An 88,483-nucleotide genomic window follows, 5' to 3' on the forward strand; every position below is an offset into this window, starting at 1 on the left:
CGCGTCAGTGCCAGCTTCTCCTCAGGAGACAGCGGACGGCTTGTGACAATCAAAAAATCAAGATCACTATGTTCCGGATGAAACCCTCCCATCGCGATGGACCCATGTAAATACAGGTGCTCAATGGGAGATACGATCTTGTGCACGCGTTTAATGAATGCCGCGACGACAGGACGGGCGATTGCAGGAATCGCTTGCGACACACACTCTCTCATTCGTCCGTCTCCTCATGGACGTATTGGATTACGGTCTCAGCCAACTTCTCCGGCAGGCCTGCTTCCTTCAACTGTTCGAGCGAGGCGAGGCGGATCTGTTTCATCGACCCGAAATGACGGATCAGTTGCTGACGCCGCTTCGGTCCGACACCCGGGATATCGTCGAGTACCGACTGCGTCATCTTCTTCGTCCGCAAGCTGCGGTGGAACGTGATGGCGAAACGGTGAACCTCGTCTTGCATCCGCTGGAGCAGATAGAACGCGCTTGACCGCGAGTTCAATTCGACGACATCGCCGCCTTCGCCGAACAGAAGCTGGCTCGTCCGGTGGCGGTCATCCTTCTTCAGCGAGCCGACCGGCAAATCGAGGCCGAACTCGTTCTGCAACACGTCAAGGGCGGCGTTTAACTGGCCGAGTCCCCCATCGATCAATAAAAGATCCGGCAGACGTTTCTCCTCGGTCAACAGCCGTCGGAAACGGCGGCGGACGACTTCACGCATCGTCTCGTAATCGTCCGGTCCTTGGACGGTCCGGATCTTGTACTTCCGGTATTCTTTTTTGAGCGGCTTGCCGTCCTCGAAGACGACGAGCGCCGAGACGGCGTCAGCCCCTTGGATGTTGGCGTTATCGATGATGTCGACGCGAGATAAGTTCGGGATGCCGATCGCCTCACCGAGCTCACGCATCGCGAGCAACGTCCGTTCTTCATCGCGCGCAAGCAGCTCGAACTTCTCGTTCAAGGCGATGCTCGCGTTCTTCGTCGCGAGCTCGAGCAACTGTCGTTTCGCCCCGCGTTTCGGTTGCATCACTTTCGTCCCGAGCGCCTCGTTCAATAGATCGATGCGGACGATCTCCGGGACGAGCACTTCTTTCGGCAACACGTTCTGCTCATAGAACTGGACGATGAAGCTCTCGAGTTCTTCTGACGGTTCCCCGTGGAGCGGGAACAGCGAGACGTCGCGTTCGATCAGCTTGCCGCCGCGCATATAGAACACTTGGACGCACATCCAGCCGCGGTCGAGCGTATAGCCGAAGACGTCGCGCGCCGTCGGGTCGGCCGTGATCATGTTCTGTTTGTTCATGATCGATTCGACGGCCCGGATCTGATCGCGGAGCTCGGCCGCCCGCTCGAACTGCATGTCCTCGGCCGCCCGGTGCATATCGACTTGGAGCTTGGCGAGCGTCTCGCTCGTCTCCCCGTTCAAGAAACGGCGAATCTCTTGGACGATCGACTTCTGCTCGTCGGTGTCGACCGCGAGTTCACACGGTCCGAGACATTGGCCGATGTGGTAGTACAGACAGAGCTTCCGTGGCATCGGCTGACATTTCCGGAGCGGATACAGCTTGTCGAGCAACCGTTTCGTCTCGTTAGCGGCGTAGGCGTTCGGGTAAGGGCCGAAGTAATGGCCCCCGTCCCGTTTCAGCTTCCGCGTCGTGAGCAGCCGCGGGTACGGCTCGTTCGTGACTTTAATATACGGATACGACTTGTCGTCTTTCAACCGGATGTTGTATTTCGGGTCATGCTTTTTAATGAGCGTCATCTCGAGCAAGAGCGCCTCGAGCTCGCTCGCCGTGACGATATATTCGAAGTCACGGATCTCGGCGACGAGACGCATCGTCTTAATGTCGTGTGCCCCGGTAAAGTACGAGCGGACGCGGTTCTTTAAGTTTTTCGCTTTCCCGACGTAGACGACCTCGCCATACTCGTTTTTATGCAAGTAACAGCCTGGGTCGTCCGGGAGCAGCGCCAATTTATGTTTAATGTGGTCAGTTTGACTCAAATTTTATCACCTCAGTTTAGCTTCCTCCAAGACGGGAAAAAATTGGTGTAGTCTCAGAGGGAGGGTTTTTGATGAAACGATATGACGTAATCATCATCGGCAGCGGTCCGGCAGCGAGCCAAGCCGCGAACATTTTACGCGACGCCGGTAAACGGATTGCCATCGTCGAGAATTGGACGTTCGGCGGGACGTGCCCACAACGCGGGTGCGATCCGAAAAAGATGCTCGCGGAAGGGGCGGAACTCATCGCCAAAGTCGAACGCATGAAACCGCTCGGCGTCAAAGGAGACATCACGCTCGACTGGCACGCCTTCAAGCGCCGTGTCGATGAATACCGCTTCGCCATCCCGACGACGAAGATGCACAAGTGGAAAGAAGATGACATTGACTTATACGAGGGCGAGCCCCACTTTATTGATGAAGACTCGATCGTCATCGAAGGCCATGAGATCTCGGCGCATCAGTTTTTGATCGCGACCGGCCAAATCCCGCGCCCGCTCGACATCCCGGGCGGAGGCGGCGCCATCACGAGCGACGACGTGTTCGACCTCGAGAACGTGCCCGAGCGGATTACCATCGTCGGTGCCGGATATATCGCGTTCGAGTTCGCGCACATTCTCCGCCGGTTCGGCAGCGCTGTCACGCTCCTCATCCGGTCGCGGGCGCTTAAACAATTCGACCGAAAAATTGTGAAGCGGCTCCTCGATGAGACGGTCCACATCGGCGTCGACGTCCGGTTCGGGCTCGAGCCCGTCAAGCTCGACGGGAACATCTTGACATTATCAGATGACTCTACCCTAGAAGGACTCGTCCTTAACGCCACGGGGCGTATCCCGAGTATCGAGCGGCTGCGGTTGGATGCGGCCGGCATCGAAGCGGACAAGGACGGGATCACCGTCAACGACTATTTACAGACGACGAATGCGAACGTCTATGCGGCCGGCGACGTCGCCAAAAGCCCGAACCCGGCGCTGACCCCGTTTGCCGGGCAAGAAGGACGGATCGCCGCCCTTAACCTGTTGCGGAACAACACACGTCCGTTGCCGGAGCGTCCGGCCCCGACGGTCGTGTTCACGACGCCGCCAATCGCCAAAGTCGGTTTGACGGTCGACGAGGCGAAATCGCTCGGGATCGACTATGAATGCAGGGATAATGACATATCCCACTTTCTTACGTATGAACGGGTCAATGACGCGACCGCCTTCTCGCGCGTCTTGCTCAGCAAAGACGGCCACGTCATCGGCGCTCACTTGATCGGGCAACACGCGCCCGAGCTTATCAACTTGTTCTCGTTCATTATACAAAACAATATCAGCCATCAACACGTTAAGCACTTAGAGTTCGCCTATCCGACGTCCGCCTCTGATTTGACGCACTTGATGTAAAAAAAAGGCTCTTCCATGTCGTATGGAAGAGCCTTTCGTCATTCGATCCCTTTTTCCTTATCTTCTTTGAGCGCGTCCTGTAACGACTTCTCCCAGAGCGGGACGCCTTTAGCGTGAGCCGCCCGGGCGAGCAAGTGTCCGCCGACCGGCGCGGTCAACAAGACGAAGAACAAGCCGAGCAAGAGACGTGCGTCGAAGATACGTTGGTCGACCCAGACGTGGAGCACCGCCGCGAACAAGACGAACATGACGCCGAGCGTCGCCGACTTCGATGCCGCGTGCGTCCGCGAATAGACGTCCGGCAAACGGATGAGGCCGATCGCCGCAACGACCGTGAAGAACACTCCGATGATCGTGAAAACGCCGGTCAATATATCAAAGATCGTTGTCGCGGTCATGATGAATGATCTCCCCTCTCTCTAAGAATTTCGAGAACGCCACCGTACCGATGAAGGCGAGGATGCTGAGCAAAAGAATGACCTCGAAGAATATCGTCGTGTCGAGCAAGATCGACAACAGCGCGACGACCGAGATCAACGCGATCCCGATCGAATCGAGCGCGATGACGCGGTCAGCGGTCGTCGGCCCTTTGATGACCCGATACAACATGCCGAGCATGGCAAGCAAGAGAATGGCGAGCGCAATGTAAATTAAAATATCTAATATGCTCATTCCGTCGCCTCCTTAATGGTTGATTCAAAGTTATTGTAGATGTCGCGTTTGAGCGCCTCTTTATCCGGCATGTTGAGCGCGTGGATATAAAGTATTTTATTATCTTTCGAGACTTGGACGACGAGCGTCCCTGGGGTGAGCGAGATAAGCATCGACAACAGGCTGATTTTCCAACCCGAGCGCAGTGACGTTTCATATCGGAAGATACCAGGTTGAATCTTCAATTTCGGGCTCAAGACGAGACGTAACACCTCGAAGTTCGCCATGACGAGCTCACGTGCGAAAATCAAGAACAGCTTGAACAGCTTGATCACACGTGTGAAGTAAAAGCCCGTACCTTCAGATTTGAAGAACCGCCGCATCATGAAGATGACGAGCAGTCCGAGCAAGTAACCGATGAGAAACCCGCTCGTCGTGAACGTACCGGAGAAGAACATCCAGATGAACGCCAAGAAAAAGTTGATGAGTAGTTGGTAAGCCATGTCTAAATCACTCCTTAATCACGGCATCGATGTAGATTTCCGGTTCGACGAGCGGTTCGATTGCCTGGGTAATGAACGGATGCATCGCCTCGGCCCCGAATCCGTACGCGACGGCCACTGCGACGAGTAACAACGTCGGCACGATGAGTCGGTTCGTATACGGGACGAGCGGACCGTCATAGACGCGTCTCTCTTCTCCCCAGAACCCATAGAGGAAAATCTTAATGACCGAGAACAAGACGAACAAGCTCGACAGCAAGATGAGCAGCGGGCCGAACAAGTCGCCGTCGGCCACCCCGCCTTGAACGATCAACAATTTACCGAAGAAGCCACTGAGCGGCGGAATGCCGGCGAGTGACAACGCGGCGATAAAGAACGTCCATCCGAACAGCGGGAACCGGGTGATCAATCCACCCATGTCGCGAAGTTGACCGGAACCGGTGATCCCGATCATCATCCCGACAAGCATGAACAAGGCGGCCTTGATGAGCATGTCGTGAATCAAATAGTAGAGCGCCCCTTCAAGCGACGTCTGCGTATTGAGGGCGATCCCGTAAAGGATGACGCCGACCGCGATCATGATGTTGTAGATGATGATCAACTTCACATCGTTATAGGCGATCGCCCCGGTCATCCCGATGACGATCGTCAGCACGGCGAGCACGATCAAGAACGTCTGCATGAACGACCCCGTGTCGAACAAGAGCGTGTACGTCCGTAAGATCGAATAGATGCCGACTTTCGTGAGCAAGGCACCGAACATGGCGAGGATCGGCGTCGGGGCAACGACGTACGATCCAGGCAGCCAGTAGTGCAACGGGACAAGCGCCCCTTTCATACCGAAGACGATGACGAACAAGACACCGATGACGGTGATGACGTTTTGATTTTCGACGAGCGGGATCTTCTGGGCCAAGTCAGCGAGACTGAGCGTCCCGACGACGCCGTAAAGAAGTGCGACGGCCATGACGAACAGCGCCGACGCGATGACGTTCACGAGCAAGTATTTGATCGACTCGCGCAACTGGACGCCTTTCCCACCGAGTACGATCAAGACGTACGAAGAGATGAGGAAGACTTCAAAGAAGACGAACAAGTTGAAAATATCGCCCGTCGTGAAGGCGCCGTTGACACCGACGAGTAAAAATAACATCGCGACGTACACGTAGTTCGATTCATAAGCGTCCGAGAAATAATGCGTCGCAAACCAGACGATGAAGAACACGATCAACGTCGATGTTGTGACGAGAAGCGCCGACAACATATCCGAGACGAGCGTGATTCCGAACGGTGCGGGCCAATTCCCGAGGTTGACGGTCAAGATACCGTCTTGCGATACGGTGAAGACGAGCAACACCGATACCGCGAACGTGACAAGTAAAGCCCCGAGTGCCATCACACGTTGTAGGCGTACCTGTTTCGGTGCGAACATCAGGATGACGGCTGCAAGTGCAGGGATGACAATCGGAAAGATCGGTAAGTTAATCATTCGATTCCGTTCCTTTCATTTCCTCAATATTATCCGTGGTCAACTCCTGGTACGCCCGATAAGCGAGTACCAAGAAGAACGCCGTCACACCGAAGCTGATGACGATCGCCGTCAAGACGAGCGCTTGCGGCAGCGGGTCGGTATATTCCGTGACCCCGTCGACGAGGACAGGTGCCGCTCCCGTCTTCAGTCCACCCATCGTCAAGACGAGCAAGTGGGCTGCGTGACTGAGCAGGCCGGTACCGATAATGATGCGCAACAAACTCTTTGAGAGAATCATGTAGACCGCGCTCATCGTCAGTACCCCGATGATGATGCTAACGAAGATTTCCATTATTCACTCTCTCCAATCGTTTGAATGATCGTCATCGTCACACCGATGACCACAAGGTAGACGCCTAAGTCAAAGGCGATGGCCGTGTGAAGCGTCTGTTCACCAAGGAGCGGCAAATCGAACTTGTCATAAGCGTGTGTCAGGAACGGACGATTCCAAAAGATGCTGTGGAGCGATGTTAGCATCGCAATGACAAGACCGAGTGCCGTCATGATCCGATAGTCGAACGGTAAGACGTTCGCAAGCGTCTTCGAGTCGAACGCGAGCAGTAACAACACGAGAGCAGCAGCCGTCATCAATCCACCGACAAACCCGCCGCCTGGCGAATAGTGCCCGGCGAAGAATAGGTTGATTGAAAACATGATGATGATGAAGAAGATGATCACCGCGGCCGTCTGTAAGATGACGTCATTCACTTGATCATTTTTCCGATTCATGTTCATGTGCTCCTTTCGTGCGTTCTGTCGTTCTAAATTTGATCATCGTATAGATCCCGATTGCCGCAACGGCGAGGACGACGATCTCGAACAGCGTATCAAAGCCCCGGAAGTCGACAAGGACGACGTTGACCATGTTCTTCCCGGCTGCTAAGTCGTAGACGTTCTCTTTATAATACTCAGAGATCGAAGACACCGACCGGTTCGACAGTGCCATGAAGCTGAGCAACATGACCGTCACCCCGACGATGACCGACACGATCGCGTTCTCCACTTTAAATTTGACGCGAACTTCTTTTCTGCTGATCTCCGGCATGTGATAGAACACGAGCAAGAACAAGGCGACCGATACCGTCTCGATGACGAGCTGCGTCAAGGCGAGATCCGGCGCTCCGAAGAACACGAAGAACAAGGCGACCGAATAGCCGATGACCCCGAGCAAGATGATCGATGGCAGGCGTGAACCCATGAACAGAATCGCGAGCGCCGCCAAAATGATGACCGCCCCGAGCACATATTCATACGGCGCGACAGCCTCCATCTCGCCGAACGAGAAGTTGAACAAGTCGAACCAGTACATCGAGAACAACAGCATCCCAGATAAGAACAGGAAGATGTAGATCAAGTAGGACCGGATGAAGCCGGTCATGTAGTTGTCTTTAAAGCGATAAGCCGCTTTGTTCGACCAGACGAGCGACCCGTCGTACATGCCGTTCAGCGTCAGCCGGTTCGGGATATGGTTGTAGATCCCCATCCACTTGTTGATCATGAAGAACATGAGCGTCCCGAGGGCGATAATCCCGAGCGTCATAAATAGCTCTGGAGTCGGTCCGTGCCAGAAGTAGATGTCGACTTTGACCTCTTGCCCGCTCGCGACGAGCGTCGGATAGATCGACTCGACGGCAGGCTTGATGAGCGAGTTCGACAACACGTTCGGAACGAAGCCGAGGACGACGACGAGGATGGCTAAAATGGCCGGCGGGATGAGCATCCCGATTGGTGCCTCGTGCGGCTGTTTCGGCAATTCGTCGAACTTGGCTTTCCCCATGAACGTCCGTGTAAAGATGATCAAGCTATAGATGAACGTGAACACGCTCGCGATGAACGCGACGACAGGGATCAAGATCCCGATCGTGTCGAGCGCGAAGAAGTCCATCGAGAACACTTTCGTCGTCGCCTTCAAGAACATCTCTTTACTGAGGAAGCCGTTGAATGGCGGTAACCCTGCCATCGACAACGAGCCGATGACGGCGATTGTGAACGTGATCGGCATGACGGTCATGAGACCGCCGAGCTTACGGATGTCACGTGTGCCCGTCTCGTGGTCGACGATCCCGACCATCATGAACAACGATCCTTTGAACGTGGCGTGGTTGATCAAGTGGAAGATGGCCGCGATCGTCGCGACCATGAAGATGTTGTCGTCGATCCCGTCGTAATGAAGCGCCGCGGCGCCAAGGCCGAGCAGCGACATGATGAGACCGAGCTGACTGACCGTCGAGAACGCGAGTATCCCTTTCAAGTCCGTCTGTTTGACGGCGTTGAAGGCTCCCCAGAACAACGTGAACGTCCCGACCGAGACGATGATCCATAGCCAGAGCGATGATTCTTGGAACACCGGACTCATCCGGGCGACCAAGTAGAGCCCGGCCTTGACCATCGTCGCCGAGTGCAAGTACGCACTGACCGGGGTCGGTGCTTCCATCGCGTCCGGCAACCAGATGTGGAACGGGAATTGCGCCGACTTCGTGAACGCCCCAAGCAAAATCAAGATCATGGCGGCGACGAAGAACGGACTTTCGGCGATAAGCGCCTGATTTGCGATCATGTCGCGGATGCTGAACGATCCGACGATCGACTCCAAGATGACGATCCCGCCGAGCATCGACAGACCACCGAACACGGTGATCAGCATCGACTTGCGTGCTCCGTAGCGAGAGCGTTCTTTCTCATACCAATACCCGATCAACAGGAACGATGAAATCGATGTGAGTTCCCAGAACATGTACATGACGACCATGTTATCCGAGAGGACGACACCGAGCATCGCACCCATGAAGAGAAGCAAGTACACATAAAAGTGACCGAGCGACTCTTTATCTTTGTTCAAGTAGTAAATCGAATACAGGACGACGAGCGCCCCGATCCCTGTAATGAGGAGGGCAAACAGTAGTCCAAGCCCGTCCACGTAAGCGGTAAAGTTGATCCCGAGCGACGGCATCCATGCGACCGTTTCGCTCACGACGTCTCCCGCGCTCGTGATTCCGATGAAGCGGAAGAAGTAGACGAACAGGAGTACCGGGACGACCAGTACGAACCAGCCCGTATGGATCCGTTTCAACGCCCGAAACAAAAACGGGATGAACGGTGCCGCGAGGAGCGGCAACAAGATAGCTAAATGTAACACCGACAAGAAAATTCCTCCTTCGAACAGAGTCTTACAACGATGACATCAAATATTAAGTTCATTTGACGCCATCACGTCTTCCTCATGAGTATAGCTTAAATTTTCAGGCTGTTTCCATGATAAAAGCTTCTCGCTTTTCTAGCCACGGTTAAAAAAAACTGAACTGTTAAATATGAAGGGAGTCGACAAAAAACGACTAAAAAAAATTGGGTTTGGATTGCATATGTAAGCTCTATTAAGCCGAATGTCGAACGTGTTGCCGCTCCCGAATCGATCGTAACCCTTAACCTAACTAATTCTTTGCTCACTCACTAAACTCCTTGTTCCCGAACGAAGCCAACAAAAAACAGCCGATCGGTCTCCCGATCGGCTGTACGTTTATTATTTTGCTGACGCGATAAACTCTTTAAGCGCTTCTTTTGGTTGGAAGCCCATTGTTTTCGAGACAGGTTGTCCGTCTTTGAACATCATGAGTGTCGGGATGCTTTGGATTTGGAAAGCGCCCGCTACTTCTGGGTTCTCGTCAACATCGAGTTTAACGATTTGGACTTCGTCGCCCATCTCTTGATCGAGTTCTTCAAGAACCGGTGCGATCATGCGGCACGGTCCACACCATGCTGCCCAAAAATCGACGAGGACGACGCCCTCTTTCACTTCTTGTTCGAACGTTTGAGTCGTTGCGTGTTTAATAGCCATTTGGTAAATACCTCCCCAGTAAGATGAGACAGTTCAATTAAGAACTCTCTTGCATTTCATGTTCAGAGTATACCACGGAGGGTAACTTTCCCCAAACGTTATGCCCATCAGCTATTGACGAGGTGTTTTCGGAACTCTTCAGTCAAGAGCGGCACGACGTCGAACAAGTCGCCGACGATGCCGTAGTCGGCTACGCTGAAGATGCTCGCTTCCGGGTCCTTGTTGATGGCGACGATGACTTTTGCGTTGCTCATCCCGGCCAAGTGTTGGATTGCCCCGGAGATTCCGCAGGCGATATACAAGTCCGGCGTGACGACTTTACCCGTCTGACCGATTTGGAGTGCGTAGTCGCAGTAGTCCGCGTCACATGCTCCACGTGAAGCACCGACAGCGCCACCGAGCAGTTCAGCGAGCTCTTCGAGCGGTTTAAAACCGTCCTCGCTCTTGACGCCGCGTCCTCCGGCGACGATGACTTTCGCTTCCGCGAGATCGACTTTCCCGGTCGCCTTACGGACGACTTCTTTGACGATCATGGCGAGATCTTTCAATTCGACGGCCGGCGTCTCGACCGACACGCTCGCCCCCGCTTGACGTGGAAGTGCGTCGATGTTGTTCGGACGAATCGTGAAGAACATGACCGAATCTTTGAACTTCACTTTCTCGAACGCTTTACCCGAGTAGATCGGACGGACGAACTCGGCGTCTCGTCCCGAGCCTTCGATCGAGACGACGTCACTGATGAGGCCGGCGTCAAGACGGGCCGCGAGTTTCGGTGCGATGTCTTTTCCGAGTGCTGTGTGGCCGAGGACAATCATATCCGGTCCTTCTTGGTCGATGATTTGGCGGAGTACTTGGCCGTAACCGTCCGGCGTGTAATGTTTGAGTCGCTCGTCTTCGATGACGAGGACGCGCGCTGCGCCGTGCTCCCCGAGTTCAGTCGCGAGTGCTTTGACGTTATCCCCAATGACGACCGCCGTCACGTCGTCCGTCAGTTGCTTCGCCGCGGCGATCGCTTCAAATGATACGTTCCGTAACGCGCCTTCGCGCGCTTCTGCGAGTACTAAAGCTTTCATATGTGATGTCCCCCTTAAATGACTTTGGCTTCCGTGCGAAGTAGTTGAACGAGCTCGCTCACTTGTGTCGACGTGTCCCCTTCAAGAATACGTCCCGCTTTCTTCTCTTCCGGCAAGAACCGTTTGATCGTCTCGATCTTCGCGCCGATCTCGTCTTCGTCGAGGTCGATGTCTGAGAGATCGAGTTCTTCGAGCGGCTTCTTCTTCGCTTTCATGATACCGGGAAGGCTCGGATAGCGCGGTTCGTTCAAGCCTTGTTGCGCCGTCACGAGGAGCGGCAGGTTGACTTCGATCACTTCCGTGTCCCCCTCGACGTCACGCGTGACCGTCGCCGTCGTGCCGTTGATGTCGAGCTTCGTGATCGTCGTCACATAGTTCATGTCGAGCAGCTCGGCGACGCGCGGCGCCACTTGTCCGCTACCGCCGTCGATGGCGACGTTACCGGCGAAGATGAGGTCTGGTGCTTGGTCTTTCAAATATGCGGCGAGCACTTTCGAGATTGTCACGTGATCTGCGTCCTCGACGTCATCCTCGATCGAGATGCGGACCGCTCTGTCCACACCCATCGCGAGCGCTGTCCGTAGTTCTTTGTCCGCGTCGTCCGGTCCGACCGTCACGACCGTGACTTCTCCCCCGAGATCGTCACGCTTGCGGATCGCTTCCTCGACCGCATACTCGTCATATGGGTTGATGATGAACTCGGCACCGTCTTCTTGGATCTCCCCGTTCTCAAGTTGGATCGCTTCCTCTGTATCGAACGTACGTTTTAGCAACACAAAAATATTCATGTCAGTTCCCCCTTCAGGTTGTTCGTCCCATCATTCATGAATCAGCATTCATTTTTTGAGCTAACGAGAGGGCTTACGGTTAAGCAAGCCCTTTTTTTAACATATGGTGTACTCTCGGTAACGTCGACATTAAGTCGTACTTGAAGCCGCTCGCCATCCAACTCGTGACCACTTCATCGATCGTGCCGAAAATCATTTGTCGCGCCAGCCGGTAGTCGAGGTCCTGGTCAAACTCCCCGGTCTCGATACCGTGCTTGACGACCGCATCGATCAAGTTCAAATACGGCTTCAACACTTCACTGATCTTTTGGCGGAGCGCCAAGTTCGACTGTCTGAGCTCGATTTGCGTCACGACGGCGAGGTCGTAGTCGACCGACAGCTGCTTGAGATGCGACTCGATCAACTGGTACAGCTTGTCGCCTGCCGTCGTCTCCTGCTCGATCTGTTGCTTCGAGTAGTCGATGAACAGGCCCATCTTCGTCTGGAACAGCTCGATCAATAGATGCTCCTTGTTTTTGAAGTACAAATAAATCGTTCCGTCCGCGACACCAGCCTCTTTGGCGATGGCTGTCACCTTTGCACCGTGATAACCATGGTCCGCGATCACTTTCACTGCCGCATCGATAATGCGGTCACTTTTTGATACATTCTTTTTCATAGACACCCATGCTCCTTATTGCTGCAGAAAAATGAATGATGGTTCATTCATTTATTATTCTATCATGTCAAAGAGAGGTGTCAACTGCTTTGTTTCACTTGTTTCGCCTTCTCTTCGTCGACGAGGACGCGGCGCAGGATCTTACCAACGAACGTCTTCGGCAACTCGTCACGGAATTCATACAGCTTTGGTACTTTATACGCCGCGAGCTTCTCACGGCAATGCTTGTCGAGCTCGTCTTCGGTCACATTCACCCCGTCCCGCGTGACGATGAACGCTTTGACCGTCTCACCGCGGTACGGGTCCGGGACACCGATACAGACCGCTTCCTTGACGGCCGGATGTTCGTACAGCACTTCTTCGATCTCGCGCGGGTAGACGTTGAAGCCTCCGGCGATGATCATGTCTTTCTTCCGGTCGACGATATAGAAGAACCCGTCCTCGCCCATATAGCCGAGGTCACCGGTCGCGAGCCATCCATCTTTCAAGACGGCCGCCGTCTCTTCTGGTTTTTGCCAGTAGCCTTTCATGACTTGCGGTCCATTCAGGAACACTTCGCCGATCTCACCGACTTCGGCCAATGTCTCGCCGTCTGCCTTTACAATTTTAGCAGAAGTATCGGATAACGGCACCCCAATCGAGCCGACGATGCGTTTATCCCACAAGAAGTTAGCGTGCGTCACCGGTGACGTCTCGGACAACCCGTATCCTTCGACGATGCGCCCGCCCGTCACGTCTTCGAACTGTTCTTGTACTTCGACCGGGAGTGGTGCCGATCCTGAAATACATGCCTCGATCGACGACAAGTCATACTTTTTCAGTTTCGGGTCGTTCAAGATGCCGACATACATCGTCGGGGCTCCTGGGAAGAAGTGTGGTTTCTTCTTGTTGATCGTCTTCAAGACGTCGGTGACGTCAAAGCGCGGCACGAGAATGAGTTCATACCCGTTCGCCACCCCGAAGTTGAGGCAGCATGTCATGCCGTAGACGTGGAAGAACGGGACGACGCTCAAGACGCGCTTCTCATCACCGCGGTTGTATTTATAGAAGAAGTTCGAAATTTGGTCGACGTTCGCCGTCAAGTTGAAATGCGTCAGCATGACGCCTTTCGGCAGCCCGGTCGTCCCGCCCGTGTATTGGAGCACGGCGACGTCTTGTTTCGGGTCGATCTCGATCGGCTTGACCGGTCCGAAGTTTTTGAAATCCTTGAACGCGACCGAACCCGTCGTATCGATGACGATATTGTGCTCACGTTTCACTTTGATCGGGTACAGCTTATTTTTCGGGAATGGCAGGTAGTCGGCGATACTCGTCGTGATGATCGTTTGAATGTCCGTCTTTTCTTTCACCCGGAGCGACTTCGGATAGAGGAGATCGAGCGTGATGACGATCTTCGCGCCGGAATCGGTGATCAAGTTTTCAAGCTCGTGCTCGGTGTAGAGCGGATTCGTCTGGACGACGGTCCCACCGGCATACAGGACGGCGTAGAACGAGATGACGTACTGTGGGCAGTTCGGGAGCATCAGGCTGACCCGGTCCCCTTTTTGCAACCCTCTCGACTGCAACATCGTCGCCAAACGGTGGGCCGCATCATCGATTTGGGCAAACGTCAAATCCTTGCCGATAAACGAGACGGCGGTCCGGTCCGGGAAATCTTTAGCGGCGCGGCTGAGTGCCTCATAGAGTGGCTTCACCTCGTAGTCGATCGTTTCAGGCATGTCAGCTGGATAATCTTGTAACCACGGTTTTTCCATTGATTCTCCTCCTTAGAATGAATAGTCATTCAGTTAATTCCATTATAATGCTAAGAAAACGCTTTCATCTACCCTTTACCCGATACTTTTCAGAAAATATCGAAAAAAAGTGCATGGATTCAAAAATCCATACACTTTAGACGCGTCTGAAGTACGCTTCAGCTTGCTCTTCATTCCCAATTTTTTCATCCAATCGGGCAATCAAATCTTCTTCTTTCTCGATCGTCGAGAAGTCGATCCCGAGCCACGCCTCCATCTCGGGGCGAGAGAACGCGTACGTCCGGTTCGGGAACGCGAAACGGACGATCTCCGTATTTTGTACGAGCGTGAAATACGTCGCCGCGTTACGGATGGCGAGCCGCTCCTGCTCGATGCGCTCAATCTCCGGATCATGATAACGAACGGTCAGCCCGTATGGACGCTTTTTCGTCTGTAGCTCGATCGACTTATAGCAGTCGTGCATCGGCAACGTCTTGGCGATGCCGACGACGGCGTTGATATCGCCGACGTATGTGCCCTCGTATTGAAAGGCACTCGGGGGCCGCTTCGAGGGATCACTACACCCAGAAAGTACAAACAGTAATGCGACGACTAACAGACCGAACCGTTTCATGATACGTCCTCCTTAAGATTTGAGTTGCAGGTTGAAGCGATAAAGCAGGCGTTTGGCGAGCAAGTGGGCGAGGAAGCCGCCGATCAAGAAGCCGATGACGTAAAGGATGCTGTTCGTCGAATACGCGATATTCGCTAAAATAATCCCACCAAGCATGGCGAAACAAAGCACCATCATCAGGTGAACGAACCAGAGCCAGTTCGAGAACATGAAGAAGCGGCCGTTGTTCTCTTGCGGGGCCCGGTTGAATGTAAGGAGTCCGAGTCCAAACGATAGGACAATAAAAGCAAGTACGCTTAATGGAGCAACGGCTAGGAACTCTTGCCACACGCTGTTGTCTGTATATAAGTTATACGTGTCGACGTTAAATATATTCGCAAGCGGTGAAATCACGCGCAAGAACACACTTTCAATCGCACGTTCGAATACACTATATACGCGCTCTGTATTTTGAGTGAACGATATGACCGATCCTTGAATCAGCAATAAGATGCCGACAGGGAACAATAGTGCGACGATCGACCAGAGAACTTGCGAGATTGCCTCCCCGCCAAACGAACCCATCCATAACGCCAACGAGAAAACAGCAATTCCGGTCAATAGCATAAAACCAACGAGCGCTGCGACTTTCAACGAATGTCCTTCAATCAAGAACGAATAGCGTGACGCATGGATCATCCAAAGCATGAGCGGTCCACCAAGGAGTGTCGAGACGACGATGCCGCTCGCCCCAATCAACCATTTCGATATGTACAACTGGTTCCGGTTGAACGGCAGGGACATCGCAAAGTCAGACATTTGGCTGTTGCGTTCACTGCCAATCAAGACAGACGCCATCAAGAAGCCGAAGATGATATAGAGAAAGATGACTCCACCATACGGGATGAGTGTCTGTAAATCGCCAATCCAGTAACTAGATTGCGGGTTGAACAACTCTTCAACTGATGCGTTCGACGCATCACCATTAAACCATTCGGCATACTCGTCCGGATTCATTTGAATGTCCTGAACTTGTTCATCGAACGACTGCATTTGTGTCCACACCGGGAGCGTGTACGCGACAATCCCAAGGAAGACGAGCAAAATCCACAACAACGACACTTGTTTCCAATCTTTTTTCAACAACACGTTAAATGACACTTGCCTCACCTCCTAATTGGACCCGGAAAATGTCTTCGAGCGACATCGGAATCTCTTCGACGAGCATCGGGTCGTGGGCGTCGACGAACGTGTCGAGCTCTTGCGTCCGTTCTTTCGCCATGAACAAGACGACGCGTCCTGTCACGTTGATGATTTCGATATCTTTTCGTTCGAGCAGTTCGACGGGTACTTGGTCGTTAAAGACGACTTGCAGCTTGACGCTCGACTCACGAGCCTCTTCAAGCGACATGATCGCTTTGACCCGTCCCTTCTCGATCATGATGATGCGGTCGGCGATCCGCTCGAGCTCGTGCAGCTGGTGGCTCGAGACGATGATTGAGCAGTTGCGTGCCTCGACTTGGGCGATCATCAGTTTCAAGACGTCGGCCTTGGCGACGACATCGAGTCCATCGGTCGGTTCGTCAAGCAGGTAATAGCTCGCTTTGACGGCGAAGGCGAGCGACAGCGTCACCATCGCTTTCTGCCCTTTAGACAACTGACGGATCTTTTTATTACCGATGTTGTAGCGCGTGAGCGTCTCGGTGAACGCCGCCCGGTCGAACGACGGATAGATCGAGGCGTATAAATCCATCGCCTCGTTGACGGTGTAATGTTTGAGCGCGTCGGCTGAATCTGGAACGAAGATGACGTCCCGCTTCAATTCAGCTTTCTCAAAAATGCTCGATGGCCCGTAGCGGACGTCCCCGGTGTCCGGTCGGATGATGCCGACCATCGTCCGGAGGAGTGTCGTCTTGCCGGCCCCGTTACGACCGACGAGGGCGATGATCTCTCCTGGTCTGACCGAGAAGTCGATCGCATCGAGCACGGTCTGGCGGTCGATTCTCTTACTCAGTTGCTGTACTGTCAGCATGGTTCTCCCCTACTTTCTTATACTCTGTCTCAAATAGCGTCATCGCTTCTTTAAGCGACACGTTCGCGTAATGGCAGTCGATGGCGAGCTTTTGGATGGCTGCGACGACCGGCGCTCGTGACGCGTCTTGGTCAACCCAGTCCATCGAGACGAACGTCCCGCGCCCGCGATGCATCTCGAGCAAACCGAGCCGCTCGAGCTCTTGATACGCCTTGCTGACGGTGTTCGGATTGATGACGAGGTCCGTCGCGAGCTCACGGACCGACATGACTTTGTCGCCCGGTCGTAAGATGCCGCGGATAACGAGCGCTTTCGTCTGATTGACGATTTGTTCATATAAAGGTTCCGTACTTTTCATATCGATCTTATATAACATGGGTCACACCCTCTCTTTTAAACGTGGTATAAGTGTATTATATGTATTAGTACACGTAATAGCAATAGTTCTTAGAGGGCATTTTCAGTTTACAGGGAATTGGGAATAAATAGAATACGACTTTGGACCGAGACGGGATTCGGTCTTTTCGGGTACATTGTAGTAGAGGTGAACAGAAAATGAAGAAAAGGTTGTTAATTGGCGCAGTCGGCTTGCTCGTCGCCGGATCAATGTACGGGAGAAGCGAAGCGACGGAGCGCTATACAGACTACATCTATGACACGTACGGGGAGCGTGTCGATGTCGACGTATCACAGGACTGGAAACTGACTGGATACAAGGCGACGTTCAAACTGGAGACGACACCGCTTCGCGGGACGTATTCCGCGCGGACGTATGGGGACGGCTCGATCCATGACGATGTGATGCCCGCCTACTGGGTGAAAGAAGCCGAGACGACGCTACACGACCGACTCGTCACCGCGAACGTCTTGTCACGTGAAGAGACGGTCCGGGCGAACGTACCGGAAGACGCGGTGCGAATGCGCGACGTGACGACAAAGCCTGAACCGACGTCCATCTTCGAATTGAATCCAGAGACGTTTTTAGGCGCCTCCGTCATGCTGCACGAAGCATGGAACGACACCGCTGAACAGAAACAGCGCGTGCTCGACGTCATCCGTCTGCTCGAGGACGATGTGAAGTCGATCCATTTCTCGTTCGACGGGACACCGAACGAGGATGACGACTTCACCGAGCGTTATTTGAACGTGTCACGCACACCCCAATCTGGCGACCCGTCGTTCAATTCACTCCAAACGATTGACGACTTGAACCGCCACGACCGCCTGTATGGGTTTGACAAGACGACGTTCATCAGTGAATACCGATTTGATGGGACGAAAATCGAGCGAGACACTGCTGACTAATCCGGTAGTGTCTTTTCTCGAGTCGTCTTGCTTTACAGACAGCGGTCGACTTGCTAACGTTTGACTTGTCAATGATTGATGAGTCAAATATGAAAGGTGGGACGCAATGGAGCTACGAGAGATGAGCCGGTTGCTATACCAAATCAAACTCGCCGACCAGCGCGTCGCGACATCGTTCGAGCGTGAGACAGGTTTCAGCCTGACCCGCTACGAGATGCTCATGATCGTCAACGACAAAGGCGTCTGCTCGCAAAGCGAGATCCAACAAGAGATGAAGATCGACAATGCGGCGATCACCCGTCACTTGAAGATTCTCGAGGAGAAAGGCCACGTCAGGCGGGAGCGGAACGTCGCGAACAACCGCGAAGTGTTCGTCCGCTTGACGGAGACGGCGGCACGCGAGTTGCAGCACTGTGAACAAAACCATGATCAGACGAACCATTTGATCGCCAAAGTATTATCGGAGTCGGAGATGCAACAGCTATCCGCCCTATTACAAAAGCTAAATACTATTTGAACAGAGAAAGAGGAGATTAACTATGACAACTACATTTGAAAACAATACATTAACGGACGTAATGCTCGACAGAAAGTCGATCCGCGCCTATGACGAAACGGTCAAGATCCCACAACTCGAGATGCTCGAGATGATCCAAGAAGCAACGACGGCCCCGTCTTCAGTCAACATGCAACCGTGGCGCTTCGTCGTCGTCGAGAGCCCGGAAGCAAAAGAGACGTTGAAACCGTTGATCCGCTTCAATACGCTTCAAAACGATACGTCGGCCGCGATGGTGCTCATCTTCGGTGACATGGAATGCTACGAACTCGGCGAAGAGATCTACGATCAAGCCGTAGCGGAAGGCAAAATGCCACAAGATGTCCGTGACAGACAGTTGGAAATGTTTATTCCTTACTACAAAAACTTGTCGAAGCCAGAGATGAACGATATCGTCAAAATCGATTCAAGTTTGGCAGCGATGCAGTTCATGCTCGTCGCCCGTGCCCACGGTTACGACACGAACCCGATCGGCGGCTTTGAGAAAGACCAATTGGCGGAAGCGTTCGGACTCGACAAAGACCGCTACGTGCCGGTCATGATCCTCTCGGTCGGTAAAGCGGCAGAAACAGGCTACAAATCAGTCCGTCTCGACGCTGAAAAAATCACAAACTTCAAATAATCGGAGGAATTCAACATGATCTTAGTAAACGCCATTTTTGATGTGAAAGAAGCAGAGTTCGAAAACTTCTTAGCCGATATTAACAAGCTCATCGACTCGTCGAAACAAGAAGCAGGCTGCCTAGTCTATGAGCTCTATCAGTCGACGACGTCAGAGAACCGGTTCGTCATGATCGAGAACTGGGCCGACCAAGCCGCTCTCGAGCAGCACAACCAAAACCCGGACTTGATCGCCTTCGCCCAAAACGTAGCCAACTACGTGACGGCGAAACCGGTGCTCCATGTGACGGAAGTCAACTAATCAGCAGACGGTCGACCTCGTGTCGGCCGTTTTTCTGTACGCTCTTTAGCATGATCCCGACCATTGGCAACCCTTATCCGACTAGCAGGCATACAAAAACCGCTTCTACGTGTGTAGAAGCGGCTGTTTATTATATACCGAGAATGGCGAACGATACGCCGACGACACCGATGAGCGCCATCGCGTAAACGGGTACGCGCGGCATCTCGCCGTTGTTGTCGAGTGCTTTCCCGAACATGAAGAACACGATCGGATGCACCAGGAACGGCATCGAGAAGATGAGCGGGATGAGAAGCGATGCCTCTGTCCCGAACATGCCACCTTGGACCGCTGCGAAGAGGCCAAAGTGTGAGATGGCTGACGATTGCGCCATCGTCGTGTAGTCGAATGCGATCGTGCTGAAGCTGAGGATGACGAGACCGCCGAAGACGGCCATCATCTGCCAACCGAACGAGAACTGCATGAGCGCCTTCACTTCTTTGAAGTCCTCACCGTTCGCACCGCGCAAGTTTTTAAGCGCGAGTGCCGTCAAGACGAGACCGACCAAGACGATGATCGCCGTCGGCCAGATCCAAAGCGCCCCGTTGTCGGCACTGACTGCCAAGATCGAGAACACGAAGATGTGACCGAAGAACGGGATGTTGATCATGATCGGCGCACGTTTTGCCGCCACTTGACCGAAGTCACCGGCCGTACATGCACCTGTGAGACCACTGTGCGACAGCGAACCGGCCATACCTGGTGCGAGGTTACGGATGTGCCCCGTGCGTGCGAACCACATGAGGAGCGCGATCCCACCGAACATCCAGAACAACTGACCGAAGAAACCGTAGACGAGAATCGAGTTCATGCCTTCAATGGCGAAGGCGTCACCGATCCGCGAACCACCGACCATGAAGTTGGCCGCCAACACGACCGGGATACCGGCGAACAAGAGCGCGCGGACGGTCGGTCCGTACGTCCAGTTTTGGAAGATGGCACCGAGTGCTGATGACAAAAGCATCGCAAAGAAGATTTGCGGCAAGGCGATGACCGGTTGAACGGCCATGGCGATTGCGTACGAGATGAACAAGATGACGAGCAGTAACGCCGTCTCGATCAAGCCCTTCTTCATATAAACGTGCTTGTCGTCGATTTGTGCCTTATGGTCGATCAAGAGGAACGATGCCGCGAGACCGATCAACGCGAGGATCGGGTAGTAGAGCGTGATGCCCTCTGCCGTTCCCGGTTGGATCATCATGCGGAAGAACCCTTCGAGTCCGACGAGCAAGAAGAACGAACGAACGATGAAGATGAACTGTGTCCGCCCTGTTCCGAGGAACATCTCTTCTGTCGACGGGACGACGATGTCTTTCATCTCGAGCGCTTGCTTGCTTAAGATTTTACGAAGCTCTTGCCCACCGACGAAGAATGAGACAACGAGCGCGATGATCGTCGTCCGCGAGAGGAAGTCGACGAGCGGGAACTCAGGGAGACCCGGTGTCGCGATGCCCATTTCGACCATGGCGAAGCCGAGGCCGAGGCCGAAGATGACGATGACGAGGATTGGTGAGAACCGTGAACCGGCCACGACCATCCGCGATAAAATGACCATCGGGATGATGAAGGCCACAAGTAACCAGAATTGGTTGAGTAATTGCATTTGCGATAATTGCTGAACGATTTCCATGAAGTAACCCCTTATACATTTTTTTCACACTGTTTCGAAGTTTACAGGATTGAACATTCTGTGACAAGGGGGTGTGACGTATTGTAAACTTTGAAAGCGGAACCAACTGAAATGGTTCCGCTTTCGGTTAGGTATTCGGTTGGCGAAGGCCCCAGATGCCTTTATTTCCCGTGGCATAAAACAAGTCATCTTTGCCATTGAAGCTGGCTGAATCGCTCGAATGGGCGCGAATCTGTTTGTTGACGTGAGCCTTCCAATCTTTGTAGCGATCGAGCTCGAGTTGATAATACGACTTTTCGATATAGTCGTAGATTTCTTTCAATGACGCCGTCCCACCGTAGTGCTGGAGGGCGAATTGGATTTTGCGAAGTAGTGCGCGTTTCAAGTTATCCCTCACCTTTCACTATATACTTCTAAATACTCTTCAAACTTTTGTTCCACTACGTTAATAATTCTATCAAGAGCCGCTTTGCCATCAATACGATATTCTTCCCTCACATAAAACATATTATCAACTAATTCAAAGGGTGGAGAAATATTGCTTATTCTAGTAGAAGTAGTCGATAGATACTTTAATGGGAGTGTTCTTAAATGTCTTTCCACTTTTGCTTGTGAAAAAGGAGTTGTAAAGTCCTTACTTATATTCTTGAGAAGATAAGTACTGTGTTGTTTGCTAACCAAATCATAATAAGGTCTTGCGAGTTCAGTTATCGATATTGGAGCATGCCAATCCTCATAACCTCGCTCTAACATTATCTTCAGTACGTTCATTTTGTAAGGTCCCTGCCTATCGAACTCATCTATGTACTGAATTAATTGCTTAAGTCGATCTTCCATAATCATGCCATCCTCACTCTGAAGCTTTCCGACTGAAGTAGTGATGCAGTCGAACTTCAACGATTTGACTGACCCATTCGTAAACCAGAGGATGAGCATACGCTTCGTTTTGCTCGATATGTAATGCTTCCTCAGACACAAAAAACGGTCCTTTAGCTATTTTATCAAATGGCATCCGTAACAGTAACTTTTCGATTCTTTGCTGATGGAACGGTGATTGGAAGTCTTTTGTCTGCCCATCGATTTGTTGACGGTACGGGATTGCATTGATGAAGTCATAAAACGGCCGAGCTGCCTCGTTCGCTGAAAGTGGTCCGAGCCATCCTTCTAGCCCACGGTTCAACATGAGCGATAGCACAATCATCTTATAACTCTTCGTCATGTCGGTGTATTCAACTTCGACTAACAATGATTTAGCACCTTCGGACAGATGACTTTCTTCCTCTCCCAACTCACTAATTCGATTCAAGAAACCGAAGTATCCCCCGTCTTTCTTCCATAGAGAGCGATAGGCGTCCATCGAGTACTCGCCTCGTTGAATCAACTCCATATAACTAGGTCGTCTTCCAAGCTCCTCTTTCACCATGAAGTAGTTCCGTTCTAACTGCTGCTGGCGGGTTGAAGATCGAGTCACCATCCGCTTCAACAAATCGATGGCATGCAAATCAAATTCGATTGTGCATCCATCCGGTAAAGCGTCTTCTGTAGGGAGTGCCTTGACAATCGATTGTCGTTTTGTCGTCAAGAGCGCCAACTTCTTGTCGATGTTCTTGTAGTTCCCGATCAAATCAATGATGGTGCAATGCGTCTTCCCGCTCAACAAACGGAGTCCTCGACCGATCTGTTGCGTGAAGACCGTCAACGATTCGGTCGGACGGCAGAACAACAACGTATCGATTTCAGGAATGTCTACGCCTTCATTGAACAAGTTCACCGCGAAGATGATATCAAGATGTCCTTGCTTCAATTGTTTGATGACGTCCGCTCGGTCATATTCGGTCTGGCTATGTAAGGCGACGGCTTGAACGCCTTGGAGGCGGAAGTAGTCGGCTAAATATTCGGCTTGAGCGACCGAAGAACAGAATCCGAGCGCACGCGTCTGGTGATGCATCTGCCACGCTTCGAAGATTTTTTGAGCGACACTTTCCTTTAACTGTTCAGCCAATAGTTCGTCCTGGTCATAACGGCGACCATTGATCAATCGAATTTGCGAATAATCGATTTCATCATAAATGCCGACATAATGAAACGGTGTTAAGTAAGATTCTTCAATCGCTTCAGTAAAGTGCATTTGATAGGCGACATTGTCATCACAGAGAGCGTAAACGTCTCCCCCATCCAGTCGGTCCGGTGTCGCCGTCAATCCGAGCAAGAACTTCGGCTCGAAATAGTCAAGGACGCGGCGATAGGATGGTGCGGCCGAGTGATGGAATTCGTCGACGATTATCAAATCGAACTGATCAGGCGCGAACTGTTGCATCCGATGTTTCGAGGCCAACGTTTGAATCGACGCGAACAAGACGTCCGCTGTCGTTTCCCCTCTCGAGTCACCACCGAGCAATAATCCCGTTTTCCATTCAGTCGAGACTTTCTTATAAGAAGCCTCAGCTTGAAGCAGAATTTCTTTTTGATGAGCAATGAAGAGCACCCGTTTGAACTGTCGAGCGAAGAAGGCACTTAAATATGTCTTCCCTAAACCGGTAGCGAGCACGAGCATCGCTTTCCGTCTGCCCTCTTCTATCGTTTCACGTAACGCCTTTAAGGCGGCATCTTGGACGGTGTTCGGCGTGATCGTGTCGTCCTCGATATATACCGGAGTTGCCTCTGCTACTTGTTCAGCTTCCTTCATCCGCTCTTGCCGGGCCATATACTCTTCGCGATAAGGCTGTAACGAGATTGGATTCATGATTTGAGCATACTCACTATAAAACAGCTCGTGGAAAGCGTCGACCGATTGCTCGAACACGTCTTCTGAGATGCTTGCCGGAATCTCGACGTTCCATTCAACGCCTTGATTCAAGGCACTGTGCGACAGATTGGACGAGCCGACAAAGAACGTTCCGCTCTCTTCAGTGCGGAACAAATAGGCTTTCGGATGGAACGATTGACCATTCGAACGATAAAGTCGCAGCTCAACCCCATCGATTTCCATGAGCATCTCGAGCGCATCTGGGTTCGTCAAATAGAGGTAATCCCCAATCAAAATACGGACTTGGGCACCGCGCATGACCGCCATTTTAAGTGAAGACGCAATCTCTTGAACGCCCGATACTTGTGCAAACGCGACGACCATATAAATTTCAGTCGCCGCGTCGATTTGATTCTGTAATGGAATTCGTAAATGACTGGTGTACAGACGTAACTCACTCATGATCTAGGACCTCTTCCAAGAAGAGACCTTTTTCGAAACCGCCCCGCTTCTCGCACTTCTCTTCACGGATGCGATTTAATTCTTCAATACTCGCGCCGTGCATCTTCCCGAGTGTATAGACGAGTTCTAAAATGTCGGCAAGTTCTTCCAGTGATTCTTCGTCGATGTTCGTCTCTTCGTACTCTTTGATTTCTTCATAGAGCTTCAAGCGTGCTTGTTCAAAATGTTCAGCTTGATTGAGATGTTTGACGACAGGGATTTTCCCTGCTTCATGAATAATTTCAGGGATACGGTCGCGGACTAGTTTATTGAATTGAGACATTGAAATCACTCCTTATTATTTAATCTATCCTATACCCTTCGATTAAATTAGATTTTTGAATAATAAGTAGATTTTGTTCCTCATCAAATCTCGTCTGGTTATATAATAATAAATCACTAAACAATTGACTATTTAGTATACTACCTTGTTCGTTAAGGGATGCCACATAAAATTCTTGATTATTTCCACTAAACCATACATATTTATTAAGATTTTCTAACCAAAAGATATCGTTTAGGACAGACTTTGGCGGAGCTGATATTCTCCAGTTTGTCTGACCATTATCTAAACCATATGAGGTTATATCTTCCTTTGAAACAACTATTAAAGTTTCAGAGCCAATGACAGTTTTTATTGCAGCACTTTCAGTCTTAACTACCCATAATTTATTTAAGTTGGAATCATATCTAATAAGAGTCTTATTACCAACCCTAATCAATAGGTTTTCTTGATCAGTAGTATATGCCTCATATATCGCTGCATTAAGTTTAAGCTCAAGTTCACTTTCTCCGCACCGACATATATATTTCTTTTTATCGATTCTTCTAAGTGAGAAATTATTTATATCTATATCGTTTAATCCAGCCCCAAAATCATTCTGTACCTGATTTTTATCAAGTTGCTCTCCCAATTCCCATTTGCCTGTTCTAACTTTATAAAGCCTGTAAATCCTTGAATCCTCACCACGTTCCGTCGAAAATGTAATAATCGCTTCTTCATGTGATTGAAAATCAATATGAAAACCATGTGCAGGAGCTTTAATTTCCCCTTCATTTCCCCCATCTTTATTGAGTAATACTATATATCCAGGCTCGTATGAAACATTATCTTTCAAAGGTACTCCTATAAATAATTGTTCGGAATCAGGACTTAAAAACACCGAAAACAGATAATTGTAGAAACGTTTTGACCATAGTTTATTTTGTTGAAAGTCGTAACATACTAAATCTTGTGCATCAAATATTTTTTGCCTTTCCTTTTCGTCTTTCACATTCTCGTATACTTTTCTCACATCAAAATCCGGTCGTTCGCTGACGAAAATTCTCCGGTTTTTGAAATCCACAATTCTCGTACCAAAGGCTTCATTTTCATCTGCCCTTTGCAGGCTCCATATTTCCTTAAAAGGGACTGTTTCTTTAATTTCTGGAGCAATGCCATTTAACAGTTGGTGATTTTCGTTTTCATTGTCATTCACTTCAATTTTTTCGAAGATAGTCCATTGTTGATTAATCGGAGAAAGCCATAAGTAACCGGCTCTGTCGTGTTCACCGTCAAAGAAGATAAGATGTTTTGAAGATGTAAATAACTCCATACCAGGATGACCTGTGGTTCCTACTAGTAAGTCACCACTCAGTTTATCGAGTTCGTATAATCTGTTATCTTTACAAACAATAAGATACTTAGAGAGATTAGGAATGTTAGATATAGTCCATGCTTCCTTCGGCAATTTGGCACTATACTCATAATATCCGTCCCTATTTAACCAGAAAATCTCGCCAGTTTCGAAGGAAAGAATGAGCTTTTCATCCAACCATGAAATAAATCTTCCTTTTTCTTTAAACGTATATGTCCAAACTAGCTCACCACTTGAATCCCAACCAGTGACTCTTCCTTCACTCTCTAATATAAATATCATATCTGTTGATGGATCATGAGCAAAACCTGTGAACGGAGAATTAAAAGTCAACCTCTTCATGTTAGACATAAACGATTCAGCTAGTTCACTTGCTATTCTCCCTATTGCTTCATCCCTATCTTTTGGTGGGGTAGATAGAGATTTTTGGGTTTCTTCATGTTTACTCCTCAATTCACCTTCTTTTAATTCCGAAATAGCGATTCTCGCTTTTAATTCTCCATCTGGAGTAATTCGATAGAGTCTATCCATACTAGAAACAAAAATATCACTGTAATCCGATGATACCTTTAAATGATAAGCAGTGACATGTACCGCTCTAAACATAGTCTGCATAGGTGGTTCAATAAAGTTTATTGCCCATTTTAGTTCACCATCTGCGCCAAACATATACAATTCACCAGGGCCTTCATACGTTTGTCTTGTCCCTATTAACCAGTAGTTGTCACCCACAGCACTTGAAAATGGCTGCCATGAAAAATTGTAAATGGAAGCTTGAGCCGTTTCTAAATTAATGTGAGCTATTTTGTTTTTATCTCTTAAAATAACATTCCTGTTATTTGCATCTACGATTGACATTTTTTCAAGTGGAGTATCTTTATATATGATTCGCTTTATTCCCTCTTTATTCACAATTTCAATCGTATATGCTGCATATGCGATAATCTGTTCTTCAGTTTTAAATAAAAGACGATATTTCTTCTTAGAACGTTTATTGAATCCGATTAACTTGGGGTCCACTTTATTAACCGAAAAAAAACTAGACCAACTTGCATCGGTTTCTGTTACTAAATCTAGGGAGTGTTCCTTTTTAAATAAATGTTCATCTACACTTTTATAATATTTATTATTAGCGATCATTCTTATTTTAACTTTTTTTGTTGCTAGAACCTCAGTAGAAGATACAAATAAATTCTTAATGGATTTAAAAAAGCCCAAAAAAATCACTCCTCATTCATTTTTATTTTTCTGGGGTCTTAGTTTTCAACGTGACCTTTTTAAGTTCTACTTGAATATATCATGAAGTCCGTATCACCTATACGAACCCATCCACATTTCCTGTAAAATCATCCATTAATTTGCTAAAATTAATCTTCTTCCATTCAAATATAGCTACACTTATCTACATGCCCTATTCAGAAACAGAAATTAGAAGCAGGATCAGACAACTTGCTAACACTTTTATTATCGCTTTCAATTGAAATTATTTTCGTCAAACGTAAACACATCATTTACTTGTGTTATAGTTCTCCGTAGTTAATGTTAAATTTGAATCTTATTCTTTCACTCCACTTATGTTTCACCATAGCTGCCTCCTACTCCACAATCTCAAACGCCTTCACATACACGACATGATCAAGGAAAATGATCCATTCATCCTCGAACTGGACGAAGCCGTCCGAAGCATGCCGGAACGACTGATAGATGGCTTCAAGTGCCGCATAACGACTATCTGCCTCGACGACTTGCGTCAACACCTCATCATTGATCATGTGGAATTCAATTTCGAACTGTTTCATCGTCCTCACTCCTTCTTTTCATTCGTGGTTGCGCCATATCCCTCCTACTCTTTTCCCTATTCCGAGCGTTTCTCCTCCGTCACCAAAACGAATATTCAAAAACCATTCTACATAGCATCCATACGTTCAACTAAAAAAAGCGACATCTACAAACGTCACTTTTCCTAAACCCTATTTTGCTTGGAGTGCTTCATGCACGACATTCAGGCATGACCCTTTCGAAGTTTGATCGGCTTACACTCGACCTTCTAACACGAGAAAATCCACATCAACGATATCAGGGTTTTCTCGCTTCATTTCTTCAAAGCTCGTGACGAACTCATCGTAAGAAACGTCGATGTTATCTTCAAGCGCATTCACTAATCTGTGTCCCATTTGAGTCATAGATGAATAGGTAATCCACCCCGAAATGACCCCACCCGCAATCGGAATAATCTTGGAAACACTTTGTGCGAACGTTTTTTTCGTGAGCTTCACCCCGACATATCCCCCCATTTTTTTTAAAATCGGGTAGTAAATCGTTTTCGTTAACGCTTTATTTGGAATTTTCGTTAACGCCTGCTTTGATAGCTCCGACGATAACACTTTGATTGTCGCCGTCGCTCCTCCGACTCCAAACATCACGCCTAAAAATAAAATCAAATCACCGCTCACTCGCTCAACATCTAGTTGATCTCCATCCCAAAAATCCTCGTACCCGTACAAATAGCCGATTTCTTGCGCCAAGCGGAGCGCCACTCCAAAAAATTGAGCAGTGTCGGCTGGTACCGTCGCCGCCATCGCAATCCCACCCGGCACCCCGGCTACAAACGAAGCGGACGTACTTTTAAAGGTCCGATCCATGACAATTTTCTTCGCGACCCGTCTGACCATTTCTTGAGAAACGTTTGCTTGAATCGGTCCTCGTTCAAAAATTTCGGTTAACTGGGGCGAATTCACTTTATTACTGAAGCTTTTCACTAAAAATTCTGCACGATTGACTTTTACACCCGGTAACTTTACAGCATTCGTCACTAACAACTCAAAAAAATTTACTCCGTTCGACAATGGCCACACCTCTTTATCCTAAATTCGTTACATCCTATCTCTATATCATTCCCTTGTACACCTACTTTATTCCCAAATCAATAGTACGAAAAAAAGAGCACCGAAGCGCTCTTCTCCCGTTTATTCACTCAATAAAAGACAAACCATAGCACCGCTGCCACTAAAAACAGTCCGGCCCCGATAAAGAGAATCTTTGCCAATCGTTCGTATACCATGTCTTCACCTCACCAACGCCGCGCCGACGACGAGCGAGACCCCGATTGAGAGCATGAACGCGAGCAAGCCGACCGCGATATTGCCTTTCCCGATCTCCTCGTTCACTTTGAGCGACGGCGTCAAAAATTCAAACAACCAATACGTGACGAGCAGTAAGAAGAAGCCGAAGCTCCCCCCGACCAAGACGTCAATCATCCGCTCGTGATGGCTCTCGACGACACGGAAGATGTTGGCCAGGCCGACGACCTTGCCTCCGGTCGCGAGCGCGACGGCGATATTCCCTTTTTGAACCTCGCGCCAGTTACTGTACGGCGTCGTCATCTCGAAGATGGCGAGCCCGACGACGATCATCAGTCCGGCGATCGTGTACAGGCCGAGCGATTCGAGCATCACGCCAAACGTTACGTTCCCCATCATCATGCGTCCCTCACTTCAATTCGACGACCGTGACCCCGAGTCCACCTTCACCCATACCACCCGGGCGCTGACTCTTCACGTGACGATGTCCTTTCAAATATTCTTGCGTCGCTTGTCGCATCGCGCCCGTACCGAGCCCGTGGATGATGCGGACGTTGTCGTATCCGGACACGAGCGCCTCGTCGATATATTTGTCTAGGCGCGAGAGTCCTTCTTCGACCCGAACACCACGAAGATCGAGCTCCGACTTCGTCGAGCTCTGGCGCTTCAGCGAGCTGCCTTTCGACTGGAGTCCTTGTTCTTTCGATGGTCCGACTTTTTGAAGGTCGTCCGCTTTGACGTTCACTTTCATGATCCCGACTTGGACGTTGTACTCGTTGTCGTTGATCTGGTTCACGATATACCCTTTTTGGTTGAACGTCGTCACTTTCACTTCTTCGCCTTTACTGAACGTACGTTTTTGTTGCGCTTTTTGTTTCACTTTTTGGATTTTTTTATCTTGGAGCGTCGGTTTCGCCGATTCGAGCTGTTTCTTCGCGGCGATGATCTCGTGCTCTTTGACGATGCCTTCTGCGCGTAGCTTCTTCAACCGGTCGATGACTTCGTTCGCTTCCCGCTTCGCCTTCTCGACGGCCTTCTCGGCACGAGCCTCGGCCTCGCCGTACATCACGTCGCGTTCGGTCTCGAATTCACTCATCTTCGCCTCGAACGCCGCTTGCTCTTGTTCGAAGTCGTGACGTTTGATGATCAATTCTTGCTCGAGCTGCTCGGCGCGTTGTTTCGCCGACTCGAGCTCGTTGATCATCGATTCGACCGACTCGGCGTCGGTGCCGACGTGGCTCCGCGCCTTATCGATCACTTGTTCGGACAGACCGAGGCGTCGGCTGATCTCGAACGCGTTCGAGCGTCCCGGCACACCGATCAACAAACGATACGTCGGGCTGAGCGACTCGATATCGAACTCCATCGAGGCGTTGACGACACCGTCCCGGTTATAGGCGTACGCCTTCAACTCAGAATAGTGGGTCGTCGCCGCGACGCGGGCCCCACGCCGCTTCACTTCATCGAGAATCGCGATGGCGAGCGCGGCCCCTTCTTGCGGGTCAGTCCCGGCACCGAGCTCATCGAATAGGACGAGCGACATGAAGTCGACCTTGTCGAGCATGCTGACGATGTTCGTCATGTGCGAGCTGAACGTCGACAAGCTCTGCTCGATCGACTGCTCGTCACCGATGTCGGCGTAGACGGCGTCGAACACCGAGAGCTCTGTACCGAACTCGGCCGGTACGTAGAGCCCTGACTGGACCATCAGTTGCAGTAACCCGATCGTCTTGAGCGTGACCGTCTTACCACCCGTGTTAGGTCCGGTGATGACGAGCGACGTGAAGTCTTCCCCGAGCTCGACCGTGATCGGGACGACCTCGTCTTGCGGGATGAACGGATGACGCGCCTGCTTCAGTTTGATCTCGCGGGCGTCGTTCAACTTCGGCTCCGTCGCTTTCAGTTGATGACCGTACGCGACTTTCGCGAACACGAAGTCGAGTTCGGCCAAAACGTCGAGGTTTGTCACGACGGAATCGGCTACGCCGCCGACGAGATTTGACAGTTCGGTCAAGATGCGGTCGATCTCCGAACGTTCTTTCAAGCGGACTTCTTGGATCTCATTGTTGATCGAGACGATTGCTTGCGGCTCGATGAAGAGCGTCTGCCCTGACGCCGACTGGTCGTGGACGATCCCGCCGAACGCTTGGCGATACTCTTGCTTGACCGGGACGACGAAGCGGTCGTTCCGGATCGTGACGATCGCGTCTGAGAGCATCTTGGCGTTGTTGCGGAGGATGTTGTCGATCCGCGAACGGACACTGCCTTCGTAACTGCGGAGTTGCGTCCGCAGACCGCGCAGTTGCGAGCTCGCCGAATCTTGGACCGTACCTTGGTCGTCGATGGCGTGACGGATCGATTGCTCGACCTCGATCAGCTTCGTCAAGCGCTCGGCATATTCGTCGAGGCGCGGGATTTGGATGTCTTCGTTGTCCTCGTGCAACTTCTCAAAAAAGTTCTTCACTTGGCGGCCGCTGTACATGACGGCGGCAACGGCGAGTAGTTCGCTCGTCGAGAGCACCGAGCCGATGGCGGCCCGTTTCACTTCGGCGCGAACGTCTGAGAGCCCGCCGAGCGGCAAACGGTCCCGGAGCCGGACGACCTCGGTCGCCTCGCGCGTGACGTTCAAGTTGGCGAGTACCCGGTCGTACGAGTAGTCGGGCTGCATGTTGAGCGCCCGGTTTTTCCCGAGCGAGCTGGCCGCATGCACGGCGAGCTGTTGACGTAACTTTTCATATTCTAATACGCGTAACGCGTGATCCATCTAGCATGTTCCTTTCTGTCGCTTCGCGTCGAAGAACGCTGTCGCTTCTTCGAACGTGAGGCAGTTAATAATGTCTGACGGTTCGAGATAGGCTTTTCTTGCGTGCAAGACGCCGAGTGCCATATCTTCCATCATATCAGGGTGGTGGGTGTCGGTGTTGACCATCAGTTTGACACCGGCCGCCTTCGCTTTCTTCAGCGTCGAGGCGGTCAAATCGAGACGGTTCGGGTTGGCGTTCAGTTCGAGCGCCGTCCCTGTCTCTTTCGCGAGGGCGATCAAGCGCTCCTCGTCGATCGGGTAGCCGTCACGACGTCCGATCAAGCGTCCGGTCGGATGGGCGATGACGTTGACGTAAGGCGAACGGCAGGCGTTCTCGAGCCGCGCCATGATCTCGTCGACACCTTGGTCCATCTTCGAATGGATCGAGGCGACGACGTAGTCGAGCGTCGCTAAAAACTCAGGCTCGTAGTCGAGCGTCCCGTCTGGGCGGATGTCCATCTCGACACCGCGCAAGACGTGCATATCGTGTTTTTTCGCCGCGGCAAGGATCTCTTCCGCTTGCGCTTCTAATCGTTCCTCGGTCAACCCATTGACGAACGACATATACTTGCCGTGGTCGGTGATGGCGATCCATTCGTAACCGCGCGCTTTCATCGCGGCGACGAGCTCATCGACCGTCAGCTTCCCGTCCGACCAGACCGTGTGCATATGCGCGTCGGCCTTGATATCGTCGAGCGTGACGAGCTTCGAGATGTCGTACTCGAACTCAGCGTGCCCTTCTCTTAGCTCCGGAGGGATGAACGGGAGGCCGTAGCGTTCGAACAGCTCCGCTTCCGTCTCCGGCTGCCACAGGCCGTCCGCGGTCTCGACCCCGTACTCGGAGATCGACTCACCCTTAGCTTTTGCGAGTTGGCGCATGCGGACGTTATGGTCTTTTGAGCCGGTGAAGTGGTGGAGCGTCGCCGCGAAAGCACCGGGCTCGACCATTCGGAAGTCGACCGACACCATCTCCTCGCGCTCTAAGACGAGCGACACTTTCGTCTCACCGGCTGCGATGACTTCATTGACGAACGGGAGCGCGAGCAGTTTGTCGCGTAAAGCGACAGGCTCCTCGGTCGCGATGATGAAGTCCAAGTCTTTGCACGTCTCCTCGGCCCGGCGGAAACTGCCCCCTACCGAATGCCGGAGGACGAGCGCCTCGCCTTCTAACACCGTGTTGATCTCTTCTACGACCGGGCGCATCATCGCGTACGACAGGCGTTCCGGACGGGATTCCAAGTTCCGTGCTGCTGCGAGCAACTTCTCGACGCTCTTCGTGCCGAAGCGCGGCAATTCTGACGCCGTGCCGTCTTCCAATACACGGATGAGCGACTCGAGGTCGACGACGCCGACCCCTCTTAGCTGAGCCAGTTTCTTGCCGCCGAGCCCTTGAATTTTGAGTAGCTTCATCAAGCCGTACGGAATCTCTTCTTGAAGCGACTCGAGCACCTCGCTCCGTCCCGTCTGGCGCCATTCCTCGAGTACAGCTGCCGTTCCTTTACCGATACCTGAGATCGTCGTCAAATCATCAATGTCGTCGAGTTCGAGCTCGGTGTTCTCGAGCGCCGTCGCCGCTTTACGAAACGCGTTGATTTTGAACGGGTTCTCACCCTTGATCTCCATATATTGCGCGATTTTCTCTAACAGCATCATCGCCTCAACTTTATTCATCGTATTTCCCCCTTTTTCATACAGAAAAGACCGAGACACAAGCGCTTGCTTGCATTCCGGCCTGTCGTGTCACAGCATCTTATTCGAGAACCAGTCAGATAGGTATGGCGTGTCCTGGATGATGAACGTCGCGAGCGACGAGTTGTCGACCGCATTTTGGACGCCCGCCATCGGGACGAACGCGATCACCCAAAGGATGAAGAACGTGATGACGTATGACTCGAAGAATCCGAGCACGGCACCGATGATGCCTTTCAATTGGCGCAAGATCGGCAAGTCCGTCAAGAAATCGAGCATCGACAAGATGAGATGCAAGACGAGCTTCGTGATCAGGAACAAGATGACGAACCAGAAAACGTTATAGAATATCATCTCGATGCCTGACAGTGAGTTCAAGTCGAGCACACCGCCCGGTAACGTCCCGTCAAGTTGTGACGGATATGGAATCCAAAGCTTGAACGCTTCGGCGAGATCCCGGTAATAGGCGTTGGCGACAAAGAAACTGATGATGAGCGCGACCCAATGGCCGAGCTGGAGGATCGCTCCACGGCGGAAGCCGTTAATGATCCCGATAAACAAGAAAAACAGTATAAGTAAAGTAACCATGGATTGATTTATTCTCCCGTATTTCGTTTAGTTTTGACGTGATCGCTCGCAATCTGGATGGCGGCGAGGACCGCTGCCTGACGAGCGTCTAGCTGAGGGGACTGTTCACGAATCTCGCGGATTTTACTATCGACGAGAAAGCCCACTTCCCTCACATGATCGGCTGACTCCTCGCTAACAATCGTATAGTCTTGCCCCGCAATGTGAATCGTTGTTCGTTGTACCTGCACGTGTCACCCCTCCTTTACGTCTGTTCAAAATTAATCATAACATCGTTTGTATATTAGGAAAAGGAGAAGACCCCTTCCTTTTTCCCGCTAACATTTTGTGATACCCTGTTCAGAAGTTGTCAAACGTCAATCTTCAGTAAAATTCGAAGATAGGCTGGCAACACGCAGGGAAATGTGCGAAAATAGCAACAATTCAAACATTTAGAAAGGATGATTTATTTGAAATTAAGGATTGGTCTTCTAGGCCGTATCATCATCGCTATCGCTTTCGGGATATTAGTCGGTAGCATCGTACCAGAAAGCCAGAACTGGATTGTACGGACGTTCGTCACGTTCAACACGGTCTTCGGACAATTCTTAGGCTTCGCCATCCCGCTCATCATTCTCGCCTTCATCATTCCAGGTATCGGGGAACTTGGAAAAGGCGCCGGGAAACTAGTCGGCTTGACGGCCGCGATTGCTTACTTATCGACGATCGTTGCCGGTACACTCGCCTACTTCGCGACGAGCAACCTATTCCCACAGATCTTAGCACGCAGCACGGCATCAGCTGAAAACCCAGAAGAAGCACTCTTGAAAGGTTTCATGGAGTTTGAGATTCCACCGGTATTCGGTGTCATGACGGCGCTCATTCTCGCGTTCGTCATCGGAATCGGGATCGCCGCGATCGAGAGCAAACGCTCACTCGACCTCGCCATGGACTTCCGCGATATTATCGAACTACTCATTAGTAAAGTCATCATTCCATTTTTGCCGATCCACATCGCCGGAATTTTCATGAACATGACGTACGCCGGCCAAGTTGCCGAGATTTTGTCGGTGTTCTCGCTCGTCTTCGTCACGATCATCGTCCTTCACGCGACGATGCTCATGATTCAATATTCAATCGCAGGCGGGCTCAATAAAGAGAATCCGTTCAAACTGCTCAAGACGATGATGCCAGCTTACTTCACAGCTATCGGCACACAGTCGTCAGCCGCGACGATCCCGGTCACGCTTCGTCAGGCAAAATTGAACAAAGTCGATGAAGGCGTCGCCAACTTCGTCGTCCCGCTCTGCGCGACGATCCACTTATCAGGCTCGACGATCACGCTCACATCAGTCGGTGTCGCCCTCATGTACTTGAACGGCATGCCGATGTCATACGCGATCGTCCTCCCGTTCATCCTCGCCCTCGGCGTGACGATGATCGCGGCGCCAGGTGTTCCTGGTGGGGCCGTCATGGCATCACTCGGATTGTTCGGGTCGATCCTCGGATTCGATGCGACGATGCAAAGCCTCGTCATCGCGCTCTACTTGGCGCAAGACAGCTTCGGTACGGCGACGAACGTCACAGGTGACGGCGCCATCGCCAAAATCGTCCATTACTTCAAACGCAACACGAACTTGCTCGACGACGCGAAAGCGCGCGAAGACATCGCTTAACGAGTTACGAGCTAGACAACGGGCAGGCCTCACGGTTTGCCCGTTTTTCATACATATACAGAAAGGGTGTCTTTCGTTTACACGGCTCCTGCGAAACGCGGAAACGGATACGCCCGCAGTCTCGTCGCCGAGCTCAGTCGCCGATTGCTCGAAACGAAATCGTTCTGCACGCTCTACACCGATTTGACCAACCCGACGTCAAACAAGATTTATCAAGAAGTCGGCTACCGGCCGATCATGGAATCTTCGTGGATCCGGCTCGCTAGATGAATCATCCCGCCTCCCCTATACTAATAGGTGGAGGCGATTTTTATGAGGAACTGGTGGAAGCAAATCCCGAAACGAGTCCGTTCGGTCGTGTCGACCGTCTTCGTCGGCTCGATCGTTGCCTACATGCTGATCGTCGGTGGCATGAGCGTCTTCGCCGACCCGAATCTCGACACGCTCTTGCTGAGCGTCATCGGGGCCGCCTTGCTGACGTTTATCGCTTATCAGGCAATAAAAAAGTGATCGACGCGTTCGTCGATCACTTTTTGTATACGTTTAGAAGAATGAAGCTGGGTTGACCGTGCTGCCCGCGCTCGAAGACGAGTACGAGTAACCGCCACGGTGAATCTCGAAGTGCAAGTGCGAACCAGTCGAGTTACCTGTGCTACCCATGCCGCCGATGTTCTGACCTTGCGAGACACGTTGGCCAGCCGATACCGACACCGAGCTCAAGTGAGCGTAGACCGTCGTCCAAACTTGTCCGTTCAAGACGTGCGTGATGATGATGTGGTTCCCGTAGGCGCCGCCCCATCCTGCCGTCGTGACCGTACCTGTTTGCGCTGCATAGATCGGTGTGCCGACCGGTGCCGCGATATCAAGACCGTTGTGGAACGTATAACCGTTCACACCACTTGCAGGTCCAAAAGGTTGTGTGAGACGGCCGCTAGCAGGGCGTTGGAACATGCCGCCGCTTGCCGGTGCCGCCGCTACAGGTGTTGCCGCTGACGCGCTCGGCTTGCTTGACGAACCTTGTTGCTTTTGTTGTTTCGCTGCTGCTGCAGCTGCCGCCGCTTCCGCAGCCGCTTTACGTTTCGCTTCTTCAGCCGCACGACGTTGTGCTTCGATTTCTGCCTTGATTGAAGCTTCTTGTGCTTGGAGCGTTGATTCCATTTCTTTCAAACTCATCAATTTCGATTCGAACTTGATTTTCTCAGCGTTGAGCTTCTTGACTTTAGCCGCCCGCTCTTTCATTTTCTTGTCGAGTGCTGTTTTACGTGCTTCAAGTTCTTGCTTTTGTTTAACGAGAGCGTCGCGCTCGGCTTTCAATTCAGCCTGTGCTGTCGCAAGCTTTTCTTTCGTCGCCTGGTACTCTTCAAAAATCTGCTTGTCGTTCTCTTGAATCGTACCTGCTGTGATCATACGAGTAAGCAAGTCACCGAAGTCTTTTGATCCGAAGATGAACTCAGCCCAGTCGATCGACCCGCCGCCGTTCTTTTGCATCGTTGCCATGCGCTCTTTCATAAGTTCTTCTTGTGCTTTCATTTTTGCTTCATACTGCTTGATTTGTTTTTCAAGCGCGGCAATTTTTTCTTGCGTAGCACGGATCTCAGCTTTCTTTTGTGCGACGTCGTTGATGACGTCTTGGAGTTCAGCGTCTAGCTTATTGATTTCTTGCTGCTCTTTGCTGATCGCTTTTTCGCGTGATTGGATCGAAGAGTTCGCTTTGCTCTGCTCAGTGCTATTCTTTTGTTGCTGCTGTTGGACCTTTTTTTGCTTGTCTGTAAGTGACGCTGCAAAACCAGGTGTCGTGCCGCTGATTAGAAGAGCGCCTAAAGTGACGGTTGCTGCAAGTTTCTTCAAGTTAATCAATGTGCTTACCTCCGCTGAGTCGTGTGAATTTCTATAGAATAATAGATGAATGAGTTCTGTATAGTTTTGCGAGAATCCGTCTCGCCCTGTGACTCATTATAGCAATCTAAACCCAAAGTTATTTTACACTTATATTTCATTCGCGTTACATTGACCTGATTTAGGTTTTATCCTCGCTAAAACGTGGGTATTTAACGGGCTCAATCAACAAATTGTCACAAAATATGAATTTAGTAAAAAAGAAAAACGCTTTATGAAAGCGCTTTTCAAATAATGACCTATACTATTTTTTATCTACCTGACCGATACATAACCTCTCCGTTGGTGTTTGTTACGCTTTCTGACGAACAGATAATAGCCACCGAAGAGCAGGACGCCACAACAAGCGCCGAAGCTGTCTAATACGACATCTTGAATGAGCGGGGTGCGTTCCGGGGTCAGACTCTGATGAAACTCATCAAAGATGGCGACCGTGTTCGCGAGCGCCCAAGCGAACAACAACACGAGCCACGCGTTCAGTCTCGTCCGCGACACGGCTTTGACGAACAACGCACCTAAGGCAAAGAAGACCGTGAAGTGTGCCGCTTTCCGAATGAGGAATTCGATCAAGCCGGCGCTTCCTTTGTCTTCGAGCGAAACCGGGCTGCCGGCGTAGTCGAAGTCGACAGTCGAGAGGATTGGTTCGGCCCACGTCCAATCGAAGCGATCGAGCGGTGAGACAATGCTTTGGTCTGAGTACGGCGTCGCACTCGAGACGAACAAGCCGATCAGGATCAACGCGATCCAAATGAATTCATTTTTCAATATGTACATAACACCTTTCCTTTCTACACCGATTCATTATACGGGTTCCGTTTGATTTCATTGTAACAGCGACCTCATCGTTTCGTGACAATTTGATTGCGGACAACCGCTTCAAAGTCGTTCGCGATCGAACGGCTTGCTATAATGAACATAAAAAAGGGGGAATCAGATGATGATCTATCAGTACGAAGCAGCCGACATGAGCGGCAAGCTACAGCCTTTATCCAAATACGAGGGGGACGTCCTCTTGATCGTCAACACGGCGAGCAAGTGCGGCTTCACACCTCAATTAGACGGCCTTGAAAAGCTATTTGAGCGCTATCAAGGTCAAGGTTTCCATATTCTTGGCTTCCCGTGCAACCAGTTCGGCAACCAAGACCCGGGCTCGAACGAAGAGATCAGCGAGTTCTGTCAATTGAACTACGGCGTGACGTTCCCGATGTTCTCGAAAGTCGACGTCAACGGCAAAGACGCCCACCCGCTCTTCCAATACTTATCGAAAGAAGCACCTGGCCTGCTCGGCTCGAAAGCGATCAAATGGAACTTCACGAAGTTCCTCGTCGACCGGAAAGGCAACGTCATCGAACGGTTCTCACCGCAGACGACACCGGACGAGATCGAGCGAGCGGTGAAACGCCTGCTCTGACCGCTAAAAAGGATGGTCCGCCCCTCTAGGGCAGACCATCCTTTTATCGCGGCGTGATGAAGTTGATCGTATAGAACGGGCTGTTGTCGTCATTATAGACGAGGCCGACCGAGGCGTGCGTGAAGTCCCGCTTCAAGATATTCTCGCGGTGACCGAGCGAGTTCATCAGCCCCCAGTGAGCGTGAAAGACGCTCATCTGCCCCATCGCCAAGTTCTCCCCGGCGAGCGAGTAGGCAAGTCCGGCCTCATTCATCCGTTCGAACGGGTCGCGTCCTTCGGGGTCGATGTGGCTGAAGAAGTTGTTCACTGCCATGTTCTCACTATGCGCCCGGACGACCGGGAGCAGCGGCTCATAGTCAGCGAGTGCGGATAACCCAAACTTTTGACGGTCCCAGTTCATGAGCATACGCATGAGCGTCTCGTTGGACACGATGCTCTCGGCCGAGACGTCTCCATAATACCCGGCGCTCGACTCCTCGACGCTCCGTTCAACCGAAAGGATGCCTTTCAGCTTGTCTTCGTCATGTTGGTCAAAGAACATCGTGACGTAATTGCCGTTCATCGCATAGACCGAGAACGAAGGATCGTCCGGGATCAAGTAACGTTTCAACCCTTTATCATAAGACTTCACTTCGTCGAAGCCGATGTTCTCGACTTGTTGTCGTGTCGTCTGATCAAGGACGAGCCCTTCGAACGTACTGCCCGACTCGAATTGGTATTGCCCTTTTTTGGCACCATCCTCGTCGACGAGCTCAAGCGTCCGGTCGCCATTTTTCTCGAGCAAATACCAGTCGTGACCGGTATATTGGCTCGCGAACTGCGGGGCGTCGGTCGCGACGCCCTCTTCCACCACTTCCGTCGACTGCACCTGGACGCTCGTCGGCGCCGATACGTTCGGCACCTCATAGTTCCAAGCCGTATATAGACCAATCCCGATCAATAGAATAAACAGTTTACGAAACATATCGTCTCCTTTCGTGAGAACCTAGCCCTGTTGCTCACCGAATTCACGCAGACGCGATTTGATATCGATAAGCATCTCCATATAAGCGAAATAAGTCGCTTCGTCTATATTTAGCATACCACTCACTTTGACTGGCACGTCCTCGGCCTGCTCACGCAGTGCGCTGCCCGACGCAGTGAGCGACACCAACACCCGGCGCTCATCCTCGGTCGCCCGAACTTTCTCCACATACCCGAGCTGGGTCAACCGTTTGATGAGCGGTGACAGCGTACCCGAATCAAGCGTTAACCGTTCCCCGAGCTGTTTCAAATCGATGTGATCTTCTTCCCATAAAACGAGCATGACCAAATACTGGCTATATGTGAGTTTGAGCGGCGCTAAGATCGGCCGATACAAACGTGTCAATTCTTTTGAGGCGGTGTAGAGCTGAAAGCAAATCTGATGCTCTAATGTTAACGAACTTTTCATATAAATTCCTCCGGCTAAAGTCTTAGGTCAAGCATATCACTTGAATATCTGTTTGACTGCCCTATAATTAGATTGTGCACAACTTAATTGTTAAAAACGAAACGGAGGAATTAAATTATGAAACCACTATTCACAGCTTCAGCAACAGCTCTCGGTGGCCGCGAAGGTCGCGTCACATCTACGGACGGCGTCATCGACTTGAACGTCGCGATGCCAGGAGCGAAACAAGCAGAAGAGTCGACGAACCCTGAGCAATTGTTCGCAGCCGGATACGCAGCTTGCTTTGGCAGCGCGTTGAACCTCGTCATCGGTAAAGAGCGCGTCAAGACAGATGGCACGAGCGTCACTGGCCACGTCACACTCAACCAGAACGACGAAGGTTTCTTCATCTCGGTCGAGCTCGAAGTCGAAATCAAAGGTGTCGACCAAGCAACTGCTGAGCGTCTCGTCGAAGCAGCGCACCAAGTGTGCCCGTACTCGAAAGCGACACGCGGCAACGTCGACGTCAAATTGACGACAAACGTCGCCTAATCCCCCGCCCGCTCCAATATGAGCGGGCTTTTTTTTGCGTCCATACCTATTAACAGAGTAGAATGAAGAGACAAACATCCGACCGAGGAGGGACACGATGCTAAAAGGAAAACGAAAGTACATCACGTTCGCCATCGTGGTCGTCTTTCTGTTCGCCGCTCTTTACAACGGGCTGACGATTAGAGAGTACGAGCTGACGACCGATAAGCTCGAAACTGGTCAATCGTTACGCGTCATCCTCCTCTCGGATTTGCACGGCTATTCGTATGGCGAGGACCAAAAAAATCTGATTGAGAAAGTTCGTGAGCAGCAACCTGACTTGATCGCGCTTCCCGGTGATTTGCTCGACCGATACCGCTCACCAGACGCCGCTTTCGAACTGATCGAAGGGCTACAAGGGATCGCCCCGATGTATTTCGTCACCGGCAACCATGAAATTGATGAATCAAGTGATTTCGTCCGGCACGACGTCAAAGACGTGTTTCGTTCGTTTGGTGTGATCGTGCTCGAGAACGAAGCCGAGACCGTGACGGTCAACGGGGTCGAGCTCATCATCGGCGGCGTCGAGGACCCGCTTCGCACGTACGCCGAAAACATATACGGGAACTGGGAGCAAGACGTCTTGACGGCACTTGACGACGTCGAAACGGACGACACGTTCAGCCTGCTCTTGTCCCACCGGGCGGAACAAGTCGAGACGTACGCCGAGCTTCCGTTTGACCTCGTCTTGTCGGGCCACGCCCATGGCGGCCAGGTCCGTATCCCTTATCTGTTGAACGGGCTTTACGCGCCTGACCAAGGCTTCTTCCCAAAATATGCGGGTGGCCTGTATGAACACGATTCGTTCACCCATATCATCGGCCGCGGCTTCAACTACACAGTCAGCGTACCGCGTATCTTCAATCCACCCGAGATCGTCGTCATCGACATCGCGGGCACCGGGACTCCTTTGTGAGTCCCTATTTTATGTTTGCAGACGACTGCGTCAAAGTCGTCCTGAAACCATAACAAAAGCGGTCCCCGACTCTTGTCAGGGACCGCTCGTGCGTTTACCAGATCGTTCGTTCCTCGCAGTGTGCCGTCTCTCGTTCGATTTGAACGGTCGAACGACCGAACGACCCGTACTGCTTCATCCGCTCCGTCACATCGTGCAGCACGCGTTGATCATCTGTCGTTTTATCGATCAACACGTGGCACGTGACGGCGTACTCCTCAGACGTGATCGACCAGACGTGGAGGTCATGCACTTCTTTGACCCCTTCGACGGTCGCAAGGTCACGCTGCATCGCCACGACGTCGACTTTGTCAGGCGCCCCTTCCATCAAAATATGGACGGCGTCCCGGGTCACGCGGTACCCGCTCACCAAGATGAGGAGTGCGACGAACATACTGGCGATTGGATCAGCGAGCGTCCACCCGAACATTAGAATGAGCAGCGCCGCTGTGATGGCCCCGACCGATCCGAGCAAGTCTCCGAACACGTGCAGGAGCGCGCTTCGGACGTTCAAGTTGTCCCGCTCGCCGCGCATCAAGATCCACGCCGCGAGCACGTTGACGAGCAACCCGATGACGGCGATGGCGAGCATGCCGCCGCTTAAAATCTCTGGTGGCGCGAACAAGCGCTTATACGCCTCGATGATGATATAACCTGAGATGACAAGGAGCGTCAATCCGTTGACGAACGCCGCCAAAATCTCAAAGCGGCGGTACCCGAACGTCTGGTTCGGTGTCGCCTTCCGGGCGCCGAACCGGACCGCCAAGAAACTGAGCCCGAGCGCTGCCGCGTCGCCGAGCATGTGCCCCGCATCCGATAAGAGCGCTAGGCTGTTCGTCCACAGACCGCCGATGACTTCGACGACCATGAACGTGACGATCAACAGAAATGCTAGCAGTAATGCTCGTTGATTCGTTGTGTGGTGGTGGCCTTCGTGGCCATGATCATGTTGTTCCATGCGTCATCGCTCCTCTCTCCTTTCATTATATCCCTTTTCTCCCCATCATTCAAATGTTCGTTTGAATGAAATTGAAAAAAGAAGCGCCGACAGGATGCACCCTCTCGACGCCAGCACTTATTTTTGTTCGATTCGGACCCGCATGACCCCGTTATACGGGAACAGCTTCAATTGAAGCGTCTCCCCGTCATACCAGCTGCCCGCACTTTGGGCGCTCGCCGCCTCAAGTTCAGGCGTCACGGCCGTCTGACGGTCCCAATCGATCGCTTTCACTCGTTGGTCACGCACCATTAAAAAGAAGCCGTTATAAAAGTGGTACTCGTTCACTTGGTCGCGCTGGACGGACGCCGGTGCCCCGAGTGTCGACCGGACCGTCGCTACGTCTTGTCCGAGCCAGTCCAAGGCAGACGCTGAAGCCGTCGGCACGACCGTTTGCCACGCCTGTTTCACCTCATCGTCCGAGACGCTAGTCGCTTCCTCGGTCACACGCGCTTCCGTCACCCATCCGGTCGTCCGCTCGTTCAACTGAAGTTTGACGAATCCACTGACTGCTTCGAGCCGTTCGAACCGGTCTCCAAGATCCGCCTCATATAGAACGGTCACACGATCATCGGCATACACTTTCGTGTACGGTGTCGCGATGTAGACGACGTTCTCACTCGGCTCTTCTTCAGTCGCTTCCTCTTCAGGTTCCGCCTCTGTCCCGCTATCGACTTCTTTTGTCGAGATATTGTCCGACTCAGGCAGCGCCGTCTGCTTTTGCGAATCGATGTACGCCGCGAACGCGATGACACCGATCAATGAAGCGATCAACAAGACCGCCGTCGCTAACCGTAACAACCGTTTTCGTTTCCTTGACGCGGCCCGTGATGACCGAACTTCTTCCTTCATTATTCTCCACTCCTACTCGTTTCGTCTCATTTGTTCCGATTCGTCAAACGGCTTCACGTTTCCTGCCTCGTCGACAAATTTTTGTTCGTCGCTCGTCAGCGCCTCGAGCGTCTGAATCGTCGCTTCGACGTCGATGGGGGGCGTGTCTTGTCCGGCTTCTAAAATCCGCACCGTCTCGCCGAGCTCGATCGTCCGGTCCGTCAGCTGATGGAACGTCCGGTCGTGCGAGATGAGGATGAGACCGCCCCGGTAGATCGATAAGGCCGCCTCGATCTGTTCGCGTGTCGCGACGTCTAAATAGTTCGTCGGTTCATCGAGCGCGAGCATGTCTGCGTCCGAGAAATAAAGGATGAGGAATGCGATCCGACACTTCTCGCCCATGCTCGCCTCACGCATCGGTTTATAGACGTCGTCACGACGGAACAAGAAATGGGCCAGGAGCGTCCGCGCTTCCGTCTCCGGAATGTCGCTCGCGGATAATAGTGCGTCAAGCAGCGTCCCATCCTCGGGCAACCGCTCGAGCGTCTGTGAGAAGTAGCCGATTTTCAGTTTCGGATGGCGATGCACAGCACCCTCGTTTGGCTCAAGCTGCCCTAAAAGCAGCTTCAACAGCGTCGTCTTGCCGCTCCCGTTCGGTCCGACGATCGACAGACGGTCGCCCCGATTGAACGTGAACGAAAGATGCTCGAACAACGGCTCGTCATATCCGAACGCGACGTTCTCGACCGTGATCCATGTCTTTGCCTCAAGCGGTTCCGCTTGGAAGCGGACCGAAACGCGAGCCGCGTCTTTCGGTTTGTCGGGACGCCCTTGTTCGAGCTGGTCGAGTTTTCGTTCCCTTGCTTTCATCTTGACGGCAAGGTTCGCCGCTCCTTTCTGGGCACCGGGACTGCGGACGCTCGCCGTCGCTTTCGCCTTCAAGTGCCAGCCTTTGTACTGGGCGATCATATCGAGCAGTTCCGACTTGCGCGCCACATAGCGCGCGTGGGCCCGCTCGTCACGCACCCGTTCCTCGGCTTTTTGCTGCTTATAGGCGCTATAGTTGCCCGGATAGCGGACGACCTCGCCGTCACTCAGTTCAAGGATGACCGTTGCGACGTCATCGATGAACTGGCGGTCGTGGGAGATGGCGAGCACCGTGCCCGGAAACTCACGCACCCAGCGCGTCAGCCAGTCGATCGAGTCGACGTCGAGATGATTCGTCGGCTCGTCGAGCAAGACGACGTCGACGTGACACATCATAAGCCGGGCCAATTGTGCCCGCGTCTGTTCGCCGCCGCTCAAGTCAGAAAGCCGTCTTAATCCCATTTCGTCCATGCCGATTCGTTTCAACGCTTGGTTTGCCTCGGCCTCGAGTCCAAAAGCGTCACACGCCATCGCCTCGTCATACACCGCAAGCACGCGCTCCGTGTCGCCTGATGTGACTTCTTCGTACAAACGGAACCGTTCGCCGTCACCTTTCATGACGTACGCGAGCGTCGTCCCATCCCCAACAAACACGGTCTGTTCGACGACACCGACTTTTCCTGCTACTTCGATTCGACCGGCCTGAGGGCTCAGTTCACCGACGAGCAATTTGAACAACGTCGTCTTCCCTGACCCGTTTTGGCCGAACAAGACGGCCCGTTCGCCTGTTGACACGTCGAACGAGACGCTGTCAAATAGCGGTTGCTGGTCGTAGTCGAACCGGACTTGATGTACAGATAACATAGTTGTCTCACCTCGCTTATTAGTCCGCTACGCGATGAAACAAAAAACACCATTCGCTAGAAAGCGATGGTGTGAAGATCTCCGGTCAAGCGGAAAAAAGGGTCACCCCGTAGCTTGAGATTGGACACACTTCACCCGTGACTGTTCAGACGAACAGTGATGATTCGTTTCATCAGTTGAGTGAGTGTGACTTTTTCATAGCACGCGGTACCTTCCTTTCCTAATCTACTGCCACCTTACCAAAATGTAAGCGGATTCGCAACCAACAAACCCACAATCTCCCATCGTTTCTACGCCTATGGGCGGATGCACGTCTTAGTCGTCAGCGTTAAGATGAAACTATCCTATATAACGAGGTGACTCACATGAAATTACGCAACTTACTCGTCCCGAGCGCTGTCTTGGCAAGCGTCGGCACGTTCTTTTATACACGACTGAAACAACGGTTACCGCGTCCTGACTTTAAAGAGGCGCCGATCAAACCGGACTTGTCCATTTTCGACGAGACGAGCGTGAGCGCCACGTGGATCGGCCACTCGACCGTGCTCATCCATTGGTACGGCCTCAAAATTTTGACCGACCCGGTATTCTCAAAACGGATCGGTGTCCACGTCGGTCCCGTCACGTTCGGCATGAAACGGCATACCGCCCCTGCCCTCTCGATCGAAGAGATCGGTCACGTCGACGTCATCTTGCTCAGCCACGCCCATATGGACCACTTCGACCATAAAAGTTTGAAGCGGCTCATCACCCGTGACACGGTCGTCATCTCGGCACCGGGGACGAGCAAACTGTTGCGTCACTATCCGAGCCTACAGACGCTCGAGATGCATCCCCACGACAAGTTGACACTCGCGAACGGACTCAACGTCCAAGCGATCCCGGTCGCGCATTGGGGCAACCGCTTCCCGTGGGACAAACACATGGGCTATAACGGCTACGTCTTGAAATATAAAGGCGTCCGTATGCTGTTCGCCGGCGACACGGCGTACACCGAAGCGTTCAACGGGCTCGCGAACAAAGAACCGATCGACCTCGCCTTCTTCCCGATCGGTGCGTATCAACCGGACTCGTTCCAGGAAGCGCACTGCACCCCGGAGCAAGCGTGGACGATGTTCAAACAGAGCGGAGCGAAACGGTTCTTCCCGATGCACTGGGACACGTTCGTCTTATCATACGAGCCGGTCGAGGAGCCGTATGACCGCCTCGTCGCCGCAGCCAAACTCGAACGCGATCAAATCGTGGTCAAGGCGCACGGAGAAAGCATTCGGCTGTAGGTTTCACTTTCACTTTGTCGTGATTTTCGGTAACGTTAGATGTGAGAGGGAGGGAATCAAATTATGGAATGGACAACACTCAATAATGATGTGAAACTGCCGATGCTCGGTCTCGGCGTGTACAAAGTTGAAGACGGGACGGTCACGGTCGACACGGTCAAGGCGGCACTCGACGCCGGCTACCGGTTGATCGACACGGCCGCCATCTATCAGAACGAAGAGAGCGTCGGGCAGGCGATCCGTGAGTCGAGCGTCCCGCGCGAAGACATCTTCGTGACGACGAAGCTGTGGAACGAGTTTCACGGCTACGACGAGGCGCTCCAGGCGTTTCAAGACAGCCTCGACCGACTCGGCCTCGATTATGTCGACTTGTTCTTGATCCATTGGCCGATGCCGCGCTTCGGTAAGTTCGTCGAGACGTACAAAGCGCTCGAACAGTTGTATGAGGAAGGCAAAGTACGGGCCATCGGCGTCTCGAACTTCGAGATTCAACACCTCGAACAGATCATCCAATCGTGCGCGATCGTACCGGCGGTGAATCAAGTTGAGATCCACCCATACTTGTCCCAAAAAGAATTGATCGCGTTCTGCAAGCGTTATGACATCCAGATCCAAGCGTGGAGTCCGCTCATGAAAGGTCGTGAGGCGCTCGAGGATGCGACGATCGTCGACATCGCGAGCAAGTATGGAAAGTCCCCGGCCCAAGTCATCTTGCGCTGGCATCTTCAAAACGGTGTCGCCGTCATCCCAAAATCGGTCACACCGAGTCGGATCCGTGAAAACATACAGGTATTCGACTTCACGTTGACGAAAGAAGACATGGCAGCGATCGACGGACTCAACCGGAACGAGCGGACCGGTTCCGACCCGGTCGAAATGCACAAAATCCACTACTGAGGAGAGACTGTACATGTTCAAAAAACTAGCTTCTGATTTGACAGGCTTTAGCGATATCGGTGAAGTCATCGACCCGAAAGACTTCGACAAGGCAGATGCCGACGATTACGTCTTACATGAGGACAACGAGAAGATTTACTTCTTGATCAAGTCGAAATCGGACGAGTACTGCTTCACGAACCTCGCGATGATCCATCTCGACGGCGCGAGCGCCATCAGTTCGAAGCGCGTCTTGTATCGTTATCCGTACGCGCAACATCCGCTCCAACACGTCATGTTCGAGACGGCCGGTACGGTCGACTTAGACGTCGAGATCAAGTTCACGATCGGCGACAAGCCATACTCGATCGACGTGAACAAAAAGCAAATCGAGCACGTCAAAGACTTGTACAAATCACTCCTCGCCATCGCCGATAAACAGCGTGAAGGCCGGAAAATGCTCGAGTTCGCCAACGCGTCGCTCACGCATTCCGTGTCAGTTCTGAGCGGCCTCCGGCAAGGCGACATGAACGTCGCGACGACGTTCAAAGACTTGTCGCAACAATCGTTCGACTGGCTCCAAGGCCACTATCACGAATGGAACCGGAAAGATTTCGGTGACGTGTTCGAGAAGTACATCAATAATTAACTTGGTGGTGACGTATGGACTACATGTGGTTGTTGATTGCGTTTTTCTTGTTCATGCTCGTGATTTTGACTGTGTTCATCAGTAGTGTGCTCAACGCCTTGCTCAGGAACCTCCACCCGTTAGTTCATATCACCGTCATTTTGTTTTTGTCGTTCACGTATGAGCGTCTAATGTTAGATTATAATCTCTTGTGGACGCTTTTCATTCTTGTGACCATCAGTTATTTAGCACCACTTCTCGTCGTTAAAATGTACAACAAAGGTGAGCGCTTCGAACGCGAACATCTAAAATGACAAAATGTCCCCTAGACTCCAAACGAGTCTAGGGGACATTTTTATTTACTTTCGTCGATCAACCGTTCGGCGAGCCGTTGGTACAAGTGGCTCATATGCACGGCGGAGGCAATGGCGAGCGACTGTTGGATTTCACTCGTTTCAGTCACTTCCACGTTCGCGAGCAGCGTCTCGGCTTGCGTCTCGAACGCCTGCAAGTTCTGTTCTTTCTGAGCTTGATAGGCGTCGTAAAAGTCTTCGAGCGAGAACGCCTCGTCCGATTCATTCAGCGGCCGGAGCGTCTCTTTGATGTCGTTGATCGACAACAGCCCTTTCATCTCGTAAATCAGGCTTAGTAGCATCAAATGCTCGTTCGTGTACTTCTTGTTTTTAACGGGATGGAACAACTTGCCTTTGGCGTAGTTGTTGATCATCGTCTTCGTCAAAATCGTCTCGTCTTCATTACGTTTCATCTTGCCGTAATGTTGCTCGAACAGTTGGATGACTTGGTCCATATATAAGTCGATCGTCGGCAATACCACTTTCGGGAGCGTGCCTTCCGTCCGTACAATCTCGTTCGGTTTCATCGAATCACCTCACTTTCAGTATACGGACAATCGTCGTTTGTCGAAACAAAAACCTTGTTCTTCTTGCCCATACCGCTTATCATGTAGTTATGGATACTACATGACGTCATAAGGAGTGTTTTTGCATGAATTCGATTTTTCGGGAACCTATTAACGCGCTGACCCATCTCGCCGGAGCGGTACTCGCCTTCATCGCCTTGATCGCGATGACGGTGAAAGCGTCACTGCTCGGCTCACCGCTCGCCATCATGGCGGCGATTTTGTTCGGAATCAGTCTCGTATTTCTTTACTTATCGTCTGGTCTCTACCACAGCATCATCGCCTCGCCGAAAGTCATCGCGTTCTTCCGACGAATCGATCATGCGATGATTTACGCCTTGATCGCCGGGACATACGCCCCGCTCACACTGCTCGCGCTCGAAAGCCCGATGCGCTGGGTGCTGTTCGGTATCGTCCACGTCCTCGCCTTGTTCGGCATCATCTTCAAACTTGTCTGGTTCCACGCCCCACGCTTCTTGTCGACTGCTCTCTACATCGGCATGGGCTGGCTGTCGGTCTTCTTCATCGGACCGCTCCATAGCGTGATCGGCAACGGCGGCATCTTTTGGCTCTTGCTCGGAGGCTTCATGTACACGGTCGGCGGTCTCATCTACGGCTTCAAGCCGAAGTTCGTCAACTGGCGCGGTTGGGGCTTCCACGAGGTGTTCCACTTGTTCATCTTGTTCGGCAGCTTCGCCCACTTCGTCTGCGTGTTCTGGTACGTCTTTTAAGTCCTCCTCGTGAGGGCTTTTTTTGTGAGCACATTCATTTACTTCAATTTCAAGACATCCTACACTGACTGTAGGAGGGATTCACTATGAAAATTGAAGTTTGGTCAGATTACGTCTGTCCGTTCTGTTATATCGGTAAGCGCCGTCTAGAAGAAGCGCTCGAACAGTTCCCACACGCGGACAAGGTCGAAGTGGAGTTTAAGAGCTTCGAACTCGACCCGAACGCCCCGACGACCGATTCACGTTCGATTTATGAAGTGCTCGCGAAGAAATACAGCATGCCGCTCGAGCAGGCGAAAACGACGACGGCCCAAGTCGCCGCTCAAGCTCAATCAGTCGGACTCGACTATGACTTTGACAACATGGTCGTCACCGGCACGCTCGACTCACACCGGTTGACGCACTATGCGAAGACGGTCGGTAAAGAGAAGGAACTGTCGGAAGCGCTCCTCAAAGCGTACTTCATCGAGGCGAAACATATCGGCGACCACGACGTCCTCGTATCGATCGCGACAAGCGTCGGGCTCGATGCTGACGCCGTGAAAGACGTACTCGCTTCAGACGTGTACACGGAAGAGGTTCGTGCTGAAGAAAGACGCGCGAGCGACCTCGGCATCACCGGCGTCCCGTTCTTCGTCTTCGACGGGAAGTATGGCGTCTCAGGCGCCCAACCGACCGAGGCGTTCACACAAGTACTCGAGAAGACGTGGGCCGAATCGGCACCGACACTTCAAGTGCTCTCGGGCGGTGCGACGTGCACGGACGATAACTGCGATATTTGACTTCAAAAGAACGACAGAGAAGCATTCGTCTGAATACGGACGAATGCTTTTTTAGATTTAATCTAAGTTTGCAAATCCTTTAGCATGGCCTCGAATGAAATTGCTTCAGAATGTTCTTGATGTGCACTCATTACTTCATAATAAAGCACTATGTCTAATTCATCTTCTATTCGTTCTAGGACAGCTTCCCGAACAAGCATAGAGAGGGTAAGATTTTTTGTTTTCGCATACTCTCTAATGAGAAGTTCGTCTTCCTCATTGAGTCGCACAGATATCGTTCCCATACAATCACCCTCCTTCATACACATTGTATTACGAAATCAGAGTGTTTATATAATCAGTTCGCATGAATTAATGAATGGGAGTAGAAGCCGAATCTTCGGCTTCTTTTTTGTGGCTTAATGAATCATTCTCAAGCATAATTATTATTAACTGATAAGAATCGAGGACTTAACATATGTGGAAAAATCGGAACGTCTGGATCATCTTGACCGGGGAGTTCGTCGCCGGTCTCGGGCTTTGGCTCGGCATCATCGGCAACTTGGAGTTCATGCAGGAAAAAGTCCCGTCCGACTTCGTCAAGGCGCTCATCCTTGCCGGCGGTCTGCTCGCAGGCGTCGCCATCGGACCGCTCGCCGGTCGGCTCACCGACCAGGGCTCGAAAAAGAAAATCATGCTCATCTCGAGCATCGTCCGGGCGCTCAGCGTTCTCTTCATGTTCGTCGCCATCGAGACGGGAAGCGTGCTTTGGATGGTCGTCTTCCTCGTCTTCCTGCAAGGGTCGGCCGCGTTTTACTTCCCGGCGCTTCAGGCAGCGATCCCGCTCATCGTCAAGGAACGCGAGCTGCTCGCCTTGAACGGGGTCCATATGAACGTCTCCACGCTGTCCCGGGTCATCGGGACGGCCATCGCCGGCATCTTGCTCACGCTCGTCTCGCTGCGGGACGTCTACGCGCTCTCGCTCGTCGCCTACTTGCTGCTCGCCGTCGCGACGTGGTTCTTGAACATCGACGAGACGACGACACCGTCCGCTCGGAAAGTCGATACGAAGTCGTCCGGCGGATTCAAGGACGTCTTCCCAATCATCAAGTCGATCCCGGTCATCTTCATGACGCTCGTCATGACGCTCATCCCGCTCCTCTTCATCGGTGGGTTCAACCTGCTCGTCATCAACATTAGCGAGCTGCAAGACTCGACCGCGATCAAAGGCTGGATTTATACGGCGGAAGGGATTGCCTTCATGGTCGGCGCGTTCGTCATCAAACGGATCGGTGAGAAGTTCTCCGTGTTCTCGATCTTGTTCACGTTCTCGTTTTTGATCGGGGTCGCCCAGCTCATGCTGTACTTCGCCGACATCCCGGCCGTCTCGATCGCGGCGTTCGTCTTGTTCGGCTTCTCGGTCGGCTGTTTCTTCCCGACCGCCGTGACGATTTTCCAGACGCGGATGCCGAAAGACTATCACGGGCGCTTCTTCTCGTTCCGGAACATGCTCGACCGCATCGTCTTCCAAGTCGTGTTGCTCGTCACCGGCTTCTTCCTCGACTTGATCGGTCTGCAGCTCATGGTCGTCTTGTTCGGGGTAAGTTCGATCGCGATGACCGCTTCCTTCCTCGTCTATACGCGGAAACACAAGCTTTATATCGAAACGGACGAGACCGAACGGATCTCGTCCTAACAAAACAAGCGCTGACCGAATTCGGTCAGCGCTTGTTCATGTCCTCGATGTCGCGCCACCACGTGTTTGTGTCGTTTCGTCCGTCGAGCGTGATGCGTTCCCCGATCATCGGAGTGAGTACGTGTTCTCGCGGCAACAACTGTGTCAACTGTTCGGCCGGGTCGTACCAGGCGTGGAACGATAGCGTGAACGCGCCCCAATGGATCGGCAACATCTTATCGGCCCGCACGTCGCGGAACGCCTGAGCCGTCTCTCGTGGCTGCATGTGCACATCCGGCCAACGCTCATCGTATTGCCCGCATTCGAGTGCCGCGAAATCGAACGGTCCGTACTCGTCCCCAATGTCTTTGAAGTGAGGACCGTAACCGCCGTCACCGCTAAAGAACAAGCGGTCCGTCTCACCGATGACGACCCATGACGCCCAAAGCGTCGCATTGCGGTCGGTGAGGGCACGACCCGAGAAGTGACGGGCCGGCGCACAGACGAACGTCCACGTCCCGAACTGATACGTGTCGCCCCAATCCCGTTCGATAATGCGTTCGGCCCCGACGCCCCAACGCTTCAAATGGCTACCGACACCGAGCGGGACGATGAACATGGCGACTTTGTCTTTGATCACTTGAATCGTCGCATAGTCCAAATGGTCGTAATGGTCATGCGTCAGCAAGACGACGTAGATCGGCGGCAAATCGTCGAGCTCGAACGGCAAGTTCTCGCTGAACCGTTCATTCTTCGCGAACGGGAGCGGTGACGGGCTCCGGCCGAACATCGGGTCGACGAGCATCGTCTTGCCGTCCATTTGAACGAGCATCGCCGAATGGCCGAGCCAATAGATGCGGGTGAAGCTCGAGCCGAGTGTCTCGGTGAAGTCGATCGGGACGACCGGCAACCGCACGCTCGGCTTCCGGAGCGAGTCCGGATTTAAAAATTCTTTCGACATCGAGATCATGTCATCGCTTGAAAACCGCATCGGTGTCTCAAGCTGATTGCGGAACTTGCCGTTGACAAGATTCGGCGACTGGAGCGCTTTTGGCTTGCGGCCGAGCGGTTTATATTGTGTGAGCGCCGTACCCGTCACAGCAGCCAAACCCATCAATGAAACGAGTAGTGTTTTTTTCAAAAATATCCTCTCCTCTACTGTTTATTATACGGCAACATGCCGGATTCCCCTGTTTTTAAATACGCAAAAAAGGACGACATCGCGTCGCCCTCAAGATTTCTGTAAAATTTTAATATCGTTGACGATCTCCTCGATCGGCACGTCTTGGAACCCTTGGTACGCCTTGATGATTTTCCCGTCTTGGTCGACGAGATAGAACCATGTCGCGTGATCGACTTGCGTGCCTTCGTCGGGCTTGCGGACGAGCGCCTTGAAGTTCTGTTGCGCGAACGCCTCGATCTCGTCTTGCGAATAGCCGGTCAAGAACTGCCAGTCGGCTTGCGCCAAGTCGTACCCGGACATGAACTGTTTAATCTTATCCGGTGTGTCGACGGTCGGGTCGACGCTGAACGACACGAACTGGACGTCCTCGACGCCTTCTTCGATGAGCGCTTCATTCAACTTCGTCATGTTGTACGTCATCGGCGGACAGACGGTCTCACAGTTCGTGAACACGAAGTCGGCCATCCACACTTTCCCTTTCAAGTCGTCGAGACTGACCATCTCCTCGTCCTGGTTCATATAGTCGAACGATTCGATCTCCCAGTTGAGCGGGTCTTCGATCTCATTGCCGCAAGCGGCGAGCACAGTGAGTAAACTCATAAGCCCGATCAGCATCCATTTTTTCAAACGTTCCATCCCCTTACTTGTCCGTTTTTGTGTTGAGCAATAATAGCGTGATGAGTGTGAACGCCGTGAGCGCGAGGAACGGGATCGTCACGAAGCCGAACCAGTTGATGTACTGCACGTTACACGGCACGCCTTCGACACACGGTTTGATGTCGGCAAAACCGGGTACTTTTTGCACGAGATAATGGTAAAGTGAAATCATACCGCCGACGATTGCTAGCGGTAATACATATTTCTTCACTTGACGATCGTTCGTGAATACAGCCATACCGAGCACGAAGACGAGTGGGTACATAAAGATACGTTGGACCCAGCACAGTTCGCACGGGACGAACTCGCGGATCTCACTGAAGTATAAACTGCCGAGCGTCGCCGTGAGCGCGACGAGCCAAGCAAGATACAAGCCGTAGCGGCTCAGGAACGACTGATTCATGGCGCCCCTTGTTCAATCAACCGTTCAATCGCCTTATAGTCGAACGGGTCTTCTAGCATGACGCCGTTGATCATGATCGACGGCGTGAACTGGACCCCGTATTCTTTGACGAGTCCGTCATCTAGACTCACCTGTTCGAGCACGCTCGAGTTTTCACTCAAGTCGTCTTCAAACTTCGCCATGTCGACCGACGTCGTCTCGCCTGCGATCTGCTTCAATCGCTCGACCGTGACCCATGCCTCGTCGTGCTGCTGGCTCGCCGGTTGCGCGTCATAGAGTGCCTTATGAAAGTCCCAGAACGCATCCGGGTCTTGCTTATAGACCGATTCTGAAGCGAGTGACGCCAAAATCGACTCTTGTCCGTGGAACAAGACGTTGATATAGCTGAAGCTCGCGTCGCCCGTATCGACATAGTCCGCCTTTAGTTGCGGATAGATCGTCTCGCCCCATTGTTTACAAGACGGACATTTGTAGTCCCCAAACTCGACGATCGAGACCGGTGCGTCCGCTTCCCCGAGCGTCGGTTGCCCGTCCGTCGGCACGTGCTCGCTCGTAGCCGGCGCTGCCGTCTCTGCCTGCTCGGCCGGGCGGTTCAAGAGAACGACCACGACCGCGATGAGTGCGACCGCGATGAGCGTCCCGACGACCAATGCTTGATTTTGTTTCATTCGTCTCACCTCTATTTTTATCGATTCGTCTTTCATTATAGCGAAAGCGCTATCCGATTCCACGAAATCGACTTGTCTTTTTACCGACTTCGCTTCAAGTCGTCCATATTTTGACGATGAATAAAGTGAATGTTTATTGTAGGAGGAACTATTTATGAAATCGTTCTCGATGCGCCTCGGGTTAATCTTGGCACTCAGCATTGCCAGTCTCGTCTTTATTCTAACACTCGCCTTAACGTATACGATCAGCGAGCGTTCAGCCGCGTCGCTTGAACAAGAGATCGGGGAACGTCTGTCGACGACATCGCACCAGCTCGTCGATAAGCTCGACTTCTATATGTGGTCGCGCTACCAGGAAGTCCAATTGCTCCAAGGACTCGACGCCTTGAACGAACCGCGCGAAAGCCGGGCCCTTCTCGATGAGGTCCAAACGAATATCCCTGCTTTCTCGTGGATGGGGGTGACCGATGCATCTGGGACTGTCACCGCCTCGACGGACGGGATTTTAGAAGGGATATCGATCGCCGAACGTCCGGTCTTCTCGGAAGCGCAACAACAACCGTTCATCGGGGACGTCCACGAGGCCGTCCTCCTCGCTGAAAAGCTCCCGAATCCAAGTGGAGAACCTCTCCAATTCGTCGACATCAGCGTCCCGATCGTACGCGACGGTGAATTCAAAGGTGTCTTGGCGACCCACCTGAGCTGGGAGTGGGGAGAAGAAGTGCTCCAACACTTTAACCGCACGTTGCACCATCACTCGGACTATACCGACATGCTCGTCGTCAGCGGGCGTGACAACACCGTGCTGCTCGGTCCCGATCATCTGGTCGGGACACCGCTCCCGACGACGCTCGAAGACGGCTGGCACGTCGAGACGTGGGAAGATGGAAAGTCATACTTGACCGGTGTCGCGATCGGTGAAGGTTATGATGACTACGCCGGTCTCGGCTGGAGTGTCGTCGTCCGGCAACCGGTCGACGTGGCGTTCGCCCCCGTCACGTCGCTGCAAAACAACATCTTATGGATCGGGCTCATCGCCTCGGTCGTGACCGCCCTGCTCGGTTGGCTGCTCGCCTTGTTCGTGACGCGGCCATTGCAAAAAATCACCGAGACGGCGACGCTCATGAAGCAAGGGAAAGTGAAGACGTTCCCGCATCAATCCGGCATCCATGAAATCGAGTCGCTCGCGTTCGCCCTTGAGTCACTCGTCACGTCGCTGACCCATTCAGAGACCGAACGGGTCCGCTTCGAATCACTCGCCAACCACGATGTATTGACCGGTCTCGCTAACCGGACGGCGCTCCGTCAGTACTTGAATGACGCACAACTGACAACGAACGACTATATCTGCTTCTATATCGACCTTGACGGCTTTAAAGCGATCAACGACACGTTCGGGCACGCGTCGGGCGACGAAGTGTTAGTCGAGATCGCCGAACGGTTGAAGCAACTGCCTCTCGAAGGGCTGTACCCGGTCAGATTGAGCGGAGATGAGTTCTTCGTTCTGTTCGAACGAAACAATCGAAGTGACCGCGACGTCCAGCAAATTGGTGAAGACGCCATCGCCGCGTTGTCCGCGCCCGTATCGTTTGACGGCGGGACGGCTACTGTCGGTGTGAGTATCGGCGCTGCGCTCTGGCGTTCGAACACGCCGCCGCATCTCACCGTCGAACGGGCCGACCAAGCACTTTATCGCTCGAAAGCGAGCGGCAAGAACCAAATCACGCTCGATGAATCGCTCGTACTCACATAAAAGATCCATGTCGCATCGGCGACATGGATCTTTGTTTACGCTTCGAACAACAATTGTTCTGGATCTTCGATCATATCTTTAATGTGTTTGAGGAACGTCACGGCCTCACGCCCATCGACGATGCGGTGGTCGTATGAGAGGGCGACGTACATCATCGGACGGTTCTCAATCGTCTCGGCGTCGATCGCGATCGGACGAAGTTGGATCGTGTGCATTCCGAGAATCGCGACTTGCGGTCCGTTCAAGATCGGTGTCGATAAGAGTGAACCGAACACGCCGCCGTTCGTGATCGTGAACGTGCCGCCAGTCAGGTCGCTAAGCCCGAGCTTATTGTTGCGGGCCTTGTCGGCGAGATGGATGATATCCTTCTCGATCTCGCCAAAGTTTTTACGGTCCGCTTCCCGGACGACCGGGACGACGAGTCCGTCCGGTGCCGATACGGCGATGCCGATGTCGTAATATTTCTTCAAGACGATCTCGTTGCCTTGAATCTCAGCGTTCAGATACGGCATCCGTTTCAGAGCCGCGACGGCCGCTTTCGTGAAGAACGACATGAATCCGAGTTTGACGTCGTTATCTTTAATGAATTTCTCTTGGCGACGTTTCCGGAGCGCCATGACCGCCGTCATATCGATCTCGTTGAACGTCGTGAGCATCGCCGCCGTCTGTTGGACTTCGACGAGACGGCTCGCGATCGTTTGACGACGACGCGTCATCTTGATGCGCTCTTCGTCTTTGCCGCTCGCGACCGGTTGTGGTGCCGCAACCGGTGCTTTCGGTGCTTCTGGCTTTGGAGCCGGTGTTGCGTTGTGGTTCGACACGTCATGGACGTTGATGCGGCCGATCGGGTCGTTCGTCTGAACGGCCGAGAGGTCGATCCCGCGCTCACGAGCGAGCTTACGTGCCGCCGGTGTAGCGATCGGGCCTTTACCTGGGCTTGCCACGTGCTCTTCACGACGCTCGACTTTTTTCGCTTCGCCGACTTCTTCTGTTTTCGTCTCGGCTGGAGCCGGAGCAGCTTCTGTCGCTGCTTCCGTCTTCGTCTTCGTCGCGACGGCCGTGCCGCCGGCTGAACCTGAACTTAAGCGGGCGATGACTTGACCGACTTGGACCGTGTCGCCTTCCCCGGCGAGTTGTTCTTCCAACGTTCCCGACTCATCGGACGGCACTTCGATGTTGACTTTGTCTGTCTCGAGCTCGACGATGGCCTCCCCTTTTTCAACGTGGTCGCCTGGCTGCTTGAGCCAAGACGCGACCGTTCCTTCCGTAATGGACTCTGCTAATTCCGGTACTTTAATTTCGATCACAATGAGTTCCCCCTTAACTTATTTACGATCTTTTTGGTATGTGCTCGCTCCAGCCGCACTTGAGACGGCGTCACGGGATAAGGCTTCACGGATGATGCGTGCTTGTTCTTGTTTGTGTGCTGTCGGATTTCCTTCAGCCGGGCTCGACCGGCGACGGCGGCCGATGTAACGGACGTTCAGACGGTTCGATGTCACCGCTTCAAGACGCGGCTCGATGTATGTCCAAGCTCCCATGTTTTTCGGTTCTTCTTGTACCCAGACGATCTCTTTGGCGTTCGGGTAGCGACTGATGACGTCGCGAATCTCACGGACCGGGAACGGATAGATTTCTTCGACGCGGATGATGTGGAGGAAGTCGAGTGACTCCTCTGACTTCATCGTCGCTTCTTGCAGATCGATCGCCATCTTCCCTGAACAGAAGACGAGCCGTTCGACTTTGTCCGGCTGTTCGCCGAGACCTGTTTGTTCGACGATCGGACAGAAGCTGCCATCTGACAACTCTTCGACCGTTGAGGCTGCAAGCGGATGACGAAGCAGGCTCTTCGGTGTCATGATGATCATCGGTCGGATTTGCTCAGTACCAAGCATCTTCGCCTGACGACGCAAGATGTGGAAGTATTGGGCAGCCGTCGACAAATTAGCGACCGTCCAGTTCTTTTCACCGGCGAGCGTCAAATAACGTTCCATCCGCGCGCTCGAGTGCTCCGGACCTTGTCCTTCGTAACCGTGCGGCAACAGCATGACGAGACCCGATTTTTGACCCCATTTCGCACGACCGGCCGAGATGAACTGGTCGAACATGACTTGGGCCGAGTTGGCAAAGTCACCGTACTGCGCTTCCCACAACACGAGCGTATCTTGTGCGAACACGTTATAGCCGTATTCAAAGCCGAGCACCGAGCCTTCCGAGAGCGGGCTGTTGTGCACCGTGAACGAGGCTTTCGCCGTCGACAACTCGTGGAGCGGCGAGAACTTCTTACCGGTCTCGGCGTCGTTCAACATGATGTTACGCTGCGCGAACGTCCCACGCTCTGAATCTTGACCGCTTAAACGGATCGGTGTCCCGTCCGAGATGATCGAGGCGTAGGCGAGTGTCTCGGCATGGCCCCAGTCGATTTTGCCGTTGTCCCCGAACGCGTCACGACGACGGTCGAGTACTTTTTGGAGCTTATGGAACACGCCGAACCCTTCAGGCCAGACGAGAAGCTCATCGTTCAACTGTTGCAACAAGTCGCGTTCGACTGCCGTATCGACGTAAGGGAATCCTTTATAGACTGCTTCCGGCAAGACGATGTCCGCATCTTCTTCCTCAGCCGGGACGAGGTCGCGCGCTGACTTCAAGCGATCTTCAATCGATTGTTCGATCGTCGCTTTGTCTTCTTTCGTCATGACGCCTTCTGCTTCGAGAAGATCGGCATAGACGTGACGGACCGATTGATGTTCTTTGATTGCTTTGTATAGAACCGGGTTCGTGTTCATCGGTTCATCCATCTCGTTGTGTCCATAGCGGCGGTAGCCGACCAAGTCGACAAGGATGTCTTTATGGAACTTGGCACGGTATTCGCTGCACAATTTCGCGACGGCGACACACGCTTCCGGGTCGTCGGCGTTGACGTGGAAGACCGGGATCTCGTAGCCTTTGGCGATATCACTCGCATAACGTGTCGAGCGCGAGTCGCTCGGGTCCGTCGTGAAGCCGATCGTATTGTTGGCGATGACGTGGACGGTGCCGCCTGTGCGGTAGCCCGTCAAGTTCGTCATGTTGAGCGTCTCGGCGACGATGCCTTGGCCTGGGAACGCGGCGTCCCCGTGGATCAAGATCGAAGCAGCCTTGTCATCGTGTTGGACCGGCATCCCTTTTGCAGAGCGGTCGTCTTGCGCGGCACGCGTGTAACCTTCGACAATCGAGCCGACGAATTCAAGGTGGCTCGGGTTGTTGGCGAGGTTCAAGCGGACTTCTTTCTTCTCATCTAACACGCGGCGGTCGAGTCCAAGATGGTATTTCACGTCGCCCGACCAGCCGAAGTTGATGCCGATCGAACCTTCTGACGGAATGAGTTCTTTGTTCGGTGCGTGCTGGAACTCGGCAAAGATCATTTCATACGGTTTACCGAGCACATGGGCGAGGACGTTCAAACGTCCACGGTGTGCCATCCCGATGTTGATGTGTTCTGAACCGCTCGAGATGAGCCGTCCGACCATCGCGTCAAGGAGCGGGACCATGCTGTCGAGTCCTTCGATCGAGAAACGTTTTTGTCCGACGTACGTCTTATGAAGGAACGATTCGAACAGTTCCGTCTCGGCTAAGCGCTCGAACAATTCGAGTCTTTCTTCTTTTGAATACGCGGCTTTCAATGCGCCTTGCTCGATGCGGCGGCGAATCCAGCGCTTCTCCTCCATATCATCCAAGTGGCGCAACTCGATGGCGACCGTCCCTGTATAGACGTCGAGTAAATGACGGACGAGTTCAAGTGCGTTCGCGCCGGGCTTCGGTACGTCTTCTGACAGCAAGTGTGCCGGGATCTGCTCGAGGTCTGACTCGTTCAACCCGTAACGGTCGAACACAAACAACCCGTGCTCACGCGGATGGTCCTTGAGCGGATAAATATCAGCCGCTTTATGACCGAGCGCCCGGATATCGTTGACGAGCCGAGTCGCCGCCACGATTTTCTCCAAATCAAATGAAGCGACCGGTGCAACCGGTACCGCTTGTTCGGGTGAACCGTTCTCATCAAAGTAACGACGCGTCTCCGCATCGACCGATTCTCTGTCTTCCAAATATTGCTCATACAATTCAACGATGTAGCCTAAGTTTGGACCATAAAATGTTTGCGATTGCTCGCGACCGTTCGACGACTCTCCCATTGAATAAATCCCCCTGTCCGTTCCTATGCGCCCGATGTGTGAACGCTTTCATTTTTTAAGGCCGCACGAATCAGTTCATCCATCTGATTCAGGCCGTGAAAAGAGCCAAATCTTGCCTCTTACTCTCTTCTTCATACTACACCTTTCCAGGTCGAAAGACCCTTTCAAATTCACAATTCGTCCATACTAATTCAATAAGTTTTCCTTATCGACTAATTGTGAAACTTGCTCTTTGATTCAATTGTTTCAAAAAAAGGTGAAACCTTCTTTCAGTCTTGTCGTATACAATGTTAGCAAGATTGGAAACAAATCTCAAAGAAAGCAAGGTGACAACATGTTATCCGTCCAAAATGTCCACAAAAAACTGGGCCAGACGAACGTTCTGACCAACGTCAGCTTCGAAGTCACGCCCGGCGAAATCTTTGGCTTCCTCGGTCCGAACGGTGCCGGAAAGACGACGACGATCCGTATCATCACTGGTCTAATGCCGGCAACGCACGGTAAAGTGACAGTCGACGGGTTCGACGTATCGACCGACCGCCAAGAGGCGCTCAGTCGCATCGGGGCCATCGTCGAAAACCCGGCGTTCTACCCTTACTTAACCGGTCGAGAAAACTTGATCCACGCCAAGAACTTGATCCCCAATTTGAAAAAAGTCGACTTGAACGCCCTCGGGGCACTCGTCGGGCTCGAATCGAAGCTCGACATGAAAGTCAAACAGTACTCGCTCGGGATGAAGCAACGTCTCGGGATCGCCCGTGCGCTCCTCCACAACCCGAAAGTGCTCATTCTCGATGAGCCGACGAACGGGCTCGACCCGGCCGGCATCGCCGACCTGCGCAACTACTTACGGCATCTCGCCGAGCACCGCGGCATCGCCATCTTGATCTCAAGCCACTTACTTAGTGAGATGGAACAAATCACGGACCGGTTCGCGATCATCGACCACGGTCAAATCAAGTCGGTCCAAGACGGGACGACGCGTGAAGAAGGCGTCATTCTTTGTAAAGTGTCACGCGAGCAGATGAACGAGGCGCTCGACGCGGCCGCCATGATTTTTGACGATGTGAAGATCGTTCAGCAATCGGCAGAGACGTTCCTCGTCCCCCGCCCTGAGACGGATATCCCGGTTCTGTTGAAACGACTCATCAATCAAGACATCAACGTCTTCCAAATCGGGATGAAATACGAGACGCTCGAGGACCAGTTCCTCAAAGTGACGAAGAAAGAAGGAGGAACGAACAATGCGTTCATTACTAGCCAATGAGTTTATGAAATGGCGGCGCACGATCAAGCCGCTGATCGCCCTCGGCATGTATACCGGGGTCATCATTTTGACGTACGTCATCGTCACGAGTGGAAACGAGTCGGGAGATGCGACAACGTTCGTCAACTATGCAACGATGGCCGCGATGACGTTCCTCGGCATCTTCACGATCGTGTTCACCGCTGAAATGATCGGGAACGAGTTAAAGTTCGATACATTAAAACACTTGCTCATGAGTCCGTACTCCCGTGACCGAATCTTGCTGTCGAAACTCGTTGCCGCAATCCTGATCATGCTCGCCCAGTTCGTGTTCATCCTTGCCGTGACGTATGGCTTCGCTTTGACGCTTGACGGGAACTTGACGTTCGAACAGTTCCGTAACGTCCTACTCAGCGTGTCGAGCGGCGTGTTCGTCATCTTCTTGACGCTCATGTTCTCGGTCGTCTTCAAATCGGTCGGTGTCGTCATCGGTTTTACAGTGCTCGCGAACTTCGTCTCAACGATGATCGGCGGCCTCCTCATCGCATGGAAGCCGGCCATTGCTAAGTGGATCGTCTTTTTGCACACGGACTTGTCTATCTATTACCAAAGCCCAGGCTTCATGGAGACGATGGACGTGACGATTTGGTTCTCAGCGTTTTACGTGTTGATCCACATCATCGCCTTCTATATCATCACGGCGTTCATGTTCCGCAGCAAGACGTTCGCGGAATGACCTGCCCCTCTCTATGAACGTGACAAAACCTCTGACTGTCGGACACACAATCCCAACATTTCAGAGGTTTTTTTGTTTGACGATACGGTATTCTAGGTATAGAAACGTTAAAGGAAGTGGTATGATGTATCTCACAATCGGATTATCGCTAGTCGTCTGCTTGATCGCCCTCGTCTTCACGATCATGGTCGGTCTCGGAAAAGACAAATCAGACTATAGCCAAAAGAAAAGCTGGTCGCTGGTGTCTTGGACGTATATCGTCCTATTTCCGGTCTCATTCGTGGCGCTCGGACTGTTATACTATTTCATCGCTCGATGACTCGTTCATCGGGTTTTTTTGTGGTACGTTTTTGCTAATGGAAAAGAGGTGGCCCTTTGAGTCGATTCGAGAAATTATACCCCATATTCATACTTCTATCTGTTGTGACTGGTCTCGCGTTCGGGACGATCGAGACGCTGCGTCGAATCGCGGACGGTGCGATCGTACCGTTACTTATGGCGATGCTGTTCTTTACGTTCATTCAAATCCCGTTCGCCCAAATCCGGCATTCGTTTTCAAACCGCACGTTCACGATCACGAGTCTCGTCCTCAACTTCGTTTGGACGCCCGTTTTCGCGTTTGCACTCGCGAGCGTCTTCTTGTCCGACCACCCGGCGCTTTGGATCGGATTCATCATGCTCATGGTCACGCCATGCACCGATTGGTATATCGTCTTCACCGGTCTCGCGAAAGGCGACGTCGTCGCTTCGCTCAGCATCTTGCCGCTCAACCTTGTACTTCAACTCGCGCTGTTACCGGTCTATCTTTATGTTTTGACAGGGACGTCGAGCGTGATCTCAGTTTCGGTGTTCCTACATAGTCTAGCCGCTTTAGCGATCCCGCTCGGCTCAGCGATTGGACTGAGGTACTTTCTCGCCAAGTCGAACCAGTTGCAGCGGCTCGAGAGCGTCAGCTTATGGCCGATCATCTTGTTAAGTCTAGCCGTCATGTCGATCTTTGCCTCACAAGGGCGGCTCTTGATCGAGCACGTCTCGATCCTCGGATTGTTAATTGCACCGTTGCTGTTATTTTTCATCGTCAATTTTGTCATAAGCCGCCGTGTCGGCAAGAAACTGTTGCGTGAAGACGCGGCTGTGACGAGTCTACAAATGACGACGCTCGCGCGGAATTCACCGATCGCGCTCGCCATCGCGACGACCGCATTCCCGAACGAGCCGCTCATTGCCCTCGTCTTGGTCATCGGGCCGTTAATCGAATTGCCGGTGCTCGTCGCCGCTTCCTTCGTGATAAGGCGACTAAACCGAGCCGAACGTCGACTCGGTTAGCGCACGAGCGTCGGTTTGACCGCGAACGAGGCGGCGAGGATGCCGATGACCGGGAAGACGAGCGAATACCAAATGATCGACTCGTAGTTGCCGAACAAGTCGTAGGCGATCCCGAACGGCAACGGTCCCACCGCCGAGCCAAGTACCATGACCGACGTCGCCAGCCCGCTGATGCTACCGAGCGCGGCCCGACCGAAGTAGTACGGCCAAACATAGTTCAAAGCGATGCGCTCAAAGCCGTTGCTGATGCCCCAGATCACCCCGAACAGAATCGCGATTGAGAACGTCGACGTATATTGCAGAATGATCATGAAGATGATCTCGGTCACGAAGATGCCAATCAATACATAATTGATTTTCACGACATCGATGAGCCGTCCCGCGATGAACGTCGCCGGGAAACCGAGAACCGCCATCAAGCTCAAGACGAGTGCGGCCGTCGCTGGTGGTAGGCTCTGCTCTTCAAAGATTGAGATCAAGTGGAACGTGATCGCCGTGTTGACGAGCGCCGGGATACCGATGCACGACAAAATCAGCCAAAATGCGCGTGTCTTGAGCGCTTCTTGGAACGTGAAATCGACATCGATATGAACCGGTGTCGTTGTCGATTTGTTGCTCGGATGAGGGTTCGTCCCTCCGTCCGGCAACAGTCCGATGTCTTCTGGGCGGTTGCGGACGAAACGATAAGCGAGCGGTGTGAACAAGACGAGCACGAGCAGTCCCCACACTTGCCACGTCGTTTGCCAACCGATCAAACCGACGAGCCAGACGTTGAGCGGCGGAAAGACGGCGGCACTTAAAAACCCACCGATTGCCATATAGCTGAGCGCCTGGCCACGCTTCGTGATGAACCATTGTGGGACGAGCGTATTCGGGACGAGCGTCATCGACCCTTGTCCGAATAGACGGAGCATCCAGATGCCGAAGAAGAGCATCGTCAAGTTCGTGACGTAACTGTTGAACAGACAAGCCGCCGCCAGCAATATCGAGGCGATGACCATCATCGCCCGTTGCCCGAAACGGTCGATCAACCGACCGACGAAAAATAAACAGGCGGCCGACGCGAGCGTCGCGGCCGAATAAACGCTCGATACTTCAGAGCGCGACCAGCCGAAGTCGGTTATGTATTGGTCGATAAAAACGGAGATAAAGTACGTCTGACCGGGACCCGAGAAAAATACACCGAGGCCCGCGATCATGACCATATACCATCCGTAGTAGGATGGTTTTCGAAGACCTTTCATGTTTTCTGCCCCTTTCGTTATGTAAAACAAAGCGTTCAATCCTCATCTTACAAGAATTGAACGTTTTTTTCTGCGTTTTATTTTTTTCTTTCCGCTCGCTTGGCAAACCGGACATTCCTTAACGAACGGAAATCCTTTCATGATGGGAACGGTCCCGACCCCATCGCACTCGGGACAAATGATTTTCACACTCATCTCATCACCTCCTGCTTGGCCTCATCAACACGTTCACATCATTTAATAGCGACGGCAATTCCAATCGGATAATGTACTGCTTCTCGTTTCGGTTCGATCAGCACACCACGTTGGTAATAAAAATCTGTCGAACTGAATGACGTGAAAAGCGCCTTAAACTCTTGATCGGTAAATTGATGAACGTGGAACGGTTCGTTCGTCGGTTTACCGATGCCTTGACCGAACGGCGTCGACAAGACGAGCATGCCACCCGGCTTTAACAATTCTGAAACGTTCGCCATGAACCCTGCAAAGTCTTCAACGTGTTCGATTGTCTCAAAACTGACGATACAGTCGAACGTGCCGAGTTGATCTGGTAGCGTCCGGTCGAGCACGTCTCCGACGATATACTTCACTTTCGGGTGAAAATAACGACCTTGCGCATATCGAATCGCATCTTCTGAAATATCGAGCGCGACGACCTCAGCGACCGATTTTTTTTGTATCTTTGCAATCAATTGACTGCCAAACCCGCTCCCGCTCGCAAAATCGAGCACACGTCCTTCGAGAAACAACGCGGCGAACTGATAGCGGGCGATATGTTCGAGCAACATGCCGTTCATCGGGTTCATTTGATCTGGGATGACCCGCTCTCCCGTATAATCTAATGTCATAAGCTCCTCCTTTTTTTCACACAGCAAAAGCGCCACGAAAGTTTCGTGGCGCTGTCTGTTAACGAACGATGATCACAGGTGACAACGATCGTTTAGCAAGCTTGTGGCTGACACTGCCCAATACGAACTCCTGGAACGTATTGAGACCGCGCGAGCCGACGACCACGAATTCAAACGGTTCATGGTTGGCGTAGTTGACGAGTTCAACGTCAGGTTCGCCGCGGAGTTCGATATACTCGTACGAAACGCCCGCTTCGGTGATCGCATCGAAAAACACTTGAAGACGTTGTTTCCGTCTCACTTCAAGATCGATTTTACCCGTCGATTGAAGGGCGCTTTCTTTTGATTCTTTCGGTGACACGACATGGACGACATCGATTGAAGATGATGTCACTTTGGCGAGTTCGACCGCTTTTTGGGTGGCACGCATCGAATGGTCTGAACCATCAATCGCTAGAAAGATTTTACTCATTGTAAGTTCCCCCTTTTAGTGGCCGACGTTCGCATCTTGTTGACGAAGATGGAGCGCCAGCGTGTTCAACAGCTTCTCTGAATCTTTGTTCAAGTTTAACAGTTCTGGTTCGATTCCGACCGTCCGATATTTGAAGACGACTTTATCGATGGCCCCGATGGCCGAATCGTCCCAAAGATGGGTGTTGGCGAAGTCGATACTGACTTGTTTCACGTCTGCTTCGACATCCTCTTCGACATCGAACTGGTTGACAAAGTCAGACGTAGACGCGAAGAATAATTGTCCGTTCACTTCATAGTGAGCACGGTGTCCGTCTTGGTGGCGCTTCAGCTCGACACGCGAAATTTTCGCAGCGAAGATGACGGCGGCCGTCACGATCCCGACAATGACACCGATCGACAAGTCGTGCGTGAGCACGGTCGCGAGTACCGTCGTGACCATGACGAGCGAATCGGTCTTTTGACCTGTCTTGAGCGTTTTGAGTGAGCCCCAGTCGAACGTCGCATAGGCGACGAAGAACATGACACCGACGAGCGCCCCGACTGGAATCAGCATTAAAATGTTACTCATCGTCATGATCATGATGAGGAGCGCAAGTCCTGCCGAGAACGTCGACAAGCGACCCCGTGCTCCAGACGAGACGTTGATGACCGATTGTCCGATCATCGCACATCCTGGCATCGCACCGAAGAAACCAGCGATGATGTTGGCGATCCCTTGACCTTTTGATTCACGGTTCTTATTCGAATCTGTACCCGTCATGTCATCGACGATTTGAGCCGTCAATAGCGACTCAATCAAACCGACAAAGGCGAGCGAGAACGAATAAGGCAAGATGATCATAAGTGTCTCGAGTGTGAGCGGGAGGTCCGGCAAGAGGAACATCGGCAGCGTTGCCGTGATCGTCCCCATATCTCCGATCGTTTTCGTCTCAAGTCCCATAAAGAACACGAGCAACGTCATCGCCACGATGGCGACAAGCGGCGCCGGGATTGCTGACGTGATGCGCGGGAAAACAAGGATGATCGCAAGCGATGCTGCAACGATGGCCCACATGATCCACGTCTCGCCTCCAAATTGCGGAAGCTGGGCTTGGAAGATCAAAATGGCAAGGGCGTTAACGAAGCCGACCATAACCGCACGCGGGATGAACTTCATTAAACGAGCTATACCAAGAAAACCAAGCACGATCTGGATCACACCAGCTAGTATCCCTGCAGCGAGCAAGTACTGAAGTCCATAATCTTTTACGAGATCGACGACAAGGAGTACCATCGCGCCCGTCGCGGCCGAAATCATCGCGGGGCGTCCTCCCGTAATCGAAATGACCATCGCGATGATAAAGGACGCATATAGTCCTACCATCGGATTTAATCCAGCGATCAGTGAGAAGGCGATTGCCTCCGGAATGAGTGCAAGGGCCACAACGATCCCTGCCATCACTTCAGCACGGGGATTCCCGAGCCATTCTTGTTTTACCGTATTCAATTTTTCCAAATGAACACACCTCTCTATAAAAATTTTTAAATTGATTTCTGACTCTCACAGAAATCAACTTAATCAAATTATAGAAGCCGTATTCACAGTTCGTTCATAACTTCACAACAACTCAGATATTACCCGAGAATGAGCACGATGGCAACCGATGAGCCTCAACTTTTTCCGAGCTATCTGCGAGCGGATTCGTTCATTTTTATAAGGATATAACGACACACCTCGTTCTCTCTCTTCACGTCCCCTCGCTGCTCCGACTTCGTATCCCCCTTTACACCAGCCATGTAATCGCTTACCTCACCTACCCTGATTTTCACCATAGTCGATCCGATTTCGCCGCCGATTTATTTTTCAGACAACAAAAAAGAGAGAAAAGATTTTTAAAATCTTTTCTCTCGAGTGTTTAGTTATTTTCTTTAAAGCGGAGCAAGTCCGAATAGATGATCTTATCGTTCATCTCAAGTACTTTGTTCGCCTCGTCTTCAAGTGGTGTACATACTTTCGCGTCATCGACGACTTCTCCTGTCTCGGCGTCATAACACGTTGACTGGGTGAACAAATAGTCGCTTGTCACGATTGTACCGTCACGGAAGATGGCGCGATCGTTGCGCTCTGGCGCGAACAAGTCGTTCCCGAACCCGATTTGATCAGACGTATCGAACCCGAGCAAATGCTGAATCGTCGGGTTCATATCGACGTGGCTCCCAATCGTCTCGTGGACTTCACCTTTGTCTTGACCAGGCAAGTGAATCGCGAACGGGACTGACTGAAGTTTTGCCACGTCATATGGCGTCAACTCGTCTTTTCCGAGCAAGTCGGCCATGGCAGCGTTATGGTTCGTCGAGATGCCGTTATGGTCACCGTAAACGACGAAGATCGTATCGTCCCATGTCCCGTTCTTTTTCAACTCATCAATGAACAAACCGAGGGCGTAGTCTTGATACGCGAGCGCTTGCGGGAAGTTATTGAGCGTCGTCGAGTTCGTCTCGAATTTCGGGACGAGTTCATGGTCCGCACTCGGCATCGTGAACGGGAAATGGTTCGTCAGCGTGATGAACTTCGCGAAGTAAGGTTCCGGCAGTTCTTCAAGCATCGGTACCGACTGTAAGAAGAACTCATCGTCGAGGAGACCCCATTCCGTCATGTTGGCCGGGTCGCCTAAATCGTAGCTCTTCTCATCAAAGAACTCATCGACTCCGATGTTTTGATACATCTGGTCACGGTTCCAGAACGATTTGTTGTTGGCGTGGAACACCGCCGAATAGTAGTTGTCTTCTTTGATGACACCAGGAAGCGCATCATATTCGTTGTCGGCGTTCGTGAAGTAGACGCCGCCACGCGACAATCCGTACAGCGAGTTGTCGAGCGCGAACTCAGAGTCCGACGTCTTCCCTTGACCGGTCGTATGGTAATAGTTCGGCCAGAAGTGAGACTCGTCGATCAACTTGTTCAAGTTCGGCGTGATGTACTCGCCGTTCGAAGCTTTCATATTGTGCGTAAAGCTCTGTGTCGATTCGAGCGAGATGGCGATGACGTTCTTGCCTTTATACTTCCCGAACATGTCCGGGTCCGGCGCCGCATAGTTCTGACGCGTATAGTTCTCGACTTCATCGAGCTCAGAACCGTCCGCGAGCGCTTTTTGCGCCGATGTCTTCGTTTGAAGCATCGCGTCATAGACGTGGAAGTTGAACGTGCCTAAGTTTTTAACAAGCAGTTCACGGTCGAACGAACGCGTCAACAGTTCTGGGCGCTCTGTCTCTGCAAGGACAAGGTTAAAGCCGAACACGGCGGCAGCCGCACCGAACGTGAGCAACACGCGGCGTTGTGACGCTTTGCCCGTCTCTTTTATTTTCCAGAGCAAGAACGGAAGCACGACGAGATCTCCTAACAGAAGCAAGTCTTTCCATTCAAGCAACGACAGGAATGACGATGATAACGTCTCTAGGTTCGACGATTGGAACAATAACGGCACAGTCAAGAAGTCAGTGAACTCACGGTAGTAGGTTGTATCCGCAAACAAGATGAGCGAGGATACCGTGTAAAGACCGTATAGCGCCCACTTCCGTTTATTGCCTCCGAAGAAGAAACTAAAGGCAAACAAGAACAACGTGAAACTTAACGGGTTGATGAACAGAATGAACGCTTGGACCGCGTTCTCAGGTGGCATGTTAAAGAAGAACTGATACGCAATCAGTGACTTCGTCCATAACAGGATCGTAAATATCCAAAACAGGCGATGCGTCCGGAACGAGTCGCTTGCCGCGTGACGGAACCGCTCTAATTTCCCGTTCGATTGATTCGTGTGATTCATTCAAACACTCCTTAGGTCATTTTCATATGGTAAGTTAGTGCGTCGACTAACAAACGTACAGACGTATAAAGAGTATTTTAACGTTCTTTTGAACTTAATTCAACTTTTTGACGTTTACAATGCTACATAAACTTAACAATTTCATTGCAATCTTCATCTAAAAAAGGCTATCGAGTGAACTCGATAGCCTTTGAAACACGATTCATTTAGCCGATGATGTCCATCCAGATCTTGACCGTACTCGCTAAAATGAGCAACGCCAAAATCATCTGGAGCGACTTCGTCTTCATGTTTTTCCCGATGTTCGCCCCGATCGGTGCCGCAATCAAACTCGCGATAATCATGACGAAAGCCGGTTCCCAAACGATTTGGTCGGTGATGATCTTACCGGCTGTCGACCCGATCGATGAGATGAACGTGATCGCAAGCGAACTCGCGATCGCCATCTTCGTCGGGATACGGAGCACGACGAGCATGATTGGCATCAAGATGAATGCTCCGGCCGCCCCGACGATCCCGGCTGCGATCCCGACGATAAACGCCGAACTGGCCGCGATCAGTTTATTGAACGTGACTTGGTCGAGCGGCAAGTCTTCGACGTTCGCTTTCGGCAAGAACATCATGATCGTCGCAATCGTCGCGAGGACCGCATAGACGACGTTGATCAAGTTCTCCGACAACAGCGTCGAGCCGTAGCCCCCGATGAAACTTCCGATCAAGACGGCGACACCCATATACAGGATGAGTTGTTTATTCAAATAGCCGCCTTTACGATATGCGTAAATCCCACCGATCGTCGCGAAGAACACTTGAATCGCGCTGATCCCAGATACTTCGTGCGCGCTGAACGCCGCGAAGCCAAGAAGCGGCGGAATGTACAACAACATCGGATATTTGATGATTGACCCGCCGATCCCGACCATCCCTGAGATGAATGATCCGATAAAGCCAATCAAAAAGATTGTGATGATAAACTCTAACTCCATACTAGCTCCTCCAGTTTCCTACCCTATTAGATAAGTAAGTTTTATCTCTGTTCCCAAGCGATCATACCACCTGAGACGTCATAAATTTCCGTATAACCTCGATCCTGCAACAACTCGGCCGCCTGGGCGCTTCGATTGCCACTGCGGCAAATGATATAGATCGGTTCATCTTTCGCATAAGGTAATTCGGTTTCATTTAATGAAGAAAGTGGTGCGTTCACCGCTCCTTCGATATGCCCCCCCTCGTATTCATCTAGTTCACGGACGTCCAACAAGGTTATTTCTTCGTTTTCCAATCTGTTTTGTAGTGTTTCGACGTCGATTTGGGTGATTCTATCCTCTTTCGAAGTGAAAACCACGATTCCGACAGTCACAATCACTAAAACCGATAAGATGATCGTTAATTTACGCAATTTTTGACCTCCAATTCTTTTCCTTGCATTGAGTATACCTTAGGGGGTATATTAAAAACAACGAAAGTTACTCACTTTAAACATAACTTGATTAGAAAAGGGGATTAATACCACATGAAGACGATTACGACGACTGAATTAGAAACATTGCTAAGCACGGATGAAACGCTCAACTTGATCGACGTACGTGAAACGGACGAATTTGCAGGCGGACATATCAAACAAGCAAAAAACGTACCGTTGTCTGAGTTCAGTGCGAAAGTCGATGAGCTCGACCGCACGAAACCGATTCATGTCATCTGTGCGGCAGGCGGACGCAGCATGAACGCGTCAGCTTACCTCGACTCACTCGGCTTTGACGTCATCAACGTCGACGGCGGCATGATGAGCTGGACAGGCGAAACGGTTTAATCACTTCTTAATATAAAGCAGCACAACAACTAACGTTTACAGTCAACTATTCTAGGGGGTATATCATATGTTATTACGTTATTTCTATGATCAAAAATTAGCACAGGCATCTTACATGGTCGGTTGCCAAATGACTGGCGAAGCGGTCGTCATCGACCCGGCCCGCAACATCACACCGTACTTGCAAGAAGCTGAAAAAGAAGGCATGACGATCGTCGCGACGGCTGAGACACACATCCACGCCGACTTCGTCTCAGGTTCGCTCGAACTTGCGAAACGCACTGGCTCGACAGCCTACTTGTCAGATGAAGGTGACGCGTCATGGAAATACGCGTTCGCGAAAGACATCGACTCGAAACTCGTCAAAGACGGCGACACGTTCAAAGTCGGTAACGTCACGCTCGAAGTCATGCACACACCAGGCCACACACCGGAACACATCTCGTTCTTGCTCTATGACCGCAACCAAACGCAACCGATGGGTATTTTCACAGGCGACTTCGTCTTCGTCGGCGATATCGGACGCCCTGACCTGCTCGAAGAAGCGGCCGGCGTGAAAGGAACGACGGCCATCGGTGCCGAGCAAATGTTCCACTCGCTTAACAAGTTCAAGGCTCTCCCTGACTTCGTTCAAGTCTGGCCTGGTCACGGTGCCGGCAGCGCTTGCGGGAAAGCGCTCGGCGCGATCCCAACGTCAACGGTCGGTTATGAGAAAGCGACGAACTGGGCGCTCCAAATGACGGACAAAGACGCATTCATCAAAGAGTTGACGACGGACCAACCAGAACCGCCGAACTACTTCGCGATGATGAAAAAAGTGAACAAAGAAGGCATCCAAGTGACGAACGAGATCGCTCGTCCAGAAGTCGTCGGCACGGACCGTCTCGACACACTCGTCGAAGCGACGCAAGTCGTCGACACACGTAAAGGCGAAGACTTCGCGCAAGGTCACGTCCCTGGGACGATCAACATCCCTTACAACACGAAATTCGTCTCATGGGCCGGCTGGCTCGTGAACTTCGACAAAGACATCACGCTCATCGCGAGCGCGGAAGACGTCGAAGAAGTGCAAACAGACCTTCAATCAATCGGTCTTGACCGCCTCCGCTTCATCGTCCCTGTCGAAGAGCTCGGCCAAGAACTGTTGACGGAAACGTACACGGACGTGACGGCTGAACAAGCGATCGAATCAGCTGAAAAGAACGACGTGTTCGTCCTCGACGTCCGCAATGCGACAGAATGGAACGCGAGTCACTATGAGAAAGCAGAGCGTATCTTGCTCGGTAAACTCATGCGTGACCATGATGGTCTACCGACAGACAAGACGATTGCCATCCACTGTGCGTCAGGCGTCCGTTCACGTATGGCCGCGAGCGTCCTTCAATCACTCGGCTACAAGGATATTCAAAACGTTCTCGGTGGTTATGCCGCGATGAAGACCGTCCTCAACGCAGAACAAATCGGCTAATGCTATACTAAAAACAAAGAAAGCGCCCACTCGTTTGGGCGCTTTTTCTCTAGGAGGGATATCGTGATTGCAATCGGTCCACTGAACGTCCGACTCGACCTGCTCGTCTTCATGGTCAGTCTGCTCGTTCTCTACATCGGCTTCAAAAAAATCGGATTAACGGAAAAAGACCGCGACGCCGTCCTCGGGACGTGGTTCGCCGGGTTTCTCGCCTGGAAACTGAGCGCCATCATCATCGGCCTCACCTCGACCGGTAGTTTGGCGCTATCGCTGTACGCGACGGGCGGTATCTGGTCGATCCTCGTCGCCATTGCAACGATCGGATTTTTCGTCTTCCGGCTTGCTCCCGGGCTTCGGGGCTATTGGCTATTTTCAGCCCTACTTTTATGGTTCGGTGTGACGATCGTCGTGCCGAAGTACGGAACGCTCCCGTTTATCGCGACCGCTCAACCGCTCCATCTGTACACTGCCCTGCTCATCGCAGGCTTAATCGTTGTGACGTGGCGCTGGATGCGCTCGCCATCGGTCGGTGCCTTGCTATGGACGACGGTCGGTGCGTTTGCTATCTGGCTCGTGAGCACGTATGCGACGACAACGGTGAATCTACTGTGGCTCATCCCGTTCGCAGCTTTAGTCGGACTCGCCGGGTACGTCGTCAAACCGTCACGCCGCATCGTCCAATCCAGTCTCGGTGTCCTCGTCGCGTTCGCGATCATCAACGCGAGCTTACCGGACGAGACACCAACGCTCGTTGCCGATTCGTCTCAAGCGGCAGGACTGAACATCGGTCAAGTTCCGCCTAACTTTGAATTGAAACGAACGGACGGGACGACACTTAACTTAGAAGACTTACGCGGAGAGCGTGTCGTCGTCAACTTTTGGGCGTCTTGGTGCCCGCCGTGCCGGGCTGAGATGCCAGACATGGCCAAGTTTGCCCGCGAGCAAGATGATGTGACGATCGTTGCCGTCAACACGACGACGAGTGAACGTGACGTCGACGAGGCGCGGTCGTTCGTCGCGCCTTATGAAGACGCGTTCCAAGTCGTCTACGATGAGGACGGTGCCGTCGGGAACGCCTACCGAATCCAAGCGATGCCGACGACGTATGTGCTCGATGAAAATGGTGTCATCGTCGCCAAACAGTTCGGTGCGATCGATAAAGCGTGGCTCGATACCAAAACCAACTAAAAACCGCCAGTTGAACTGAACCAAAAAAGTTGGACATGAAAATCCAACTTTTAATGGGGTAGTTCAAGCCGGCGGTTTTTTCATTGCTTCAAATAGCCTTGCGTCTTCAAAAAGTCTTTCACATCGAGCCGAGTCGGCTTCGACAACATCCGTCCCATCTGGCCCGTCCATGTATCGCTGCGTTGGTTCGATCCACGTGCCGCATAATAGTCGTGAATCGTCTGGTCGTAAGCTGTGAGCTCTTGCTTCAGTTGAATCGGATCAGCGTCGTACGTGTTCTCATGATAGATATGCTCGAGCGGAAGCCGCGGTTTTTGATCCTCGACGTGCGCCGGGACACCGACTGCGAGCCCGAACAGCGGCAACACCCGCTCCGGCAAACCGAGCAACTCTTTGACAGCCGACATATCGTTGCGGATCCCACCTATGTAACAAATGCCTAACCCCATCGATTCGGCAGCGACGACGGCGTTCTGTGACGCGAGCGTGGCGTCGATGACGGCGACGAGCAGTTTCTCATCGGTCTCGAGCGTCGGATTGACGGCGACATCTTGCAGTTCCCCGATCAGTTCGTGCCGGTAAAGGTCAGCACAAAAGACGAAGAAATGACCGTTGTCGACGACGTACTGCTGATTGCCAGCAATCTCGGCGAGGCGCGCCTTCTTCTCCGGGTCGGTCACGCCGATAATCGAATACGCCTGGATGAAGCTCGACGTCGAGGCGCGCTGGGCACTCTCGACGATGAGACGGATCTGTTCGTCGGTCAGCGTCTCGTCCGTGAACGAGCGGACGGAGCGGTGGTTCAGTAATGTCTCGATGATTTGATTCATGCAGCTTCCCCCTTTTTTCTTATCTTGGCATACGGAAAGACTCCCGACAATTTTGGAGGCTTTCACTCACGTTTTCACTTCGTAGAGTATCCACGGCAAACAAAAAACAGAGATACGATGAAGTATCTCTGTTGCGAATGATTTATTCTGTCACTTGACTCAAGAATGGTGTGATATCGACGTTCAACTCTTTCGACAGACGGTCCCCGAGGTCGCGGTCGGCACGGTAGAAGTTGCAGATCAAGAGAAGGACCGTCTTCTCATGACGGACTTCTTTAATGTGGGCGACCAAGTTACGCACGAGACCATCTTTCTCGTCTTGCGAGTAGCGGCGGTACACTTCGCCCGCTTGCCCGAAGTCGTTCGTCTTCTCGATTTTCTGACGACCCGTTACTCCCGAAATCGGTTGCTCGGTTTCGATATAAGCCGCATCCGGTTTCGGTGTGTCCTCGTAACGGTTCGGCTCGTAGTTGACCGGACTCGTCTGTTGTTTGAACGGCATCGCGCCATCACGCTGGTTGTTCGACACTTGTGCGAACGGGCAGTTGATCGGGAGTTGGAGATAGTTCGCCCCGATGCGGTAACGTTGCGTATCCGAGTATGAGAACAAACGGCCTTGCAGCATCTTGTCTTCCGACGGTTGAATCCCAGGGACGAGCACGCCCGGGTTGAACCCGACCGATTCCGTCTCGGCGAAGAAGTTGTCGACGTTCTTATTGAGCGTCATCGTGCCGACGAGTTGATACGGGATGACGTCTTCGAACCAGTCTTTCGTCGCATCGAGCGGGTCGAAGTCGAAGTTGTCCATATCGGCCGGATCGAGGATTTGGACGTAAAGGTCCCACTCCGGGAAGTCGCCTTCTTCGATCGCGTTGAACAAGTCGCGCGTCGCATGGTTGAAGTCTTCCGCTTGCACTTTCGCTGCTTCGTCCATCGACAAGTTTTTAATGCCTTGCTTCGGAACCCAACGGAGCTTTATGTACACCGTGTTCCCAAATTCATTTACCCATTTGAACGAATGGACCGATGAACCGCGCATGTGACGGTACGACGCCGGGATGCCTTCATCACTGAACAAGTGCACGAGCATGCTCGTCGATTCCGGTGTGAGCGACATGAAGTCGAAAAAACGGTCCGGGTCTTGAAGGTTCGTCCGTGGGTCCGGTTTGAGCGAGTGGATCACGTCTGGGAACTTGATCGCATCACGGATGAAGAAGACCGGCAAGTTGTTTCCGACGAAGTCATAGTTGCCTTCTTCGGTGTAGAACTTGACTGAGAATCCACGCGGGTCACGAAGCGTCTCCGGTGAACCGAGACCGTGGATGACCGTCGAGAAGCGGGCAAAAATTGGTGTTTCTTGGCCAACTTCTTGCAAGAACTTGGCTTTCGTATATCGTTTCATGCTATTTTTAACTTTGAAGACACCGTGTGCTCCGGCACCACGGGCATGAACGACCCGCTCCGGCACGCGCTCACGGTCAAAGTGGGCGAGTTTCTCAATTAGCTGATAATCTTCGAGAAGCGTTGGGCCGCGGCGGCCGGCTGTGATGGAGTTGGCGTTGTCCCCGATTGGAACGCCTTGGTTAGTAGTTAGATGACGATGTTGATCCATATTGTTGCCTCCTCTTAATAATCATTATTACTAAATTAATAATATTAAAAGATAATAATTATTACAAATAAAACGCTCGAGACGTCTCGAACGTTTTGTAAGCGCTATTATTTTCAGGTGGTTCCATTTTTCTTTTTAATCTGCTCTTTCCGATGGATTTCTGTCACCAATAAGGCAGCGATGATCCCACCGAGCGATCCGGCAATTATATCAACCATCGTGTCATCGTTCCCGTTCCCTTGCATCGTCGTCTGCAACACAATGTCTGACGTGAACTCATACATCTCCCATAACGCCGCGCCCGCCATCGAGAAGACGACGATGTAAACGAAGAGGAAGCGCTTCGGCATCTCGAGCCGTGTGTCTTCATCGAGACGACTAAAGAAGTCAAAACCAAGAAACGCCAAAAATACCCCGCTCAACACGTGCAAAAATGTGTCCCACCATCCGTTGCTGTATAATCCGACGATCGAACCCAAATATTGCGAGGCGAACAGGAAAATAATATAGGCGATTTTCATCTTGGCATCGAACTCGGTTTTAAACGCCTTCTCCAACATGAACGGAATCAGTCCCGAGACGATGCCCGCCCCGGCGACACTCGCGTTAAACCACGCTCCTTGAATGATGGACGTGATGAGAATAATCCCCATGAACAAGACGAATCCGAATTCTAACAGTCGTCCTCGTGTCAGCTTCATGATACGTGCCTTCTTTCCGTAAAATGTCTCTACGGACTTATTCCCATTTCCGTGTCTAATCGAACAACTGTGTACATATTTCCATATGACAAAGACCCCATCGCTTCACGCGATAGGGTCTCGTTTATTTCTGGGCGACGAAGAAAATTCGTTCGGCGTTTTGGCCCGGAGCTTGATCCGAGAAGTCGGCCGTGACCGATTTCACGTGGAAGCCGGCACCGATGAGCCATTGCATATACTGCCCTGGCTCATACGTCCGCTGTTCGTGCGTCTCTTCGACGCGTTCATACGTGCCATCCTCGAGCGCGACGAAAAACGTCAAATCGTGGATGACCGAGAGCGGCTTCTCGCCCGGGTCAGCGAACCAGATGTAAGAACAGTCTTCCCCGTTCGACGCGTACGTCTTCTGGTTGAAGAGCGTCTCCATCTTGTTCGGTGAATGGACGTCAAAGATGAACGTCCCGCCCGGCTTCAGCTGCTCATATACCGCCTCGAACGTGTCGACGACGTCGGCCTCGTCTGCAAGGTAGCAAAGCGAGTCACAAAGGATCGTCACGGCATCGACCGGAGCCGGCAGTTCGAGCTCACGCATGTCTTGTTGCCAGAGCGGTAGCGTGACGCCCGCTTCAAGCGCTTTCTCTTGGGCGACTTCGAGCATTGACTCGGATAAGTCGAGACCGATCGTGTCGTAATGCTCGGCCAGCCGGATCGTCGCTGAGCCCGTCCCGCATCCGACGTCGGCAAGCGATGCACCGTCCGCGACGTGGCGCCGCACGAACGCGACCCAATCCGCGTACGGGGCATCTTTCATCAACTCATCGTATACGTAGGCGAACCCTTCGTACGTCATTAGCCGACTTCCACGTCGACGTGCGGCGCGTCAGCCCATAATTTTTCAAGGTTGTAGTAGTCACGGTCGTCACGGTGGAAGATGTGGACGACGACGTTTTCAAGGTCAGCGAGCACCCAACGTGCCGAGTCCATGCCTTCGAATTTTTTAAGCGGCAAATCGTTCTCGCCCGCCACGTCTTTGATTTCACGTGCGATCGCTTCGACTTGCTTCTCAGAGTTACCGTGGCAGATGACGAAATAATCGGCGATCGGTGAGATACCTTCCATGTCGAGGACGACGATGTCTTCCCCACGTTTATCGTCAACAGCTTTTACAATCAATTCAAGTTCTTCTTTTATAGTCATATAGACCCTCCTAAGGTGTGTTCAAATAATAGTTATATGTCGTAATCGTCTGCGGGAAAATCCGCACCGACTTCTTCAATAAATAGTCAATCGTATGGCGCAGTGTCGCGACGACGGCCGCTTCAAGTGAAACGTCTGCCAAATCGCGCAACACGTCGACACCGGGATACCGACGATTCGGTTCAATCGCATCCGCGACAAATAAAATTTGATCGAGGCGCGACATACCGGGTTCGCCGGTCGTGTGGTTTTTGATGGCCGATATGACTTCAGCGTCGAGGTCGTAGGCGCGGTCTAACAAGACCGCTCCGACCGGCGCATGAAGCAGTTCGTCATCAAACTCGAGCAACAACGGGTCGAGATGCTCGTCTAAGACGATTTGACGCATCTCGTCACGGTCATGGTACTTCGCATAATCGTGCAACATTGCCGCAAGCCTTGCCTGGTCTACGTCCTCTCCATACGTTCGGGCGAGACGTTCTGCCGTCTCGACGACACCGAGTGTATGGATGTACCGTTTCTCAGGCAACGTTCGTTCAATCAATGCCTGTGCTTGTTCATACGTCATACAAATCGTGCTCCTTGATATAAGTTTCGACTTCAGACGGGACGAGATACGTGATCGACTTGTTCCGCTTCGTGCGTTCCCGAATGTCGGTCGACGAGATCTCAAGCTGCGGCATGTCGATCGTACGGACGTCAGCTCGGCTCGGGATCCGGTAGCGGCTCCCGGGCCGTGCGACCGCACCGAACGTCACGAGCGTAGTCAGCGTCTCATAATCGTGCCACTTCTCGAGCGCATCGAGTGAATCGGCCCCGATCAGGAAGAAGAACGTGTCAGCCGGATACTGCTCCCGCAACCGTTTCATCGTCTCGACCGTGTAGGACGGTTCAGCTCGTTCGAACTCGATCAAGTTGAGCTTGAAATCCGGGTGACCGGAGATGGCCCGCCGCGTCATCTCGATCCGGTCGTCCGCCCGGCTGAACCCGGCCTTATGGGGCGGGATCGCTGCCGGTAAGAACCAGACCTCGTCGAGCTCGAGTTGTTCTCTCGCCTGCTCGGCGATCAACAGATGACCGAGATGCGGCGGGTCGAACGTCCCTCCCATCAGCCCGATGCGACTCATGGAAGCTTGATTTGGCGATTCTCTTTCTCTTTCGCCTGTTTGTACAAGACGATGACTTTTCCAATGACTTGAACGACTTCTGCCTTCGTTCCTTCAGCCAACTCTCCAGCCACGTCTTTCGGCGTGTCGAGACAGTTTTGAAGAACTTGGACTTTTAACAGTTCACGCTTTTCGAGCGCATCGCCGATGTCTTTGCACATCGCTTCACTGACGCCGTTTTTTCCGACTTGGTAGATGGCCGAGAGGTTGTGTGCCTCGGCGCGTAAAAATCGCTTCTGTTTACCTGATAACATTATTTTTATTCCTCCAATAAGCTTTCAATTAACTTCATTCCGACAATTTGATCCGGTTTCACACCTGTCCAGCGTTCGAACGCCAACGCTCCCTGCCCGACGAACATGGCAGTCCCGTTCACGGTTTTACCGCCTCGGATTGTGGCGTCGCTTAAAAACGGTGTGACGAGTGGACGATATATGATATCACAAATGACGGTGTTTTGTCGTAATCCATTTAACGGAAGCGGTGATTGTACCCCATCCATGCCGACCGATGTCGTTTGGATGATGACGTCGTAGCGGGCGACGTCGACATCACCGAGCGGTTGTGACTCGATGCCGAACGTCTTCGCGAGACGCTCGGCCCGGTCGATCGTCCGGTTCGTGACCGTGACGTTTCGGGTCGGCAACGCGCTGATGATCCCGCGGGCCGCTCCACCCGCCCCGATGACGAGCACACGACCAGACCAGTCGGTGTACGGGTCGAGTGCGGTCACAAGACCGACGCCGTCCGTGTTCGCGCCGATCAAACGTCCGTCCCGCTTATAGACGGTGTTGACGGCACCGGCCGACTTGGCTGAGTCCTCCAAGTCGTCTAACAACGGGATGACCGCTTCCTTGTACGGGATCGTGACGTTGAACCCGTCATAGTCCCCGTCCCGCATCGCCTGAAACAACGGGGCGAGCTCGTCCGCTGTGACGTCGAGCGCGTCATACCGCCCGAAAAGCCCAGACGCTCTCAGCCACTGCTCGTGCAGGGAGGGAGAGAGCGAATGAGCGATTGGGTGACCGATGACGGCCAGTCTCATACGAGCGCCTCGCGTAATGTGACGACGACTCCTTTTGGTGCCCAAGCGGCAATCCGTCCACCTTTTCCGTGGATGGCGACCCAACCGAGTCCGCTAAAGACGATATCCGTCTTGACGCCGTCACGGAGACTAAATTCATGACGCACGAGCGGCGGCAACAATTGCAACGTCTTCTCGTTCGGCGGGTTAAGCATTTTGCCGATATGGTTTTCATAAAGCTCATCTGCTTTGTCGAGCTTCGTCCGGTGTGTCTTCAACTCGTTCGACATGTAGACGACGAATGAACGTTTATTGCCTTCCAGGTAATCGAGACGAGCCAGACCACCAAAGAAGAGTGTTTGCTGCGGGTTCAATTGGAACACGTGCGGCTTGATCTCTTTTTTAGGTGTGATCGTCTTCAAATCGCGCGCGTCGACGTAATGCGCCATTTGATGGCGGTTGATGATCCCTGGCGTATCGTACAGGTTCGCATCATCGTCGAGCGGGACGTCGATCAAGTCGAGCGTCGTTCCCGGGAAATGACTGACGGTGATGATCGCTTCATCTTCAGCACCGAAGCGCTTGATGATTTGGTTGATGAGTGTCGATTTCCCGACGTTCGTACAACCGACGACGTAGACGTCTTTCCCTTTGCGATAGTACTCGATCTTCTCTGCTAGTTCGTCGATGCCGTGACCTTTTTTAGCGCTGATCAAATGGACATCGACCGGCGTCAAGCCAAGTTCTTTCGCCTCGGTCTTCATCCAGTTCGCCATCCGGTTCGGGTTGACCGACTTCGGCAGTAGATCGACTTTGTTCCCGACTAACAAGACATCGTTCGATCCGACCGAACGTTGAAGTCCCGGGAGCCAGCTTCCGTTGAAATCAAAAATATCGACGATTTTGATGACGAGCGCTTCTTTGGCGCTGATCCCGTTCAAGATGCGCAAGAAGTCATCGTCCGTCAATTCGACGTCTTGGATCTGGTTGTAATGCTTCAATTTGAAGCAGCGTTGGCAAATGACGATCTCGCGATCAAGTGCCGATTTTGGTGCATAACCGACTGCTGTCGGGTCTTCTGTTTGAATGAGAACGCCGCAACCGGCGCAATAACGTTTCGTTTCTTCCATATTCGTATGTGCTGTCCTTTAAGTTTCCTCTTCTTCATTCTTCGTAGCGCCTCGCCGCTACTCCTGAAGCGTTAATTCCGACGTCTTACGCGCCGTACAAGACAGCCTCCTTCTTCCTATGCGTTCGAGGCCCTTATTTATCTTTTTTATGTGAATCTTCTGAACGTGAGTGCATCGCCTCGCCGATTTTTTCAGCGACGGCCACTTTGGCCCGCTTCGCATCGACTGCGATTTCCTCCACTTTTTTCGTGATCAACACGTACTTCCCGCGACGCTTCATATGCGCGAATACGACTTTCTCCAGCATGCGATTGAACTTCGTGACGAGACCGTCCGTCTTGACGACGGGCTGCACGTGAACGACGTGAATGCCTGCCATATTGGCGCCGAGCACGTCAGTGAAGATTTGATCGCCTAAGAAAATCGCTTCTTTGGTTGAATAGCCGTACTTGGCAAGTGCTTGCTTGAACCCAGACGGCAACGGTTTTTTCGCACGCGCCACATAATGAAGACCGAGCGGTTCCGTAAACGTGCGCACGCGGTTCTCGTTATTATTCGAGACGACGATGACATCGAGTCCATGTGATTTCACTTTCTCGAGCCATAGCAAAAGAAGCTCAGGTGCGTGCGGGACGTCCCAGGCCACGAGTGTATTATCAAGGTCCGTCAAAATGACGCGGACACCACGGTCTTTCAAGTCTTCAAGGTCGATGTCAAATACTGACGCGACGAACTGTTTCGGATAAAGTCGATTAAACACGTTTGTATTCCTCCAATTAGCTAAAGCGATTCAACAGCTTATACAAGTATTGATATCCCTTCTATGTTATACGAAAACCGGCCAAACGACTAGTGTCTCGTTTGACCGGCCAGAAAATTGTTGTCTATTTACTTATCAGTCATCGGTTCGATTGAATCGAACCGATGACTTCACCGAGCCGGACCGGACCAATTTTCGCCGGGTCGATGACGACACGATCTTTCTCAAAACAGAGGATGACGGTCGAGCCGAACGAGAAGTAACCGACCTCGGCCCCTTTATCGACACGTTCGCCGTCATGGGTCCATTCGATTGTATTGACGTTCAAAGCGCCGACCATGATGTGCTCGTAACGTCCGGCCACGCTCTCAAAGCGTGTGACACGGCGATAGTTACGTGACAACGGGCGGACCGTCTCCGTCAAACCGAGTTCATTCACCGGCGCCGAACGGTCGCCGAGCTCGTAATGGCTGAGCACTCGGCCTGCGAGCGGGACATGGACACGGTGGTAGTCACGCGGGCTCAAGTAGAGCACGCAAACCGTCCCGCCGGCATACCGTCTCGCCTCTGACTGTGAACCGAGCATCTCGGCGAGCGTATACGACTGCCCCTTCACTTCAAACCGACTCTCGTCTGTTATGGCGGACACGATCGACAGCTGTCCGTCGCACGGTGATACGACCGTGTCCGTGTTTGCATCGATCGGGCGCGCCCCGTCTTTCAAGTGGCGCGTGAAAAAGGCGTGCAGACTCGGATAGGCGTCGATCGGCTCTGCCGCTTCAGCGATATCGATTTGATACGTTTTCGCGAACGACGGGATGAACGCGCGGCTCGCCTTCGATTCGGCAAACTGACGGAGCCGCTTGGCGATGAACGGTGTCGCATTCAATTCAAACAACGTCTGATACAAGCGGCTTTTGATCACTGTGCGGCCTCCTCGTTTTTAAAGAACGTTTCGTACTGTTGTTCCGAGACGGCCCCTTCGACACGACCCGTTTCTTGACCGTCTTTAAAACGAATCATCGTTGGTGTTCCGTTAATGCCATAAGTCGTCCAGACGTCATGATCGGCCAAGTTGATCGAGACCGCGTCATACTCCTCGATGAGTGGTTCGACATACGGTTTGACTTGATCACAATATTCGCAACCCGTCTGCCAGAAGTAAACGACGACCTCTTCTTCTTCGTCAATTTTCTGTTCGAGCTCGTCCGCTGACACGGCGTTGACGCCGGTCTCTTCATTCGCATTATTCAAGAAGAATAAGAGCGCGATCCCGATCACGATGATGGCACCGATGATGGCGAACGTAATGAAGTTGGCGCGTTTGGCACTGTTTTTCATGGTCGATCCCTCCTAAATGTGTATAAAAAGAACTGACTCGGATATGAGCCAGTTTGGTTGTGGACGTCTTACTTTTCTTGGGCGACGTCGTTGATTCCCATGTCTTGGTTAAGTGTATCCAAGAGCGCGATAAAGATTGTGATGACCACGCCAAAGGCTGTTGCGAGCACCGCATTGAACGTCACGCCATCGACAGCTGAAATGATAAAGACTGCTGTATTCGAAAGCAAGATCGCCCAGAACAATGTGACTAAGTAACGCATCGAAAGTCCCCTCCATCTCACAGATGATTCATAAAATTCCATACGGCAATAGTATATCATTGTTGCCGTACAATATGCGACCTCGATTGTATATTCTTTCCGTCGAAACGTGAAATATGGTACGGTCAGAGAAATAGTACACAATGTAGAAAAGAGGATGACTTATGTCACGTTATTTAATCGCAGTCGATTTAGACGGTACGTTGTTACGAGATGACAAGACGATCAGTGAGCGGAACATCCGCGCTCTTCAAGCGGCTCGTGATGCCGGCCATGAAGTCATGATCGCAACAGGACGGCCCCATCGTCACTCGATCATGTATTATGAACAACTCGGCTTGACGACGCCTTTGATCAACTTCAACGGAGCGCTCGTCCATCACCCGAAAGATATGTCCTACGCGGTCACACACCGTCCGATCCCACTTAAAACAGCACACGACATCATCGAAGAAGTATCGGAGACGAAAGCACACAACATCGTCGTCGAAGTGACCGACCACGTCTATTTCCATAAAGATCCGCAAGAATTTTACGGTCCCTACGCCGAACGGGCACTCAGCGTCACATCTGGTGACTTGCTCAAGCACTTGCAAGACGAGCCGACGTCGCTTTTGATCCACGCGACGAAAGAACACGTCGACAACGTCCGGGCCAGCTTGAACAAAGTGCACGCCGAAGCCGTCTTGAACCGTCAATGGCGCATGCCCGAGCACATGATCGAAGTCATGAGCCAAAATACATCGAAGGCGCTCGGCCTTCGCGAAGTATCGAAGCACTTGAACATTAGCCGTCAGAACATCATCGCTTTCGGCGATGAAGAGAACGACCTCGAGATGCTCGACTACGTCGGCACGGGCGTCGCGATGGGCAACGCCATCAGCCAGCTCAAAGTCGTCGCCAACGAAGTGACCGCTTCGAACATGGATGACGGCATCGCCATCTACCTCGAAGAAAAATTTGGCATCAAGTCATAACAAAAACCCGCTGAAATTGAACTGCTCCCCGTCAAGTAGACAGGGCAAATAATGAAAACCAGCCTAGGCGGCTTGAGACCTGTATTCGACAGGGCTCAAGCCGTTTAGTCGTTTCTGGAAACGATCGTGGTTGTAGAACGATATGTAGTTCTCGATGGCCGTTGTGAGTTCGCTATAGGCCTGGAACTCACGCAAGTAGTACATCTCCACTTTCAAGGTGCCCCAAAAACTCTCGATCGGGGCGTTGTCGAGACAACGTCCGACCCGGGACATGCTGTGGGTCAGTCCCGCGTCTTCTACCATGCGTTTGAACCCTCTCGAGGTATATTGGAATCCTCGGTCACTATGGATCATCGGACTCGCTCCTGTACGGAGCCCCGCGATGGCTGGCATCATCGTATGGAAGACGAGCCCGTTGTTGTTGGACTTCCCGATACGATAGGCGACGATCGAGCCGTCGTACAGGTCGATGATCGCGCTCAGATATGCCTTCTTCCCGGCACCATATTTGAACTCGGTGACGTCGGTACACCATTTCTCGTCCGGTCGGGACGCACTGAATTCCCGATTCATCAGGTTCTCGGCCACATGTTGCGGTGACGATTTTTTGTACCGTTTTCGCTTCTGGCGGATGACCGAACGGATCTCATGGATACGCATCAGACGATAGACACGCTTCTCATTGTATGCCGGCAGGCCATGCTGGCGTCGTCTGCGGTTGACCGTCATGGTGATCCGTCGATAGCCGTAGGTCCCGTTCACCTGGTCATAGAGAAGGCGGATGTCCTCCAATAGGCTCAGGTTCTCCTCTTCGCGTACCGAGACGGTACGCTTCAACCATTTATAATAGGCGGCCCGTGAGACTTGCGCGATTTCGCACAGGAGCACGACCGAGAACGTGTCGCTTGTCGACAACTCCTCGATGGCCGTGTAACGCAATTGTAGCCGGATTTGGCTGATCAACCTCTCCTCTCGATCTCCTCTAACTTTTTTAGGAACAGGTTCTCGGCCCGCAGGCGCTCGTTCTCGCGCTCGATCTGTTGGATGCGACGTTCGAGCTTCTCCTCGTTGGTCAGTTCCTCTTCTTGCTTCGTCCGTCCGCGCCGATCCTCGAGCCCATGCACGCCGTCGGTATCATATTTTTTCGTCCAGCCATAGACCTGCTGGTAAGACACGGCGAATATCTCGGCCGTCCGTTGATAGTTCCGTCCGTTCTCCAGGCAATACCTGACGATCTCGATGCGTTCCTCGAATGTGGTCTTTCTCCCTTTTGCCATAGCTCGATCCATCCCTTTTCTCGAATCTGTTAACTCGCTATGACCAGTATACTTCTTAATCCATTTCCGAAGAACAGACCAATCACTGATTTGATATTTTGAGAGAACCTCCATTCTAGTGAACCCATCGAGATAGTCACAGACGGCCGCGATCTTCTGTTCCTTGGTGTAAGGGTTCCATGTCTTCGATTCCTTCAAGGCGTCGATCCCACCGATATCGAATTTGGCTTTCCACACCCGGAGGGTATCCTTAGAGACGTGATGAGCCTCCTCGATTTCCTTCCAGGTATATCTTTCTGCGTCCATCATACGCAGCGCACTCAGTTTTTGTTCGATCGAATGCCGACTTCTCGCCATAAAAAAACACTCCCCAATCAGATGAGGGCACTGAAAAACCTCCGCTCTATCCGAGCGTGAACAGAAAAAAAGGGCGATTGGACCGACTCAAGTCGGGACAATCGCTCTTTTTCCTTGCCCTTATCCTGTTTTTTCTTTTGAGAGGGTGATGATCCGCTTCAGGTTTACCGCGATGATCGCCATCACGCTCTGTAACGTCATGCCTTTCAGGTCTGACGTTTTGTTTCGCGCCA

Annotated in this window: 95 protein-coding genes (1 of these 95 running past the window's edge); 27 read left to right on the forward strand and 68 right to left on the reverse strand. The window is 52.1% G+C overall.

Annotated elements, in window-relative coordinates:
- Together EVJ26_RS02310 and uvrC are read right to left on the reverse strand one after the other, a co-directional pair.
- A protein-coding gene (locus EVJ26_RS02310; RefSeq protein WP_131469659.1) for an aminoglycoside adenylyltransferase domain-containing protein crosses the window boundary here: on the reverse strand, positions 1-215 show its beginning. The gene continues 571 nt to the left of window position 1, outside the view; 215 of the gene's 786 nt are visible here — the first part of the coding sequence; its start codon is at positions 213-215; the stop codon falls past the left edge of the window.
- Positions 212-1,996, reverse strand: a complete 1,785-nt coding sequence (gene uvrC, locus EVJ26_RS02315; RefSeq protein WP_131469660.1) for an excinuclease ABC subunit UvrC — start codon at positions 1,994-1,996, stop codon at positions 212-214. The genes EVJ26_RS02310 and uvrC overlap by 4 nt, the downstream gene beginning before the upstream one ends.
- A gap of 71 nt (positions 1,997-2,067) precedes the next feature.
- Here uvrC and EVJ26_RS02320 point away from each other — a divergent pair, with 71 nt between their 5' ends.
- On the forward strand, positions 2,068-3,381 hold the full coding sequence (locus EVJ26_RS02320; protein WP_131469661.1) for a dihydrolipoyl dehydrogenase family protein: 1,314 nt from the start codon (positions 2,068-2,070) through the stop codon (positions 3,379-3,381).
- Positions 3,382-3,419: 38 nt separating this feature from the next.
- Here the strand turns inward: EVJ26_RS02320 and mnhG are convergent, their stop codons facing one another.
- The 16 genes from mnhG to EVJ26_RS02400 form a co-directional block, all read right to left on the reverse strand.
- A complete protein-coding gene (mnhG, locus tag EVJ26_RS02325) occupies positions 3,420-3,779 on the reverse strand; it encodes a monovalent cation/H(+) antiporter subunit G (protein ID WP_016510023.1) in 360 nt (119 codons plus the stop codon).
- On the reverse strand, positions 3,757-4,053 hold the full coding sequence (locus EVJ26_RS02330; RefSeq protein ID WP_201738315.1) for a Na(+)/H(+) antiporter subunit F1: 297 nt from the start codon (positions 4,051-4,053) through the stop codon (positions 3,757-3,759). Before EVJ26_RS02330 ends, mnhG begins: the two co-directional genes overlap by 23 nt.
- On the reverse strand, positions 4,050-4,535 hold the full coding sequence (locus EVJ26_RS02335) for a Na+/H+ antiporter subunit E (RefSeq protein ID WP_131469662.1): 486 nt from the start codon (positions 4,533-4,535) through the stop codon (positions 4,050-4,052). Before EVJ26_RS02335 ends, EVJ26_RS02330 begins: the two co-directional genes overlap by 4 nt.
- A gap of 7 nt (positions 4,536-4,542) precedes the next feature.
- Positions 4,543-6,024 carry a Na+/H+ antiporter subunit D gene (locus tag EVJ26_RS02340; RefSeq protein WP_131469663.1) on the reverse strand — a complete coding sequence of 494 codons (1,482 nt, stop codon included), beginning with the start codon at positions 6,022-6,024 and terminating at the stop codon, positions 4,543-4,545.
- Complete coding sequence (locus EVJ26_RS02345) at positions 6,017-6,358, reverse strand: Na(+)/H(+) antiporter subunit C (RefSeq protein ID WP_131469269.1); 342 nt, start codon at positions 6,356-6,358, stop codon at positions 6,017-6,019. The genes EVJ26_RS02340 and EVJ26_RS02345 overlap by 8 nt, the downstream gene beginning before the upstream one ends.
- Positions 6,358-6,795 carry a Na(+)/H(+) antiporter subunit B gene (locus EVJ26_RS02350; RefSeq protein ID WP_131469271.1) on the reverse strand — a complete coding sequence of 146 codons (438 nt, stop codon included), beginning with the start codon at positions 6,793-6,795 and terminating at the stop codon, positions 6,358-6,360. Before EVJ26_RS02350 ends, EVJ26_RS02345 begins: the two co-directional genes overlap by 1 nt.
- A complete protein-coding gene (locus EVJ26_RS02355) occupies positions 6,779-9,208 on the reverse strand; it encodes a Na+/H+ antiporter subunit A (protein ID WP_131469664.1) in 2,430 nt (809 codons plus the stop codon). The genes EVJ26_RS02350 and EVJ26_RS02355 overlap by 17 nt, the downstream gene beginning before the upstream one ends.
- Positions 9,209-9,583: 375 nt before the next feature.
- Complete coding sequence (gene trxA, locus EVJ26_RS02360) at positions 9,584-9,898, reverse strand: thioredoxin (RefSeq protein ID WP_131469665.1); 315 nt, start codon at positions 9,896-9,898, stop codon at positions 9,584-9,586.
- Between the two features lie 107 nt (positions 9,899-10,005).
- Positions 10,006-10,971 (reverse strand): electron transfer flavoprotein subunit alpha/FixB family protein, encoded by a 966-nt coding sequence (locus EVJ26_RS02365; protein WP_131457438.1) that lies wholly within the window; start codon positions 10,969-10,971, stop codon positions 10,006-10,008.
- A gap of 14 nt (positions 10,972-10,985) precedes the next feature.
- A complete protein-coding gene (locus tag EVJ26_RS02370; protein ID WP_070327743.1) occupies positions 10,986-11,759 on the reverse strand; it encodes an electron transfer flavoprotein subunit beta/FixA family protein in 774 nt (257 codons plus the stop codon).
- Positions 11,760-11,838: 79 nt separating this feature from the next.
- On the reverse strand, positions 11,839-12,417 hold the full coding sequence (locus EVJ26_RS02375; protein WP_131457440.1) for a fatty acid metabolism transcriptional regulator FadR: 579 nt from the start codon (positions 12,415-12,417) through the stop codon (positions 11,839-11,841).
- A gap of 80 nt (positions 12,418-12,497) precedes the next feature.
- Entirely contained in the window at positions 12,498-14,171 is a 1,674-nt protein-coding gene (locus EVJ26_RS02380; protein WP_131457442.1) for an AMP-binding protein, read from the reverse strand.
- A 136-nt stretch (positions 14,172-14,307) separates the two neighbouring features.
- A complete protein-coding gene (locus EVJ26_RS02385) occupies positions 14,308-14,784 on the reverse strand; it encodes a DUF4825 domain-containing protein (RefSeq protein ID WP_131469666.1) in 477 nt (158 codons plus the stop codon).
- Between the two features lie 12 nt (positions 14,785-14,796).
- Positions 14,797-15,924 (reverse strand): ABC transporter permease subunit, encoded by a 1,128-nt coding sequence (locus tag EVJ26_RS02390; RefSeq protein ID WP_131457446.1) that lies wholly within the window; start codon positions 15,922-15,924, stop codon positions 14,797-14,799.
- Positions 15,914-16,795 carry an ABC transporter ATP-binding protein gene (locus tag EVJ26_RS02395; protein WP_070327748.1) on the reverse strand — a complete coding sequence of 294 codons (882 nt, stop codon included), beginning with the start codon at positions 16,793-16,795 and terminating at the stop codon, positions 15,914-15,916. Before EVJ26_RS02395 ends, EVJ26_RS02390 begins: the two co-directional genes overlap by 11 nt.
- Positions 16,770-17,171: a GntR family transcriptional regulator gene (locus EVJ26_RS02400; RefSeq protein WP_131469667.1), complete on the reverse strand. Its 402-nt coding sequence runs from the start codon at positions 17,169-17,171 to the stop codon at positions 16,770-16,772. The genes EVJ26_RS02395 and EVJ26_RS02400 overlap by 26 nt, the downstream gene beginning before the upstream one ends.
- A 179-nt stretch (positions 17,172-17,350) precedes the next feature.
- Between EVJ26_RS02400 and EVJ26_RS02405 the strand changes: the two genes are divergently transcribed.
- The 4 genes from EVJ26_RS02405 (at position 17,351) to EVJ26_RS02420 (ending at position 19,578) form a co-directional block, all read left to right on the forward strand.
- Positions 17,351-18,100: a hypothetical protein gene (locus EVJ26_RS02405; RefSeq protein WP_131457448.1), complete on the forward strand. Its 750-nt coding sequence runs from the start codon at positions 17,351-17,353 to the stop codon at positions 18,098-18,100.
- A gap of 106 nt (positions 18,101-18,206) precedes the next feature.
- Entirely contained in the window at positions 18,207-18,617 is a 411-nt protein-coding gene (locus tag EVJ26_RS02410; RefSeq protein WP_131465523.1) for a MarR family winged helix-turn-helix transcriptional regulator, read from the forward strand.
- A gap of 22 nt (positions 18,618-18,639) precedes the next feature.
- Complete coding sequence (locus tag EVJ26_RS02415; protein WP_070327751.1) at positions 18,640-19,278, forward strand: nitroreductase family protein; 639 nt, start codon at positions 18,640-18,642, stop codon at positions 19,276-19,278.
- 15 nt (positions 19,279-19,293) lie between these two features.
- Positions 19,294-19,578 carry a putative quinol monooxygenase gene (locus EVJ26_RS02420; protein WP_131469668.1) on the forward strand — a complete coding sequence of 95 codons (285 nt, stop codon included), beginning with the start codon at positions 19,294-19,296 and terminating at the stop codon, positions 19,576-19,578.
- Between the two features lie 130 nt (positions 19,579-19,708).
- On the opposite strand, the gene EVJ26_RS02425 is transcribed toward EVJ26_RS02420, so the two are convergent.
- The 13 genes from EVJ26_RS02425 to zapA all read right to left on the reverse strand — a co-directional run bounded on the left by EVJ26_RS02425 (position 19,709) and on the right by zapA (position 34,521).
- Positions 19,709-21,247 carry a hypothetical protein gene (locus EVJ26_RS02425; protein ID WP_131469669.1) on the reverse strand — a complete coding sequence of 513 codons (1,539 nt, stop codon included), beginning with the start codon at positions 21,245-21,247 and terminating at the stop codon, positions 19,709-19,711.
- A gap of 127 nt (positions 21,248-21,374) precedes the next feature.
- Entirely contained in the window at positions 21,375-21,632 is a 258-nt protein-coding gene (locus EVJ26_RS02430) for a hypothetical protein (RefSeq protein ID WP_070327754.1), read from the reverse strand.
- 8 nt (positions 21,633-21,640) lie between these two features.
- A complete protein-coding gene (locus EVJ26_RS02435) occupies positions 21,641-22,084 on the reverse strand; it encodes a hypothetical protein (protein WP_131441021.1) in 444 nt (147 codons plus the stop codon).
- A 13-nt stretch (positions 22,085-22,097) separates the two neighbouring features.
- Complete coding sequence (locus EVJ26_RS02440) at positions 22,098-24,455, reverse strand: DEAD/DEAH box helicase family protein (protein ID WP_131469670.1); 2,358 nt, start codon at positions 24,453-24,455, stop codon at positions 22,098-22,100.
- Positions 24,448-24,777 (reverse strand): nucleoside triphosphate pyrophosphohydrolase, encoded by a 330-nt coding sequence (locus EVJ26_RS02445; RefSeq protein ID WP_131469671.1) that lies wholly within the window; start codon positions 24,775-24,777, stop codon positions 24,448-24,450. The genes EVJ26_RS02440 and EVJ26_RS02445 overlap by 8 nt, the downstream gene beginning before the upstream one ends.
- A gap of 19 nt (positions 24,778-24,796) precedes the next feature.
- Complete coding sequence (locus tag EVJ26_RS02450; protein ID WP_131469672.1) at positions 24,797-27,349, reverse strand: ornithine cyclodeaminase; 2,553 nt, start codon at positions 27,347-27,349, stop codon at positions 24,797-24,799.
- A 377-nt stretch (positions 27,350-27,726) separates the two neighbouring features.
- The gene (locus tag EVJ26_RS02455; protein WP_131441029.1) at positions 27,727-27,930 is read right to left on the reverse strand and encodes a hypothetical protein; all 204 of its coding nucleotides are present in this window, start codon (positions 27,928-27,930) and stop codon (positions 27,727-27,729) included.
- A 234-nt stretch (positions 27,931-28,164) separates the two neighbouring features.
- Positions 28,165-28,977 (reverse strand): bacteriochlorophyll 4-vinyl reductase, encoded by an 813-nt coding sequence (locus EVJ26_RS02460; protein WP_131457540.1) that lies wholly within the window; start codon positions 28,975-28,977, stop codon positions 28,165-28,167.
- 219 nt (positions 28,978-29,196) lie between these two features.
- Complete coding sequence (locus tag EVJ26_RS02465; protein ID WP_131457486.1) at positions 29,197-29,613, reverse strand: DUF350 domain-containing protein; 417 nt, start codon at positions 29,611-29,613, stop codon at positions 29,197-29,199.
- A gap of 7 nt (positions 29,614-29,620) precedes the next feature.
- Positions 29,621-31,975 carry an endonuclease MutS2 gene (locus tag EVJ26_RS02470; RefSeq protein WP_131468602.1) on the reverse strand — a complete coding sequence of 785 codons (2,355 nt, stop codon included), beginning with the start codon at positions 31,973-31,975 and terminating at the stop codon, positions 29,621-29,623.
- Positions 31,976-33,685 (reverse strand): DNA polymerase/3'-5' exonuclease PolX, encoded by a 1,710-nt coding sequence (polX, locus tag EVJ26_RS02475; protein WP_131469673.1) that lies wholly within the window; start codon positions 33,683-33,685, stop codon positions 31,976-31,978.
- A gap of 69 nt (positions 33,686-33,754) precedes the next feature.
- A complete protein-coding gene (locus EVJ26_RS02480) occupies positions 33,755-34,291 on the reverse strand; it encodes a CvpA family protein (RefSeq protein WP_131457492.1) in 537 nt (178 codons plus the stop codon).
- A gap of 8 nt (positions 34,292-34,299) precedes the next feature.
- Complete coding sequence (gene zapA, locus EVJ26_RS02485) at positions 34,300-34,521, reverse strand: cell division protein ZapA (protein WP_016508139.1); 222 nt, start codon at positions 34,519-34,521, stop codon at positions 34,300-34,302.
- Positions 34,522-34,731: 210 nt separating this feature from the next.
- Between zapA and EVJ26_RS02490 the strand changes: the two genes are divergently transcribed.
- The 3 genes from EVJ26_RS02490 to EVJ26_RS02500 are packed head-to-tail and all read left to right on the forward strand — an operon-like array spanning position 34,732 to position 36,456.
- Positions 34,732-35,946, forward strand: coding sequence for a dicarboxylate/amino acid:cation symporter (locus EVJ26_RS02490; RefSeq protein WP_131457494.1), 1,215 nt, complete (start codon positions 34,732-34,734; stop codon positions 35,944-35,946).
- A gap of 36 nt (positions 35,947-35,982) precedes the next feature.
- Positions 35,983-36,216 carry a GNAT family N-acetyltransferase gene (locus EVJ26_RS02495; protein WP_255569956.1) on the forward strand — a complete coding sequence of 78 codons (234 nt, stop codon included), beginning with the start codon at positions 35,983-35,985 and terminating at the stop codon, positions 36,214-36,216.
- A 42-nt stretch (positions 36,217-36,258) separates the two neighbouring features.
- Positions 36,259-36,456: a hypothetical protein gene (locus EVJ26_RS02500; protein WP_236634136.1), complete on the forward strand. Its 198-nt coding sequence runs from the start codon at positions 36,259-36,261 to the stop codon at positions 36,454-36,456.
- 33 nt (positions 36,457-36,489) lie between these two features.
- Here EVJ26_RS02500 and EVJ26_RS02505 read toward each other — a convergent pair whose 3' ends face one another.
- Complete coding sequence (locus EVJ26_RS02505) at positions 36,490-37,803, reverse strand: murein hydrolase activator EnvC family protein (protein ID WP_131457498.1); 1,314 nt, start codon at positions 37,801-37,803, stop codon at positions 36,490-36,492.
- 294 nt (positions 37,804-38,097) lie between these two features.
- Positions 38,098-38,616, reverse strand: a complete 519-nt coding sequence (locus EVJ26_RS02510) for a VanZ family protein (protein WP_131457500.1) — start codon at positions 38,614-38,616, stop codon at positions 38,098-38,100.
- A gap of 160 nt (positions 38,617-38,776) precedes the next feature.
- On the opposite strand from EVJ26_RS02510, the gene EVJ26_RS02515 reads away from it, so the two are divergent.
- A complete protein-coding gene (locus EVJ26_RS02515; RefSeq protein ID WP_070327773.1) occupies positions 38,777-39,253 on the forward strand; it encodes a glutathione peroxidase in 477 nt (158 codons plus the stop codon).
- Positions 39,254-39,296: 43 nt separating this feature from the next.
- Here the strand turns inward: EVJ26_RS02515 and EVJ26_RS02520 are convergent, their stop codons facing one another.
- Both EVJ26_RS02520 and EVJ26_RS02525 read right to left on the reverse strand, forming a co-directional pair.
- Entirely contained in the window at positions 39,297-40,217 is a 921-nt protein-coding gene (locus EVJ26_RS02520; RefSeq protein ID WP_131469674.1) for a CAP domain-containing protein, read from the reverse strand.
- A gap of 21 nt (positions 40,218-40,238) precedes the next feature.
- Entirely contained in the window at positions 40,239-40,685 is a 447-nt protein-coding gene (locus EVJ26_RS02525; RefSeq protein ID WP_131469675.1) for a MarR family winged helix-turn-helix transcriptional regulator, read from the reverse strand.
- 117 nt (positions 40,686-40,802) lie between these two features.
- On the opposite strand from EVJ26_RS02525, the gene EVJ26_RS02530 reads away from it, so the two are divergent.
- Together EVJ26_RS02530 and EVJ26_RS02535 are read left to right on the forward strand one after the other, a co-directional pair.
- Positions 40,803-41,216 carry an organic hydroperoxide resistance protein gene (locus EVJ26_RS02530; RefSeq protein ID WP_131469676.1) on the forward strand — a complete coding sequence of 138 codons (414 nt, stop codon included), beginning with the start codon at positions 40,803-40,805 and terminating at the stop codon, positions 41,214-41,216.
- Between the two features lie 97 nt (positions 41,217-41,313).
- Positions 41,314-42,171: a metallophosphoesterase gene (locus tag EVJ26_RS02535; RefSeq protein ID WP_131457508.1), complete on the forward strand. Its 858-nt coding sequence runs from the start codon at positions 41,314-41,316 to the stop codon at positions 42,169-42,171.
- Positions 42,172-42,265: 94 nt separating this feature from the next.
- Here the strand turns inward: EVJ26_RS02535 and EVJ26_RS02540 are convergent, their stop codons facing one another.
- The 3 genes from EVJ26_RS02540 to abc-f form a co-directional block, all read right to left on the reverse strand.
- Positions 42,266-43,168: a cation diffusion facilitator family transporter gene (locus EVJ26_RS02540; protein WP_131457510.1), complete on the reverse strand. Its 903-nt coding sequence runs from the start codon at positions 43,166-43,168 to the stop codon at positions 42,266-42,268.
- A 117-nt stretch (positions 43,169-43,285) separates the two neighbouring features.
- Positions 43,286-44,059 carry a hypothetical protein gene (locus EVJ26_RS02545; RefSeq protein ID WP_131469677.1) on the reverse strand — a complete coding sequence of 258 codons (774 nt, stop codon included), beginning with the start codon at positions 44,057-44,059 and terminating at the stop codon, positions 43,286-43,288.
- 12 nt (positions 44,060-44,071) lie between these two features.
- The gene (abc-f, locus tag EVJ26_RS02550; RefSeq protein WP_131469678.1) at positions 44,072-45,769 is read right to left on the reverse strand and encodes a ribosomal protection-like ABC-F family protein; all 1,698 of its coding nucleotides are present in this window, start codon (positions 45,767-45,769) and stop codon (positions 44,072-44,074) included.
- Positions 45,770-46,134: 365 nt separating this feature from the next.
- On the opposite strand from abc-f, the gene EVJ26_RS02555 reads away from it, so the two are divergent.
- The 4 genes from EVJ26_RS02555 to EVJ26_RS02570 all read left to right on the forward strand — a co-directional run bounded on the left by EVJ26_RS02555 (position 46,135) and on the right by EVJ26_RS02570 (position 48,864).
- Positions 46,135-47,046 carry an MBL fold metallo-hydrolase gene (locus tag EVJ26_RS02555; protein ID WP_131457516.1) on the forward strand — a complete coding sequence of 304 codons (912 nt, stop codon included), beginning with the start codon at positions 46,135-46,137 and terminating at the stop codon, positions 47,044-47,046.
- Positions 47,047-47,109: 63 nt separating this feature from the next.
- Positions 47,110-47,943 (forward strand): aldo/keto reductase, encoded by an 834-nt coding sequence (locus EVJ26_RS02560; RefSeq protein WP_071399295.1) that lies wholly within the window; start codon positions 47,110-47,112, stop codon positions 47,941-47,943.
- A 13-nt stretch (positions 47,944-47,956) separates the two neighbouring features.
- The gene (locus EVJ26_RS02565) at positions 47,957-48,571 is read left to right on the forward strand and encodes a PH domain-containing protein (protein ID WP_131457520.1); all 615 of its coding nucleotides are present in this window, start codon (positions 47,957-47,959) and stop codon (positions 48,569-48,571) included.
- A 14-nt stretch (positions 48,572-48,585) separates the two neighbouring features.
- The gene (locus EVJ26_RS02570; RefSeq protein WP_131457522.1) at positions 48,586-48,864 is read left to right on the forward strand and encodes a hypothetical protein; all 279 of its coding nucleotides are present in this window, start codon (positions 48,586-48,588) and stop codon (positions 48,862-48,864) included.
- A gap of 41 nt (positions 48,865-48,905) precedes the next feature.
- Here EVJ26_RS02570 and EVJ26_RS02575 read toward each other — a convergent pair whose 3' ends face one another.
- Positions 48,906-49,430: a DUF1836 domain-containing protein gene (locus EVJ26_RS02575; protein ID WP_131468584.1), complete on the reverse strand. Its 525-nt coding sequence runs from the start codon at positions 49,428-49,430 to the stop codon at positions 48,906-48,908.
- Between the two features lie 125 nt (positions 49,431-49,555).
- Between EVJ26_RS02575 and trhA the strand changes: the two genes are divergently transcribed.
- Together trhA and EVJ26_RS02585 are read left to right on the forward strand one after the other, a co-directional pair.
- Positions 49,556-50,200, forward strand: coding sequence for a PAQR family membrane homeostasis protein TrhA (gene trhA / locus EVJ26_RS02580; protein ID WP_070327786.1), 645 nt, complete (start codon positions 49,556-49,558; stop codon positions 50,198-50,200).
- Between the two features lie 86 nt (positions 50,201-50,286).
- The gene (locus EVJ26_RS02585; RefSeq protein ID WP_131469679.1) at positions 50,287-50,982 is read left to right on the forward strand and encodes a DsbA family oxidoreductase; all 696 of its coding nucleotides are present in this window, start codon (positions 50,287-50,289) and stop codon (positions 50,980-50,982) included.
- Between the two features lie 62 nt (positions 50,983-51,044).
- Here the strand turns inward: EVJ26_RS02585 and relB are convergent, their stop codons facing one another.
- Positions 51,045-51,266: a type II toxin-antitoxin system RelB family antitoxin gene (gene relB / locus EVJ26_RS02590; RefSeq protein WP_131457528.1), complete on the reverse strand. Its 222-nt coding sequence runs from the start codon at positions 51,264-51,266 to the stop codon at positions 51,045-51,047.
- A gap of 173 nt (positions 51,267-51,439) precedes the next feature.
- Here relB and EVJ26_RS02595 point away from each other — a divergent pair, with 173 nt between their 5' ends.
- The gene (locus EVJ26_RS02595) at positions 51,440-52,657 is read left to right on the forward strand and encodes an MFS transporter (RefSeq protein ID WP_131469680.1); all 1,218 of its coding nucleotides are present in this window, start codon (positions 51,440-51,442) and stop codon (positions 52,655-52,657) included.
- A gap of 25 nt (positions 52,658-52,682) precedes the next feature.
- On the opposite strand, the gene EVJ26_RS02600 is transcribed toward EVJ26_RS02595, so the two are convergent.
- From EVJ26_RS02600 to EVJ26_RS02615, 4 genes are all read right to left on the reverse strand, one after another.
- Positions 52,683-53,777, reverse strand: a complete 1,095-nt coding sequence (locus EVJ26_RS02600; protein ID WP_236635485.1) for an MBL fold metallo-hydrolase — start codon at positions 53,775-53,777, stop codon at positions 52,683-52,685.
- A gap of 90 nt (positions 53,778-53,867) precedes the next feature.
- Complete coding sequence (locus EVJ26_RS02605) at positions 53,868-54,455, reverse strand: SCO family protein (protein ID WP_131457530.1); 588 nt, start codon at positions 54,453-54,455, stop codon at positions 53,868-53,870.
- A gap of 4 nt (positions 54,456-54,459) precedes the next feature.
- Positions 54,460-54,879, reverse strand: a complete 420-nt coding sequence (locus tag EVJ26_RS02610; RefSeq protein ID WP_131457532.1) for a disulfide oxidoreductase — start codon at positions 54,877-54,879, stop codon at positions 54,460-54,462.
- Positions 54,876-55,547 (reverse strand): DsbA family protein, encoded by a 672-nt coding sequence (locus tag EVJ26_RS02615; protein WP_131468580.1) that lies wholly within the window; start codon positions 55,545-55,547, stop codon positions 54,876-54,878. The genes EVJ26_RS02610 and EVJ26_RS02615 overlap by 4 nt, the downstream gene beginning before the upstream one ends.
- Positions 55,548-55,701: 154 nt before the next feature.
- On the opposite strand from EVJ26_RS02615, the gene EVJ26_RS02620 reads away from it, so the two are divergent.
- A complete protein-coding gene (locus EVJ26_RS02620; protein WP_131469681.1) occupies positions 55,702-57,300 on the forward strand; it encodes a diguanylate cyclase domain-containing protein in 1,599 nt (532 codons plus the stop codon).
- Between the two features lie 35 nt (positions 57,301-57,335).
- On the opposite strand, the gene odhB is transcribed toward EVJ26_RS02620, so the two are convergent.
- Both odhB and EVJ26_RS02630 read right to left on the reverse strand, forming a co-directional pair.
- On the reverse strand, positions 57,336-58,607 hold the full coding sequence (odhB, locus tag EVJ26_RS02625; protein WP_131459110.1) for a 2-oxoglutarate dehydrogenase complex dihydrolipoyllysine-residue succinyltransferase: 1,272 nt from the start codon (positions 58,605-58,607) through the stop codon (positions 57,336-57,338).
- A gap of 18 nt (positions 58,608-58,625) precedes the next feature.
- Positions 58,626-61,472, reverse strand: coding sequence for a 2-oxoglutarate dehydrogenase E1 component (locus EVJ26_RS02630; RefSeq protein WP_131469682.1), 2,847 nt, complete (start codon positions 61,470-61,472; stop codon positions 58,626-58,628).
- A gap of 334 nt (positions 61,473-61,806) precedes the next feature.
- Here EVJ26_RS02630 and EVJ26_RS02635 point away from each other — a divergent pair, with 334 nt between their 5' ends.
- The 4 genes from EVJ26_RS02635 to EVJ26_RS02650 all read left to right on the forward strand — a co-directional run bounded on the left by EVJ26_RS02635 (position 61,807) and on the right by EVJ26_RS02650 (position 64,780).
- Positions 61,807-62,739 (forward strand): ABC transporter ATP-binding protein, encoded by a 933-nt coding sequence (locus tag EVJ26_RS02635; RefSeq protein ID WP_131459108.1) that lies wholly within the window; start codon positions 61,807-61,809, stop codon positions 62,737-62,739.
- A complete protein-coding gene (locus EVJ26_RS02640; RefSeq protein WP_131469683.1) occupies positions 62,717-63,454 on the forward strand; it encodes an ABC transporter permease in 738 nt (245 codons plus the stop codon). Before EVJ26_RS02635 ends, EVJ26_RS02640 begins: the two co-directional genes overlap by 23 nt.
- A 124-nt stretch (positions 63,455-63,578) precedes the next feature.
- The gene (locus EVJ26_RS02645; protein ID WP_236634115.1) at positions 63,579-63,773 is read left to right on the forward strand and encodes a hypothetical protein; all 195 of its coding nucleotides are present in this window, start codon (positions 63,579-63,581) and stop codon (positions 63,771-63,773) included.
- A 56-nt stretch (positions 63,774-63,829) separates the two neighbouring features.
- Positions 63,830-64,780 (forward strand): arsenic resistance protein, encoded by a 951-nt coding sequence (locus tag EVJ26_RS02650; RefSeq protein WP_236635486.1) that lies wholly within the window; start codon positions 63,830-63,832, stop codon positions 64,778-64,780.
- On the opposite strand, the gene EVJ26_RS02655 is transcribed toward EVJ26_RS02650, so the two are convergent.
- The 7 genes from EVJ26_RS02655 to EVJ26_RS02685 all read right to left on the reverse strand — a co-directional run bounded on the left by EVJ26_RS02655 (position 64,777) and on the right by EVJ26_RS02685 (position 72,548).
- Positions 64,777-66,024 (reverse strand): MFS transporter, encoded by a 1,248-nt coding sequence (locus tag EVJ26_RS02655; protein WP_201738316.1) that lies wholly within the window; start codon positions 66,022-66,024, stop codon positions 64,777-64,779. The genes EVJ26_RS02650 and EVJ26_RS02655 overlap by 4 nt on opposite strands.
- 233 nt (positions 66,025-66,257) lie before the next feature.
- Entirely contained in the window at positions 66,258-66,872 is a 615-nt protein-coding gene (locus tag EVJ26_RS02660) for a class I SAM-dependent methyltransferase (protein ID WP_131443508.1), read from the reverse strand.
- A 58-nt stretch (positions 66,873-66,930) separates the two neighbouring features.
- Positions 66,931-67,344 (reverse strand): universal stress protein, encoded by a 414-nt coding sequence (locus EVJ26_RS02665; RefSeq protein ID WP_131443509.1) that lies wholly within the window; start codon positions 67,342-67,344, stop codon positions 66,931-66,933.
- A 15-nt stretch (positions 67,345-67,359) separates the two neighbouring features.
- Entirely contained in the window at positions 67,360-68,841 is a 1,482-nt protein-coding gene (locus tag EVJ26_RS02670) for a SulP family inorganic anion transporter (RefSeq protein WP_131469685.1), read from the reverse strand.
- Positions 68,842-69,241: 400 nt separating this feature from the next.
- Positions 69,242-71,149, reverse strand: a complete 1,908-nt coding sequence (locus EVJ26_RS02675) for an LTA synthase family protein (RefSeq protein WP_131469686.1) — start codon at positions 71,147-71,149, stop codon at positions 69,242-69,244.
- Positions 71,150-71,355: 206 nt separating this feature from the next.
- A complete protein-coding gene (locus EVJ26_RS02680; protein ID WP_016508199.1) occupies positions 71,356-72,135 on the reverse strand; it encodes a sulfite exporter TauE/SafE family protein in 780 nt (259 codons plus the stop codon).
- Positions 72,136-72,176: 41 nt separating this feature from the next.
- Complete coding sequence (locus EVJ26_RS02685) at positions 72,177-72,548, reverse strand: rhodanese-like domain-containing protein (RefSeq protein ID WP_236634116.1); 372 nt, start codon at positions 72,546-72,548, stop codon at positions 72,177-72,179.
- Between the two features lie 114 nt (positions 72,549-72,662).
- Between EVJ26_RS02685 and EVJ26_RS02690 the strand changes: the two genes are divergently transcribed.
- The 3 genes from EVJ26_RS02690 (at position 72,663) to EVJ26_RS02700 (ending at position 75,615) form a co-directional block, all read left to right on the forward strand.
- Positions 72,663-72,959, forward strand: a complete 297-nt coding sequence (locus EVJ26_RS02690) for a rhodanese-like domain-containing protein (protein WP_131458982.1) — start codon at positions 72,663-72,665, stop codon at positions 72,957-72,959.
- Between the two features lie 67 nt (positions 72,960-73,026).
- The gene (locus EVJ26_RS02695; protein WP_131469687.1) at positions 73,027-74,427 is read left to right on the forward strand and encodes an MBL fold metallo-hydrolase; all 1,401 of its coding nucleotides are present in this window, start codon (positions 73,027-73,029) and stop codon (positions 74,425-74,427) included.
- Between the two features lie 63 nt (positions 74,428-74,490).
- A complete protein-coding gene (locus EVJ26_RS02700) occupies positions 74,491-75,615 on the forward strand; it encodes a TlpA disulfide reductase family protein (RefSeq protein WP_131469688.1) in 1,125 nt (374 codons plus the stop codon).
- Between the two features lie 80 nt (positions 75,616-75,695).
- Here the strand turns inward: EVJ26_RS02700 and nfsA are convergent, their stop codons facing one another.
- From nfsA to EVJ26_RS02770, 14 genes are all read right to left on the reverse strand, one after another.
- The gene (gene nfsA, locus EVJ26_RS02705; RefSeq protein WP_131469689.1) at positions 75,696-76,445 is read right to left on the reverse strand and encodes an oxygen-insensitive NADPH nitroreductase; all 750 of its coding nucleotides are present in this window, start codon (positions 76,443-76,445) and stop codon (positions 75,696-75,698) included.
- Positions 76,446-76,587: 142 nt separating this feature from the next.
- Positions 76,588-78,057, reverse strand: coding sequence for a catalase (locus tag EVJ26_RS02710; protein WP_131469690.1), 1,470 nt, complete (start codon positions 78,055-78,057; stop codon positions 76,588-76,590).
- A 113-nt stretch (positions 78,058-78,170) separates the two neighbouring features.
- Positions 78,171-78,758, reverse strand: coding sequence for a DUF2238 domain-containing protein (locus EVJ26_RS02715; RefSeq protein ID WP_131458976.1), 588 nt, complete (start codon positions 78,756-78,758; stop codon positions 78,171-78,173).
- 124 nt (positions 78,759-78,882) lie between these two features.
- The gene (locus EVJ26_RS02720; protein WP_131458974.1) at positions 78,883-79,608 is read right to left on the reverse strand and encodes a class I SAM-dependent DNA methyltransferase; all 726 of its coding nucleotides are present in this window, start codon (positions 79,606-79,608) and stop codon (positions 78,883-78,885) included.
- Positions 79,608-79,955: a ribosome silencing factor gene (gene rsfS, locus EVJ26_RS02725; RefSeq protein ID WP_016508195.1), complete on the reverse strand. Its 348-nt coding sequence runs from the start codon at positions 79,953-79,955 to the stop codon at positions 79,608-79,610. The genes EVJ26_RS02720 and rsfS overlap by 1 nt, the downstream gene beginning before the upstream one ends.
- 10 nt (positions 79,956-79,965) lie before the next feature.
- Complete coding sequence (gene yqeK, locus EVJ26_RS02730) at positions 79,966-80,523, reverse strand: bis(5'-nucleosyl)-tetraphosphatase (symmetrical) YqeK (RefSeq protein WP_131469691.1); 558 nt, start codon at positions 80,521-80,523, stop codon at positions 79,966-79,968.
- The gene (locus EVJ26_RS02735; protein ID WP_071399266.1) at positions 80,513-81,082 is read right to left on the reverse strand and encodes a nicotinate-nucleotide adenylyltransferase; all 570 of its coding nucleotides are present in this window, start codon (positions 81,080-81,082) and stop codon (positions 80,513-80,515) included. The genes yqeK and EVJ26_RS02735 overlap by 11 nt, the downstream gene beginning before the upstream one ends.
- Entirely contained in the window at positions 81,079-81,375 is a 297-nt protein-coding gene (gene yhbY, locus EVJ26_RS02740) for a ribosome assembly RNA-binding protein YhbY (protein ID WP_016508126.1), read from the reverse strand. The genes EVJ26_RS02735 and yhbY overlap by 4 nt, the downstream gene beginning before the upstream one ends.
- A gap of 5 nt (positions 81,376-81,380) precedes the next feature.
- The gene (gene aroE / locus EVJ26_RS02745; RefSeq protein WP_071399265.1) at positions 81,381-82,166 is read right to left on the reverse strand and encodes a shikimate dehydrogenase; all 786 of its coding nucleotides are present in this window, start codon (positions 82,164-82,166) and stop codon (positions 81,381-81,383) included.
- On the reverse strand, positions 82,163-83,275 hold the full coding sequence (yqeH, locus tag EVJ26_RS02750; RefSeq protein WP_016508207.1) for a ribosome biogenesis GTPase YqeH: 1,113 nt from the start codon (positions 83,273-83,275) through the stop codon (positions 82,163-82,165). Before yqeH ends, aroE begins: the two co-directional genes overlap by 4 nt.
- A 133-nt stretch (positions 83,276-83,408) precedes the next feature.
- Positions 83,409-84,035 (reverse strand): YqeG family HAD IIIA-type phosphatase, encoded by a 627-nt coding sequence (locus EVJ26_RS02755; RefSeq protein WP_070327818.1) that lies wholly within the window; start codon positions 84,033-84,035, stop codon positions 83,409-83,411.
- Positions 84,036-84,174: 139 nt separating this feature from the next.
- Positions 84,175-84,960 (reverse strand): phosphatidylserine decarboxylase, encoded by a 786-nt coding sequence (locus EVJ26_RS02760; RefSeq protein ID WP_131458971.1) that lies wholly within the window; start codon positions 84,958-84,960, stop codon positions 84,175-84,177.
- Positions 84,957-85,376 carry a thioredoxin family protein gene (locus EVJ26_RS02765; RefSeq protein WP_131458969.1) on the reverse strand — a complete coding sequence of 140 codons (420 nt, stop codon included), beginning with the start codon at positions 85,374-85,376 and terminating at the stop codon, positions 84,957-84,959. Before EVJ26_RS02765 ends, EVJ26_RS02760 begins: the two co-directional genes overlap by 4 nt.
- Positions 85,377-85,444: 68 nt before the next feature.
- A complete protein-coding gene (locus EVJ26_RS02770) occupies positions 85,445-85,639 on the reverse strand; it encodes a YjzD family protein (RefSeq protein WP_070327820.1) in 195 nt (64 codons plus the stop codon).
- Between the two features lie 164 nt (positions 85,640-85,803).
- Between EVJ26_RS02770 and EVJ26_RS02775 the strand changes: the two genes are divergently transcribed.
- Positions 85,804-86,616 (forward strand): Cof-type HAD-IIB family hydrolase, encoded by an 813-nt coding sequence (locus EVJ26_RS02775; protein WP_131468568.1) that lies wholly within the window; start codon positions 85,804-85,806, stop codon positions 86,614-86,616.
- Between the two features lie 63 nt (positions 86,617-86,679).
- On the opposite strand, the gene EVJ26_RS02780 is transcribed toward EVJ26_RS02775, so the two are convergent.
- A protein-coding gene (locus EVJ26_RS02780) for an IS3 family transposase (RefSeq protein WP_131469692.1) occupies positions 86,680-88,250 on the reverse strand; the annotation gives its coding sequence in 2 pieces (ribosomal slippage) (positions 86,680-87,611 and positions 87,611-88,250; 1,572 coding nt in all).
- Positions 88,251-88,483: the final 233 nt, after the last annotated feature.

It is taken from the genome of Exiguobacterium sp. SH3S1 (assembly GCF_004337105.1).
Lineage (GTDB): Bacteria > Bacillota > Bacilli > Exiguobacteriales > Exiguobacteriaceae > Exiguobacterium > Exiguobacterium aurantiacum_A.

Coding starts and splice junctions, on each gene's coding strand:
- trhA (WP_070327786.1), top strand. CDS start 49,556: ATGAATTCGATTTTTCGGGAACCTATTAACGCGCTGACCCATCTCGCC.
- EVJ26_RS02735 (WP_071399266.1), bottom strand. CDS start 81,082: ATGAGTCGCATCGGGCTGATGGGAGGGACGTTCGACCCGCCGCATCTC.
- EVJ26_RS02630 (WP_131469682.1), bottom strand. CDS start 61,472: ATGGGAGAGTCGTCGAACGGTCGCGAGCAATCGCAAACATTTTATGGT.
- EVJ26_RS02775 (WP_131468568.1), top strand. CDS start 85,804: ATGTCACGTTATTTAATCGCAGTCGATTTAGACGGTACGTTGTTACGA.
- EVJ26_RS02560 (WP_071399295.1), top strand. CDS start 47,110: ATGGAATGGACAACACTCAATAATGATGTGAAACTGCCGATGCTCGGT.
- EVJ26_RS02435 (WP_131441021.1), bottom strand. CDS start 22,084: ATGGAAGATCGACTTAAGCAATTAATTCAGTACATAGATGAGTTCGAT.
- EVJ26_RS02555 (WP_131457516.1), top strand. CDS start 46,135: ATGAAATTACGCAACTTACTCGTCCCGAGCGCTGTCTTGGCAAGCGTC.
- EVJ26_RS02455 (WP_131441029.1), bottom strand. CDS start 27,930: ATGAAACAGTTCGAAATTGAATTCCACATGATCAATGATGAGGTGTTG.
- EVJ26_RS02480 (WP_131457492.1), bottom strand. CDS start 34,291: ATGGTTACTTTACTTATACTGTTTTTCTTGTTTATCGGGATCATTAAC.
- EVJ26_RS02665 (WP_131443509.1), bottom strand. CDS start 67,344: ATGAGTAAAATCTTTCTAGCGATTGATGGTTCAGACCATTCGATGCGT.
- EVJ26_RS02565 (WP_131457520.1), top strand. CDS start 47,957: ATGTTCAAAAAACTAGCTTCTGATTTGACAGGCTTTAGCGATATCGGT.
- EVJ26_RS02535 (WP_131457508.1), top strand. CDS start 41,314: ATGCTAAAAGGAAAACGAAAGTACATCACGTTCGCCATCGTGGTCGTC.
- EVJ26_RS02340 (WP_131469663.1), bottom strand. CDS start 6,024: ATGATTAACTTACCGATCTTTCCGATTGTCATCCCTGCACTTGCAGCC.
- mnhG (WP_016510023.1), bottom strand. CDS start 3,779: ATGACCGCGACAACGATCTTTGATATATTGACCGGCGTTTTCACGATC.
- EVJ26_RS02645 (WP_236634115.1), top strand. CDS start 63,579: ATGTATCTCACAATCGGATTATCGCTAGTCGTCTGCTTGATCGCCCTC.
- EVJ26_RS02520 (WP_131469674.1), bottom strand. CDS start 40,217: ATGTTTCGTAAACTGTTTATTCTATTGATCGGGATTGGTCTATATACG.
- EVJ26_RS02420 (WP_131469668.1), top strand. CDS start 19,294: ATGATCTTAGTAAACGCCATTTTTGATGTGAAAGAAGCAGAGTTCGAA.
- EVJ26_RS02720 (WP_131458974.1), bottom strand. CDS start 79,608: ATGACGTACGAAGGGTTCGCCTACGTATACGATGAGTTGATGAAAGAT.
- polX (WP_131469673.1), bottom strand. CDS start 33,685: ATGAATAAAGTTGAGGCGATGATGCTGTTAGAGAAAATCGCGCAATAT.
- EVJ26_RS02640 (WP_131469683.1), top strand. CDS start 62,717: ATGCGTTCATTACTAGCCAATGAGTTTATGAAATGGCGGCGCACGATC.
- EVJ26_RS02500 (WP_236634136.1), top strand. CDS start 36,259: ATGAGGAACTGGTGGAAGCAAATCCCGAAACGAGTCCGTTCGGTCGTG.
- EVJ26_RS02615 (WP_131468580.1), bottom strand. CDS start 55,547: ATGAAACAAAATCAAGCATTGGTCGTCGGGACGCTCATCGCGGTCGCA.
- EVJ26_RS02345 (WP_131469269.1), bottom strand. CDS start 6,358: ATGGAAATCTTCGTTAGCATCATCATCGGGGTACTGACGATGAGCGCG.
- EVJ26_RS02635 (WP_131459108.1), top strand. CDS start 61,807: ATGTTATCCGTCCAAAATGTCCACAAAAAACTGGGCCAGACGAACGTT.
- EVJ26_RS02375 (WP_131457440.1), bottom strand. CDS start 12,417: ATGAAAAAGAATGTATCAAAAAGTGACCGCATTATCGATGCGGCAGTG.
- nfsA (WP_131469689.1), bottom strand. CDS start 76,445: ATGAATCAAATCATCGAGACATTACTGAACCACCGCTCCGTCCGCTCG.
- EVJ26_RS02770 (WP_070327820.1), bottom strand. CDS start 85,639: ATGCGTTACTTAGTCACATTGTTCTGGGCGATCTTGCTTTCGAATACA.
- trxA (WP_131469665.1), bottom strand. CDS start 9,898: ATGGCTATTAAACACGCAACGACTCAAACGTTCGAACAAGAAGTGAAA.
- EVJ26_RS02525 (WP_131469675.1), bottom strand. CDS start 40,685: ATGAAAAGTTCGTTAACATTAGAGCATCAGATTTGCTTTCAGCTCTAC.
- EVJ26_RS02620 (WP_131469681.1), top strand. CDS start 55,702: ATGAAATCGTTCTCGATGCGCCTCGGGTTAATCTTGGCACTCAGCATT.
- EVJ26_RS02545 (WP_131469677.1), bottom strand. CDS start 44,059: ATGAAGGAAGAAGTTCGGTCATCACGGGCCGCGTCAAGGAAACGAAAA.
- EVJ26_RS02715 (WP_131458976.1), bottom strand. CDS start 78,758: ATGAAGCTGACACGAGGACGACTGTTAGAATTCGGATTCGTCTTGTTC.
- EVJ26_RS02660 (WP_131443508.1), bottom strand. CDS start 66,872: ATGACATTAGATTATACGGGAGAGCGGGTCATCCCAGATCAAATGAAC.
- EVJ26_RS02655 (WP_201738316.1), bottom strand. CDS start 66,024: ATGAAAGGTCTTCGAAAACCATCCTACTACGGATGGTATATGGTCATG.
- EVJ26_RS02570 (WP_131457522.1), top strand. CDS start 48,586: ATGGACTACATGTGGTTGTTGATTGCGTTTTTCTTGTTCATGCTCGTG.
- EVJ26_RS02465 (WP_131457486.1), bottom strand. CDS start 29,613: ATGATGATGGGGAACGTAACGTTTGGCGTGATGCTCGAATCGCTCGGC.
- EVJ26_RS02610 (WP_131457532.1), bottom strand. CDS start 54,879: ATGAATCAGTCGTTCCTGAGCCGCTACGGCTTGTATCTTGCTTGGCTC.
- rsfS (WP_016508195.1), bottom strand. CDS start 79,955: ATGACTATAAAAGAAGAACTTGAATTGATTGTAAAAGCTGTTGACGAT.
- aroE (WP_071399265.1), bottom strand. CDS start 82,166: ATGAGACTGGCCGTCATCGGTCACCCAATCGCTCATTCGCTCTCTCCC.
- EVJ26_RS02440 (WP_131469670.1), bottom strand. CDS start 24,455: ATGAGTGAGTTACGTCTGTACACCAGTCATTTACGAATTCCATTACAG.
- yhbY (WP_016508126.1), bottom strand. CDS start 81,375: ATGTTATCAGGTAAACAGAAGCGATTTTTACGCGCCGAGGCACACAAC.
- EVJ26_RS02675 (WP_131469686.1), bottom strand. CDS start 71,149: ATGAATCACACGAATCAATCGAACGGGAAATTAGAGCGGTTCCGTCAC.
- EVJ26_RS02540 (WP_131457510.1), bottom strand. CDS start 43,168: ATGGAACAACATGATCATGGCCACGAAGGCCACCACCACACAACGAAT.
- EVJ26_RS02585 (WP_131469679.1), top strand. CDS start 50,287: ATGAAAATTGAAGTTTGGTCAGATTACGTCTGTCCGTTCTGTTATATC.
- EVJ26_RS02405 (WP_131457448.1), top strand. CDS start 17,351: ATGAAGAAAAGGTTGTTAATTGGCGCAGTCGGCTTGCTCGTCGCCGGA.
- EVJ26_RS02335 (WP_131469662.1), bottom strand. CDS start 4,535: ATGGCTTACCAACTACTCATCAACTTTTTCTTGGCGTTCATCTGGATG.
- EVJ26_RS02380 (WP_131457442.1), bottom strand. CDS start 14,171: ATGGAAAAACCGTGGTTACAAGATTATCCAGCTGACATGCCTGAAACG.
- yqeH (WP_016508207.1), bottom strand. CDS start 83,275: ATGGAAGAAACGAAACGTTATTGCGCCGGTTGCGGCGTTCTCATTCAA.
- EVJ26_RS02370 (WP_070327743.1), bottom strand. CDS start 11,759: ATGAATATTTTTGTGTTGCTAAAACGTACGTTCGATACAGAGGAAGCG.
- EVJ26_RS02415 (WP_070327751.1), top strand. CDS start 18,640: ATGACAACTACATTTGAAAACAATACATTAACGGACGTAATGCTCGAC.
- EVJ26_RS02690 (WP_131458982.1), top strand. CDS start 72,663: ATGAAGACGATTACGACGACTGAATTAGAAACATTGCTAAGCACGGAT.
- EVJ26_RS02410 (WP_131465523.1), top strand. CDS start 18,207: ATGGAGCTACGAGAGATGAGCCGGTTGCTATACCAAATCAAACTCGCC.
- EVJ26_RS02575 (WP_131468584.1), bottom strand. CDS start 49,430: ATGAAACCGAACGAGATTGTACGGACGGAAGGCACGCTCCCGAAAGTG.
- EVJ26_RS02330 (WP_201738315.1), bottom strand. CDS start 4,053: ATGAGCATATTAGATATTTTAATTTACATTGCGCTCGCCATTCTCTTG.
- EVJ26_RS02710 (WP_131469690.1), bottom strand. CDS start 78,057: ATGGATCAACATCGTCATCTAACTACTAACCAAGGCGTTCCAATCGGG.
- EVJ26_RS02350 (WP_131469271.1), bottom strand. CDS start 6,795: ATGAATCGGAAAAATGATCAAGTGAATGACGTCATCTTACAGACGGCC.
- yqeK (WP_131469691.1), bottom strand. CDS start 80,523: ATGACGTATGAACAAGCACAGGCATTGATTGAACGAACGTTGCCTGAG.
- EVJ26_RS02680 (WP_016508199.1), bottom strand. CDS start 72,135: ATGGAGTTAGAGTTTATCATCACAATCTTTTTGATTGGCTTTATCGGA.
- EVJ26_RS02530 (WP_131469676.1), top strand. CDS start 40,803: ATGAAACCACTATTCACAGCTTCAGCAACAGCTCTCGGTGGCCGCGAA.
- EVJ26_RS02515 (WP_070327773.1), top strand. CDS start 38,777: ATGATGATCTATCAGTACGAAGCAGCCGACATGAGCGGCAAGCTACAG.
- EVJ26_RS02320 (WP_131469661.1), top strand. CDS start 2,068: ATGAAACGATATGACGTAATCATCATCGGCAGCGGTCCGGCAGCGAGC.
- EVJ26_RS02595 (WP_131469680.1), top strand. CDS start 51,440: ATGTGGAAAAATCGGAACGTCTGGATCATCTTGACCGGGGAGTTCGTC.
- EVJ26_RS02470 (WP_131468602.1), bottom strand. CDS start 31,975: ATGGATCACGCGTTACGCGTATTAGAATATGAAAAGTTACGTCAACAG.
- EVJ26_RS02365 (WP_131457438.1), bottom strand. CDS start 10,971: ATGAAAGCTTTAGTACTCGCAGAAGCGCGCGAAGGCGCGTTACGGAAC.
- EVJ26_RS02605 (WP_131457530.1), bottom strand. CDS start 54,455: ATGGAACGTTTGAAAAAATGGATGCTGATCGGGCTTATGAGTTTACTC.
- EVJ26_RS02400 (WP_131469667.1), bottom strand. CDS start 17,171: ATGTTATATAAGATCGATATGAAAAGTACGGAACCTTTATATGAACAA.
- EVJ26_RS02385 (WP_131469666.1), bottom strand. CDS start 14,784: ATGAAACGGTTCGGTCTGTTAGTCGTCGCATTACTGTTTGTACTTTCT.
- relB (WP_131457528.1), bottom strand. CDS start 51,266: ATGGGAACGATATCTGTGCGACTCAATGAGGAAGACGAACTTCTCATT.
- abc-f (WP_131469678.1), bottom strand. CDS start 45,769: ATGTTATCTGTACATCAAGTCCGGTTCGACTACGACCAGCAACCGCTA.
- EVJ26_RS02490 (WP_131457494.1), top strand. CDS start 34,732: ATGATTTATTTGAAATTAAGGATTGGTCTTCTAGGCCGTATCATCATC.
- EVJ26_RS02510 (WP_131457500.1), bottom strand. CDS start 38,616: ATGTACATATTGAAAAATGAATTCATTTGGATCGCGTTGATCCTGATC.
- EVJ26_RS02695 (WP_131469687.1), top strand. CDS start 73,027: ATGTTATTACGTTATTTCTATGATCAAAAATTAGCACAGGCATCTTAC.
- EVJ26_RS02765 (WP_131458969.1), bottom strand. CDS start 85,376: ATGAAAAACAGTGCCAAACGCGCCAACTTCATTACGTTCGCCATCATC.
- EVJ26_RS02395 (WP_070327748.1), bottom strand. CDS start 16,795: ATGCTGACAGTACAGCAACTGAGTAAGAGAATCGACCGCCAGACCGTG.
- EVJ26_RS02445 (WP_131469671.1), bottom strand. CDS start 24,777: ATGTCTCAATTCAATAAACTAGTCCGCGACCGTATCCCTGAAATTATT.
- EVJ26_RS02425 (WP_131469669.1), bottom strand. CDS start 21,247: ATGGAAATCGTTCAGCAATTATCGCAAATGCAATTACTCAACCAATTC.